107 protein-coding genes, 2 tRNA genes and 1 pseudogene are annotated in these 112,228 nt (G+C 66.7%); 69 read left to right on the top strand and 41 right to left on the bottom strand.

Features of this window, described 5'->3' with window-relative positions:
- Positions 1-118 precede the first annotated feature (118 nt).
- Positions 119-343 carry a hypothetical protein gene (locus tag U1H82_RS08930; protein ID WP_322964583.1) on the bottom strand — a complete coding sequence of 75 codons (225 nt, stop codon included), beginning with the start codon at positions 341-343 and terminating at the stop codon, positions 119-121.
- Positions 344-444: 101 nt separating this feature from the next.
- Between U1H82_RS08930 and U1H82_RS08925 the strand changes: the two genes are divergently transcribed.
- On the top strand, positions 445-747 hold the full coding sequence (locus U1H82_RS08925; RefSeq protein WP_322964582.1) for a chorismate mutase: 303 nt from the start codon (positions 445-447) through the stop codon (positions 745-747).
- Between the two features lie 12 nt (positions 748-759).
- Here the strand turns inward: U1H82_RS08925 and U1H82_RS08920 are convergent, their stop codons facing one another.
- The 3 genes from U1H82_RS08920 to U1H82_RS08910 form a co-directional block, all read right to left on the bottom strand.
- The gene (locus U1H82_RS08920) at positions 760-1,005 is read right to left on the bottom strand and encodes a hypothetical protein (RefSeq protein ID WP_322964581.1); all 246 of its coding nucleotides are present in this window, start codon (positions 1,003-1,005) and stop codon (positions 760-762) included.
- Between the two features lie 62 nt (positions 1,006-1,067).
- Entirely contained in the window at positions 1,068-1,793 is a 726-nt protein-coding gene (locus U1H82_RS08915; RefSeq protein WP_322964580.1) for an RNA methyltransferase, read from the bottom strand.
- A gap of 277 nt (positions 1,794-2,070) precedes the next feature.
- Positions 2,071-2,196 (bottom strand): hypothetical protein, encoded by a 126-nt coding sequence (locus U1H82_RS08910; protein ID WP_322964579.1) that lies wholly within the window; start codon positions 2,194-2,196, stop codon positions 2,071-2,073.
- Between the two features lie 241 nt (positions 2,197-2,437).
- Between U1H82_RS08910 and U1H82_RS08905 the strand changes: the two genes are divergently transcribed.
- On the top strand, positions 2,438-3,181 hold the full coding sequence (locus tag U1H82_RS08905; RefSeq protein WP_322964578.1) for a phosphatase PAP2 family protein: 744 nt from the start codon (positions 2,438-2,440) through the stop codon (positions 3,179-3,181).
- Here U1H82_RS08905 and U1H82_RS08900 read toward each other — a convergent pair.
- Both U1H82_RS08900 and galE read right to left on the bottom strand, forming a co-directional pair.
- On the bottom strand, positions 3,158-3,994 hold the full coding sequence (locus U1H82_RS08900) for an HpcH/HpaI aldolase/citrate lyase family protein (RefSeq protein WP_322964577.1): 837 nt from the start codon (positions 3,992-3,994) through the stop codon (positions 3,158-3,160). The two genes, U1H82_RS08905 and U1H82_RS08900, sit on opposite strands and share 24 nt — an antisense overlap.
- A gap of 6 nt (positions 3,995-4,000) precedes the next feature.
- Complete coding sequence (gene galE / locus U1H82_RS08895; RefSeq protein ID WP_322964576.1) at positions 4,001-5,005, bottom strand: UDP-glucose 4-epimerase GalE; 1,005 nt, start codon at positions 5,003-5,005, stop codon at positions 4,001-4,003.
- Between the two features lie 80 nt (positions 5,006-5,085).
- On the opposite strand from galE, the gene msrA reads away from it, so the two are divergent.
- Entirely contained in the window at positions 5,086-5,625 is a 540-nt protein-coding gene (gene msrA, locus U1H82_RS08890; protein ID WP_322964575.1) for a peptide-methionine (S)-S-oxide reductase MsrA, read from the top strand.
- Between the two features lie 2 nt (positions 5,626-5,627).
- Here the strand turns inward: msrA and U1H82_RS08885 are convergent, their stop codons facing one another.
- Positions 5,628-6,563 carry an L-threonylcarbamoyladenylate synthase gene (locus U1H82_RS08885; protein WP_322964574.1) on the bottom strand — a complete coding sequence of 312 codons (936 nt, stop codon included), beginning with the start codon at positions 6,561-6,563 and terminating at the stop codon, positions 5,628-5,630.
- A 104-nt stretch (positions 6,564-6,667) separates the two neighbouring features.
- On the opposite strand from U1H82_RS08885, the gene U1H82_RS08880 reads away from it, so the two are divergent.
- From U1H82_RS08880 to U1H82_RS08800, 17 genes are all read left to right on the top strand, one after another.
- Positions 6,668-7,486, top strand: a complete 819-nt coding sequence (locus tag U1H82_RS08880) for an arylamine N-acetyltransferase family protein (protein WP_322964573.1) — start codon at positions 6,668-6,670, stop codon at positions 7,484-7,486.
- Between the two features lie 447 nt (positions 7,487-7,933).
- Positions 7,934-8,245 carry an STAS domain-containing protein gene (locus U1H82_RS08875; RefSeq protein WP_322964572.1) on the top strand — a complete coding sequence of 104 codons (312 nt, stop codon included), beginning with the start codon at positions 7,934-7,936 and terminating at the stop codon, positions 8,243-8,245.
- The gene (locus U1H82_RS08870) at positions 8,242-8,610 is read left to right on the top strand and encodes a response regulator (protein ID WP_322964571.1); all 369 of its coding nucleotides are present in this window, start codon (positions 8,242-8,244) and stop codon (positions 8,608-8,610) included. The genes U1H82_RS08875 and U1H82_RS08870 overlap by 4 nt, the downstream gene beginning before the upstream one ends.
- A complete protein-coding gene (locus U1H82_RS08865) occupies positions 8,607-10,571 on the top strand; it encodes a chemotaxis protein CheA (protein WP_322964570.1) in 1,965 nt (654 codons plus the stop codon). Before U1H82_RS08870 ends, U1H82_RS08865 begins: the two co-directional genes overlap by 4 nt.
- A 4-nt stretch (positions 10,572-10,575) precedes the next feature.
- Positions 10,576-11,079 (top strand): chemotaxis protein CheW, encoded by a 504-nt coding sequence (locus U1H82_RS08860; protein WP_322964569.1) that lies wholly within the window; start codon positions 10,576-10,578, stop codon positions 11,077-11,079.
- Between the two features lie 32 nt (positions 11,080-11,111).
- Positions 11,112-12,914: a methyl-accepting chemotaxis protein gene (locus U1H82_RS08855; RefSeq protein WP_322964568.1), complete on the top strand. Its 1,803-nt coding sequence runs from the start codon at positions 11,112-11,114 to the stop codon at positions 12,912-12,914.
- A gap of 129 nt (positions 12,915-13,043) precedes the next feature.
- Positions 13,044-14,951 carry a methyl-accepting chemotaxis protein gene (locus U1H82_RS08850; RefSeq protein WP_322964567.1) on the top strand — a complete coding sequence of 636 codons (1,908 nt, stop codon included), beginning with the start codon at positions 13,044-13,046 and terminating at the stop codon, positions 14,949-14,951.
- Positions 14,948-15,436 carry a chemotaxis protein CheW gene (locus U1H82_RS08845; protein ID WP_322964566.1) on the top strand — a complete coding sequence of 163 codons (489 nt, stop codon included), beginning with the start codon at positions 14,948-14,950 and terminating at the stop codon, positions 15,434-15,436. The genes U1H82_RS08850 and U1H82_RS08845 overlap by 4 nt, the downstream gene beginning before the upstream one ends.
- Positions 15,437-15,514: 78 nt before the next feature.
- Positions 15,515-17,434, top strand: coding sequence for a methyl-accepting chemotaxis protein (locus tag U1H82_RS08840; RefSeq protein ID WP_322964565.1), 1,920 nt, complete (start codon positions 15,515-15,517; stop codon positions 17,432-17,434).
- Between the two features lie 170 nt (positions 17,435-17,604).
- Entirely contained in the window at positions 17,605-19,281 is a 1,677-nt protein-coding gene (locus tag U1H82_RS08835) for a methyl-accepting chemotaxis protein (protein ID WP_322964564.1), read from the top strand.
- Positions 19,278-19,766 (top strand): chemotaxis protein CheW, encoded by a 489-nt coding sequence (locus U1H82_RS08830; protein WP_322964563.1) that lies wholly within the window; start codon positions 19,278-19,280, stop codon positions 19,764-19,766. Before U1H82_RS08835 ends, U1H82_RS08830 begins: the two co-directional genes overlap by 4 nt.
- 70 nt (positions 19,767-19,836) lie before the next feature.
- Complete coding sequence (locus tag U1H82_RS08825; RefSeq protein WP_322964562.1) at positions 19,837-20,685, top strand: CheR family methyltransferase; 849 nt, start codon at positions 19,837-19,839, stop codon at positions 20,683-20,685.
- A gap of 5 nt (positions 20,686-20,690) precedes the next feature.
- Positions 20,691-21,764, top strand: a complete 1,074-nt coding sequence (locus U1H82_RS08820; RefSeq protein ID WP_322964561.1) for a protein-glutamate methylesterase/protein-glutamine glutaminase — start codon at positions 20,691-20,693, stop codon at positions 21,762-21,764.
- A gap of 13 nt (positions 21,765-21,777) precedes the next feature.
- Positions 21,778-23,526, top strand: coding sequence for a hypothetical protein (locus U1H82_RS08815; RefSeq protein WP_322964560.1), 1,749 nt, complete (start codon positions 21,778-21,780; stop codon positions 23,524-23,526).
- A gap of 138 nt (positions 23,527-23,664) precedes the next feature.
- A complete protein-coding gene (gene poxB, locus U1H82_RS08810) occupies positions 23,665-25,389 on the top strand; it encodes a ubiquinone-dependent pyruvate dehydrogenase (protein WP_322964559.1) in 1,725 nt (574 codons plus the stop codon).
- A gap of 23 nt (positions 25,390-25,412) precedes the next feature.
- On the top strand, positions 25,413-25,901 hold the full coding sequence (locus tag U1H82_RS08805; RefSeq protein ID WP_322964558.1) for an FUSC family protein: 489 nt from the start codon (positions 25,413-25,415) through the stop codon (positions 25,899-25,901).
- A 230-nt stretch (positions 25,902-26,131) separates the two neighbouring features.
- Positions 26,132-27,991, top strand: coding sequence for a glycoside hydrolase family 127 protein (locus U1H82_RS08800; protein WP_322964557.1), 1,860 nt, complete (start codon positions 26,132-26,134; stop codon positions 27,989-27,991).
- 235 nt (positions 27,992-28,226) lie between these two features.
- On the opposite strand, the gene U1H82_RS08795 is transcribed toward U1H82_RS08800, so the two are convergent.
- Positions 28,227-28,302, bottom strand: a tRNA-Val gene (locus tag U1H82_RS08795).
- Between the two features lie 187 nt (positions 28,303-28,489).
- Here U1H82_RS08795 and U1H82_RS08790 point away from each other — a divergent pair.
- From U1H82_RS08790 to U1H82_RS08710, 17 genes are all read left to right on the top strand, one after another.
- A complete protein-coding gene (locus tag U1H82_RS08790; RefSeq protein ID WP_322964556.1) occupies positions 28,490-28,966 on the top strand; it encodes a hypothetical protein in 477 nt (158 codons plus the stop codon).
- Complete coding sequence (locus tag U1H82_RS08785) at positions 28,966-30,276, top strand: DNA-packaging protein (RefSeq protein WP_322964555.1); 1,311 nt, start codon at positions 28,966-28,968, stop codon at positions 30,274-30,276. The genes U1H82_RS08790 and U1H82_RS08785 overlap by 1 nt, the downstream gene beginning before the upstream one ends.
- Before the next feature lie 228 nt (positions 30,277-30,504).
- Positions 30,505-31,608, top strand: a complete 1,104-nt coding sequence (locus U1H82_RS08780; RefSeq protein WP_322964554.1) for a phage portal protein — start codon at positions 30,505-30,507, stop codon at positions 31,606-31,608.
- A complete protein-coding gene (locus tag U1H82_RS08775) occupies positions 31,605-31,910 on the top strand; it encodes a DUF6127 family protein (protein WP_219021058.1) in 306 nt (101 codons plus the stop codon). The genes U1H82_RS08780 and U1H82_RS08775 overlap by 4 nt, the downstream gene beginning before the upstream one ends.
- On the top strand, positions 31,907-32,287 hold the full coding sequence (locus U1H82_RS08770) for an HK97 family phage prohead protease (protein WP_322964553.1): 381 nt from the start codon (positions 31,907-31,909) through the stop codon (positions 32,285-32,287). Before U1H82_RS08775 ends, U1H82_RS08770 begins: the two co-directional genes overlap by 4 nt.
- A 1-nt stretch (position 32,288) precedes the next feature.
- Positions 32,289-33,284, top strand: a complete 996-nt coding sequence (locus U1H82_RS08765) for a phage major capsid protein (protein ID WP_322964552.1) — start codon at positions 32,289-32,291, stop codon at positions 33,282-33,284.
- A 198-nt stretch (positions 33,285-33,482) separates the two neighbouring features.
- The gene (locus U1H82_RS08760; protein ID WP_322964551.1) at positions 33,483-33,980 is read left to right on the top strand and encodes a hypothetical protein; all 498 of its coding nucleotides are present in this window, start codon (positions 33,483-33,485) and stop codon (positions 33,978-33,980) included.
- Positions 33,977-34,366 (top strand): tail completion protein gp17, encoded by a 390-nt coding sequence (gene gp17, locus U1H82_RS08755; protein WP_322964550.1) that lies wholly within the window; start codon positions 33,977-33,979, stop codon positions 34,364-34,366. The genes U1H82_RS08760 and gp17 overlap by 4 nt, the downstream gene beginning before the upstream one ends.
- 10 nt (positions 34,367-34,376) lie before the next feature.
- Positions 34,377-34,784 (top strand): phage major tail protein, TP901-1 family, encoded by a 408-nt coding sequence (locus U1H82_RS08750; protein ID WP_322964549.1) that lies wholly within the window; start codon positions 34,377-34,379, stop codon positions 34,782-34,784.
- Positions 34,781-35,110: a gene transfer agent family protein gene (locus tag U1H82_RS08745; protein ID WP_322964548.1), complete on the top strand. Its 330-nt coding sequence runs from the start codon at positions 34,781-34,783 to the stop codon at positions 35,108-35,110. The genes U1H82_RS08750 and U1H82_RS08745 overlap by 4 nt, the downstream gene beginning before the upstream one ends.
- Positions 35,107-35,313, top strand: a complete 207-nt coding sequence (locus U1H82_RS08740) for a phage tail assembly chaperone (RefSeq protein ID WP_322964547.1) — start codon at positions 35,107-35,109, stop codon at positions 35,311-35,313. Before U1H82_RS08745 ends, U1H82_RS08740 begins: the two co-directional genes overlap by 4 nt.
- A gap of 695 nt (positions 35,314-36,008) precedes the next feature.
- Positions 36,009-38,282, top strand: a complete 2,274-nt coding sequence (locus U1H82_RS08735) for a DUF2460 domain-containing protein (RefSeq protein ID WP_322964546.1) — start codon at positions 36,009-36,011, stop codon at positions 38,280-38,282.
- Positions 38,279-39,085, top strand: coding sequence for a phage/gene transfer agent baseplate hub protein (locus U1H82_RS08730; RefSeq protein WP_322964545.1), 807 nt, complete (start codon positions 38,279-38,281; stop codon positions 39,083-39,085). Before U1H82_RS08735 ends, U1H82_RS08730 begins: the two co-directional genes overlap by 4 nt.
- Positions 39,082-39,450, top strand: coding sequence for an NlpC/P60 family protein (locus U1H82_RS08725; protein WP_322964544.1), 369 nt, complete (start codon positions 39,082-39,084; stop codon positions 39,448-39,450). Before U1H82_RS08730 ends, U1H82_RS08725 begins: the two co-directional genes overlap by 4 nt.
- The gene (locus U1H82_RS08720; RefSeq protein WP_322964543.1) at positions 39,450-41,579 is read left to right on the top strand and encodes a GTA baseplate fiber-binding domain-containing protein; all 2,130 of its coding nucleotides are present in this window, start codon (positions 39,450-39,452) and stop codon (positions 41,577-41,579) included. Before U1H82_RS08725 ends, U1H82_RS08720 begins: the two co-directional genes overlap by 1 nt.
- Entirely contained in the window at positions 41,576-42,079 is a 504-nt protein-coding gene (locus U1H82_RS08715) for a DUF2793 domain-containing protein (protein WP_322964542.1), read from the top strand. The genes U1H82_RS08720 and U1H82_RS08715 overlap by 4 nt, the downstream gene beginning before the upstream one ends.
- 116 nt (positions 42,080-42,195) lie before the next feature.
- Positions 42,196-43,323, top strand: coding sequence for an OmpA family protein (locus tag U1H82_RS08710; RefSeq protein ID WP_322964541.1), 1,128 nt, complete (start codon positions 42,196-42,198; stop codon positions 43,321-43,323).
- A gap of 446 nt (positions 43,324-43,769) precedes the next feature.
- Here the strand turns inward: U1H82_RS08710 and pncB are convergent, their stop codons facing one another.
- Positions 43,770-45,074: a nicotinate phosphoribosyltransferase gene (pncB, locus tag U1H82_RS08705; protein WP_322964540.1), complete on the bottom strand. Its 1,305-nt coding sequence runs from the start codon at positions 45,072-45,074 to the stop codon at positions 43,770-43,772.
- A gap of 161 nt (positions 45,075-45,235) precedes the next feature.
- Between pncB and U1H82_RS08700 the strand changes: the two genes are divergently transcribed.
- Positions 45,236-45,826: an NADPH-dependent FMN reductase gene (locus U1H82_RS08700; RefSeq protein WP_322964539.1), complete on the top strand. Its 591-nt coding sequence runs from the start codon at positions 45,236-45,238 to the stop codon at positions 45,824-45,826.
- A 7-nt stretch (positions 45,827-45,833) separates the two neighbouring features.
- Here the strand turns inward: U1H82_RS08700 and U1H82_RS08695 are convergent, their stop codons facing one another.
- Positions 45,834-46,544, bottom strand: a complete 711-nt coding sequence (locus U1H82_RS08695; RefSeq protein WP_322964538.1) for a VIT1/CCC1 transporter family protein — start codon at positions 46,542-46,544, stop codon at positions 45,834-45,836.
- Between the two features lie 215 nt (positions 46,545-46,759).
- Here U1H82_RS08695 and katG point away from each other — a divergent pair, with 215 nt between their 5' ends.
- The gene (katG, locus tag U1H82_RS08690) at positions 46,760-49,018 is read left to right on the top strand and encodes a catalase/peroxidase HPI (protein WP_322964537.1); all 2,259 of its coding nucleotides are present in this window, start codon (positions 46,760-46,762) and stop codon (positions 49,016-49,018) included.
- 269 nt (positions 49,019-49,287) lie between these two features.
- On the opposite strand, the gene U1H82_RS08685 is transcribed toward katG, so the two are convergent.
- The 3 genes and pseudogenes from U1H82_RS08685 to U1H82_RS08675 all read right to left on the bottom strand — a co-directional run bounded on the left by U1H82_RS08685 (position 49,288) and on the right by U1H82_RS08675 (position 52,655).
- Positions 49,288-49,608: a hypothetical protein gene (locus U1H82_RS08685; protein ID WP_322964536.1), complete on the bottom strand. Its 321-nt coding sequence runs from the start codon at positions 49,606-49,608 to the stop codon at positions 49,288-49,290.
- An 86-nt stretch (positions 49,609-49,694) separates the two neighbouring features.
- Positions 49,695-50,354 (bottom strand): annotated as a pseudogene (locus tag U1H82_RS18340) (IS6 family transposase).
- Positions 50,355-50,459: 105 nt separating this feature from the next.
- Positions 50,460-52,655, bottom strand: coding sequence for a TonB-dependent receptor (locus U1H82_RS08675; RefSeq protein WP_322964535.1), 2,196 nt, complete (start codon positions 52,653-52,655; stop codon positions 50,460-50,462).
- A 353-nt stretch (positions 52,656-53,008) separates the two neighbouring features.
- Between U1H82_RS08675 and U1H82_RS08670 the strand changes: the two genes are divergently transcribed.
- Positions 53,009-53,644 (top strand): nuclear transport factor 2 family protein, encoded by a 636-nt coding sequence (locus tag U1H82_RS08670; RefSeq protein ID WP_322964534.1) that lies wholly within the window; start codon positions 53,009-53,011, stop codon positions 53,642-53,644.
- Between the two features lie 42 nt (positions 53,645-53,686).
- Here the strand turns inward: U1H82_RS08670 and U1H82_RS08665 are convergent, their stop codons facing one another.
- Positions 53,687-53,836, bottom strand: coding sequence for a hypothetical protein (locus tag U1H82_RS08665; protein ID WP_322964533.1), 150 nt, complete (start codon positions 53,834-53,836; stop codon positions 53,687-53,689).
- A gap of 2 nt (positions 53,837-53,838) precedes the next feature.
- On the opposite strand from U1H82_RS08665, the gene U1H82_RS08660 reads away from it, so the two are divergent.
- Positions 53,839-54,015: a KUP/HAK/KT family potassium transporter gene (locus tag U1H82_RS08660; protein ID WP_322964532.1), complete on the top strand. Its 177-nt coding sequence runs from the start codon at positions 53,839-53,841 to the stop codon at positions 54,013-54,015.
- Positions 54,016-54,189: 174 nt separating this feature from the next.
- Complete coding sequence (locus U1H82_RS08655) at positions 54,190-55,329, top strand: FAD-dependent oxidoreductase (protein WP_322964531.1); 1,140 nt, start codon at positions 54,190-54,192, stop codon at positions 55,327-55,329.
- Positions 55,330-55,460: 131 nt separating this feature from the next.
- Here the strand turns inward: U1H82_RS08655 and U1H82_RS08650 are convergent, their stop codons facing one another.
- From U1H82_RS08650 to U1H82_RS08635, 4 genes are all read right to left on the bottom strand, one after another.
- Positions 55,461-57,155: a serine hydrolase domain-containing protein gene (locus tag U1H82_RS08650; RefSeq protein ID WP_322964530.1), complete on the bottom strand. Its 1,695-nt coding sequence runs from the start codon at positions 57,153-57,155 to the stop codon at positions 55,461-55,463.
- A gap of 174 nt (positions 57,156-57,329) precedes the next feature.
- On the bottom strand, positions 57,330-57,557 hold the full coding sequence (locus U1H82_RS08645) for a hypothetical protein (RefSeq protein ID WP_322964529.1): 228 nt from the start codon (positions 57,555-57,557) through the stop codon (positions 57,330-57,332).
- Positions 57,558-57,580: 23 nt separating this feature from the next.
- Positions 57,581-58,678, bottom strand: coding sequence for an alpha/beta hydrolase (locus tag U1H82_RS08640; RefSeq protein WP_322964528.1), 1,098 nt, complete (start codon positions 58,676-58,678; stop codon positions 57,581-57,583).
- A gap of 97 nt (positions 58,679-58,775) precedes the next feature.
- A complete protein-coding gene (locus U1H82_RS08635) occupies positions 58,776-60,272 on the bottom strand; it encodes an FAD-dependent oxidoreductase (protein ID WP_322964527.1) in 1,497 nt (498 codons plus the stop codon).
- 58 nt (positions 60,273-60,330) lie between these two features.
- Between U1H82_RS08635 and U1H82_RS08630 the strand changes: the two genes are divergently transcribed.
- Positions 60,331-60,792 carry a MarR family winged helix-turn-helix transcriptional regulator gene (locus tag U1H82_RS08630; protein ID WP_322964526.1) on the top strand — a complete coding sequence of 154 codons (462 nt, stop codon included), beginning with the start codon at positions 60,331-60,333 and terminating at the stop codon, positions 60,790-60,792.
- 153 nt (positions 60,793-60,945) lie between these two features.
- Complete coding sequence (locus U1H82_RS08625; protein WP_322964525.1) at positions 60,946-61,206, top strand: hypothetical protein; 261 nt, start codon at positions 60,946-60,948, stop codon at positions 61,204-61,206.
- Positions 61,207-61,386: 180 nt separating this feature from the next.
- Here U1H82_RS08625 and U1H82_RS08620 read toward each other — a convergent pair.
- Positions 61,387-61,476, bottom strand: a tRNA-Ser gene (locus tag U1H82_RS08620).
- Between the two features lie 165 nt (positions 61,477-61,641).
- On the opposite strand from U1H82_RS08620, the gene U1H82_RS08615 reads away from it, so the two are divergent.
- Positions 61,642-62,397: an EipA family protein gene (locus tag U1H82_RS08615; protein ID WP_322964524.1), complete on the top strand. Its 756-nt coding sequence runs from the start codon at positions 61,642-61,644 to the stop codon at positions 62,395-62,397.
- Positions 62,398-62,613: 216 nt separating this feature from the next.
- Here U1H82_RS08615 and U1H82_RS08610 read toward each other — a convergent pair whose 3' ends face one another.
- On the bottom strand, positions 62,614-63,024 hold the full coding sequence (locus U1H82_RS08610) for a hypothetical protein (RefSeq protein WP_322964523.1): 411 nt from the start codon (positions 63,022-63,024) through the stop codon (positions 62,614-62,616).
- Positions 63,021-64,340 (bottom strand): dihydroorotase, encoded by a 1,320-nt coding sequence (locus tag U1H82_RS08605; protein WP_322964522.1) that lies wholly within the window; start codon positions 64,338-64,340, stop codon positions 63,021-63,023. Before U1H82_RS08605 ends, U1H82_RS08610 begins: the two co-directional genes overlap by 4 nt.
- A 47-nt stretch (positions 64,341-64,387) precedes the next feature.
- On the opposite strand from U1H82_RS08605, the gene ygfZ reads away from it, so the two are divergent.
- Complete coding sequence (gene ygfZ / locus U1H82_RS08600; protein ID WP_322964770.1) at positions 64,388-65,149, top strand: CAF17-like 4Fe-4S cluster assembly/insertion protein YgfZ; 762 nt, start codon at positions 64,388-64,390, stop codon at positions 65,147-65,149.
- Positions 65,150-65,161: 12 nt separating this feature from the next.
- Here ygfZ and U1H82_RS08595 read toward each other — a convergent pair whose 3' ends face one another.
- Positions 65,162-65,683, bottom strand: a complete 522-nt coding sequence (locus U1H82_RS08595; protein ID WP_322964521.1) for a PilZ domain-containing protein — start codon at positions 65,681-65,683, stop codon at positions 65,162-65,164.
- 162 nt (positions 65,684-65,845) lie between these two features.
- Between U1H82_RS08595 and U1H82_RS08590 the strand changes: the two genes are divergently transcribed.
- From U1H82_RS08590 to U1H82_RS08580, 3 genes are all read left to right on the top strand, one after another.
- On the top strand, positions 65,846-66,349 hold the full coding sequence (locus U1H82_RS08590; RefSeq protein ID WP_322964520.1) for a hypothetical protein: 504 nt from the start codon (positions 65,846-65,848) through the stop codon (positions 66,347-66,349).
- A 68-nt stretch (positions 66,350-66,417) separates the two neighbouring features.
- Positions 66,418-69,939 (top strand): DUF3857 domain-containing protein, encoded by a 3,522-nt coding sequence (locus tag U1H82_RS08585; RefSeq protein ID WP_322964519.1) that lies wholly within the window; start codon positions 66,418-66,420, stop codon positions 69,937-69,939.
- Between the two features lie 105 nt (positions 69,940-70,044).
- Positions 70,045-71,139 carry a Gfo/Idh/MocA family protein gene (locus U1H82_RS08580; protein WP_322964518.1) on the top strand — a complete coding sequence of 365 codons (1,095 nt, stop codon included), beginning with the start codon at positions 70,045-70,047 and terminating at the stop codon, positions 71,137-71,139.
- Positions 71,140-71,142: 3 nt separating this feature from the next.
- Here U1H82_RS08580 and U1H82_RS08575 read toward each other — a convergent pair whose 3' ends face one another.
- Positions 71,143-71,562, bottom strand: a complete 420-nt coding sequence (locus U1H82_RS08575) for a DUF4383 domain-containing protein (RefSeq protein WP_322964517.1) — start codon at positions 71,560-71,562, stop codon at positions 71,143-71,145.
- A gap of 140 nt (positions 71,563-71,702) precedes the next feature.
- Here U1H82_RS08575 and U1H82_RS08570 point away from each other — a divergent pair, with 140 nt between their 5' ends.
- Positions 71,703-72,557: an MBL fold metallo-hydrolase gene (locus U1H82_RS08570; protein ID WP_322964516.1), complete on the top strand. Its 855-nt coding sequence runs from the start codon at positions 71,703-71,705 to the stop codon at positions 72,555-72,557.
- Between the two features lie 174 nt (positions 72,558-72,731).
- Positions 72,732-73,295, top strand: coding sequence for a phosphoribosyltransferase (locus tag U1H82_RS08565; protein WP_322964515.1), 564 nt, complete (start codon positions 72,732-72,734; stop codon positions 73,293-73,295).
- Positions 73,296-73,328: 33 nt separating this feature from the next.
- Here U1H82_RS08565 and U1H82_RS08560 read toward each other — a convergent pair whose 3' ends face one another.
- Positions 73,329-73,508 carry a hypothetical protein gene (locus tag U1H82_RS08560; protein ID WP_042490606.1) on the bottom strand — a complete coding sequence of 60 codons (180 nt, stop codon included), beginning with the start codon at positions 73,506-73,508 and terminating at the stop codon, positions 73,329-73,331.
- A gap of 180 nt (positions 73,509-73,688) precedes the next feature.
- Between U1H82_RS08560 and U1H82_RS08555 the strand changes: the two genes are divergently transcribed.
- On the top strand, positions 73,689-75,833 hold the full coding sequence (locus U1H82_RS08555; protein ID WP_322964514.1) for a TonB-dependent receptor: 2,145 nt from the start codon (positions 73,689-73,691) through the stop codon (positions 75,831-75,833).
- Positions 75,834-75,965: 132 nt separating this feature from the next.
- Here the strand turns inward: U1H82_RS08555 and U1H82_RS08550 are convergent, their stop codons facing one another.
- Complete coding sequence (locus U1H82_RS08550; protein WP_322964513.1) at positions 75,966-77,690, bottom strand: retroviral-like aspartic protease family protein; 1,725 nt, start codon at positions 77,688-77,690, stop codon at positions 75,966-75,968.
- 368 nt (positions 77,691-78,058) lie between these two features.
- Here U1H82_RS08550 and U1H82_RS08545 point away from each other — a divergent pair, with 368 nt between their 5' ends.
- Genes U1H82_RS08545 through U1H82_RS08535 form a run of 3 tightly spaced genes read left to right on the top strand, consistent with a single transcriptional unit; the run spans position 78,059 to position 81,689 of the window.
- Positions 78,059-79,339 (top strand): MFS transporter, encoded by a 1,281-nt coding sequence (locus U1H82_RS08545; RefSeq protein ID WP_322964512.1) that lies wholly within the window; start codon positions 78,059-78,061, stop codon positions 79,337-79,339.
- Positions 79,336-80,442, top strand: coding sequence for a metallophosphoesterase (locus tag U1H82_RS08540; RefSeq protein ID WP_322964511.1), 1,107 nt, complete (start codon positions 79,336-79,338; stop codon positions 80,440-80,442). The genes U1H82_RS08545 and U1H82_RS08540 overlap by 4 nt, the downstream gene beginning before the upstream one ends.
- A complete protein-coding gene (locus U1H82_RS08535) occupies positions 80,439-81,689 on the top strand; it encodes an arsenic transporter (protein WP_322964510.1) in 1,251 nt (416 codons plus the stop codon). Before U1H82_RS08540 ends, U1H82_RS08535 begins: the two co-directional genes overlap by 4 nt.
- Positions 81,690-81,767: 78 nt before the next feature.
- On the opposite strand, the gene U1H82_RS08530 is transcribed toward U1H82_RS08535, so the two are convergent.
- On the bottom strand, positions 81,768-82,991 hold the full coding sequence (locus tag U1H82_RS08530; RefSeq protein ID WP_322964509.1) for a threonine synthase: 1,224 nt from the start codon (positions 82,989-82,991) through the stop codon (positions 81,768-81,770).
- A 40-nt stretch (positions 82,992-83,031) separates the two neighbouring features.
- Positions 83,032-83,811: an SDR family oxidoreductase gene (locus U1H82_RS08525; RefSeq protein ID WP_322964508.1), complete on the bottom strand. Its 780-nt coding sequence runs from the start codon at positions 83,809-83,811 to the stop codon at positions 83,032-83,034.
- A 190-nt stretch (positions 83,812-84,001) separates the two neighbouring features.
- Between U1H82_RS08525 and U1H82_RS08520 the strand changes: the two genes are divergently transcribed.
- The 4 genes from U1H82_RS08520 to U1H82_RS08505 all read left to right on the top strand — a co-directional run bounded on the left by U1H82_RS08520 (position 84,002) and on the right by U1H82_RS08505 (position 87,265).
- Positions 84,002-84,745 carry a dienelactone hydrolase family protein gene (locus U1H82_RS08520; protein ID WP_322964507.1) on the top strand — a complete coding sequence of 248 codons (744 nt, stop codon included), beginning with the start codon at positions 84,002-84,004 and terminating at the stop codon, positions 84,743-84,745.
- Positions 84,746-84,819: 74 nt separating this feature from the next.
- Positions 84,820-85,401: a TadE/TadG family type IV pilus assembly protein gene (locus tag U1H82_RS08515; protein ID WP_322964506.1), complete on the top strand. Its 582-nt coding sequence runs from the start codon at positions 84,820-84,822 to the stop codon at positions 85,399-85,401.
- Complete coding sequence (locus U1H82_RS08510) at positions 85,398-85,943, top strand: TadE/TadG family type IV pilus assembly protein (RefSeq protein ID WP_322964505.1); 546 nt, start codon at positions 85,398-85,400, stop codon at positions 85,941-85,943. Before U1H82_RS08515 ends, U1H82_RS08510 begins: the two co-directional genes overlap by 4 nt.
- A complete protein-coding gene (locus U1H82_RS08505) occupies positions 85,940-87,265 on the top strand; it encodes a TadE/TadG family type IV pilus assembly protein (protein WP_322964504.1) in 1,326 nt (441 codons plus the stop codon). Before U1H82_RS08510 ends, U1H82_RS08505 begins: the two co-directional genes overlap by 4 nt.
- A 19-nt stretch (positions 87,266-87,284) precedes the next feature.
- Here U1H82_RS08505 and U1H82_RS08500 read toward each other — a convergent pair whose 3' ends face one another.
- Positions 87,285-89,069: an ABC-F family ATP-binding cassette domain-containing protein gene (locus U1H82_RS08500; RefSeq protein ID WP_322964503.1), complete on the bottom strand. Its 1,785-nt coding sequence runs from the start codon at positions 89,067-89,069 to the stop codon at positions 87,285-87,287.
- Between the two features lie 113 nt (positions 89,070-89,182).
- On the opposite strand from U1H82_RS08500, the gene U1H82_RS08495 reads away from it, so the two are divergent.
- From U1H82_RS08495 to U1H82_RS08485, 3 genes are all read left to right on the top strand, one after another.
- Positions 89,183-89,500, top strand: a complete 318-nt coding sequence (locus U1H82_RS08495) for a PepSY domain-containing protein (protein ID WP_322964502.1) — start codon at positions 89,183-89,185, stop codon at positions 89,498-89,500.
- Positions 89,501-89,560: 60 nt separating this feature from the next.
- Positions 89,561-90,250 (top strand): response regulator transcription factor, encoded by a 690-nt coding sequence (locus U1H82_RS08490; protein WP_322964501.1) that lies wholly within the window; start codon positions 89,561-89,563, stop codon positions 90,248-90,250.
- Between the two features lie 70 nt (positions 90,251-90,320).
- Positions 90,321-91,631: a sensor histidine kinase gene (locus tag U1H82_RS08485; RefSeq protein WP_322964769.1), complete on the top strand. Its 1,311-nt coding sequence runs from the start codon at positions 90,321-90,323 to the stop codon at positions 91,629-91,631.
- Positions 91,632-91,965: 334 nt separating this feature from the next.
- Here U1H82_RS08485 and U1H82_RS08480 read toward each other — a convergent pair whose 3' ends face one another.
- Positions 91,966-92,979, bottom strand: a complete 1,014-nt coding sequence (locus tag U1H82_RS08480; protein ID WP_322964500.1) for an LLM class flavin-dependent oxidoreductase — start codon at positions 92,977-92,979, stop codon at positions 91,966-91,968.
- Between the two features lie 49 nt (positions 92,980-93,028).
- Positions 93,029-95,314, bottom strand: a complete 2,286-nt coding sequence (locus U1H82_RS08475; RefSeq protein WP_322964499.1) for a S8 family serine peptidase — start codon at positions 95,312-95,314, stop codon at positions 93,029-93,031.
- A 182-nt stretch (positions 95,315-95,496) separates the two neighbouring features.
- Between U1H82_RS08475 and U1H82_RS08470 the strand changes: the two genes are divergently transcribed.
- Complete coding sequence (locus U1H82_RS08470; protein ID WP_322964498.1) at positions 95,497-96,159, top strand: pyrimidine 5'-nucleotidase; 663 nt, start codon at positions 95,497-95,499, stop codon at positions 96,157-96,159.
- A 2-nt stretch (positions 96,160-96,161) separates the two neighbouring features.
- Entirely contained in the window at positions 96,162-96,989 is an 828-nt protein-coding gene (gene dapD / locus U1H82_RS08465; RefSeq protein WP_322964497.1) for a 2,3,4,5-tetrahydropyridine-2,6-dicarboxylate N-succinyltransferase, read from the top strand.
- A 260-nt stretch (positions 96,990-97,249) separates the two neighbouring features.
- Here the strand turns inward: dapD and U1H82_RS08460 are convergent, their stop codons facing one another.
- Both U1H82_RS08460 and U1H82_RS08455 read right to left on the bottom strand, forming a co-directional pair.
- Complete coding sequence (locus U1H82_RS08460; protein ID WP_322964496.1) at positions 97,250-98,791, bottom strand: glycine betaine ABC transporter substrate-binding protein; 1,542 nt, start codon at positions 98,789-98,791, stop codon at positions 97,250-97,252.
- Positions 98,788-99,531, bottom strand: coding sequence for an ATP-binding cassette domain-containing protein (locus U1H82_RS08455; protein ID WP_322964495.1), 744 nt, complete (start codon positions 99,529-99,531; stop codon positions 98,788-98,790). Before U1H82_RS08455 ends, U1H82_RS08460 begins: the two co-directional genes overlap by 4 nt.
- 180 nt (positions 99,532-99,711) lie before the next feature.
- Between U1H82_RS08455 and glpX the strand changes: the two genes are divergently transcribed.
- Both glpX and U1H82_RS08445 read left to right on the top strand, forming a co-directional pair.
- Entirely contained in the window at positions 99,712-100,686 is a 975-nt protein-coding gene (glpX, locus tag U1H82_RS08450; protein ID WP_322964494.1) for a class II fructose-bisphosphatase, read from the top strand.
- Entirely contained in the window at positions 100,683-101,411 is a 729-nt protein-coding gene (locus U1H82_RS08445; protein WP_322964493.1) for a CPBP family intramembrane glutamic endopeptidase, read from the top strand. The genes glpX and U1H82_RS08445 overlap by 4 nt, the downstream gene beginning before the upstream one ends.
- Positions 101,412-101,596: 185 nt before the next feature.
- Here the strand turns inward: U1H82_RS08445 and U1H82_RS08440 are convergent, their stop codons facing one another.
- From U1H82_RS08440 to U1H82_RS08425, 4 genes are read right to left on the bottom strand one after another with little or no spacing between them, the layout of a single operon-like run.
- Positions 101,597-102,358, bottom strand: a complete 762-nt coding sequence (locus U1H82_RS08440; protein ID WP_322964492.1) for an ABC transporter permease — start codon at positions 102,356-102,358, stop codon at positions 101,597-101,599.
- Positions 102,355-103,287: an ABC transporter ATP-binding protein gene (locus U1H82_RS08435; protein ID WP_322964491.1), complete on the bottom strand. Its 933-nt coding sequence runs from the start codon at positions 103,285-103,287 to the stop codon at positions 102,355-102,357. The genes U1H82_RS08440 and U1H82_RS08435 overlap by 4 nt, the downstream gene beginning before the upstream one ends.
- 33 nt (positions 103,288-103,320) lie before the next feature.
- Entirely contained in the window at positions 103,321-104,028 is a 708-nt protein-coding gene (locus U1H82_RS08430; protein ID WP_322964490.1) for a DsbA family protein, read from the bottom strand.
- The gene (locus tag U1H82_RS08425) at positions 104,028-105,374 is read right to left on the bottom strand and encodes a M48 family metalloprotease (protein WP_322964489.1); all 1,347 of its coding nucleotides are present in this window, start codon (positions 105,372-105,374) and stop codon (positions 104,028-104,030) included. Before U1H82_RS08425 ends, U1H82_RS08430 begins: the two co-directional genes overlap by 1 nt.
- A 119-nt stretch (positions 105,375-105,493) precedes the next feature.
- On the opposite strand from U1H82_RS08425, the gene U1H82_RS08420 reads away from it, so the two are divergent.
- A complete protein-coding gene (locus U1H82_RS08420; RefSeq protein WP_322964488.1) occupies positions 105,494-105,943 on the top strand; it encodes a hypothetical protein in 450 nt (149 codons plus the stop codon).
- Positions 105,944-106,106: 163 nt separating this feature from the next.
- Here U1H82_RS08420 and U1H82_RS08415 read toward each other — a convergent pair whose 3' ends face one another.
- From U1H82_RS08415 to U1H82_RS08395, 5 genes are all read right to left on the bottom strand, one after another.
- Positions 106,107-106,994, bottom strand: coding sequence for an LOG family protein (locus U1H82_RS08415; RefSeq protein WP_322964487.1), 888 nt, complete (start codon positions 106,992-106,994; stop codon positions 106,107-106,109).
- 33 nt (positions 106,995-107,027) lie between these two features.
- Positions 107,028-107,690 carry an extensin family protein gene (locus U1H82_RS08410; protein WP_322964486.1) on the bottom strand — a complete coding sequence of 221 codons (663 nt, stop codon included), beginning with the start codon at positions 107,688-107,690 and terminating at the stop codon, positions 107,028-107,030.
- Positions 107,691-107,732: 42 nt separating this feature from the next.
- A complete protein-coding gene (locus tag U1H82_RS08405) occupies positions 107,733-107,954 on the bottom strand; it encodes a helix-turn-helix domain-containing protein (protein ID WP_058751526.1) in 222 nt (73 codons plus the stop codon).
- Entirely contained in the window at positions 107,954-108,460 is a 507-nt protein-coding gene (locus U1H82_RS08400; RefSeq protein ID WP_322964485.1) for a DUF2975 domain-containing protein, read from the bottom strand. The genes U1H82_RS08405 and U1H82_RS08400 overlap by 1 nt, the downstream gene beginning before the upstream one ends.
- A 101-nt stretch (positions 108,461-108,561) precedes the next feature.
- Positions 108,562-109,047, bottom strand: a complete 486-nt coding sequence (locus U1H82_RS08395; RefSeq protein ID WP_322964484.1) for a DUF4328 domain-containing protein — start codon at positions 109,045-109,047, stop codon at positions 108,562-108,564.
- Between the two features lie 144 nt (positions 109,048-109,191).
- Here U1H82_RS08395 and U1H82_RS08390 point away from each other — a divergent pair, with 144 nt between their 5' ends.
- Positions 109,192-110,346 carry a phosphoserine transaminase gene (locus tag U1H82_RS08390; RefSeq protein WP_322964483.1) on the top strand — a complete coding sequence of 385 codons (1,155 nt, stop codon included), beginning with the start codon at positions 109,192-109,194 and terminating at the stop codon, positions 110,344-110,346.
- A 151-nt stretch (positions 110,347-110,497) separates the two neighbouring features.
- Entirely contained in the window at positions 110,498-112,075 is a 1,578-nt protein-coding gene (serA, locus tag U1H82_RS08385; RefSeq protein ID WP_322964482.1) for a phosphoglycerate dehydrogenase, read from the top strand.
- Positions 112,076-112,228: the final 153 nt, after the last annotated feature.

Raw genomic sequence — 112,228 nt, 5'->3', positions numbered from 1 at the left:
CGCACCATGCAAGCCTTTATGGGGACAAGCGCAGGCCCACCGCTTCACCGGGATGCGGGGGCAATTGCGAAGGGGCGCGCCTAGACGAGGGGCGGCCCCGAGTCAAGCGAAGCGGCGGTCAGCGGCCGTTGGCCGTGTTCATCCGACCCGTCGCGCTTTCCACATCGTTGCGGGCATTGGCGGCGATTTCGTCCCATTCCGCCTGGGTCTTGCAGATACGCTTGGCCGAAAGGCGCGAGCCCGTGGTTTCCTGCACGCGGCAGATCTTCTTTTCCTTCACCGGCGTCGGCGTCGGTTCGGCCTGTTGACCGGCAAGCGCCAGCAGCAACAACGGGGTCAGCATCGTCCTATCTCCCAATTGGAACGGGTACTTATGCTATTCCCGGTCGGGGGGATCGGCAAGCCGCACTGGACAGGGCGCGCCGCGCCCGGCAGAGCCGGGGCATGACCCAGATTCTCGCCGGACCCGATTGCACCACCATGGCGGAGGTCCGCGCGGGCGTGGACCAGCTCGACCGCGAGCTGGTGGCGCTGCTCGCGCGCCGCTTCGCCTATATGGACGCTGCCGCGCGGATCAAACCGACCCGCGACCGGGTGCGCGACGAGGATCGCAAGACCCAGGTCATCCAACAGGCCCGTGCCGAGGCCAAACGACTGGGCGTGCCCGAGGCGGTAGTGGCCGACATCTGGGAAACGCTGGTCGAAGGCTCGATCGCTTACGAACTGGCGGCGTTCGACCGCCGGTGACGGATAGGGCGGTTACTCGCCGTTGCCCGATACCGTATTGGCGCCCGGAATGCCGGTGCCGGCGCCGACCACGCCGCGTGCCGCGCCCTGATTGTTTTCGCTCGACCGCCGCCATTGCTGCGCCGTCAGGCAGGTCTTGTGCGTCTTAAGAAATGACCCGGTCTCCTGGATCTTCTTGCAGATGATCTTGTCCTTGGGAGGCGTGGCGGCCGGAACAGACGCCGGTGCGGCTTGAAGTGCGAGAACCATAAACAGCATCGATACCCCCTTTTTTCTTGTCCGATACTGTCAGAGTATCACGAACGATAAAGGGGGCAAGATCACCGCGCGCGTGGACGTGCCAGGGTCGACAGAACCCCACGTAGCGTCCGCACCTCCTGGCTCGACCAGCCGGGCTTGGTCAGCAGGGTGCGTAGCGTGCGCTTGCTCGCAGGCGTCCGATCGGGCGGAAAGAAGAACCCGGCACCCTCCAGCATATCCTCCAACTGGCCGATCATCCCGTCCAGCTCGCTTTGCGGCGCGACCTCGGGCAGTTCGACTTCGGGCGGCTGGGCCAGTTCGACGCCCTTCGACCATTCATAGGCGATCAGGATCACCGCCTGGGCGAGGTTCAGGCTGCCGAATTCCGGGTTGATCGGCACGGTCACGATCTTGCGCGCGATGGCGACATCATCGGTTTCCAGGCCGGAGCGTTCGGGGCCGAACAGATAGGCCGCACGGCCGACCGTATCGGCATGGATTTCCCGCGCCGCCTCTTCCGGGGTCACGACCGGCTTGGTCACGCCGCGCTTGCGGACGGTGGTCGCATAGACCTGCGAGCAATCGGCGACCGCCTCGGCGACGCTTTCATAGACTTTGGCCTGTTCCAGCACGATGTCCGCGCCCGAGGCGGCGGGCCCGGCCTGCGGATTGGGCCAGCCGTCGCGCGGGGTGACGAGGCGCATCTCGACCAGCCCGAAATTGAGCATGGCGCGTGCGGCCTTGCCGATATTCTCGCCCAGTTGCGGGCGGACCAGGACGATGACGGGGGGCTGGGACTGGGACACTTCAACTCTTCCAGGCGCCGGGTGACGAAGGGCGCGCTCGGCGCGGTATCGCGGCTTATGCCGGGCGCGTCCAGTCCGATGCGCGCGACGCGGTTTCGGGTGACGGTGCGGCCGATAGCGTCGATCGTCTGATTGGGTGCGATGTAAGGGGAGCGCGGGGGGCGGCGCTTTATCGGCGCAACTGGCCTGGGCGTCGTCGTCCCTGACCGCTTGCGGCGGATGCGACATGACGATCCCCGACCGCCTTATCGGGGGCGGGGACCGTGTGACTGGATGATCAGAACAGGTGCTGGATCAGCTTCGACGCGCCAAAGGCGACACCGCCGACCGCCAGCCAGCTCGACACCGCACCGATGGTCAGGATCATCAGGCGATCGACGGGCGAAATGGCATGTTCGTTCATGGTGGCAGTCCTCTCCCGCCAATCATTCACGTTGGCGTGCCTCATTTATGAAACAAAATCGGTTAACAGACAAACCCATTTTTCGAATAAGCATGATCGAACCGGTGGCGTGCGGGATACCTGTAGCTGGATCAAAGAGATAGCGGTCGGTGCGTGGGCCCGGATCGCGGTCCCGATCCCCGATGCGCTTGCACTTTCGGCTGCGCCCCTCCAGAGCCGTACCCATGGCGACAGCAGCATCATGACCGATCAAGCCCCTGAAATGCGTGACGGAATGCGTGATCTATCCGGCGGCGAGGACCAACCCGAATCGGGCGCGGCCACGCCGCCGCATCTTTCGACCATGCCCATCGCACTGCGGGGCGTCGCGGCGGGGGCGCTGGCGCTGGCCCTGTTGCTGTTGATCGGGCTGGCGGTGGATCACTGGCCCTTCGCCTGGGACCGGGCGATCCTGACCGGCGTGCGGACGCATGCCCGGTCGGAGGCGTTGCGCAAGGCGGCGGTCGACTTCACCGCGCTGGGCAGCGTGCCGGTCCTGATCCTGATGGTGGGCGGCGCGACGATGCTGTTGCTGGCACGGGGATGGTGGCTGACCGCCATCGCGACTGCGGCGTCCGGGATCAGCGGCGGCGCGGTGGTGACGCTGGTCAAGCATATTGTGTCGCGCGCCCGGCCCGACCTGGTGCCGCATTGGGTCGATGTCCATAATGCCAGCTTTCCCAGCGGCCATGCGGCGGGCAGCGCGATGGTCTATCTGACGCTGGCCGCGCTCGCGACCCAGGCGACGCAGCATCGGCGGTTGCGACTGGTGATCGTCCTGCTCGCGGTGCTGCTGGTCGGTGCGATCGGGGCCAGCCGTATCTATCTGGGTGTCCACTGGCCGTCCGACGTGGCGGCGGGATGGTGTTTCGGCACGCTCTGGGCGCTGGGCTGGTGGTGGGCGACGGCGGCCGCCCGCGCATCATGGCACGGCGCGCGCGCGTAACGCCAAGGCTGCCTTCAGGTGCGGCGCATCGACCATCTTGCCGTCCAGTTGCAGTGCGCCCGCGCCCGGATTCGCCTCGAACAGGTCGATGATCGCCTGGGCCCGCGCCAGGTCCGCAGCCGAGGGTGTGAAGGCCGCGTTGATGACCGGCACCTGGGCAGGGTGGATCGCCATCATGCCGGTAAAACCGTCGCGATTGCCCCGCACGGCATAGGCGGCCAGCCCCTCCAGATCGCGGAAATCGGGATAGACGGTTTCGATCGCCGCGACCCCGGCGGCATGGGCCCCGAACAGGGTCAGCGAGCGCGCCAGCTGATAGGGCGCGGTATAGCTGCCGTCCGCCTCGCGCGACGTGGTTGCCCCGATGGCCGCGGGCAGGTCTTCGGCCCCCCAGGTCAGGCCGGCCAGCTTCAGGCTGGACCCCGCATATTCGTGTAGCCGGAACAGGGCGGTCGGGGTTTCGGTCGCGATCGGCAGGATGGGGATATGGGTGACCCCGCGCGCCGCCAACGCATGCAGGCTGACCAGCCCTTCCGCCTTGGGCAGGACGATGCCGTCGGGCTGGGCGGGGACGATGGCCGCCAGATCCTCCGCCGCCAGCGGTCCGTCGATCGGGTTGATCCGCACGAACAGCCGCACGTCGCCCCTAGGCTGGGCCAGGAACTGCGCCACCGCCTCCCGCGCGCGCGGCTTGGCATCGGGGGCGACCGCATCCTCCAGGTCGAGGATCAGCGCATCCGCGCCCACCCCCATGGCCTTGGCCATCCGGTCGGGCCGGTCGCCCGGCACGAACAGGAGCGAGCGCAGCGGCATCCTCGCTTAGCGGCCCATTTCGGCCAGCTTGCGCTCCCAGGCCAGGGCGTCGCGGACGATGCCCTCCAGATTGTCGCGCTCGGGCCGCCAGGGCAGGGTGGCCAGGATCGCGCTATTGTCGGCGACCAGCTCGGCCGGGTCGCCCGCGCGGCGGCCCTCCATCCGACGCTCGATCGTCCGGTTGGTCACGCGGTCGACCGCGTCGAGCACCTCCAGCACCGAGAAGCCCCGGCCATAGCCGCAATTCAGCGTGTGGCTCTCGCCCGGCCGCTCGACCAGTAGTTCGAGCGCGGCGACATGCGCGGCGGCGAGGTCGGAGACGTGGATATAGTCGCGTACGCCGGTGCCGTCGCGGGTGGCGAAGTCGGTGCCATAGACGCCGACCGCCTCGCGCTTGCCGATCGCCGCTTCGACCGCGATCTTGATGAGATGGGTCGCACCAACCGTCGACTGGCCGGAGCGTCCCTGGGGATCGGCGCCCGCGACGTTGAAATAACGCAGCGCGCAATAGTTGATCGGATGCGCGGCGGCGACGTCCTTCAGCATGATCTCGGTCATCAGCTTGGACATGCCATAGGGGTTGATCGGGGCCTTGGGATCATTCTCGGCGACCGGGACCTTTTCCGGCGTGCCATAGGTGGCGGCGGTCGAGGAGAAAATGAAATGCGCGACGCCCTCGGCCACGGCGCTCTCGATCAGCGAGCGGCTGGCGGCGGTGTTGTTGCGATAATATTTGAGCGGATCGCTGACCGACTCGGGTACGACGACCGAACCGGCGAAATGCATGATCGCGCGGACCTTATGCTCGCGGATCGCGGCGCGCACCGCCTCGTCGTCGGCGACATTCGCCACGACCAGCGACGCGCGGGGATCGACCGCCCAGTCGAAGCCGGTGACGAGATTGTCGAGCACGACGACCTCATGGCCCGCGTCCAGCAGCGCCAGCACGGCATGGCTGCCGATATAACCGGCCCCGCCGGTCACCATCACCTTGCCGTCGATCGTCGCCATCACGTTTTGCCCTCAAGCCTTGGATTGCCGTCGCCTAGCCGCTTCCTATCTAAGCATACAAGACGACAAGGAGATTCCGAGTGACCGAATATGTAACGCTGGCCGGCGGATGTTTCTGGTGCACCGAGGCGGTGTTCAAGGACGTGATCGGCGTCGAATCGGTCGAAAGCGGCTATATCGGCGGCAATGTGCCCAACCCGACCTATAAGCAGGTGTGCGGCGGCGACACCGGCCATGCCGAGGCGATCCGCATCGGGTTCGATCCCCAGCAACTGGCGCTGGACGATCTGCTCGACATTTATTTCGCGACGCATGACCCGACGCAGCTCAACCGGCAGGGCAACGACGTCGGCACGCAGTACCGCTCGGCGATGTTCCCGGCAGACGAGACGCAGGAAGCGGCGATGAAGGCCGCGATCGAGCGCGCCCAGGCCGGGCTGGACAAGCCGGTCGTCACCACGATCGAGCCGATGGCCGAGTGGTATCCCGCCGAGGATTATCACCAGGATTATTGGGAAACGTCGGGGCGGTCGAACCCCTATTGCATGGCGGTGATCCCGCCCAAGCTCCAGAAGCTGCGCAAGAGCTTCGCCGCACGGTCGAAGGCGGTGACCGCGTAAGGCTATCGCGTCGCCGCGCGGCGGAGGCGGTCGTTGATCGCTTCGCCGATCCCCGTCCCAGCGATTGGCGCCACCGCCAGCCGTGGACAATCGCTGGCATCGGCGCGGTGAAGCGCATCGAACAGGCGCGCCGCCGCTTCCACCGGATCGCCGCTGTCCGACAGCGTGTCCTGCCCCCGAACCGCGCCGAAGCCGATCAGCCACTCGTCCGCCGCCGCGTGTCGCACGTTCAGCCGCAGGGGCTTGCGCGGCGCATAATGGCTGGCGAGCTGGCCCGGTGCGGTGACGATCGCGGGCGTGTCGGGGCCTTGCTCCACATTGCCCAGCACCTGCGCCAGCATGGCCGCCGTTACCGGGCCGGGGCGAAGGATGGTCCGGCCCGCGACGATGGTCGATTCCAGTCCCGCCTCGGTCGCACCGTCGTCGATCACCGGGACGGCGGGGCCCAGGCTGGCACGGACATGGGCGGCGCGGGTCGGGCTGATCCCGCCGCTGGCATTGGCGGACGGGGCGGCGAGCGGGCGGCCCGTCTCGACCAGCAGCGCCTGCATCGCGCGGTGACGCGGCACCCGGATCGCGACCGTGTCCAGCCCCGCCGTCACCAGCGAGGCGATGCCCGCCCCGGCCTTGAGCGGACGCACCAGCGTCAGCGGCCCCGGCCAGAAGGCATGGGCCAATGCGAGTGCGTCGTCGTCGAAATCCGCCAGCGCCCGCGCGGCCGCCAGATCGGCGACATGGACGATCAGCGGGTTGAACGAGGGCCGCCCCTTGGCGGTATAGATGCGCGCCACGCCTTTCGCATCGGTCGCGTCGGCGGCCAGGCCATAGACCGTCTCGGTCGGCACCGTGACGATGCCGCCGTCCAGGATCACGGACGCGGCGACGCGGATCGCATCGGGGCCGAAGGGCAGGGTCGGGTCTTCAGGGGGAAAGGTCATGATCGATGTCGCCTATATCCCCTCGCGCGCAGGGACAGAAGGGGGCGGGGGACGCGACCAGCCCCCTTCGACAATTCCGGTTCGGCCGCTTAAAGGACGGGCGCATGTTCGATCTCGATTCCTATCTCGCCCGTATCGCTCTGCCCTCGCGCGTGACCGTCGATGCCGAGGGGCTGGGGCGGCTGCAATGGGCGCATCGCCAGGCGATCCCGTTCGAGAATATCGATGTCCGGCTCGGCCGGCCCATCGCGATCGACAGTGCGGGCGTCTTTGCCAAGCTGGTGACGGCCAAGCGCGGCGGTTATTGCTTCGAGCAGAACCGGCTGTTCCTCGACGCGCTGGCCGCGCATGGCTTTTCCGCACGGCCGCTGCTCGCGCGGGTCTGGCTGCGCGCGACCGACGTGCCGCCGACCACCCATACGCTCAGCCTCGTCCATATCGACGGCCAGGACTGGATCGCCGATGCAGGCTTTGGGGGCAGCTATTCGCCGCCCATGCCGCTGGTCGAAGGGGCCGAGATGACCGCGCCCGACGGCGCGCGCTTCCGGCTGACCCGCGATGTCCAGCATGGCTGGATGCTGCTGCGCGACGGCCATCCGGGGCTGACCGACGGCCGCGCGACGGGCGAGGGGTGGGAGCCGCAATATAGCTTCACCACCGATCATGTGTGGGACGCCGATCTGGCAATGGGCAATCACTGGACTTCGACCGCCGAGGCCAGCCGTTTCCGTCAGGCGACGATCGTCAGCATCATCCTGCCGCGCGGGTTCGCCACGCTGACCGACCGGCATTATCGCCGCCGGGTGGGACAGGACGAAACCGCCGGGACGATCACCGACCCGCGGGTCTATCGGATGCGGTTGAGCCTGATGTTCGGCATCGACTTGAGCGTCGAGGAAGCGGGCGCCCTGTTCGCCGAATAGGTGATTCGCGGCGCGCCGCATATCCCACGATCGATGGAATTTGCAGGAGCGCGCCGGTCGAACAGGCCGTGCGTCCTGCGTGCGGGCCTGCCAAAGGGCGTGCGCGATCGGCCGTCGGCGGCCGGTGATATGTCGCAAAATGCTGACATCGAAAGACGATTTTTTGTCGCGTCACGCTCGCTGCGCGATCAGGCACCATTTTCGTCAATGGCCCTCCATATTTAAGTCCGATTTTACCATTGCCCGCTAAACCCACAAATGAACTCGGGGGCATTACAGATGACAAGGTGCAAAGGTGCACTGCCGGGGCCATGGGGCTTTGGCCAAACGCCTCCCTGTTGACCGGGAAATGGCTGCCCCGGTCGGGTTTGTTTGTCATTTCGTAAGTTTTCAATTGGGCCGCAGGGCGATCCTGCGTCTCCGGACCTTTGATACGAGGGATACATCATGTCGATCACCATGGTGATGGCAAGCGAGGACGTGTGCCTGCCGACCATCGGCGTTTTGGCCGAAGATTTGAAGCGCGCGATCGTGCCCGACGCGGTCGTGCGGCTGGACCTGTCCGCCGCCGCGTCCCCCGATCTCAGCGTCATCCAGCTTGTCCAGTCGGCGCGCATCGGCGCGGCGGCGGCGGGTTGCGATTTCGCGCTGTCGGCGCCCGCCGACGCGCCGCTGCGCGCGCTGCTGAACCGTGCGGGTTTCCTGCCCGCTCCTGCCGACGACACCCAATTCTGGCTTCACGGAGAAACCGCCCAATGACCGCTTCCATTTTGACCGTCGACGATAGCGCGAGCCTGCGCATGGCGATTCGCATCGCCCTGACCGGCGCGGGCTATACGGTGACGGAGGCCGCTGACGGCGTCGAGGGGCTGGCCAAGGCGACCGCAACCCGGTTCGACCTGATCGTCACCGACCTCAACATGCCCAATATGGACGGGTTGGAGATGATCCGCGCACTGCGCCAGCAACCGGCGCAGGCGGGCGTGCCGATCATCTTCCTGACCACCGAATCGGATGACTCGATGAAGGCGCAGGCCAAGGCCGCGGGCGCGACCGGCTGGCTGGTGAAGCCCTTCCAGCCCGAACAGCTGATCCGCGTCGCCCAGAAGGTATTGGCACGATGAGCGGCGAAGATCCAACAGCCGCCTTCCGGATCGAGGCGGGCGAGCTTCTCGAACAGGTCGAACAGGGCCTGCTCGACCTGGAGCATCGGCTGGACGACCTGAATCTGGTCAATGCCGTGTTCCGTGGCCTTCACACGCTGAAGGGCTCGGGCGCGATGTTCGGCTTCGATGCGCTGGCGGGCTTTACCCATCACTGCGAAAGCGCGTTCGACCGCGTCCGCAAGGGCGATGTCCGGGCAACGCCGGAACTGGTCTCGGTCATCCTCTCGGCGGCGGACCATATGCGCGCGCTGGTCGATGGCGATGCCCCGGCGGCCCAGGGCCAGGCGATCCTGGACCGGCTGGCGGCGGCGGTCGATGCCGCGGCCGGTGGCGGTGCGCCCGTTGCGGCCCCGGCCCCGCGCAAGCAGGGTTGGGCCCTGTCCTTCCGCCTGCCGCCCGATGCGATGGCCAATGGCACCAGCCCGCTGGCGTTGCTCGACGAGCTGCGCGACCTGGGCGAGGCGACGATCACCGCGACCTTCGATGCGGTGCCTGCGCTCGACGATCTCAACCCCGGCCATTGCTTCGTCGGGTGGGACTGCACGCTGATCGGCGACATTTCGCGCGAGGCGATCGAGGACGTCTTCCTGTTCGTCATGGACGATATGGAGATCACCATCACTCCGCTGGCGGTCGACGAGGCCGACGCGGAAGGGGAGGCTGCGCCCGCTCCGGTCGCCGCGGTCGATGCGCCGGTCGCCGCCAATGACGCCGCGCCGCGTGGCCCCGCCGCCAACCGGTCGCAGGGCGAGCATGTCCGCGTGCCCGCCGAGCGGCTGGACGAGCTGATGGACCGGGTCGGCGAACTCGTCATCGCGCAGAGCCGCTTGTCGCAGCTGGCGGGCAACGGCCATGACCTCAGCCTGCGTTCGGTGTCGGAAGAGATCGAGCGTCTGGCGGGCGAAATGCGCGACACGATGATGATCCTGCGCATGGTGCCGGTGTCGACCTTGTTCGGCCGTTTCCGCCGCCTGATCCACGATCTGGCCAACGAAACCGGCAAGGCGATCGAGTTGGTCACGGAAGGCGAGACGACCGAGGTCGACAAGACCGTGATCGAGCGTCTGTTCGACCCGCTGGTCCATATCATCCGCAACTCTTGCGACCATGGCCTGGAAAAGGCCGAGGATCGTATCGCGGCGGGCAAGTCGGCCAGCGGCCTCATTCGCCTGAGCGCACATCAGGCGGGCGGCGAAGTCCTCATCACCATCACCGATGACGGGCGCGGCATCGATGTCGAGCGGGTCCGTGCCAAGGCGGAGGCCAATGGCCTGATCCAGCCCGGCCAGGTGGTCAGCGAGGACGAGCTGCTCGGTCTCATCTTCCATCCCGGCTTCTCCACGGCGGCGCAGGTCACGAACCTGTCCGGGCGCGGCGTCGGCATGGACGTGGTCAAGCGCACGATCGAAAGCCTGCGCGGCTCGATCGACGTGAAGAGCGTGTCCGGCCAGGGCTCGACCATCACGCTGCGCATCCCGCTGACGCTGGCGATCATCGAGGGGCTGCTCGTCCGGGTGGGCGAGGGCAGCTATGTCATCCCGCTCGCGGCGGTCGAGGAATGCCTGGAGCTGTCGCTGGAGGAGGATCTGCGCTCGCGCGGGCGCAGCATCATCACGCTGCGCGAACGGCTGGTGCCCTTCCTGCGGTTGCGCGACCTGTTCGAGACGGGGACCAAGCCCGACACCTATCAGAAGATTGTCGTGGTCGGCACGGGGTCGGAGCGGGTCGGTCTGGTCGTCGACCAGATCATCGGCAACCACCAGACGGTCATCAAGGCCATGTCGCCCCTGCACCGCAACGTCGCCGCCTTTGCGGGCGCGACCATCCTGGGCGACGGTTCGGTCGCCCTGATCCTCGACATCGCCCAGCTCATCGCGCTGAGCCAGCCCAGGGAGGAGCGGCGTCTGGCCGCTGGATAAGACCATGCCCTATCACAAAGTACCCAATTGGACGCCCGATAACGGCCTGGAGGTCCTGACCTTCGGCCTGGGCGGCGAAACCTTCGCCCTGGAGGCGGGCATCGTTCGAGAAATCCTGGACATGATGCCGGTGACGACGGTGCCGGGCGCGGATGCGCTCGCCGCCTCGGTCATCAACTTTCGCGGCCGCATCGTGCCGCTGGCCGATCTGCGCGGCTCGTTCGGGATGGAGGCGCATGCCAACACCGCCGACAGCCGGATCATCGTGATCGAACTCGACATGAACGGCGATCCGTTCCTGATCGGGCTGGCCGCCGACCGCGTCAACGAGGTCACGGTGCTCCGGGCGGGCGATGCCGAAGAGGCACCCGTCATCGGCATGCGCTGGCCACGCGAGAATGTCCGCTGTCTCGTCCGGCGCGAGGGCGACGTCGTCGTCCTGCCCGACCTGACCACCCTGTTTTCCCGACTGACCGCGAACGGCGGTGAGCCGGTGAGCGTCCACTGATCCAAGCCGTTCCGAGGGGGAACCATTTTATCATGCGTGCAACGATCAAAATGAAGCTGGGCGCGACTTTCGCGCTGATTGTGTGCCTTTTGCTGGCCGTCGTCGGCGTCGGGGTGATGAAGATGAGCGCGCTCAACAGCGCGATCACCGAGGTCATCGCCGGTCCGTCCAAGCGCCTTGAGATTGCCCTGAGCGTCAACGAGCGGATGAACAAGACGCTGCGCTTCGAAAAGAACATGGCGCTGACCGAAGATGAGACGCTGACCCAGAAGTTCGACGCCGAAAACCTGAAGGCGCGGAACGAGGCGCGCGACCTGATCGCCAAGGGCCTCGGCATGGCGACCGTCGAGGGCAAGCCGCTCTGGATGCAGGTCCAGTCCTTGTTCGATCAATATGTGCCGATCAACGATCAGATCCGACGCTATGCGCTGGCCAACAAAAACGCCGAAGCGGGGGCGATTTCGATCAGCAAGTCGCGTGAAGTCGCGGCCCGGATGAGCGAGCAGCTCGACCGGATCGTGTCCATGGCGCAGGACGGCATGAAGCAGGCCGACGCCGACACCAATGCGCAATATACCAATGCCCGCAATGTTCTGTTCATGACGGCGATCGTGGCATTGCTGGTCGCAGTCGCCGGTGCGCTGTGGATCTCGCGTCTCGTGTCGCAGGGGCTGAACAAGGTGTCTGTGGCGATCGACGCCGTGGCGATCGGCGACCTGTCGCAGGACGTGGCCGTCACCTCGAACGACGAAATCAAGGACCTGGTCGACACGGTCAACCGCATGACCGCCAACCTGCGCGAAAGTGCGCAGCTGGCCGACACGATCGCCAGCGGCGACCTGACCGTGAACCATGAGCCGCTGTCGGACAAAGACGTGCTGGGTCACGCACTGGTCGCAATGGTGGAGCGTCTGCGCGGCGTCGTCGGCGATGCCACCCAGGCGGCGCAGAATGTCGCGGCGGGCAGCCAGCAGCTGTCGTCTTCGTCCGAGCAGGTGAGCCAGGGCGCGACCGAACAGGCCGCCGCCGCCGAGGAAGCCTCCGCGTCGATGGAGCAGATGGCCGCCAACATCAAGCAGAACGCCGACAACGCGACCCAGACCGAGAAGATCGCCCGCCAGTCGTCGCAGGACGCCGAACAGAGCGGGGCTGCGGTGCAGAAGGCGGTCGTCGCGATGCGCACCATCGCGGAAAAGATCGGCATCGTGCAGGAAATCGCGCGCCAGACCGACCTGCTCGCCCTGAATGCGGCGGTGGAAGCGGCGCGTGCCGGTGAACATGGTCGCGGCTTCGCGGTGGTTGCCGCCGAGGTCCGCAAGCTGGCCGAGCGCAGCCAGACGGCCGCCGCCGAGATCAGCGGCATGTCGTCGGACACCGTCGGTGCCGCCACCCAGGCGGGCGAGATGCTGACCAAGCTGGTGCCCGACATCCGTCGTACCGCCGAGCTGGTCGCCGAGATCAGCGCCGCGTGCCGCGAGCAGGATATCGGTGCGGTCCAGATCAACGAAGCGATCCAGCAGCTCGACAAGGTGACGCAGCAGAACGCCTCGGCCTCCGAGCAGATCTCGTCCACCTCGGAAGAACTCGCCAGCCAGGCCGAGGAGCTTCAGGAAAGCATCGCGTACTTCCGCGTCGATGCGAGCGGCAATCGCGGCCGTGCCAAGGCGGCGGTGCGCAAGCCCGCAGCACGCCCGGCGGCCAAGCCCGGCAAGGCGGCCCCCGCGCCGCGTGCCGGTTCGGTCGCCGACCAGCAGGCTCGGGTCCGTGGCTTCGCGCTCGACCTGACCAATGGCGGTCCCGACGGCGAAGATGCCGAGTTCGGCCGCGCGGCGTAACACGCCACGATCGGGGGCGGGCGGTGTCCGCCCCCCAATAACCAAGATTTCCGCCAGCCGCTTGCCGCTCTGCGCCCCCCTGTGGGCGCAGAACGCCTGATGCGCGCGCTCAAAGCTTGAGGACAAAAAATGCTGGGTTCCTTCAATCACCTGTCGATGTCGAAAAAACTCGCCGTATCCCTGGGCGCGATCATCGCGATCATGGTGGGCGTCGACGGCGTCATCCTGTCCAACGCCGGACAGGTAAAATCGACGACCGAGGTCAACGAGCACACCTACAAGGTGATCGCGACCGCCGACAATATCGTATCCAGCATGGTCAACCAGGAAACCGGCTATCGCGGCTATCTGGTGTCAGGCAACGAGCAGTTCCTGAATCCCTATCACAAGGGCTGGGCGGATTTCTCACAAGCCTGGGGCGAGGTTCGCAGCCTGACCAGCGACAATCCGGTGCAGCAGAGCCGCCTGGACGACATCAAGCGGATGGCGGAGGCCTGGCATAACGACGTGGCCGAAAAGGCCATCCGCCTGATGGCCCAGCCGGAAACCCGCGAAGCGGCGCGCGCGCTGGAGAGCAGCGGGGCGGGCAAGCAGTCGATGGACCAGCTGCGCGACAAGGTCGGCGAACTGGTCGCGACCGAAAAGGGCCTGCTGGCCCAGCGGCAACAGGCCCAGCAACAGGCGTTTTCGACCATCACCCTCGCCATCTGGATCGGCATGGCGGCCAGCATCGTCGCCGCGATCGGCATCGGCGTGCTGATGACCCGCACGATCGCCCGTCCGATCGCCCGGCTCACCCAGGCGCTGGCGCGGCTGGCCGACCCGTTGGCGACCGACCGGCGCGACGAAATCGGCCGGATGCAGGGCAGCGTGGGCGCGGTCGAAGGGGCCTTCGACCAGATTTCCAACGTGCTGACCGCCGTGTCGAAGGGCGACACCAGCGTCGCGATGAGCCAGCGCTTCGGCGGTCTGTCGGACCAGCTGGCCGACAATCTCGACGCGCTGCGCGCCAGCTTCGAAGGCATGGCGAAGATCGCCGAGGAGATTGCGGGCGGCGATCTGACCGTCCAGCCCCAGGCCCTGTCGGACAAGGACAGGCTGGGCCATGCGCTGGTATCGATGGTCGATCGTCTGCGCGGTGTCGTCGGCGATGCCACCCAGGCGGCGCACAATGTCGCCAGCGGCAGCCAGCAGCTGTCGTCTTCGTCGGAACAGGTGAGCCAGGGCGCGACCCAGCAGGCTGCCGCCGCCGAGGAAGCCTCCGCGTCGATGGAGGAGATGGCCGCCAACATCAAACAGAATGCCGACAACGCGACCCAGACCGAGAAGATCGCTCGCCAGTCGTCGCAGGACGCCGAGCAGAGCGGGGCTGCGGTGCAGAAGGCCGTCGTCGCGATGCGCACCATCGCCGAGAAGATCGGCATCGTGCAGGAAATCGCCCGCCAGACCGACCTGCTCGCCCTGAATGCGGCGGTGGAAGCGGCACGTGCCGGTGAGCACGGCCGTGGCTTCGCGGTCGTGGCGGCGGAAGTCCGCAAGCTCGCCGAGCGCAGCCAGACGGCGGCGGCCGAGATCAGCGGCATGTCCACCGACACGGTCGATGCCGCCACCCAGGCGGGCGAGATGCTGACCAAGCTGGTGCCCGATATCCGTCGTACCGCCGAGCTGGTCGCCGAGATCAGCGCCGCGTGCCGCGAACAGGATATCGGTGCGGTCCAGATCAACGAAGCGATCCAGCAGCTCGATAAGGTCACGCAGCAGAACGCCTCGGCCTCCGAGCAGATCTCGTCCACCTCGGAAGAACTCGCCAGCCAGGCCGAAGAACTTCAGGAAAGCATCGCCTATTTCCGCATCGACGGCGTCGGGCGCAACGCGGCCCGGTCGACCGCCCGCCGACAGGCCCCGGCCAAGCCGAAACAGCCCGCGCCCCGCGCCGGGTCGGTCGCCGACCAGCAGGCCCGCGCCCATGGCTTTGCGCTCGACCTGACCAATGGCGGCCCCGACGGCGAAGACGCCGCCTTCGGACGCGCGGCATGAGCGCCGGTCGCGATATCCAGGTCGTGGTCTTCGGTCTCGGGGAGGAGGAATTCGCCCTCCCCGTCACCACGGTCCGCGAAATCCTGGACCACCGGACCGCCTATCGGGTGCCGCACGCCCCCGACTGGTTCCTGGGGCTGACCGATGTGCGCGGGGAATCGGTGCCGATGGTCGACCTGCGGGTCCGCCTGGGCCTGAGCCCGGTCGAACCGACGCTGACCACCCGTATCCTGGTGATCGACATGCCCGGCGCGGGCGGCAAGCCGCTGGCGCTGGGCCTGGTGGTCGACCGGGTGCTCGACGTCGCGACCTTCGCGGCGGACTCGGTCGAGGGCGCGCCCGAACTGGGCGGCCGCTGGCGGTCGGACCAGATCGAGGCGATCCTGCGCCGGGGCGCGGGCTTCGTCGCGCTGCTCGATCCGGTGCGGCTGTTCGGTGCCGATGGTGCCGAGGCGGCGCTGGCCGATTTCGCCCTGGCGGCCTGATCCGGCGGACCGGTCGCTCGCCGTAAATATTAACTCTTCACGGGTATTGAAAAGCAGGGCTATTTTAGGAGTAGAGTCATGCGTTTTCATGCTTCGTTGAAAGATACCTCGCATGTCGACGTCGCCACCGCTGAGATCGTTCGCCTGCAACGGGCCTTTGCCCAGGGACGGGTGAGCGATCGGGCGGACCTGTCGGGGGCCACCGGCAAGGCGCGTGACATGCTCGTCGCGGTCAACGATCTGCTCGAAACCGCCGCCGTGCCGGCCGCCGCCTTCAACCGGCGGCTGGCACATGTCGCGGCCGAACATGACCGGGGCGATATCGATGTCGTCCTGCCGGTCGACGAATTTCACGGCGATCTGGCGGTCGCCGCCAAGACGGTCAACGACCTGGTCGCCAGCCATATCGCGGTCAAGAAACTGGCCATGACCTGCATCCAGTCGCTGGCCCAGGGCGATTTCGAAGCGCCGCTGGCGACCCTGCCGGGCAAGAAGGCCTTCATCAACGACACGATCGAGCGGCTCCGCGGCAATCTGAAGGGCCTGATCGCCGAGATGAACACCATGTCGGCCGAGCACGACCGGGGCGATATCGATGTCTTCGTGCCGGTCGACAAGTTCCAGGGCGATTTCGGCGTGATGGCCCGTCGCCTGAACGAGATGGTCGCCAACCATATCGCCGCCAAGAAGATGGCGATGGCCTGTATCAAGCAGTTCGGCGAGGGCAATTTCGACGCGCCGATGCAGCAACTGCCGGGCAAGAAGGCGTTCATCAATGACACGATCGAATTGCTGCGCGCCAATTTCAAGGCGATCATCGGCGAGATTCAGCGGCTGATCGCCGCTTCGACTGCCGGACAGCTCAGCGAGCGTGGCGATGCCATGCGCTTTCCCGGCGACTTTGCCGGGCTGATCAGCGGGATCAACGGGATGCTCGATGCGATCCTGCTGCCGATCGGCGAGGGCAACCGCGTCCTCGATCTGGTCAGCACGGGCTCGCTGCTCGAACGGGTGGAGATCGACTGCGACGGCGACCATCGCCGGATGAAGGATGCGATCAACAATCTGGTCGACAATCTCACTGACTTCGCCAGCAACGTCGCGGGCGCGGCGGATCAGGTCGCCAGCGGCAGTCAGCAGCTGTCCGCCTCCTCCGGCCAGGTGTCGGAAGGCGCGACCGAACAGGCCGCCGCCGCCGAGGAAGCCTCCGCGTCGATGGAGCAGATGGCGGCCAACATCAAACAGAATGCCGACAATGCGGCGCAGACCGAGAAGATCGCGCGACAGTCGTCGCAGGATGCCGAGCAGAGCGGTCAGGCGGTGCAGAAGGCCGTCGTCGCGATGCGCACCATCGCCGAGAAGATCGGCATCGTGCAGGAAATCGCGCGCCAGACCGACCTGCTCGCCCTGAATGCGGCGGTGGAAGCGGCACGTGCCGGTGAACATGGTCGCGGCTTCGCGGTGGTTGCCGCCGAGGTCCGCAAGCTGGCCGAGCGCAGCCAGACGGCGGCGGCGGAGATCAGCGGCATGTCGTCGGACACGGTGCAGGCCGCCACGCAGGCGGGCGACATGCTGACCCGGCTGGTGCCCGACATTCGCCGTACCGCCGAACTGGTCGCCGAGATCAGCGCCGCCTGCCGCGAGCAGGATATCGGCGCTGCGCAGATCAACCAGGCGATCCAGCAGCTCGACACAGTGACGCAGCAGAATGCCTCCGCCTCCGAGCAGATTTCGAGCACCTCGATCCAACTGGCCGGGCGTGCCGAGGATCTGCAGGGCAGCATCGCCTTTTTCCGCATGGCCGACGATGCGCGGTCGGTGGCAGCCAAGCCTGCAGTCCGCAAGCCAGCGGCGCGTCCGCCGGTCGCCAAGCCCCGCAAGACGCCGTCGCGGGCCGGTTCGATCGCCGACCAGCAGGCGCGGGTGCGTGGCTTCGCGCTCGACCTGAGCGAGGGCGGCCCGGACGGAGAGGATGCCGCGTTCGGCCACGCGGCCTGACGATACGGCACAGGCGGGGCATCGGGGGGTGCTCCGCCAAGTCCAACTATAGTGACGGGATCATCACCGCCCTGAACCAATCCTTCATCTATTCCGGCTTATGATGATCCATGATTTTGGCGGTTGCTTCGATAGCATCCGAATACAGTAACTCACATTGGGGTGGGATTATGCGCGCGACAATCAAGATGAAATTGGGGGGCACGTTCGCGATAGTATTGCTGCTATTGGCAGTGGTCGTCGGGGTCGGTGTGTCGAAGATCAACGCCTTGAACCTGATGATTGCCGATATCATCGATGGGCCCGCTCAGCGGATCAAGCTGTCCCTGACCGCGGACGGGGATGTCGGACGCGCGATCCGCGCCGAAAAGAACATGATGCTGACCCAGGACCCGGCGCAAATGCGCAGCTTCGACGGCAGCTTCGCCCAATATGACGCCAAGATTCAGGAGAGCCTGACCAGCGGTCTGAAGATCGCCACCGAACAGGGGAAGCCGATCTGGACCAAGGCGCTGGAGGAATGGCGCGGCTATAAGGGGGTCAGCGACCGTGCCCGCGCGCTGGCCCTGCAGAACCACAATGCCGAGGCCAGCGTCATCTCGATGACCGAAGGACGCGCCATCGCGGCGCGCCTGAGCGACACGCTGGGCAAGCTGGCGGACATCACCCAGGGCCAGATGGATAAAGCGAAGGCCGATTCCGCCGTGCTGTACGCTTCGGCCCGGACCACGCTGATGGCCACGGCGGTCGTCGCGCTGCTGATCGCGATCGGGGGTGCCCTGTGGGTCGCGTTGCTGGTGTCGAAGGGCCTGCGCAAGATCGGCGAAGCCGTGTCCGCCGTTGCCGAGGGCGATCTGAACACCGAGGTGTCGGTTGCCAGCAATGACGAGATCAAGGACCTGGTCGACACCGTCAACCGCATGACCGTGCGTCTGCGCGAAACGATCGGCCAGACCACCCAGGCGGCGCAGAATGTCGCGGCGGGCAGCCAGCAGCTGTCGTCTTCGTCGGAACAGGTGAGCCAGGGCGCGACCGAACAGGCCGCCGCCGCCGAGGAAGCCTCCGCATCGATGGAGCAGATGGCGGCCAACATCAAGCAGAACGCCGACAACGCGACCCAGACCGAGAAGATCGCCCGCCAGTCGTCGCAGGACGCCGAGCAGAGCGGGGCTGCGGTACAGAAGGCGGTCGTCGCGATGCGCACCATCGCCGAGAAGATCGGCATCGTGCAGGAAATCGCGCGCCAGACCGACCTGCTCGCCCTGAACGCGGCGGTGGAAGCGGCGCGTGCCGGTGAACATGGCCGCGGCTTCGCGGTGGTTGCCGCCGAGGTCCGCAAGCTGGCCGAGCGCAGCCAGACGGCCGCCGCCGAGATCAGCGGCATGTCGTCGGACACCGTCGGTGCCGCTACCCAGGCGGGCGAGATGCTGACCAAGCTGGTCCCCGACATCCGTCGCACCGCCGAACTGGTCGCCGAGATCAGCGCCGCGTGCCGCGAGCAGGATATCGGTGCAGTCCAGATCAACGAAGCGATCCAGCAGCTCGACAAGGTCACGCAGCAGAACGCCTCGGCCTCCGAGCAGATCTCGTCCACTTCGGAAGAACTCGCCAGCCAGGCCGAGGAGCTTCAGGAAAGCATCGCATACTTCCGCGTCGACGGTCATGGCGGGACGGCACGGTCGGCGGTGCGTCGCCCGGCGCTGGCCAAGAGCAAGGCGAAGCCCATATCCTCGGGCGCGCGTGCCGGTTCGGTGGCCGACCAGCAGGCCCGCGTGCGCGGCTTCGCGCTCGACCTGAGCAATGGCGGCCCCGACGGCGAAGACGCCGCTTTCGGACGCGCCGCATGAGCGCGGGGCGCGACATCCAGGTCGTCGTCTTCGGCCTGGGGGAGGAGGAATTCGCCCTGCCGGTGACGACGGTCCGCGAAATCCTGGACCACCGGACCGCCTATCGGGTGCCGCACGCCCCCGCCTGGTTCCTGGGGCTGACCGATGTGCGCGGGGAATCGGTGCCGATGGTCGACCTGCGCGTCCGCCTGGGCCTGAGCCCGGTCGAACCGACGCTGACCACCCGTGTCCTGGTCGTCGACATGACGGGCGAGGGCGGCAAGCCGCTGGCGCTGGGCCTGGTGGTCGACCGGGTCCTCGACGTCGCGACCTTCGCGGCGGACTCGGTCGAGGGCGCGCCCGAACTGGGCGGCCGCTGGCGGTCGGACCAGATCGAGGCGATCCTGCGCCGGGGGGCAGGCTTTGTCGCGCTGCTCGATCCGGCACGGCTGTTCGGCGCCGATGGTGCCGAGGCGGCGCTCGCCGATTTCGGTCTGGCGGCCTGACCCATCCCCTGTTCGGCCGCCCCCGGTGGCGGCCGATCCTTTCCCTTCGCTTCCGACAGGAGCCGTCCCTTTGAGCAACCTCGCCCGCGCGGCGGCGTCCACCGATGCGCTGCAACGTCGCGATTTCGATCGCATCTCCGCCTATGTCTACAAGGAGTGCGGCATCCGCCTGCCGCCTGCCAAGATCACGATGATCGAGGGCCGGTTGCGCCGCCGGGTGCGCGCGACGGGGCTCAGCAGCCTTGCCGATTATTGCGCCTGGACCTTCCAGGAAAATCACCTGGAGAGCGAGCGCGAGCATCTGTTGAACGCGGTCACCACCAACAAGACCGACTTCTTCCGCGAGCCCAAGCATTTCGACTATCTGATGGGCACGGTGATGCCGCGCCTGCGCGACGAGGGACAGCGGCGGGTGCGGGTATGGAGCTCGGCCTGCTCGACGGGCGCGGAGCCCTATACGCTGGCCATGCTGCTCGACGCCTTCGCCGCCGACAAGGGCGGGCCCGATTTCGGCATCCTCGCGACCGATCTGGACAGCGAGGTGCTGCGCACCGCCCGCCGGGGCATCTATCCGGCCGCGATGCTCGATCCGGTGCCGTCGGTCTTGCGCAAACGCTATGTCATGAGCGCCAGCGATCCCAAGCGCGACGAGATGCGGATCGTGCCTGCGCTGCGCGCGTCGGTCGGCTTTGCCCAGATGAACCTGATGGACGAGCGCTATCCGGTCGATCCGATGGACATCATCTTCTGTCGCAACGTCCTGATCTATTTCGACAAGCCGACCCAGGAAAAGGTCGTTCGCCGTCTGGCCGAATGCCTGCGCCCCGGCGGCTGGCTGTTCCTCGGCCATTCCGAATCGATCACCGGTTTCGACCTGCCCCTGACCACGGTGTCGAACACCGTGTTCCAACGGATCTGACGGCCATGAAGAAAATCCGAGTCCTGGTCATCGATGACAGCGCCAGCGTCCGCCAGGCGATGACGGCCATCCTGTCCGCCGATCCCGAGATCGAGGTGATCGCGGCCGCCGCCGATCCCTTTGCTGCCGCCCGCCATATCCAGGATCAGGTGCCCGACGTCATCACCCTGGACGTCGAGATGCCGCGCATGGACGGCATCACCTTCCTGCGCAAGCTGATGTCGCAGCGGCCCTTGCCGGTGGTGATGTGCTCCTCGCTGGTCGAGGAAGGGTCGGAGACGCTGCTCCAGGCGCTGGAGGCTGGCGCGGTCGATGTCATCTTGAAGCCGCGCGTCGGTGTCGCCGATCACCTGAACGAAGCGCATATGATGATCCGCGAGACGGTGAAGGGCGCGGCCAAGGCGCGGCTCGGCGCGCGTCGTGGTCAGGCCAAGCTCTCGCCCGCCGAAAAGCTGACCGCCGACGCGGTCCTGCCGCCGCCCACCGGCCGCGCGATGAGCCGGACCACCGAGATGGTGGTGTGCATCGGCGCATCGACCGGCGGGACCGAGGCGCTGCGCGAGGTGTTGGAGGCGCTGCCCGCCAATTCGCCTGGCATCGTCATCGTCCAGCATATGCCCGAAAGCTTCACCCGCGCCTTCGCCAAGCGGCTGGACGGGCTGTGCGAGGTCGACGTCAAGGAAGCCGAGGACGGCGATACCGTGATGCGCGGCCGGGTGCTGATCGCGCCGGGCGGGCTTCGCCATACCATGCTGGAGCGCCAGGGCGCGCGCTATGTCGTGTCGGTGCGCGAAGGGCCGCTGGTGTCGCGCCATCGCCCCTCGGTCGATGTGCTGTTCCGTTCGGCGGCGCGCAATGCGGGCGCCAATGCGGTCGGCATCATCCTGACCGGCATGGGCGACGACGGTGCGCGTGGCCTCCTTGAAATGAAGCAGGCGGGCGCCCGCACCTTCGCGCAGGACGAGGCGACCTCGGTCGTGTTCGGCATGCCCAAGGAGGCGATCGCACGCGGCGCCCATGACAAGATCATCCCGCTGGGCAGCGTCGCGCGCGAGCTGCTCCACGCCACGGCACGCTAAGAAGGAATAACAGATGTTTGTGGCACGGATCGATACCGACAATGCCGCCCCGCTGGCAGGTGAGGCATCCTCGCTGACGGGGTCCTTCGCGGTCCTGGCGGACCAGTTGCAGGACCGGATGGGCGGCCTGGAGGATGCGTTTCGCGAAACCGGCGAGACGCTGGCCACCGCGATCGGCACGATCGACGGCATGGCACAGGGGCTGGCGACGATCCGCCAGGACCTGTCGCACGACACCGCCGGGGTCGCGGTCTCCCGCCTGCGCGACGTCGCCTATCGCCTGATCACCCTGCCGATCATCCAGAAGCGGCGCGCGATCGAGGTCGAGACGCTGACCGGGCGCACCCGCGAATTGCGCGGCCTGCTGAACGAGGTCAGCACCATCCTGAAGCTGCTGGGCATCTATGGGATGAACATCAAGATCGCCTCGTCCGGTGAGGCGGCGTTCTTCAACTTCGTCGTCGGCATGGACGAGAAGCTGACCAGCGGCCGCCAGGAACTGCGCCAGATCGAGCGGCAGCTCGACCAGTTCGGCCGGGTGGTCGGCGATGTGCAGCAGGCCGACCGCCTGCTGGCGACCGAATGCGAACGCGCCGGGGCCGCCGTGCCCGCCGAGCTGACCGCCAACGCCAATGCGTTGCAGGATCATGTCGAGGCGGTGATGCGGATGACCGACGAGGTCGGCGGCATCGTCCGCACCGTGCAGGGCGAGGTCGCCCGCATCCTGGGCGCGATCCAGATCGGCGACAGCGTGCGCCAGCGCGCCGAACATGCCATCGCCATGCTGCGCCGCATCGCGGACCCGGCGGACGCCGCCGCCATGGCCGTGCCGGAAGGGGCCAAGGCGCATATGGCCCGGCTGGTCGCCGCGCAGCTGACCGCGATGGCCGACGAGTTCGGGCGCGAGATCGCCTCGATCGTCACCTCGCTGGAACGGCTGGCGCCGCTGGCCGATCATTTGCGCGAGCTGCTGGGGGTGCAGGGCGGCGATGACGGGCAACTGCTGTTCCGGCTGGAACATGGCATCGCCACGCTGGGTAACGTCACCGATCAGCTGTGCGACGCGGACGGTCATCTGGCGGAACTGACCGGCTTTGTCAGCCGGACCCTGGCCGACCTGACCGAAGGGCTGAGCCGCATTCGCCATATCGCGGTCAACGTTCAGGACATCTCGACCAACACCCAGTTGCTGTGCCGTCGCCACGGCGCACTGGGCCGCGCGGTCGCGGTCATCGCCAAGGAGGTGGCGCCCTGTGCCAGCCGTCTGGACCAGTTGAGCCTCGCCGTCGGCAGCCTGATCGGCGTGCTGGGCGGCATCGACCTGGTCCAGGACGGCAGCCAGGGCGCGAACGGCGACACCCGCGGCGCGTTGCAGGAAGCGCTGTCGGTGGTCCGCCGGGCCTGCGAAAGCTCGACCGGGGCGATGGTCAAGGGCGGCGGGGATGCCGAGCGCATCGTCGCCTCGCTCCAGGCGAGCGCCAGCGACCTGGATCATCAGCGCGGCTTTGCCGAGACGCTGTGCACGGTGGCACAGGGGCTGGTCCTCTTTGCCGACCGGGTCGCCCCCGAAACGCCGGAAGGGGTCGACCTGACCGAGGCGGACGAGGCCGCGCTGTCCGAGCTGCTGCCCTGGTCGGCGGGCCTGTACACCATGGCGTCCGAACGGCTGATCCACGCCGCCTTCCTGCTGCCCGGCATGGAGCCGGTCGCGACGGTGGCGGCGGCGGTGTCGTTCGACGACGATGACGACGGCTTGTTCTGATCGCGGTTGCAGGTTCGTTCCGACAGCTTGCAGAAAGTTCACCTACGGGGTGCGAAGCCAATCGCACCCCACGTCGTTTCGCTTGTGCAGCATGAACGGAGGCAAAGGCCTTCGCTGACAGCAAGGGAAAGACGAGAGATGGCCGAGACGATCGCTGATCTGCTGAACCGCACGCTGGTCGAGGCGGGTGTCGAACGGATCTGGGGCGTGACGGGTGACAGCCTGAACGCCTTCAACGACAGCTTGCGCAAATCGGGTGCGATCCAGTGGATGCATGTCCGCAACGAGGAGGCGGGCGCCTTTGCGGCAGGGGCGGAAGCGGCGGCGACGGGCGCGCTGGCGGTATGTGCGGGCAGCTGCGGTCCGGGCAATCTCCACCTCATCAACGGGCTGTATGACTGCCAGCGCAATCATGTCCCGGTGCTGGCGATCGCGGCGCATATCCCGTCGAGCGAGATCGGCCTGAACTATTTCCAGGAAACCCACCCCACCGAGCTGTTCCGCGAATGCAGCCATTTCTGCGAGATGGTGCAGGACCCGCGCCAGATGCCCGAACTGCTCCACCGCGCGATCCGCACCGCGATCGGCAAGCGCGGCGTGGCGGTGCTGGTCATCCCCGGCGATATCGCGCTGAAACCCGCGCCGGAGACGCGGGATGTCGCCTTCCCGCCGCTCGCCACCCCGCGCCTCGTGCCGCAGCAGGCGGAACTGGCGAAGATCGCCGAACTGCTCAACGGGTCGAAGGCGGTGACGCTGCTGTGCGGATCGGGCACGGCGGGCGCGCATGACGAGGTGGTGGCGCTGGCCGAGGCGCTGAAGGCGCCGATCGTCCATGCCTACCGGGGCAAGGAATGGATCGAATACGACAACCCCTATGATGTCGGCATGACCGGGCTGATCGGCTTTTCGTCGGGCTATCACGCGATGATGGAGTGCGACACGCTGCTGATGCTCGGCACCGACTTCCCCTATCGCAACTTCTATCCCGACAAGGCGAAGGTCGTGCAGGTCGACCGCGATCCAAGTGCGCTGGGGCGGCGCGTGCCGCTCGACCTGGGCGTGGTCGGCGACGTGGCCGAGGTGGCGCGCGGCCTGATGCCGTTGATCGCCGGTGAGCGCGACGGCCGCTTCCTCGACAAGGCGCGCGCGCATTACCGCGATGCGCGCAAGGGACTGGACGATCTGGCTACCCCGCGTGACGGCGATAAGCCGCTGCATCCCCAATTCGTCGCGCGGACGATCGATCGGCTCGCGAGCGAAGACGCGGTCTTCACCGCCGATGTCGGTACGCCCGCCGTCTGGGCGGCGCGCTATCTGACGATGAACGGCCAGCGGCGGATCATCGGCTCGTTCAACCATGGTTCGATGGCCAATGCCTTGCCCCAGGCGCTGGGCGTGCAGGGGGCCTATCCGGCGCGGCAGGTCGTGTCGCTGTCGGGGGATGGCGGGCTGACCATGTTGATGGGCGACATGCTGACCGCCGTGCAGATGAAGCTGCCGGTCAAGATCGTCGTCTTCAACAATTCCACTTTGGGCTTCGTCGCGCTGGAGCAGAAGGCGGCGGGCTATGTCGATGACAATGTCTCGCTCCAGAACCCGGACTTCGGCGCGATCGCGCGGGAGATGGGCTATTTCGGGATACGCGTCACCCGTTCCGACGCGCTGGAAGGCGCCTTGCGCGAGGCGTTCGCGCATGATGGCCCCGCCCTGGTCGATGTCGTGACCGAAACGCAGGAACTCATCATGCCGCCCAAGATCCAGGCTGAACAGGTCAAGGGGTTCAGCCTCTATGCCGCGCGCGCGGTGCTGAGCGGGCGTGGGGACGAGGTGCTGGAACTGGCGCGGGCGAACCTGTTCCGGTGACGCCGCCCGCCCTTCGATCCTGGGTGACCGCGCTGGCCTCGCGCGAAGAGGCGGTGCGGTCGGTCGCCTTCGTCATACGTTGCACCGGCGCGGCGGTGGTGGCGCTGATCCTGGCCCAGGCGATAGGGCTGGACCATCCGGTCTGGGCCACGGTCTCGGCGCTGGTCGTGTCGCAGGACAGGCTGGGCGACACCCACCGGTCGCTGAGCTGGCGGATCGTGGGAACCCTGATCGGCGTGGCGGTCGCGCTGCTGGTCGCCTTTGTCATGCCGGGGGCGGGGCCGGTCGCGATGCTGGCGGTGGCGGTGGGCGTCACCGCCGGAATCGCGCGAATCCGCACCGAATTGCGGGTGTGCATGTGGACCGCCGTGATCGTCCTGCTGACCGTGCCGCCGGGCGGATCGGTCCTGACCTCCGCTTCGGCTCGTGCGCAGGAGGTGATGCTGGGCGTCGCGATCGGGGCGATCCTGCACTGGATCATGGAGCGGCTGCTATTCCATCGCGCCACCTAGACCTTCTGTATCCGACTGTCGGACAAATGACGGGCGGATGACACCTACCGAAACGGGATTCTCCATGCCACGTTCGAAAACGTTTGCGGATTTTGGCACCCTGTCGCAAACTGCCAGAAAATAGAAATAGTCGGAGAAGATCGGTGCCTTCATGCTGTCCCGCCCCGTCGCGGCGTCAAGTCCTTGCCACGGCCAGTATCGGTGCCCTGGCGACCGGATGGGGGGCGGTGATGCCCGCTTCCGCCTGGGCGCAGAGCGGGACCAAGCCGATGACGGCGGCACCCGGCACCATCGTCCAACCCTTCGACATGGCGGACGTCACGCTGGAGGACAGTCCCTTCCTCCATGCGCAGAAGATGACCGAGGCGTATCTGATGCGCCTGCAACCCGACCGGATGCTGGCCAATTTCCGCAAGAATGCCGGGTTGAAGCCCAAGGCACCCGTCTATGGCGGCTGGGAGTCGGAGGCCCAGTGGGACGAGATCAACTGCCACGGCCATACGCTGGGCCATTATCTGTCGGCCTGCGCACTCGCCTATCGGGCGACCAAGGACCGGAAATATCGCCAGCGCATCGACTATATCGCCAATGAACTGGCGGCGTGCCAGCAGGCGGCGGGCACGGGCCTGGTCTGCGCCTTTCCCAAGGGGCCCGCGCTGGTCGCGGCGCATCTGCGCGGGGAGCCGATCACGGGCGTCCCCTGGTACACGCTGCACAAGGTCTATGCGGGCCTGCGCGACGCGGTCCAGCTGGCGGGGAGCGAGGCGGCGCGGCCCGTGCTGATCCGGCTGGCCGACTGGGGCGTGATGGCGACCAAGCCGCTGACGGATGACCAGTTCGAAACGATGCTGCAGACCGAATATGGCGGCATGAACGAAATCTATGCCGATCTGTATTTCATGACCGGCAATGCGGATTACCGGCGCGTCGCCGAGCGCTTTTCGCAAAAGGCGGTGATGAACCCGCTGGTCAAGGGCCAGGACCATCTCGACGGGATGCACGCCAACACGCAAATCCCCAAGATCATCGGTTTCCACCGCGTGTTCGAGGCGACCGGCGACGACAAATATCAGAATGCGGCCGCCTTTTTCTGGCGGACCGTGGCGCACACCCGCGCCTTTGCGACCGGCGGCCACGGCGATGGCGAGCATTTCTTCGCCATGGCCGATTTCGACAAGCATGTGTTCTCGGCCAAGGGGTCGGAAACCTGCTGTCAGCACAATATGCTGAAGCTGACCCGCGCGCTGTTCCTGCGCGATCCGCGGGCGGAATATGCCGATTATTACGAGCGCACGCTCTATAACGGCATCCTCGCCTCGCAGGACCCGGATTCGGGCATGGCGACTTATTTCCAGGGCGCGCGGCCCGGTTACATGAAGCTGTACCACACCCCCGAGGACAGCTTCTGGTGCTGCACCGGCACGGGCATGGAAAATCATGTGAAGTATCGCGACTCGATCTACTTCCATGACGACCGCGCACTGTATGTGAACCTGTTCATCCCCTCGACCGTGACCTGGGCCGATAAGGGGGCGTCGCTGACCCAGGTGACGAACTTCCCGGAAGGAGCGAACACCCAGTTCCGCTGGAAACTACGCCAGCCGACCGAGCTGACCCTAAAGCTGCGCCATCCGAAATGGAGCCGCACCGCGACCCTGCTGGTCAACGGCGCGGAGGTGCAGCGCTCGGACAAGCCCGGCCGCTATGCCGAGCTGACCCGGACGTGGAAGACCGGCGACACGGTCGAATGGCGCCTGGTCATGGAACCCGGCGTCGAGAGCGCCCCCGCGACCCCCGAGATCGTCGCCTTCACCTATGGCCCGCTGGTGCTGGCGGGCGCGCTGGGTCGCGAGGGGCTGGCACCGGGCGCGGACATCATCGTCAGCGAGCGGAAATATGGCGAGTATAACGACACGCCGTTCCAGGCCCCGACCCTGTCGGGTGAGCCCCAGGCGCTGACGCAGCAGATCAAGGCGTCCGGCAAGCCGCTGGAGTTCACCATCCCGGCGGCGGATGGCCAGCCGGTGCGGCTGGTTCCCTATCACCGCATCGCGCACGAGCGTTACGCGACCTACTGGAAGCTGGCGTAAACCAAATTCCTCCCCTGCAAGGGGAGGTGGCAGGGCGAAGCCCTGACGGAGGGGTGTCGCCCTATCGAAAGCGGGACACCCCTCCCCCATGCTGCGCATGGTCCCCCTCCCCTTACAGGGGAGGAAGAGGAATGACGCCCCGATGCGGGGAATTGTCCTCCGATAAACGAATCCAGTGAACTACCCAAACCGCTCGGGAAATCAGCCGATTTCGTCAGAAAATGTGGGATTCCGGTGGTGGGCGATGACGGGCTCGAACCGCCGACATTCTCGGTGTAAACGAGACGCTCTACCAACTGAGCTAATCGCCCCCTCTCGGGAAGCCCCGCCTAATGCCGATGCGCTTCGCGTCTGGCAAGCCGCTTTTATGCCTCGAACCCATCTGGTTCGTTTGTTGGATACAAACCCCATCAGGATCGGTACATAACAGGAACATCGAGAGCGGACACGACCGGGGGAGCGGTCGGGTCGGTCCTCGATGCTTCGGGGGGAGCGGGGATGGCCGGAACGGGGGAAGGCGCGCGGTGGACGTTGGCGCGGCGACGGCGGTTCCTGGACGCGCTGGCGGTCAGCGCCGATGCGGAGGTGGCGGCACGGGCGGTGGGAGAGACGCTCGGCGCGGTCCGGGGATTGCGGCAACGCGATCCCGCCTTCGCGGAGGGCTGGGCCGAGGCGATCGGTGCGGCGCACGCGCTGGTCGAGGAAGGGCTGCTGCGCCGGATGCTGACCCTGTTGGCCAAGGGCGGGGAGGAGGGCAGAGAGGCCGGTGCGGGGACCACCGGCCTCTCCATCACCCCGCCGCTGCAACCGACCGAGGTGCAATTTTATCTGAAGCTGCTCGCCCGTCGCGATGCGCTGGCCAAGGCCGGTGACGGCGTGAGCGAAGCGGCGCGGGCCGATGCGGCCGAGACCGATGCGGCGCTGGAACGCGCGCTCGATGGGCTGGCGCGACGGCGGTTGAAGGGGATGGCGTGATGGCGGGACAGGATGCGGCAACGCGGCTCGCCACGCTGGCGATGCTGGAACCGGGCGCGCGCGAACAGGCACTGGCCGCGCTGACGGCGGCGCAGAAGCGCGAATTGGTCGAGCGTTGGGAATTATGGGCGCATGACGGACAGGTGGCGCCGCCGGGCGACTGGCGGGTCTGGCTGATCCGCGCCGGACGCGGCTTCGGCAAGACGCGGGCGGGGGCGGAGTGGGTGAGTGCGCTTGCCCGCGAGCAACCGGGGGCGCGAATCGCGCTGATGGGGGCGACCTTGCGCGATGTCGAGCGGGTGATGGTGCGCGGCGAAAGCGGGCTGCTGGCGGTGGCACGCAAAGGCGAGACGCCGAAGTGGATCGGCAGTCTGGGACAGGTGCATTTCGCATCCGGCGCGATCGGCTTTGCCTATTCGGCGGCGGCACCCGAGGCTTTGCGCGGGCCGCAGCATCATGCCGCCTGGTGCGACGAACTGGGCAAATGGAAGGGGGAGGCCGGATGGGACAATCTGATGATGACGCTCCGGCTGGGCGAGCATCCCCGCGTGCTGGTCACGACCACGCCGCGTGCGACGCCCCTGATGCGCAAGGTCATGGCGCTGCCCGATTGCGTGGAGACGATCGGGCGGACCAGCGACAATGCGCATCTGCCCGACAGTTTTCAGGACGCGATGCTGGCGCAATATGGCGACACGCGGCTGGGGCGGCAGGAGCTGGACGGCGAGATGGTCGACGACCGCGAAGGGGCCTTGTGGACCCGCGCGCTGCTCGACCGGCAACGGGCCAAGACGGTGCCCGCGCTCGACCGGGTGGTGGTCGGCGTCGATCCGCCCGCGACGAGCAGCGGCGATGCCTGCGGGATCGTCGCGGTCGGGCTGGGGCGCGACGGCCATGGCTATGTGCTGGAGGATGCCAGCGAGGCGGGGCTCTCGCCCGAGGGCTGGGCGGCGCGGGTGGCGGGCTGTGCCCGGCGCAACCGCGCCGACCGGGTGGTGGCCGAGCGCAACCAGGGCGGCGATATGGTGGAAAGCGTGCTGCGGCTCGCCGATCCGACCCTGCCGGTGCATCTGGTCTATGCCTCGATCGGGAAAGCCGCACGGGCGGAGCCGGTGTCGTTCCTCTATGCGCAAGGACGCGTGTGGCATTCGCGCGGCTTCCCGGCGCTGGAGGACGAACTGTGCGGGCTGGGGGTAGCGGGGGCCTATGACGGGCCCGGCCGCTCACCGGATCGCGCCGATGCGCTGGTCTGGGCGCTGACCGAACTGATGCTGTCGGGGCGGGGGCCGCCGGGGATACGGAATTTGTGAGGACATTCTTTCCTCCCCTGCAAGGGGAGGTGGCAGGCCATAGGCCTGACGGAGGGGTGTCCCGGTCAGAGAGGTAGGGCTGTCTTCTCAGGCGGTGACACCCCTCCACCAGCTTCGTGTTCGAGCGAGATTGTGCCCCCGGCACAATCTTGGTCTGCCAGGGGGCAGACCAAAGCTCGAACACCCCCTCCCCTTGCAGGGGAGGAATGTTTTTCGAGGAGCAAAGCAATGAGGATGTTCGGTCGCAAGACCGGGCGGGGGGCCGCGCGTCCTTTGCTCGGGCTGGGGTTGGCGCGGTCCGGCGTGCCTTTGACGGGGGCGGCGCCCTCTTATGAAAGCCAGGTGCGCGATGGCTATCTGCGCAATCCGGTGGCGCAGCGTGCGGTGCGGATGGTCGCGGGCGGGTTGGCGGATGCGCCGCTGGCCGCCTCGCATCCCGAACTGGTCGCGCTGGTCGCGGCGCGCAGCGAGGGGCAGGCGCTGCTGGAGACGGTGGCGACGCATATGCTGCTGCACGGCAATGCCTATGTGCAGATATTGCGCGATGCCGATGGCGCGGTGGCCGAGCTGTTCGCATTGCGCCCCGAACGCGTGACGATGGAGCTGGACGCGAGCGGCTGGCCCGCTGCCTATCTCTATCGTGCGGGCGGTCGCGTGACGACGCTGCCGGTCGATCCGGTGCGCGCGTCCGTGGTGCATCTGAAAAGCTGCCACCCGCTCGACGATCATTATGGGCTGGGCTGTCTGGGCGCGGCGGCGGGGGCGATCGCGATTCACAATGCGGCGGCCGCCTGGAACCGGGCGCTGCTCGACAATGCGGCGCGGCCATCGGGCGCATTGGTCTACGATCCGGGTGACGGCTCGACCCTGACGCCCGACCAGTTCGAGCGGCTGCGCGCCGAGATGGAGGGCTTTGCCGGGAGCGGCAATGCGGGGCGGCCGCTGCTGCTGGAGGGCGGACTGAAGTGGCAGGCGATGAGCCTGACCCCGGCGGAACTGGATTTCATCGCGGCGAAATCCTCGGCGGCGCGCGAGATCGCGCTGGCCTTTGGGGTGCCGCCGATGCTGCTCGGCCTGCCCGGCGACAATACCTATGCCAATTACCGCGAGGCGAACCGCGCGCTGTGGCGCCAGGCGATCCTGCCGCTGGCGGGCGGAATCCTGAGCGGCCTGGCGCAGGGACTGGCGGGCTGGTTCGAGGGCGCGAGCCTGTCGGTCGATGTGAACCGCGTCACCGCCTTGGCGGAGGAACGCCAGATGCTGTGGCAGATGGCCGCGTCGGCGGACTTCCTCGATCCGGCGGAAAAGCGCCAGATGGTCGGCCTGTCATGAGCGGGGACGTTCTGGCGCGCCTGCTGGCGCAGGCGGCGGATAGCGGTGCGGACCTCGTCACCTTGCGCGCGGTCGCCGAGGAAGCGGGCGAACTGGGCGCGACCCGCGCGCTGACCCGGCTGGGCCTCGCCGATGCCGACGCCGCAGGCGATGTCGCCGAACTGCGTGAACTGCTGTCGGCATGGCGAGAGGCCAAGTCGTCGGTGTGGAAAAGCGCGGTTGGCTGGCTGACGCGGTTGCTCGGCGCGCTGCTGCTCGCGGGAATCGCGATGCGGCTGGGGATGGAGGACTGGCTGAAATGAGCCTGACCTTCACCGGCTATGCCGCGATCTGGGACCGGATGGACCGGGCGGGCGACGTCATGCGACGCGGTGCCTTTGCGGGCGCGGGCGCCGTGCCTTTGCTCTGGCAGCATCGTGGCGCGGCGATGGGCCGCATCACGGCGCTGGCCGAGGACGATACCGGCCTGGCGGTCGAGGGCGTGGTCGACGACCCGGCGCTCGTTGCGCTGGTCCGCTCGTGCGCGGTGGCGGGGCTGTCGGTCGGATACCGGCCGCGCGTCGTCCATCAGGGAGCGGCCCGCGCGATCCTGTCGGCCGAGCTTCTCGAGATCAGTCTGGTGACGGTGCCGATGCAGCCGCTCGCCCGCGTGACTCACATTTTGACCAAGGGGGAATGATATGGACGTGATCGAACGACCCGTGCTGGACGGTGCGCGCAAGGCCAGCGGCGCTTTCGACGGCTATGTGCGCAGCGGCACCACCGTCGAGCTCAAGGCCTTTACCGGCACCACCGGCGACAGCGGCGGTTTTGCCGTGCCGCGTGAGATCGACGCGGCGATCGGATCGGTGCTGAAGAGCGTCTCGCCGATTCGCGGCATCGCCAATGTCGTGACGGTGGGCTCGGCGGGCTATCGCAAGCTGGTGACGACCGGGGGCACCCCCTCGGGCTGGGCGAGCGAGACGGCGGCGCGGCCCGAAACGGCGACGCCCAGCTTCGTCGAACTCGCGCCGCCGATGGGCGAGCTGTACGCCAATCCGTCGGCGAGCCAGGCGATGCTCGACGATGCGGCGTTCGACGTGGAGGGCTGGCTGGCCAGCGAAATCGCGACCGAATTCGGCCGGGCGGAGGGCCAGGCCTTCGTCAACGGAACGGGTCTCAACCGGCCCAAGGGTTTCCTCACCAACCCCATCTCGACCGCCAAGGACGGCGTGCGTCCCTTTGGCACGCTGCAATATATTCCGAGCGGCGCGGCGGGCGCGTTCCTGAACGGCGGGGAGGACCGGCTGATCGAGCTGGTACAGTTGCTGCGTGCGCCGTACCGCCAGGGGGCGTGCTTCGTGATGAACGCGGCCACCGCAGCCCGTATCCGCAAGCTGAAGACGTCGGACGGCCAGTTCCTCTGGGCGCCGGGACTTGCGGCGGGGCAGCCCGCGACGCTGCTCGGCTATCCGGTGGTCGAGGCGGAGGACATGCCCGATGTCGCGGAGAATAATTGCGCCATCGCCTTCGGCAATTTCCAGGCGGGCTATCTCATCACCGAACGCGCTGAGACCGCGATCCTGCGCGATCCGTACAGCAACAAGCCGTTCGTGACCTTCTACGCCACCCGCCGGGTCGGCGGCTGCGTCAGCGACTCGGAGGCGATCAAGCTGATGAAGTTCGCGACCAGCTAAGGGGCGGAAAAGTCGGGGCAGCCGACTGGGGCTGCCCCGTAGTTCAGGGAGGATGCCGGACCCGGCCGGGGGGCGCTAGGTCGGCATGGCCGGTGCCCAAGGGGGAGGCGGGCAGCGGCTGCCCCAGTCTCTGCTCCCAAAGTGTGACGCCCATGTGTCGGACGTGTCGCAACTTGTATCGGTGAAGGAGAATTCATGATGAGCGGGACGATGGAGCCCATGCCCGCCGCGTCCGTGATGGCGGCGGCGGGCGCGGTGCGCGCGCTGCTGCGGCTGGACGAGGGGAATGAAGCCGCGCTGGTCGTGCGAGTCGCGGGCGTCGCGCTGGGGCTGGCCGAGTCCTTTTGCGGACAGGTGCTGATCCAGCGGATCGGCGAGGAGCGGTTGGCGGGGGCGGCCGCGTGGCAGGCGCTGTCGGTGACGCCGGTCCGCGCGATCCTGTCCGGTGGTCAGGGGGAGATCGACCGCGACGGGCACGGTTGGGTTCGGACGAGCGATGTGGTGACGGTGCGATACCGTGCCGGACTCGTCGAGGACTGGGCGGGCCTGCCGCCCGAGATCGCGCATGGCGTGGCGATCATGGGTGCGCATCTGTTCGACAATCGCGATGCGGCCGCCGTGCCGCCCGCTGCGGTGGCGGCGTTGTGGCGACCCTGGCGGCGGATGCGGCTGGATAGGCCGCGGCGGGCGGCATGACCGCGCGGGAGGCTTTGCGCGCGGCGCTGCTGACCGGATTGCGCACGGCGTTGCAGCCCATGGCGGTGACGGTGTTCGACGCCCCGCCGGTCCGGGGAAGCGTGCCGCAGGCGGTGCTGGGCGAACCCGGCGACAGCGATTGGGGCGCGGCGGGGATCGAGGGGCGCGAACTGCGCGTGACCGTCACCCTGACCGATGAGGGCGAACAGCCGACACGGCTGCGCGCGGCGGTCGAGGTGGTCGAGGGCATCGCGCTGGCGGAGATGCTGGCGGATGGCTGGCGAATGGCGGGGCTGGTCGTGACGGCGCGCACATTCACCAAGGGGGCCGCGCGCTGGACGGCCAGTGTCGCGTGGCGTGCCCGATTGTGGCGGGACGGACAATAAGGGGGATATCATGGCAATCGAAAAGGGAAGCGCCTTTCTGCTCAAGATCGGCGACGGGGCCGAGCCGCCCGCCTTCGCGACGATGGCGGGGCTGCGCACCACGCAATTGTCGATCAATGGCGAGACGGTGGTGGTGACCAACAAGGATTCGGGCGGCTGGCGCGAACTCCTGTCGGGTGCCGGCGTGCGCCATGTCAGTGTGGCGGGCGCGGGCGTTTTCACGGGATCGGCGGCGGAAGCGCGGATGCGCGGCCATGCGCTGGCAGGCACGATCGAGACCTATCGGCTGAGCTTCGAGAGCGGCGGGTCGATGACCGGGCGGTTCCTGGTCACGCGCCTCGATTACAGCGGCGATTTCGGCGGCGAGCGTACCTATACGCTCGCGCTGGAAAGCTCGGGCGCGGTGGTGGCGGCATGAGCGTCGCGGCAAACCCCATGCGGGGCGAGGCGAGCGTCCGCGTCGGCGGCAGCGAAATGGTCGTGCGGCCGAGCTTCCAGGCGCTGGTCGCGGCGGAAGGCGAGTTGGGCCCGCTGTTCGAACTGGTCGAGCGGGCGGCCGAGGGCAAACTCTCGCTCGGTGAGGCGGCGGCACTGATCTGGCACTGTCTGCGCGACGTGCCCGAGGGGCTGAATCGTGAGCGGCTGGGCGAGGCGCTGGTCGAACTGGGGCTGGCCGCGCTTGCGCCCGTGCTGCGGCAATTGCTGCGCCAGATTCTCGGCGGTCAGGCCCTGGACCGAACGTGACCTTCGCCGAGGAAGCGGGGCGGCTGGCGGGGATGGCGGGCGCGGTGCTGGGCTGGTCGCCCGACCGCTTCTGGCGCGCCACGCCCGCCGAGCTTCAGGGTGTCGTGACGGCGATGACGGGGACGGGGACGGGGCGAAGCGCGGGCGATCCCCCGTCACCCGCCACGCTCGCCCGATTGCGGGAGATGTTTCCGGATGGATGAGCAGGATGTCGCACCGCGCATCGATATGCGCGGTTTCACCGCCGACATGGCCGCGATGCGCGTCGAACTGTCGCGCGGGCTGGGCGATGCCGCCGAACTGGGCGCGCGGTCGGTCGAAGGGGCGCTGCTCCGTGCGGCCCGGACGGGCAAGTTCGGGTTCGAGGAGCTGAAGGCGACTGCGCTGTCGGTCCTCGACCAGGTCGCACGCGCGGCATTGCGCCAGGGTGTCGCGTCGATGGGCAGCGGAACGGGGCTGCTGGGGCTGCTCGGCGGGCTGGTATCGGGCCTGCCCGGTCGTGCCACCGGCGGCCCGGTGTCACCCGACCGGCCCTATCTGGTCGGTGAGCGGGGGCCGGAGGTCTTCGTGCCGACCAGTAGCGGGCGGGTCGAGACGATGCGCGCCGATGGAGCGCCACGCGACGTACGGGTCGCGATCACGATCCATGCCGGGGCGGGGGAGGCAGGCGGCGTGCTGCACCGCTCCACGGGCGCCCCCGCCCCCGCCGCCCGGGGGCACGGGGGGTGGGGGGGGCGGGGGCCGAAGACTGAAACCCCATTCCTCCCCTGCAAGGGGAGGGGGCAGGCCGACGGCCTGACGGAGGGGTGTCCCCGTTCGCGGCCATGCCCCTCCACCACCGCTTCGCGGCGGTCCCCCTCCCCAAGCGTGCTTGGGGAGGATTTGAGGAGATCATTTTATGCCATGGTGCCTGCACGGCGAACGCCGGGACCAGCGGAGCGACACGCTCTCGCGCTTCGACCCGCGGTACTGGACGGTCGATTTCCCACGCCCGATGATGGCGGCGGTAGTCGCGAGCGCCCCCGATGCGCTTCGCGTCGACACGGTCTTCTACCGTGCGGACGATCTGGCGGGGCTGATCTGGGAGTCGGCGGATCGGCACGATCATCCGCTGCTGCGCTATGACACGGTGCGCGATTATCGCGACTGCCGGTTGCGGTTTCGCTGGCGGTCGGGCGGGATCAAGCCGCTCGACGCGCGGCATGGCCCCACGCTGACCATCGAGGGGCGCGACGAGACCGGCCGGATGCGTGCCTGGTATGTCCGGCTGTGGAATTACGCGACCGGCACAGCCGAAGATGCCGAGGTCGTGATCGACTTTTCGCAACTGGCGGGCGGGTATAAATTTCCTGAGGAGCGCGATCCCGTCTGGGCAGGCGATGTCGACCGGATGTTCGTCTCGCTGGTCGCGCCGGATTACGACGCGGGGGCGACCCTCCTGGCGCAGCCGCAACAGGGCTGGGTCGAATTGACCGGCATCGTCTGTGACGGGCCGGGATCGGTAATCGGCGTCGGCGCGGCGGTCCTGCCCGAACAGGGCTTCCGGATCGCCAGCGGCTATGACGACAGCTATCATCTGACGCCGCAGCGTTTGCTGCGCAACATGCTGCACCTCGGCTATCGCGGCGGCATCGTCCATTATGTCGGGATGAGCCATTATTTCCGGCTCGAACGCAATGGCGCCGGGCTGTACGCCAGCCTGGCGGGCGGGGCGCTGAACATAGCGTGCGCGGCGTGGCATCGTGGCTTTGCGCAAGAGGCCAGGGCGCTGGGGTACGACCTGATCTGGTCGCTGTCCTATGAGCTGTTCGACGCGCATTGCTGGGGCGACTGGAAACAGCGCGCCGCCGATGGCGCGCCTGCGCTGACCGGCTGGGAACCGCCTTCGACGCTGCTGAGCCCGGCGCATGCGGGCGCGATGGCGTATCTGCAAGCGGTGGCCCAGGCCTTTCTGGCGATCGGGCAGGCGGCGGGGCTCGCCCCCAAATTCCAGGTCGGCGAGCCTTGGTGGTGGGTGCGCCCATCGGACGGCGCACCGTGTCTTTACGACGCGGCGGCGGTGGCGGCGTTCGCGCCGGTTGCGATGGCGAGCACGGCGGGGACGAAGAGCCAGGCGCAGCGCGACACGCTCGACCGGGCGGGAGCGTGTCTGGCGGCGTCCACGGCGGCCTTGTGCGCGGCGGCCAGGGCGGCGGCGCCCGGCTGCGTCACCCATCTGCTGACCTATCTGCCGACCGTGCTCGATCCCCAAGCGCCGGAGGCCAAGCGCGCCAACATGCCGATCGGCTGGGCAAGCCCGGCCTTCGATGTGCTGCAACTGGAGGATTATGACTGGGTGACGGCGGGCGACACCGCCTCGACCCGGAAGGGCGTCGCGCTGGCCGAGGCGCGGCTGGGCTATCCGCCGGAGCGGCAGCATTATCTTTCGGGCTTCGTGCTGCGCGCCGATCAGCGGGGGCAATGGGGCTGGATCGCGGCGGCGGCGCGGACGGCGCAGGGTCGGGGCGTCGCGGCGACCTTTTTGTGGGCGATGCCGCAGGTGATGCGTGACGGGTTCGTCTGTTGGGACGGGGGCGAGGACGAGATGCAGGCTTTCGACGATGTGCTGTTCCCGCTGGCGCTGGGGCGCGAGGCGGAGGTGACGCCGGGTTTTTCCACCGCGATCCTGACCAGTGCGGGCGGACGTGAGGCGCGCAATGCCGCCTGGGCGGAGGCACGGACGACCTATGATGTCGGCCCCGGCATCCGCTCGGCCGAGGATATCGCCAAGCTGCTTGCTTTCTTCCGCGCCCGGATGGGCCCGGCGCGCGGGTTCCGCCTGCGCGATCCGTTCGACAGCATCGGCACGGAGGAAGCGATCGGGACGGGCGACGGCACCAGCCGCCGCTTCGCACTGGTCCGCCATTATGGCGACCAGGCGCGCCGGATCACGCGGCCGGTCGCGGGCAGCGTCTCGGTGACGGTGGCGGGCAAGGGTGTGACCGGCTTCGTCGTCGAAACCGGCGGCTGGCTGGTGTTCGACACGGCGCCTGCGACGGGGGCGGCGATCACCGCCAGCTTCACCTTCGACGTGCCCGTCCGCTTCGCCGAGGATCGGTTGAGCGCGACGCTGGCGGGGTTTCGGGCGGGCGCGGCCCCCTCGGTCCCGTTGGTCGAGGTGCGCGAGGCATGAGCGCCGATACGCTGACCACTTGGGTCCTGTGCTGGCGGATCGATCGGCGCGACGGGGTGACGATCGGGTTGACCGGCCATGATCATGACCTGTGGGTCGACGGCTTGCTGTACCGTGCGTCGCCCGGCCTGACGCCGAGCGCGATCGTGCGCGGCGATGGCCTCGACCCCGATCTGATGGAGGCATCGGGCGCGCTAACCAGCGCGGCGATCGGCGAGGGGGACCTGCTGGCGGGCCGCTGGGACGGCGCGCGCGTGGCGGCGTTCGCGGTCGACTGGACGGGCGGGGACGCGCCCGTGCCGCTGGGGCAGGGCGCGATCGGCGCGGTGCAGCTGGGCGAGGGCGGCTTTACCGCCGAGTTGCACGGCGTGGGCTCACTGCTCGATGGGCCGGTGGCGGAGGAAACCTCACCCGATTGCCGCGCGATGCTGGGCGACCGGCGATGCCGTGCGCCGATGGCCGGGCGGCGGCGCTTTGCGCGGGTCACGGCTTGGGACGGCGAGGGGGTACTGACGATCGATACCGCCGAGCCGTCGACCAATGCCTATGGTCAGGGACGGCTGGTCTGGTTCGGCGGGGCCAATGCCGGATTGGCGGCGGTGATCGCCCGGTCGGAGGGGAACCGGCTCTGGCTCGCCGCCGCACCCGCCTTCGCGGTCGAGGGGATGCCGCTGATCGAACTGGTCGAGGGGTGCGACAAGCGCCTGGAGACCTGCCTGTCGCGCTTCGGCAATGTCGTGAACTTCCGGGGGGAGCCGTTCCTGCCGGGCATCGACCTCCTGACCCGTTATCCCGGCGCATGAGCGGCGTGGCGGCGGCAGCGCGGGCGCTGGTCGGCACGCGGTTCCGGCTGCATGGGCGCGACCCTGTCCACGGGCTCGATTGCGTGGGGCTGGTCGCGGCGGCGACGGGGCGGGAGGCGCCCACCGGCTATGGCTGGCGGAGCGGGGACGCGGTGCGGGTGGCGGCGCTGCTCGATGCGCAATTCGCGCGGGGGGCGGACGTGCCGGGTGCGGTGATGCTGCTGCGCGCCGGGCCGGGGCAGCTGCATCTGGCGATCCGGGTCGGCGACGGGATCGTCCATGCCGATGCGGGGCTTCGTCGTGTCGCGTGGCGACCGGGCGTGCCGCCCTGGCCGGTGCTGGGATATTGGAAGGGGGAGGGATAATGGCGACCTTGGTCTTGGGCACGGTGGGGCGTGCGCTGCTGGGGCCGGTGGGCGGCGCGATCGGCGCGCTGATCGGCAACCGGGTCGATCATGCCGTACTGGGGGCACCCCGACGGCAGGGGCCGCGCCTGGCCGAATTGGCGGTGCAGACATCGACCTATGGTACGCAGATGCCAGCGATCTTCGGCACGATGCGCGTCGCCGGGCCGGTTATCTGGGCGACCGACCTGATCGAAAGCCGGGGCGTCAGCGGCGGGGGCAAGGGGCGGCCCGGCATCGAAAGCTATAGCTATACCGCCAATTTCGCGGTCGCGCTGTCGGGGCGGGCCATCCGGCGGGTGGGGCGCATCTGGGCCGATGGCCGGTTGCTGCGCGGCGAAGGCGGCGACTTCAAGGTCGCGACCGGTTTTCGCCTCTATTTGGGGGCCGAGGATCAGGCGGTCGACCCGCTGATCGCCTCGATCGAGGGCGCGCGCGCCTCGGCCTTTCGGGGCATCGCCTATGCCGTATTCGAGGGGCTGGCGCTCACCGAGTTCGGCAACCGCATTCCGCAACTGACCTTCGAGGTGGAGGCCGATGACGCGCCCGTTTCGTGCGGTGCGATCGCGCGCGGCCTGTCGCGCCATGTCCTGGCGGGCGATGCGGGGATCGCGGTGACGGGCTTTGCCGCGAGCGGGGGCAGTGTGCGGGCGGTGCTGGCGATGCTCGCGGACATCAGCGGCGGGCAATGGGTGGCGGACGGGCCGGGCGTGCGGCTGGCGGTTCCGGGTACGGGCGCCGTGCACATGATCCGCGACGAGGGTATGGGCGCGCGCGGTCCGGGGCGTCGCGGTGCGCGCGACGTGGCGGCGGCGGCGGTGGTGCCCGCCAGCGTGACGGTCGCGCATTACGATCCGGCGCGCGACTATCAGATCGGAATGCAGCGGGTCCGCCGCCCCGGTGGCGTGCGCGACGAGCGGCTCGACCTCGCGGCCGCACTCGACGCGACGACCGCGCGCACCTTGGCACAGGACCGGCTGGCACGCCGGTCGACCGAGCGGGTGCGCCGCGTGGTGACGCTGGGCCCGGAGGCGCTGGATATTGCACCCGGCACCCTCGTCCGCCTGGACGGCGAGCCGGGGCGCTGGCGTGTCGTCGAGGCGGCGTGGGAGGCGATGGCGGTGCGGCTGACCTGTGTGCCGCTGGGCCGTGGCGGACCGGTGCTGCCGGCCTCGCCCGGCCGGATCGCCCGGCCAGCGGACCGGGTGGTGGGCGCGACCCGCATGATCGCCTTTGAGGCACCGCCGCTGACCGACGATCTGTTGTCGGCCCCGCGCCTGTCGATCGTGGCGGCGGGCGGGCCCGGTTGGCGACAGGCGAGCCTGGCCTATAGCCTGGACGATGGCGGCAGTTGGACCAGCCTTGGCCCCACTGCGCTGCCGGGCGTCATCGGGACCGTGACGGCCGTGATGCCCGGTGGTGGCGGGATGCTGATCGATCGACGTGGCATGTTCGAGGTCAAGGTGGCCGAGGATCTTGCCGATGCCGACATGGCCGCGCTCGATGCCGGGGCCAATCTCGCCTGGATCGATGGCGAGTTGATCCAGTTCGGTCGTGCGCAGCCGCTGGGCGACGGGCATTGGCGGTTGCGCGACTTGCGCCGAGGCCTGCGCGGAACCGAGGCGATGATCGGCCAGGCGAAGCCGGGGGCGTCCTTCGCCCTGGTCGACTCCGCGTCCGTGCGGACGCTGGACGTGCCGATCTCGATGCTGGGCGGTCGGGTCCGTTTCCTGGCGCATGGGCTGGGCGATGCGGTGCAGGGTGTCGCGGCATCGGCCATGGTGACGGGCCTGTCGGTCCTGCCGCCCGCCCCGATGGGCTGGCGGTGCCGCCGGTCGGCGGATGGCCGTGTCACGATCGGCTGGACGCGGCGCAGTCGGATCGGCTGGCGCTGGCTCGACCGGGTCGATGTGCCACTGGGCGAAGAGGTGGAACGCTATCGCATCGCCATCGGCGAGCAGGTGGAGGAACTGGCCGTGCCGGGTTGGAGCGGGACCGTGCCCGACGGCACGCGGGTCTCGATACGGCAATTGGGCACTTGGGGCGCCTCGGCACCCCTGGTCGGAATCGTGGGGGAGGGATCGCAATGACGAACGACACGCCGCGCTGGGCGCTGCCGCTGCTGACGGCGGGGCAGGCGCAGAAGGAGATCATGCACAACGAGGCGCTGAGCCTGCTCGATATCGTCGTGCAGCCCTGTGCCGAGGCGGTGGGCGTGAATACGCCGCCGGGCGATCCGGTCGTCGGCCAGGCCTGGATCGTCGGCGATCAGCCGACCGGCGGCTGGGCCGGGCGGGCTCTGGCGCTCGCGGGATGGACCGAGGGTGGGTGGCGATTCCTGAGTCCCCGCGCCGGTTTGTCGGTCTGGAGTCGGGCCGATGATTGCCGTTGCGAATGGGATGGGTCTCAATGGCGCCTGGGCCGCGTCGGGGCACGCGTGCTGATCGTCGAGGGAAAAAAAGTTGTCGGCGCGCAACGACCCGGCATCTCGTCGCCGACGGGCGGCCAAGTCATTGATTCCGAAGCGCGTTTGGCCTTGAATGCGGTGATCGCGGCGTTGCGGGAGCATGGTTTGGTGGCCTCCGGCTGACGCAAATTCTGTGCTTTTAATGCCACAGTCGGGGGCTTTTGTTTGCTTGCGTGGAAACCAACGCTCCGATAGTGGGTTTGCGCTGTCCGTAGTGACAACCAAGAAAGGGGACTATGATGCGGAAGCTTGCCATTGTTCTGGCACTCGCCTCCACCGCTCTGGCTTCGCCTGCCCTCGCCCGCGACAAGTCGTGGTACGTCGGCATCGAAGGCGGCGGGATGATCGTCGAAGATATCAACTATGATATCACCGGCACGCGCACCGGCACCGCCACCGTCGACCATGACTATGGTTACGACGTTGACGGCGTGATGGGTTACGACTTCGGTGGTTTCCGTCTGGAAACCGAAGTCGGCTATCGTCGTGCGACGGTTGACGGCTTCAGCTCGACCGCGATCACCAACACCGGCATCGGTGCTGGCACGGTTCCGGCTGGCAGCTACAGCTATGCCGGCGGCTCGACCTCGGCGCTCAGCTTCATGCTGAACGGCTTGCTCGACTTCGGTGCCGATGACGGCATCCAGGGCTTCGTCGGCGGCGGTGTTGGTGTTGCTCGCGTCAAGGCGAACTACAAGCTGACCAACCAGGCCGACTTCCTGAACGACTCGGACACCGTGTTCGCGTGGCAGGCTCTGGCGGGCATCCGTGCGCCGCTGACCGACCACATCGACGCGACGCTGAAGTATCGCTTCTTCAACGCCGAGAACGTGAAGCTGGTCGACGTGGCCAACAACACCTTCGACGGTCGTTTCCGTTCGCACTCGATCCTGGGTGGCGTGGCGTACAACTTCGGCGAGCCGGCTGCACCGCCGCCCCCGCCGCCGCCCCCGCCGCCCCCGCCGCCGCCTCCCCCGCCGCCCCCGCCGCCGGCTCCCGAGGCTGTGCCGTGCTCGCCGGGTCCGTTCATCGTGTTCTTCGAGTGGAACAAGTCGGACATCACCCCGGAAGCAGCGTCGATCCTCGACAACGCGATCACCCAGTACCAGAGCTGCGGCAATGCCCGCGTGATGGTTGCAGGCTTCACCGACACGTCGGGTACGCCGAAGTACAACATGGGTCTGTCGGAGCGTCGTGCGGACGCGGTGAAGGCCTATATGGTCGCTCACTCGATCCCGGCGGATACGATCGCAACCGAAGCATTCGGCGAAGATCGCAACCACCTGCGCGTTCAGACTGCGGACGGCGTCCGCGAGGTCCAGAACCGTCGCGCCGAGATCACCTACGGTCCGGGCGCTGGCCAGTAAGCCACGCTCAACCAAGGTTGATTGCGAAAGAGGGAGGTCGGCGAAAGCCGGCCTCCTTTTTTTGTGCCCAGGGTTGACGGGGCACTGACTTCCATCTGGCAAAGGCGAGTTTGAACGCCGCTTACGGCGCAGGCCTTTGCGTCGAAAACCAGCGCCAATCGACCGTCACCCTATTCCTCCCCGGCAGGGGAGGTGGCAGGGCGAAGCTCTGACGTAGGGGTATCCCCGCCAGTCGGGGCAAGATGATATGGCATTGAACCGACGCAAGCCCCTCCCCTTCAGGGGAGGGGTTGGGGTGGGGCATTGCCACGAGCGATCCCCTTGCGGACACGCCCCACCCCCGGCCCCTCCCCTGAAGGGGAGGGGAGGTCCTTCTCATGTCATCATGCTCTTAGAGGAGTACGCGCTCTACGCCCTCAGCCCCCGGCCGAGGAATGCCGATCTGCCTAGACGGAAACCGGCTTCGCCCGCCGCCCGTCTTCGCCGAAAATGCGCAGATAACGTTCGATCTCGGTCGGATCGCCGGTTGCCTTGGCGGGGTTGTCGGACAGTTTCACCGCCGGACGCCCATCGGCGCTGATGACCTTGGCGACCAGCGAGATCGGCTCCAGCCCCGCTTCCCCCGCCGGGTCGCAACCCCGAAAGTCGTTGGTCAGGTTGGTGCCCCAGCCAAAGCTCATCCGCACCCGGCCATGGAAATGGCGATAGGTCGCCTCGATGCTGTCGACGTCCATGCCGTCGGAGAAGATCAGCAGCTTCTTGCGCGGATCGCGGCCCCGCGCCTGCCACCAGGCGATGACCTGCTCGCCGCCCTCGATCGGCGGCATGGAGTCGGGCCGGAACCCCGTCCAGTCCGCCAGCCAGTCGGGGGCGTTGCGCAGGAAGGCGCTGGTCCCGAACGCATCGGGCAGCGCGATCAGCAGGTTGCCGTCATACAGCGCCTGCCACTCCTCCAACACCCGGTAGGGTGCCGCCGCCACGCCCGCATCATCCGGGGCGAGCGCGGCCATCACCATGGGCAGCTCATGCGCATTGGTGCCGATCGCCTCCAGGTCATTGTCCATCGCCAGCAGGACGTTGGACGAGCCGATGAACCGATCCCCAAGCCCTTCCTTCAGCGCCTCGACGCACCAGCGCTGCCACAGGAAACCATGTCGCCGCCGGGTTCCGAAATCGGAGAGTACGAGGTCGGGCAGGGTGCGCAACCGCTCGACCTTGTCCCACAGCTTGGCCTTGGCGCGGGCATAGAGAATGTCCAGCTCGAACCGCCCCTTGCCCTTCAGCGCCGCACGCGAGCGTAGTTCGTTGACGATGGCGAGCGCGGGGATTTCCCACATCGTCGTCTCTGCCCAGGGGCCGTCGAAATGCAGTTCGAATTGCCCATCGACGGTGCGCAACTCGTAATCGGGCAGTTGGAACCGGCCGAGCCAGTCGAGAAAGTCGGGCGTGAACATCCGCTGCTTGCCGTAGAAGCTGTTGCCCGCCAGCCAGATCAACTCCTTCTTGGTGAAGCGAAGCGAGCGTGCATGGTCGAGCTGTTCGCGAAGTTCGGTCTCGTCGATCACGTCGGCCAGCCGGACGCCCGTGCTGCGGTTGATGAGCGAGAAGGTGGCCGTTACCGCCGGATGAAGCTGCCGGATCATCTGCAACATCAACAGCTTGTAGAAATCGGTGTCGAGCAGGCTGCGCACGACCGGGTCGAGCCGCCAGCCGTGATTATAGACGCGGGTGGCGATGTCGGTGACGGGCATGGATGCTCCTGAGCCGTGGATCGCAGGCGATGCACCATCGCCTCGCCACGGGCAAGCGTACCGGTTTGGGGCGAACAGAGCGGCTCCCCGCCGTTACCGGAACGCGGGATCGCCGCCGCGCGCTCCTGCGTTGACCGGGGAGCAGCCAGTGGAGTGGTGCGATGGCCGACCGGATACTCGTTTTCTATGGTTCCTACCGGTCCGACCGGCAGGGGATAAGGCTGGCCGACTATCTGGTCCGCGCCTTTCGCGCGCGGGGTGCGGATGCCGAACTGATCGATGCCAAGGCGATCGGGCTGCCGATGCTCGACCGCATGTACAAGGAATATCCCAAGGGCGAGGCGCCGGACGTGCTGGAGCAGTTGGCGGCCAGGATTCGCGCCGCCGATGCCTTCGTCTTCGTCAGCGGCGAATATAATTGGGGGCCGCAACCCGGCCTTAAGAACCTGACCGATCATTTCCTGGAGGAATGGTTTTGGCGCCCCGCCGCCATCGTCAGCTATTCGGCCGGGCGGCTGGCGGGTGCCCATGCCAGTGTCGGCTGGCACGGCACGTTGAGTGAGATGGGCATGGTCGTCATCTCCAGCACGCTGACGGTGGGCGGCATCGGCCAGGCATTGGATGCGGCGGGACAGCCGACCGGTGATGGCGGCGCGGCGCTGACCCGTGCCTTTCCCCGCTTCGCCGACGACCTCGCCTGGTGGACCGAGGCGGCGCGCGAACAGCGGGCGCGGGCTGCGCCGCCCTATTGAAGGCCGGTCAGGCGATCGTGCCGGTCAGCGTCCCGATCAGCGCGGTGACGCCCATCGCCAGGGCACCGAGCAGGACGACGCGGACCATGCCCCGCAAGACCGGGGCCCCGCCCGCGCGTGCGCCCAGGGCCCCCAGGACCGCCAACAGGACCAGCGCGGTCGCGGGCGTCAGGTACAGCACCCAGCCATGCGGCGCGAGCGTGGCGGCGAGCACTGGCAGGATCGCACCTGCGCTGAACGCCCCGGCCGAAAACAGGGCCGCCTGAACCGGGTTGGAGCCGCCGTCATCGGCCAGCCCCAGCTCGTCGCGGCGATGCGCGCCCAGCGCGTCATGCGCCATCATCTGCTCGGCCACCTGCCGCGCCAAAGCTGCATCGACGCCGCGCTGTTCATAAATGGCGGCCAGTTCGCGGGTCTCGGCCAGGGGCGCACGAACCAGTTCAGCCGCTTCACGCGCCAGATCGGCTCGCTCGGTATCGGCCTGCGAGCTGACCGAGACATATTCCCCCGCCGCCATCGACAGCGCGCCGCCGACCAGCGCCGCGACCCCGGCCAGCAGGATCGCCGCCGCCGTCGCGCCCGGTGCCGCCGCGACACCGACGATCAGGCTGGAGACCGAGATGATCCCGTCATTGGCCCCCAGCACGGCCGCGCGCAGCCACCCGGTCCGATGGACCAGATGCTGTTCGCCCATGGCATGGATCGTGGTCTGGCTCATATATGGTCTTCCTCAAACGGGGCACGGGCGGCAACGCGCGACCCCGGCATAAAGCCCGATGCTCGCAGCATATCGGCATATCGGCGCGTCTCTTCCGACCTGCGTCATGCCATGCAATCGATGACAGTCATCGGGTTAATCCACTTTGTGCAACGCCCCCCTGTTTCTAATTCGCCCCCGCAACAAAAATAACCATTCAAAGGGGCCTTACGCCGATGACACCCGTTTCCCTGATTGCGATGATGGCCGCGTTGGCCAGCGCGCCGCAGCAAACCGACCGCCCTCAGCCCAAGGCACCCACCGCCGCCAAGACCGTCACGCAGGACCCGCCCGCCCCGGTCACGGCCCAGCCCGGCGGCATGACGAACCGCGATTGGTGGCCCAGCCGCCTCGACCTGACCGCGCTTCGCCAGCATGAGGACACGCGCGCCAATCCTTATGGCGCTGACTATGACTATGTGAAGGAATTCAACAGCCTGGACCTGGACGCGGTCAAGGCCGACATCCGCCGCGTGCTGCACACGTCGCAGCCTTGGTGGCCGTCCGACTATGGCAATTACGGCCCCTTCTTCATCCGCATGGCCTGGCACAGCGCGGGCACCTATCGCGCCGGTGACGGTCGCGGCGGCTCGGACGGCGGCGAGCAGCGCTTCGATCCGCTCAACAGCTGGCCCGACAATGTCAGCCTGGACAAGGCGCGCCGCCTGGTCTGGCCGATCAAGCAGAAATATGGCCGCAAGCTCAGCTGGGGCGACCTGATGGTGCTCAGCGGCAATGTCGCGCTGGAGGATATGGGCTTCAAGACAGTCGGCTTCGCCGGTGGCCGCGTCGATGCGTGGCAGCCGGACGTCGTCTTCTGGGGTCCGGAAACCAAGATGATGGGGACCGAGCGCACCAAGGCCGATGGCTCGCTGAAGGGCCCGCTGGCCGCGACCACCATGGGTCTGATTTACGTCAATCCGGAAGGGCCGAACGGGAACCACGACCCGATCGGCGCCGCCGCCGACATTCGCCGCGCCTTTGGCAATATGGCGATGAACGATGAGGAGACGCTGGCGCTGATCGCGGGTGGCCACACCTTCGGCAAGGCGCATGGCGCGCACGCACCAAAGGGGTGCCTTGGTGCCGAACCGACCGCCGCTGCGATCGAACAGCAGGGGATGGGCTGGACCAATACATGCGGCAAGGGCCATTCCGAGGATACGATCACCTCGGGCCTGGAGGGTGCCTGGTCGGCCTCGCCCACCCAGTTCACGACCCAATATATCGACAATCTGCTCAACTATGACTGGGTGAAGACCAAGAGCCCGGCGGGTGCGACCCAGTGGATTCCGACCGATCCGGCCGCCGCGCAGCTGGTGCCCGACGCGCACCTTCCCAATGTGCGTCACGCGCCGATCATGTTTACCACCGACATGGCGCTGAAGGACGATCCCGCATTCCGCAAGATCCTGGAAAGCTGGCAGAAGAAGCCCGAGCTGTTCGCCCAGGCCTTTGCCCGCGCCTGGTTCAAGCTGACCCACCGCGATCTGGGGCCGCGCGCGCGCTATCTGGGCAAGGACGTGCCGAGCGAGACCTATGTCTGGCAGGACCCGCTGCCCGCCGCCAGCTTCGCACCCATCGGTCTGGAGGATCAGGCCAGGCTGAAGTCCATGGTGCTGGCATCGGGCCTGTCGGGTCCGGCGCTGATCCGTACCGCCTGGGCCTCGGCTTCGACCTTCCGCAGCACCGACATGCGCGGCGGGGCGAATGGTGCGCGGCTGCGCCTCGATCCGCAGCAGAATTGGGCGGTCAACGACCCGGCCGAACTCAAGACGGTGCTGGCCAAGCTGACCGCGATCCAGAAGGACTTCGCGCGCGGCGGACGCCGGGTGTCGCTGGCCGACCTGATCGTGCTGGGCGGCAATGCGGCGGTCGAGCGGGCGGCGCAAGCCGGCGGCATGACGGTCAGCATCCCCTTCAAGCCCGGCCGTGTCGACGCGACCCAGGCCCAGACCGACCCCCTATCCTTTGCCCGTCTGGAACCGGCGGCCGATGGCTTCCGCAACTATTATGGCCCCAAGGCGGAATTCAGCGCACCCGCGGCGCTGGTCGACAAGGCGGACTCGCTCGACCTGACCGTGCCGGAAATGACCGTGCTGGTCGGCGGGATGCGCGCGCTGGGCGCCAATAGCGGCGGGTCGAAGAACGGCGTGCTGACGACCCGTCCGGGGACGCTCAGCAACGACTTCTTCGTCAACCTGCTGAGCATGGACACGGTCTGGACCAAGTCGGCGACGCCGGGCCTGTATGAGGGCAAGGATCGCGCGACGGGCGCCCCCCGCTGGACCGCGACGCCGGTCGACCTGATCTTCGGGTCGAACTCCGAACTGCGCGCTGTGGCGGAGGTCTATGCCGCCGACGACGCCAAGGCGAAGTTCGTGAACGATTTCGTCGCCGCCTGGACGAAGGTCATGAACGCGGATCGCTTCTGATCCGAAAGGGGTCCGGCAGGGTATGACCTTGCCGGACCCATCTTTTCCCAGACCCGCCATTGACGGCCTGGTCGCATGACCCGGCCGGTATCCTGCCCGGTCATGCGACCGGACGTGACGATGGTTCATCAGGCGTATGCGGCGCTGAAGGAATCAATGGGCAGCCCAAATTGAAGCTGCGGGTCAGGCCCGAAACATGATCCGATCAGCGCAGGGTGCAGACCAGCCTGAAAATCACCAGGATATGCACCATCGAATGCCAGGGTCACTCACGACGCCGACACCTCACGAAACGGCCAACCATTCTCGATCACTCGGGAGAGGCGAGCGATCTCCTGATCCGTTGCGCCGCCAATGCCTAACAGCAGACCGCTGCGCGGCGTGGCCGCATGGAAGGGCGATAGCGCCATCGGGCCGATCCCTCGGTCCTGTAGCGCCCGGGCGACATTGCGATCGTCAATGTCCCGGTCGCAAAACCACGCGGGCAGTTGCAGCCCGCCCGCGACAGGATCGATGTGGAGGACACCCCCGGCAACGACCGCCAACGCCTTGGTCAGCGCCGCTATGCGTTCGCCATAGACACGCTGCATCGCTCGGACGTGGGCACGGAGGTGCCCGGCATGGAGTAAATCCGCCACTCCGCCAGCGCGGCGGAGCGTCGCTCCTTATATGTCTGTCAATTGATGAGGTGGCGTTCCAGGTTGAAGTGGTTGTGCAGGTTGGCATGGACGGAGGCGAACTTCTGTAGCGTCTTCATCTGCCGGAACCGTAGCATCGCTCGTTTTCGTGGTCGGAACGGCAAGTGGCTGTTCTTCACCCTGTTATTCGCCCAGCGGCCGATCTCCTGCCGGTCCCGGCAGCCCAGTTTTACATCGCAGCGCCGTGGCTGCGCAGACCATCCGTCGTGATAGCGTCGGGCGAGCCATGGCGCTTCAGCGCCTTCTTCATGAAGGCCAGCGCCGCCCCCATATCTCGCGTCTTGCTGACGTAGCTTTCGAGCGCCTCCCCCTCATGGTCCACGGCTCGCCAGAGGTAGACCATCTCCCTGTTCACCTTCACGTACATCTCGTCGAGGTGCCAGCGCCAATGGCGAAAGCCCCGCATCCGGTTCACTCGGGCTCGACGTATGTCACCGGCAAACAACGGCCCGAACCTGTTCCACCTGAGCCGCACCGTCTCATGGCAAATGTCGCCCCGCGCTCGAACAGCAGGTCCTCCACATTCCGCAGGCTCAGTGGGAAGCGTACGTACATCAGCACTACCAGCCGGATCACTCTGGTGACGAATTGAAGCGACGAAACGGGCTAGGCGGAACCGCCCTCGATTTCCGGCTCATTCACCATCAGTATCACCCACCTCCCCGCCTGCCACGTTGGTTTGACGGAGCCGTACCGGGCGCTAGCAGTGACCGGGCCCGGACGCGCTTGGCAGGAGCGATCAATCAGAAATTGACGGTCAGCAGCCCGCCAAAGGTGCGCGGATCGTTGATCGATGGCTGATAGACGCCCGACCCATAGATGGTCTTCGTGATATAGCGGTGGTCGGTCACGTTGCGGATATAGGCCGTCAGCGAAATGCTGCGGGTGACCGCCCAGGTGACGTTCAGATTGCTCAGCACCGCCGATTTGACGCGGACATTGTCGGCGATGTCGGGCACGGCGAGCAGATCGAGCTGGCTGTAATAGCCGCTATGGCCGGACAGATATCGCACATCCCCATGGAATGTCAGCGTCGCGTCGCCGGGCAGCGTGAAGACGTGATCGTAGCCGAGCGACATCAGCAACGGGATCGGCGCCTGCGACCCGGGATTGTTGCTGCTCGACACGTCGTTATTCGCGACCCAGAAAGCGAAGTCGGCGGGCTTGTCTACAAACCGAGCACGGGTCCAGCCCAGATTGAACTTCACCCGATCCGCGACCGTGGGTTTGACCTGGACCTCAAGCTCGACGCCGTACGATACCAAGGGGGAGGAGAGCGTCGAAAAGACCGAGGGGAAACCATTGGGATTGGTGTTGATCCCGGCGGACTGGTACGCGCCGTATTTGGTGTAGAAGGCGGCGCCATTGACCTGGAGCCGGTTGTCCAGGAACCGATTCTTGCTGCCGATCTCGAACGAGGTCAGCGTCTCGGCAGTGATTTCAAGCGGCTCAAGGATCGTTCCCTGCGGCGTGGCCTTCTGCGCCACCGTCACGTCACCGGGCGAAAACCCCGTCGAAACTGACGCATAGAGCAGATTGGCCTTGGTCAGATCATGCTCCAGCCGAAGTTTGTAGGTCAGATTGGTGAAGTGACGCTTGCCAGCATCGCCCGCCAGTTCATAGCTACCGCCGCCGAGCGCCTCGCCCGCGCGATACAACTCGTTCACACTGATCTTGGTGTCGTCGTAGCGCAGCCCCGCCGTGACCCGGGACGTGCTCGACAGCGGATAGGTCGCCTCGGCGAAGATACCATAGGCGGAGGTCTTCTTCCGAAGGATGTCGTCCTGATAGAAGGTGACCGGGCCGAATATCGCCGCGCTCCTGCTCGCCAGGATGTTGTCGTACAGAAACAACCCGGCTTGCCAGATCAGCTTGGAGTCGGGATTGGACGCCAGCCGCAACTCCTGGGTGACGAAGTCGTCCTTGTGAGTGCTCAACGGCTGGGTCAGGATTCCGTTTACGCCGTTCACCAGCAATGTCCCGTCATTGGTGAAGGAGCGATAGGCGGGAAGATAGGTCAACTCGCCAAAGCCGACATTCCATTTGAACTCCGCCCAGACCTGGCGCGATTTCGCGGTGACCGAGGCGATATCCGGCGTGTCGAGATAACCGATGGTGTTCGGCTTGGGACTGACGTTGATGACCCGGCCGCCGGAATGATCCTTATTGTCGCTGAACGCGGCGCCGATCAGGACGGATAGCCCGTCGGTCGGGGCATAGAGGATCTTGATCCGGCCATCGATGCTGCGGATCGCGCCGCCCTTCGCGTCGATATAGCCGTCACGCCTGTAGAAATTGCCCGCCGCTCTTATGCTCAGCACGTCGCTGACGACGGGAACGTTCAATGCGCCTACATAATGCTGGAGGTTATAGTTGCCGAGCTCGGCGGTCGCGGTGCCGCCGAAAGCCTGCAGGTCGGGGTCTCGGGTATGAATGGCGACCAGACCGGCGGTGGCGCTCCGTCCATAGAGCGTGCCCTGGGGGCCGCGCAGGATCTCGACGCGGTCAAGATCGTAGCTGCTGCCGACGCCATTATAGACGCCGTCCACATAGATCGCGGCCGCGGATGCGGTCGATGTGGTGGAGCCCCCCGCGCCGATATTGGACGGGATGCCGCGTATCACCAAACCGGAGCCGGGATTGTCGGTCCCGCCGCCCGCCGTACCGCCCGCCGCAAGTGCCGCACCGCCCGTGATGCCGGGGACATCCTCTAATATGGCGCTGAGGGCGAACTTGCCCTCCTTCAACATGTCTTCGCCGCTGCGCACGCTGATCGAAGCGCCGGCCTTCTGGACATTCACCACGCGCCGCTCGGCGGTCACGACGATGTCGCCGACGGTATCGCTCGGTTGCGTGGTCGTGGGGGCAGATGGCGTTGCGGTTTGGGCGTAGCTGGTGCCGGCCGGCACGAGGCCGATTACCCCAAGTACCGTGGCCATGGCGAGTCTCGAGCTGCGAGACGCAAGACGCGAATCCATTCTATCCCCTCCTGATGGGCAATCAGCCGTCCGATGTTTCGGAATGTCGGGAGAAGTGAACCTGCAACGTCACGGCGCTCGACTCAATTTGCATCAATGTCCGCCAGGAGTACGTCCTCATTATTGTCAATTATAGATAGTTCTGCACTGCAACATATCCATTGTATTATTATGTATCACGGACTTTATCGTCATTTACAGAAAAGAGATATGGAGTCAGCTTTTCCCATGGGGTGGGCTTTCATAAACAACACTGGCCGAAAATTGATTTATCAGACAGAATAATTTTAAACGCCTCGAAAGGCCGGCAATCGTTGCTGCAACAGGATACAGGAGAGATGCGTATGAAAGGCATGTGGGCCGGTTTCGTCGCAGGGGCCGTCGTGACGGCCATCGGTTTCTCAATCGGGAGGCACCAGCCAGCATCTGCCTTCGGCCGGTATGACGGATTGGCAGATAGCGACAACATGCGCTGCACCGCCGAACAGCTCGATCATAACCGGCAGCTTGTTCGCACCTTTTTCGCGCCCGGACGATCACCGCGAGACGCCTATGATCTGATGGTGCCGAATTATGTGCAGCACAATGAGGGTGTTAAGCGCTTCGGGCAGATCAACGGCCTTAAGGATCGCGATGCGTTCAAGGCGATCGACGAAATCCTGACGAACAATGGCCAGCGCCCGGAATTGCTGGCGCTGCCGGGCCAGCCAAGGAACGAGATGGCGTTCAAGATCATCGCCACCTGCGACTATGTGGTGGCGATGCACCGCACCTTTGTTCCCGATCCGCAGAAGGTGGGGGCTTTCTATCCCGCTTTCGACTTCGAGTTGTGGCGCATCAGTGACGGTAAATTCGCCGAGCATTGGGATAGCCAAAGAATCCCCACGCCGTTGCCCGACCTTATGCGCGCACCGATGCGACCGGCGAAGCTGGGCGCTCCGGCGCGCTAGCCGACATCCGGGCAATAGCGAAAGGAGAAGAGAACGGCGCGCTTACGGGCGGCGCGGCGTATAAAGCGGTGACTGCGCCGTGAAGATCATGCCCGTCGGGGCATAGGAGATATCCACCCGACCACCGATTTCACGGGCGAGCAACATGCGCAGCAGGCTCGTGCCAAAGCCTTCCTGCGTCGGTGCCGTCACCGATGGTCAATGGCGGCTTCTTCATTCTTCACCTCATCTTTTTTTCGGCAAACGCCATCAAGCTTATGGATGGTGGATGGTTTCCGTTGCTGATTGCGGGCGCGTTTGCCTTCGCGATGCTGACATGGCGCAAAGGCGTAACGCTGGTGGAAAAAGCGCGGACGGTGCTGTCAGTCTAACGCGAACCACTTGCCACACCTATATCAGCACGACGTCGCGAAAAACGGCGCTCACCGGGGGTTCCGCCTTCCGAGGCCGCAGATACGTCGGCCGCGCTTCGCGCGGTGGGCCAGCGTCTTCCAAGAAACTGCCGTCGGCATCGTGTGAAGCCGCAGCGGCCGGGGAGCGCGCATATGCAGAAGACGGTTGGCATTATCGGTGCGGGACTGGGTGGATTGACGCTCGCCAATGTTCTCCACCGTCACGGAATCGGGTCAACCATCTATGAGGGCGAGGCCTCAGCAACCGCCCGATGGCAGGGCGGTTTGCTCGACATGCACGAGAACAGCGGCCAACCGGCGCTGAAGGCAGCAGGTCTGTATGACGCCTTTTTGAAGCTCGTCCGTCCCGGCGAAGATGCCAAGCGTGTGGTAGACGGCAAGGGCACCATCCTATTCGACGCACCGGGAAGTGCAGCGTCGACGCGTCCCGAGGTCGAGCGCGGAGAGCTACGCACGTTGCTGATGAGCTCTCTTCGCGCTCAAGCCATCCACTGGGGGCGCAAGGCTGTGTCGTTCTCGCCGCTCGGCGACGGCCGCCATCACATCACCTTTGCCGATGGCACGTCCGAAACGGTAGACATCCTGGTCGGGGCGGACGGCGCTTGGTCAAAGGTTCGGCCGCTCCTCTCCGATGCGAACCCGATCTATTCCGGCATTTGCTTTATCGAGATCGCATTGAACGGCAGCGATCCGACCAATGCCATCAGTATCGCGGCGATCGGGAATCGCACCATGATGGCGGTAGCACCGGGCAAGGGCATCATCGCGCATCGGCACGCAGACGGCAGCGTGACGGGCTATATCGCCCTCAACAAACCGGAAGCATGGGTCCGCTTAGTTGATTTCGATGATATGGCGGCGGGGCTGTCCTTCATCGCGCAGCAGTTCGCTGGCTGGTCGTATCACCTCACCCACCTTATCACCAATAGCCCGACCACGCCGACGATCCGCCCGATCTATGCGCTCAAGCCCGGTGTGCAGTGGCCGAGGATGCCCGGCGTGACGCTAATCGGCGATGCGGCACACCTCATGTCGCCCTTCGCGGGCGGGGGCGCCAACCTCGTGATGCTCGATGGTGCCGAGTTGGCTCAGACGATCATGGACCATGGCAACAATGTTGAAGCCGCGTTATCCGCGTATGAAGGTGCGATGTTCCCGCGAAGCAGCGAGGTCGCGCGACTATCGGCCGAAAACCTGTCGCTGTTCTTCGGTAACAGCGCGCCCCGCAGCGTGGTCGAGCTATTCACGCAACTTGTGCCGGCAAGCCCGTAACGGGCGTTTTACATTCTTCCCTATTGGGATCGGGAAACGGGAAAGCTGGCGGTTTCTCAAAACCCTGATCCAGGACGCTCCTGAGAAAGTAGATAGCCTGGTCACACGTACTTGCCTCGCCAAGCTGCCAATTACGGCTCCGCAATACGAGGCGCGACGGTTTCCTCGCCGTTTTGCCGCAGCGTCACGGCATCGATGGTCCCGGCTGCTTCGTGGAAGGTGAGATCGAACGGCACGATCGTGCCGAAGAACGCCAGCGGCCCCGATGTCCGGATCGGCAGCGCCTGCTGCCCGATCAACTGGATCATCAGCCGGTCCTTCGACCGGAACACGGTGATGACCTGATCCGGCGCGAGCCGGTAGCGACCGATGAACCGGTCTAGCCCCGCCGGCGGGATGGCGAAGAAGGGGCGGGCGGCGGGCGGCTCCGCTGGCGGCGGAGCGGCAGCGATCGGCGAACCGGTCAGCAGGTGCATCGCGATGTCATCGACCCCGGGCTGCGTCATGGCATTGGCCAGTGCCACCACGCCGCGTCGACGCACCGGATCGAACGCGATCCGCGCAAGATAGCCTCCGGTCGCACCGCCATGCGTCACGACCCGGCCGACCCGAGTGGTATTGATCATCCACCCTATGCCCATCGCCGATTTCGGCCCGTCGCCTTCGGCACGGATCACCTGCATCATGTCCATCGCCGGCTTGAGCGACGTGGGGATAAAGCCGAGATTCGCCGCCAGCAGGTCGAGCATGTCGCCTGCATCCGATCGCAGCCCGCCTGCCGGTGCCATCACGCTGTCGTCCCAGGGAGCGACCGGCCGAAGATATTCATCATGCGGCGTCGCCTGCAGGCGCATATCCCCGCGAGCATGACGTATCCGCGTATCGTCCATGTGCAGGGGCGCGGTGATGCGTGTCCGGACCAGTGTCGCGTAATCCGTACCGGCCCGCTGCGCGAGGATCTGGCCGAGCAGGGCGACGCCTAGGTTTGAATATTCATACGCCGCCCCCGGTTCGCGATCGGGCACCCAGGACTTCAGAAATTCCCGCATCAGCGCCGGGGTGTAGTCGGCATAAGGATTGCCTTCATCGGCGAAGGGCAGGTTGAGCGGCAGCCTTGGCAGCCCCGAGCGATGCGTCGCGAGGTCGAGCAACGTGATCGGACGGCCCCGCACCGGCAGCGTCCATCCGGCCGGCAGATACTTCGCGGCAGGATCGTTCAGCCCGACTTCGCCGCGTGCCGCCATGTCGGCCAGCAGCAGTCCGGTGAACACCTTGGTGATCGAGCCGATCTCGGACAGTGTATCCGTCTTAGCCGGACCGCGCGCGACGATGCGGCGGCCTCCCGCATCGATCACGCCGACCACGATCGCCTCGCCCGGACGCTGCGCGATGCGGCGATCGAGGATCTCGCAGATTTCGGCATCGGACGGCAATGTCCACGCATCCTCCGACCCAACGGAGCGGGGCGGCGGACCGCCGGCCGCCAGCGACAGCGGCAATTGCGCACCCCCCTGCGACCAGACGCCTACCCAGCGCCGCGTCATGGCGTCCCAGTGCGCGGTGTATCGACTGCCGTTGCTCGGCACCGTGAACGTCAGCGTCGTCGACGTCATCATTATGGCGTCGAGCGGGGTATTCCAAGAACGCTGGTCGAGGCTGTCGAAACTGCCGCGGAGAATACCGTCACGATCGACGCTGAAATGCACCGCGATTCGCAACGTCGCCCGTGACGGCAGCGTCAACGTCCCGAGCCAATCGCCACTCTGCGTTGCCGGGGACGGAGTCGCAGCTTGCGCTAGGATCATCATCGCGCTCGTCAGGATCATGCGACGGTTTTGCCCGAAGATGGGATGCGATCAACGCAGATCATGCCATCGAAGCGATGACAGACAAGTAGAGAACACGAACGTCCGCCTTCCCGATTAGGAACGGGCCGTGAGACGGCCGGGGCATTCCCATTGGGATCGAATTTCGGGAAAGCCCGGACCTGCACGGCCAACTCAAACGATCGTGCCGAATTCCATGCCCACTGGCTCGATCATGGAGCGGAAGTGCTCACAATCCACGTTGCTGATCCAACCGGCGCAGATCGCTTCGGCATGATCTTGGTCCCTGGCAAAGGCCAGATCGATGAACGTGCCATCCTGTAGCTTTACAAGATGCTGGCGCCGCCATCCAGCCTGGTGCCCCAGATGACGGGACACCATCGCCGCATAGGTGGCTCGCATCGAGCTTTCCTCGATGCCGGGCTTCAGCCTGAAGCGACCAAGCTCGATGCCGCTCCCCGGCACGACCGGCTGCGGGTCGAGTGACGGAGCGATGTAGTGGGCCATGCTCGCGACCGTCGCGACTGAGCCGCGAAAGTCCGCAAATTCAGCGGCGTTCCCGACCACTTGTGCGGCGACGCAGGCGCTATGATGATCGGTCCAGGCAACCAGATCGATCCGCTCGTTCGGATCTTCCACACCTTTGAAGGGCGTCCACCCGCCCGGCGCAGCGCGCGGTGCATGCGAACCGTATTGGACAAGAAGAGGTCCCGTGTGCCCGACTGAAGGAAGATCGGCGGGAAGTTGCTGAGATCGCCGAACAAGGGCGAGAGATAAGGATGCGACAGGTCGGCGCCCCCGGCATATAGCTCGTTGTTCCGCATGAGCGAGCAGGGCAGCACGACGTCCACCATGTGGTTGACCTGGAAACTGTCGCCGGATTCGGTCAAATCGACCTGCGGGGAGAGCAGCACCAAACCCGCGGGCAGCGGAAGCCCTTCATGCTTCGCGCGTAGGAGCATTGCGGCCGCCAGATTGCCGCCCGCCGATCGCCTGCCGATGACGATGCATGCCGGCGCATGGCGTTCGAGCACGTGGCGATACGCCGCCATCGCATCGTCCAGCGCTGCGGGATAACAATGCTCGGGCGGCATCCTGTAATCGACGCCGTAGCATAGAAGCCCGTGGCGGTCCGCCTGCATTCGCGCCAGCGCGCGGCAGGCGTCGCCGCCACCGAACACCAGTGCGCCGCCGTGGAAGTCCAGATAGGCGCAGCCCGGCGCAGTCCTGCTGTCGGGCGTCGCGATATGGATCGTGGTATCGCCGGTTCGGATCGTCTCCACGCCTGAGTGCAGCGTGCCAGCCAGTCCCTTCACAGCCGCCGCATAGTGACCCTCCGCCGCTGCCTTGACCGTCATCCAGCCAGCATGATCGTCGGGCGAGGGCATGGTGTAGAGTGCGTTCAATGGAACGCCATCCTGATTCAGCTGCCGTTCGAGGCTGGCGCGCGCCTCTGGACTGATCGAGGACGGAAAGGGGATGAGACGGGCTTGCACCATCACGCCGGTTTTTTGATCGCTCATATCCATAGTCTCCTCGCGATTACCGCCTCATCATAATGGGTCCAGAGACCGCCGCATCCGTGACATGGCGAACAATGGCAGGTGGTGGGGATGCGCGTCATTGCGGCTTTGCGGGGAGCACGCCGTCCAGATAGCGTTCGAGCCCGTCTTCGCGTTCGTCGGTGCCGAGTATCCCAGCCAGATAACCATCCGGCCGGATGAGCGCCCATTCATCGGCGCGCAATCCATAGGCGGCGGCGATATGACCGCCATCGTCCACCAGATCCCCCCGATCACCGATCAGCGCCATGCGAAGGCCCGGACGAGCGGCGGGTCTTCCCCCCGTGCCAAAGCCGAGCAGCGTCCATTGCGGCCCTTGAAACACAGTGAAGAGCCGCGTCGGCTGGCCAGCGCTGCCACGGCACGGTGCGTCCGGCGCGCGATCGCCAGGCTGGAGTCTCGTGCCGGTCTGCGACCCCGCAACGGACAGCGACGAGCACCGATAGCCGAGATCGAGCTGCCTGACCTCGCGGTTGCGACGCATGGGCCCCTCCCGCGCTTCGCCGAGCAGGCGGGTCGACAGCCCTAGCATGTCCGCTGCGATCGGACGGCGTTCCTCCTCATAACTGTCGAGCAAAGTCGCTGGCGCGCGTGCGAGAACCGCTGCCAGCTTCCAGCCGAGATTATACGCGTCCTGGACGCTGGTATTGAGGCCCTGGCCGCCCGTCGGGGGATGGATGTGCGCCGCGTCACCGGCGAGAAAGACGCGCCCGCTCCGATATCGGTCCGCTAAGCGCGCGTTCATCGCATAGACCGACGACCAGTGGACCGAACGGACGACAATCCCCGGCACCCCGGTGCGCGCCGCGACCAGTGCGGTCAGGCCAGCGGGAGACAGGTCGACCTCTCCCTCCAGCGGCACCGGCCCCTGAAGTTGGAAAAGGTCCGTCCCAGCGAGCGGACAGATCATCACCTGCGTCGCGCCGGTGCCGCGCTGGAAACGATGCCATGCGGTCCGATCGAGCCCCTCCAGTTGCACATCGGCGACGAATGCGCGGATGCCGAGCGTTTCTCCAGGAAAGCCTATGCCGAGCATATGGCGCACGGCGCTACGACCGCCGTCCGTGCCGACCAGGTAGCGGGCGCGAATGACATGGTCGCCAGTGCTATCGATGATTCGGGCGGTCACGCCATCGGCATCCTGATCGAACCCTACCAGTTTCCGGCCGAACGCGGGCCTATGCCCGAGTTCGACCAGCCGCTCCCGCATCACGGCTTCGGTTGCGAACTGGGGCACCATCAACGGCGCGACATAGGGTTCGGCCGGGGTCGGTACGGCGTCTCCGGTCAGCGACGTGTCATGCACGCTTCCGTCCGGGCGATACTCCCGCACCGGGGGATAGGGCGCACCTATCGCGGCAAGCCGATCGACAAAGCCGAGATCCTCGAACACCTCCAGCGTCCTGGGCTGGATGCCCTTGCCTCGCGAGCCGCCGAACGGTCGCTCGTTCTGTTCGACGAGCATGAAGGCCACGCCGCGGCGCGCAAGATCGATGGCCAGGGTGAGACCCGCGGCCCCTGCGCCGATGATCAGGACGTCGGTATCGTAGGACATTGCCATCTCCACGAACTAATGTGCAATATGCACATATATCGATGCAACCGGAGGGGCAATGAAAAGCGTGAATAATACACACGATGGTGCTATCCTTCGCGACCTGCACGGCGCCGTCATCGATCTGGTCGACGAGATGAACCGCCCCCGCCGCGATGACCGGCTGATCGAGGAGGCGGGTATCGCGCTCGACCGGGCGTTGTTCCCGCTGCTCGGGCGGATCTGGCGATATGGACCGATCGGGGTCGTCGACCTGGCCGATCGCACCGGTCGCGATCATACGACGGTCAGCCGTCAGATAGCGAAGCTGGAGGAACTAGGCCTTGTCGAACGTCGGCCGTCGACGACGGACAAGCGCGTGCGGGAGGCGACGGTCAGCGCAAAGGGGCTCGACATGATCGTTGCGCTGAACGCCGCGCGCGAAAGGCTCGCCAATCATATTCTGGCATCCTGGACGGACGCCGAACTGGACGACCTGCGCAAGCTGCTCCGTCGCTTCGCCGACGATCTCATGCGCTGAGGGTCGGCGGAGGAGCTCGCGTTCCGTCCCGATATCTTATGTGTGGCACGGTGGCGACCGGGTCCGCGCGACCGCCATTGGCCGCCGCAAGCCACTGGCCAGGACCCCGAGCAGGTGGTGCGGATCAAGTCGCGCAACTTCCATTGATCGCCTGTGTCTCGCCATCAACGGATCATCACCGAGCTGTCCCTCCACATCCTGCGCGCGGCCGCCGCCCGGCCGGGAAAGGGCAAGGTCGACACTATCGAAGTGCGGGTCGCACTGCGCTGCCTGATCGCGCACTGCCCAGAGCGCTGGCCGCTCGACATGTTCTGGAACTCGGCTGGGACCGATCACGACATAGGTCGCGCGCAAGGCTGCGCGGCGGCACCGAATGGGATTGTGAGACAGCTCGAATTGAACGCGTCAGCGTGAAGCCCAAGCCGACACGCGTCTGCATGCCATCAGCTTGTGCAAAACAAATAGATTTCAGAATCACGCAACGCACGCTTCGCCAGCGTTCACGTCTGGTCGCTAAGAACCAAATCAAAAGTAGGCATGAATGTGGGCAGGAAATCGTCGTTCGAGATTTTATCGAATAAAATCAACGAGATGTGGCGGAGACGGAGGGATTCGAACCCTCGGTACGGTTTCCCGTACGACGCTTTAGCAAAGCGTTGGTTTCAGCCACTCACCCACGTCTCCGGTTGCGGCAGGGGGCGGCTATAGCGGGGTGAGGGGAGGCAATCAACCGGGTCTGGGCGGGATTTTATGAGGAAAATCGACTAGGCCGCTTTTCGTCATTCATTGCCACGCAAGGCGTGGGCTGGTTAACGTGCCGGATCGGTTCGCCGGGGGAGTTGCAAAGTCATGCGTTTCGTCTGTCTGGGTCTGTCGCTGCTGGGCGGCCTTGCCTTGGTCGCCACCGGGCCTGCCACTGCGCAGGTCCGCACGATCGATCCCAATCAGGGCATCGACAGCGACCTGGGCACGCAGCCGTCGCGCCCGGCGCAACAGCCGCATAATGTACCGCAGGACGACGTCCCGCCGGTCCAGTCGACGCCGCCCGTGCAACAGCCGCCGGTCACCAATCCGCCCGTCACCACGCCTGATTCGCGGGCGACCCAGACGACCCAGGCTGCCGACACGTTCGAGCGCGACGATCTGATGGCGGCGGGTGAGGACGTGTTCGGCAAGGGCGCCGAGGGCCTGGCGGGCATGATCGAGCGTATCCTGCGCGAACAGGGGCGCCCCAACGCCTATATCGCCGGGCGTGAAGCCTCTGGCGCGTTCGTCGTCGGGCTTCGCTATGGTTCGGGCATCATGACCCATAAGGTCGAGGGGCAGATGCCGGTCTATTGGACCGGGCCCTCGCTGGGCTTCGATATCGGTGGCGACGCGAACAAGGTGTTCGTGCTGGTCTATAATCTCTACGATACCGAGGAGCTGTTCCACCGCTTCCCGGCGGCCGAGGGGCGGCTCTATTTCGTCGGCGGGTTCGCCGCGACCTATTTGCGGCGCGGCAATGTCGTGCTGATCCCGGTGCGGCTGGGCGTGGGTTGGCGCGCGGGCGTGAATGTCGGCTATATGAACTTCACCCACAAGGCGCGCTGGCTACCGTTCTGATTGACCGGTCGGGCGGGTGGCTCCGCGCGGACCCGATTTGCGAGTCTAAACCCTGACGACATCGCATTGAACCATCATGAGCCCCTCCCCTTCAGGGGAGGGGTTGGGGTGGGGCATTGCCCCGAACCGCACGCTTGCGGCTCCGCCCCACCCCCGGCCCCTCCCCTGAAGGGGAGGGGGCATCTCATGTCATCCCGCTCTGGCCCCCATCAACCGCTATTGGCCCTGTCCCCGAACCAGCAGTCGATAGGGCTCGCTGAGCGTGATGACCGGCACGTCCCAGGGATGCACGGCCAGCAATGCCTCGGTCAGGGCATCCACATCCGCCCCGGCATCGTAGATCGCGGTGAGGATGACGGTGGGCGACCAGCTTGCCTGACCCACGGTCCCCAGCGTCGGCACCGCCCCGTCGCCGGGACGAAAGCCTTCATAGCCGATCGCCAGTTCCACCACCTCGCGATATCGTCCGAAATCGCCGAGCGGGGGCGTGCGCAGGATGGCGAGCAGGGCGGCGGCGGTCTGGTCCCGCTCGACCGCGCCCGGATCGCCCGCCAGCAGCGCGGTCAGCGTGGCGGGGGCGACCGGGCAATAGACCCGGATGTCGCGCACCCACCGTACCGCGCTCATCCGAAATCGACCGCTTCGAAGCGGATCGGCTGGCCGGTCGGTGCCTCGGCGAGCTGGTCTTCCCACATCGCCACCTGGCCGCGCACGATCGTCCCGATCGGCTTGCCGGTCAGTTCCATGCCGGTGAAGGGCGACCAGCCGCACTTGGACTGAAGCCACTGATCCTCGATGGTCCAGCGCTTCTTCAGGTCGACGATGGTGAAGTCCGCATCGTACCCGGCGGCGATCCGCCCCTTGCCGACGATACCGAAGATGCGCTGCGCCCCCGCACTGGTCAGCTCGATCACCCGCTGGAGCGACAGGCGACCGTTCGCCGCATGGTCGAGCAGCAGCGGCAGCAGCGTCTGCACGCCCGGCATCCCGCTGGGGCTGCCCGGATAGGGCTTGGCCTTTTCCTCCAGCGTGTGCGGCGCATGGTCCGAGCCTATCACGTCGGGCACGCCCTGGTTCAGCCAGTGCCACAGACCGTCGCGATGCGTGCCCGAACGGATCGGCGGGTTCATCTGCGCCAGCGTGCCGAGGCGCGGATAGGCTTCCTCGCCCGCCAGCGTCAGATGCTGGGGCGTGACCTCGCAGGTCGCGATGTCCTTGTGCTGGGCGATATATTCCAGCTCGGCGGGCGTGGTGACGTGCAGGATGTGGATGCGCCGATTGGCCGCGCGCGCCAGGCGCAGGATGCGGCGAGTGGCGAGCAGCGCGCTCTCATCGTCGCGCCAGACCGGGTGCGAGGCGGGATCGCCCTCGATCCGCTCGCCCGCGCGCGCGTTCATCCGGTCCTCGTCCTCGGCATGGATGGCGACGCGGCGATGACCCGAGGCGAGCACTTCGGCCAGCCGCGCATCCTCCGACACCAGCAGGTCGCCGGTCGAGGCGCCCATGAAGATCTTCACCCCCGCCGTGCCCGGCATCCGCTCCAGCTCGGCCAGGTCGCGGGCATTGTGGTTGGTCGCGCCGACATAGAAGGCGTGGTCGCAATACATGGTCCTGGCGCGGGTCAGCTTGTCGGTGATCGCGTCGGCCGAATCGGTGTTCGGCTTGGTATTGGGCATTTCGAAGACGGCCGTCACGCCACCCATCACCGCTGCGCGGCTGCCGCTGGCCAGGTCTTCCTTGTGCATCAGGCCGGGCTCGCGGAAATGCACCTGGCTGTCGATCACGCCGGGCAGGATGTCGAGCCCGGTGCAGTCGATCACGCGACCCGCATCCCCCGTCGCCCCGATCGCGACGATCCGGCCGTCGCGCACGCCGACATCGGCACGAACCGGGCCGCCGGGGGTGTGAACGGTGCCGCCGGAGAGAAGCAGGTCGAAGGTCATGACAAACGGGCCTTTCGCGAATGAGCGCGCCTTCCTACCTTGCCCGGATGAGCGATACCACCCCGACGACCGCCCCCGATGCGACCGCTGCCACGACCCTGATCGATCGCCGCCTGATCCGCGTGGCGGGCGAGGATGTGCGCGGATTCCTGCAAGGATTGGTGACGCAGGATGTCATCGGGCTGGAGCCCGATCACCCACGCTGGGCCGCGCTGCTGACGCCGCAGGGCAAGGCGCTGTTCGACTTCATCCTGTGGGCGGACGGCGAGGATGTGCTGATCGATGCCGAGGCGGCGCAGGCCGATGCGCTCATACGGCGGCTGGCCATGTACCGGCTGCGCCGCGCGATCACGATCGCGCCGGTCGAGGGGCTGGCCGTGCATTGGTCCCGTGATGCCGAAGGCCGCCCCCACGACCCACGCCTGGCCGAACTGGGCCATCGCTGGCTGGCCCCGGCAGGCGCGGCGGCGAGCCGGTGGACCGCGCACCGGCTGTCGCTGGGCGTGACCGAGGGGGTCGGCGAACTGGGCTCGGGCGAGACGCTGTGGCTGGAATGCAATGCCCGCGAGCTGAACGGCGTCAGCTTCACCAAGGGCTGCTATGTCGGGCAGGAGAATACGGCGCGGATGCATCACCGTGCGAAGGTCAACCGGCGGCTGGTGGTGGCCCCGCTGGCGCAAGCGGGGGATCGGACCCGCGCGTGCTATCCCGAACTGGGCCTGATGGTCGAGCATCGCCGCGTCGAAGCGCTGGCCGATGCGCTCCGCCCCGAATGGCTGGCGGCGGCGCTGCGGGCGGACGCGGACTGAACCGCGCCGGGATCACTGGCCGATTGCCCGGCCGATCTGCGCGACGGGGGCGGCCAGCAGATGGCCGACCTGGGTCGCGATCGTGATCGCCGCGATCAGACCGAACAGGCCGAGCGCGCCGAACTGCATCGCGCTGGAGATCGAGCGGCTGCGTTCCATCCGGCGGGCGGCGTTGATCTCGCTGGTCATGCGGTGGCGCGACACGCGGCGTTCCTGCCCCTGATCGTCGTGCGTCGGGCGCGATTCCAGCCGGGGTTCGTTCAGCATCGTATCGGCGCTGATGACATCCTGGGTCCGAACGCCCGCGAAGCGGTCGCGCCGCCACACGACGCGCGCGATCACCACCTGACGCCCGCGCCGCAGATCGAGATATTCGCCCGGCGTGAGCGCATCGTCGCAGGCGATCATCATGCCCCGTGACGAGATATTATGGATGCACGCATCGCCCCATCCACGGGGGGATTTGATGCGACAGGGAATCAGGACCTGTCGGCGCGCTTCCCGGTTTTTATAGCCCGAACCGGAACGCCCCATGGCAGCTCCCCTGATGCTTGGTGGAACAGAACTGCCTGTCCATATCGATCAGACACCAAGAAAGGATGAATCGCTTTTCATCCATGTTCCTACGGGCAATGCTGCGGCATGACGCGGCCGGACTTTTCGATTATGCTGGAGCGATAGATAAAAGGAGAGGTCATGCTGAGGATCGGCCCGCCGCTTGCCATGCTGTGCGCATTGACGTCTGTCCCGGCGCTGGCGGCCGACAGCTATAGCTGGGGCAAGCCCGGCGCCTCACGGCAGGACTTCGAAGGGGGCAGCCGGGCCTGTATACTGCAGGCGACCCGGCGCGACGTGGCCGGGGACACGCAGACCAAACGCTATGTGCGCGGGACCGACGTGCTGGACCGCGAGAACAACATGCCGCCGATGGGCAATGACGACGCGTTCGCCCGCAGCGAGCGGCAGGTCCTGTTGCGGCGTGCCTATGCGCCGGACCGGCAGGCCGATTCCCTGCAGGCGCAACTGCAATCCGAAGTGGACCAATGTCTGGTCAAGGCCGGTTATGTCCGCTTCGCCCTGTCGCGCGAGCAGGCGCGGACGCTGCGTCGCTACCGGCCCGGTTCCGAGCAGCGAAAAACCTATCTCTACACGCTGGGCAGCGACGCCCGGATCGTCGCGGCGCAGAAAGTCGCGGACTGACCGGCACCGTCCCCCTTGCCAGCGTCCGATCGGGGCCATAGCCTCGCGCGTATCTCTTGGGGGGCCAGGTGACTGTGACGATATTGGGTGTGCCGCGACGCCGGTGGGCGGGGTTCGCGTTGATGGCGGGGGTGGCGAGTGTCTCGCTGTGCGGGGGCACGGCGGCGGTCGCTGCACCCAACGACGTGAAGGCGTCCACGCAGGCCCCCCCCGCACAGACCCCCGGTGTCGCGGTCGAGGCGGTGCCCGACTGGGTGCGTGACCGGTCCGTCCCGCCTGCGACGCCCGCGCGGGTCGAGCGGGCCCAGGACGGCACCGTCTATCTGCTCAACGACCAGCAATATCGTGCCCGTGCCGACGGGCATGACGACTGGTTCCGCTTCGCCAGCAAGGTCGTCGACCGCAGCGGGCTGGAATCGGCGGGGCAACTCACGCTGACCTATGATCCGGCGTTCGAGCAGGTCGCGGTCGCCTTCATCCGCGTGATCCGCGACGGCCAGGTCATCGACCTGACCCGCGACACCCAGTTTCGCATCGTCGAGCGCGAAAGCGACCTGAAGGACGGGATCGTCAGCGGCAGCCTGAAGGTCATGGCGAACCTGCGCGACGTGCGGGTCGGCGACGTGGTCGATTATGCGACGATCGTCCATACCCGGTCCAGCCTGTGGCCGGGCCAGTCCTTCCACTCTTTTTCGCAGCGTTTCTCCGATCCGCTGGCGATGCGCGCGATCCGCATGGTCTGGCCGAGCGGCATGACCCCGGCCTACAAGGCGCTGAACAGCGACATCGCCTTCACGACCAAGCCGATCGACGGCGGCACCGAATGGGAATGGGTGGTGCAGGACCCGCCCGTGGCCAAGGGCGAGGCGGATGTGCCCGACGGGGCGTTCCAATGGGGCCGGGTCGATGTCTCGACGATGCCGCGCTGGGCCGATGTCGCGGCCTGGGCGAACGGCGTGTATCAGGGGGACGAGACGCTGCCCGTCGACTTCGCCGCGCGGCTGGATGCGATCGCCAAGGCCTCGCCCGGCGCGGCCGACCGGCTGACCGCCGCCTCGCGCTATGTCCAGGACAATATCCGCTATGTCGGCGAGGAGCTGGGGGAGGGGTCGTTCGTGCCCCGGCGGCCCGCCACCGTGCTGGCGCGCGGCTATGGCGACTGCAAGGACAAGAGCCTGCTCCTCGCGCTGGCGCTGCGACGGCTGGGCATCGATGCGGTCCCGGCGCTGGTGGCGACCAGCGCGGGCGAGCGCCTGCCCGACCGGCTGCCTGCCCCGACGCAGTTCGACCATGTCATCGTGCGCGCGGTGGTCGACGGCCGGGTGATGTGGATCGACCCGACCGGCACGCATCGGGGCGGACGCGGCACCGCCATCGTCGCCTCCGACCTGGGCTATGCCCTGCCGATCCGTGCCGGGCAGGCCGGGCTGGAGAAGATGGAGGGCTTTGGCGACCATGCCGGGCGGATGAGCGTGGTCGAACAGTTCGCAGTGGACGAAAAGGCCCCCGTCGCCATGACCCTGCATGTCGAGACCCGCTTCACCGAGGCGCGCGCCGACCGGATGCGGGCGCAATGGGCCTCGGGCTCGGCGCGCAGCATCGCCGATGGTAATCTCGATTTCTATCGCAAGCGCTTCCCCGGCATCGTCGAGGCCAAGCCGTTGGTCCTGAAGGACGATCGCGAGGCCAATGCGTTGACGATGGTCGAGGATTACACCCTGTCGCGCGAGGCCTTCGACACGGCGAAGCTGTCGACCAAACTGATTACCCGTGCCTATGCGTTGCAGAATATCCTGCCCGATCGCCAGACGGGGCCGCGCCGCAACCCGCTGACGCTGCCCGACCATATCGTCAACGACCAGATGATCGAGCTGCGGGTCAAGGACCGGATGCTCCAGCCGCTGGAGGATGTGGATGCCAAAAGCGGGCCGATCGCCTTTTCGCGGGTGTCGACCAAGCTGCCCGACGGCCTGCGCATTGCCTATCGCCTGGACACCGGTCCGCGCGCGTCCGTTCCCGCATCGGAGGCGGATGCGGTCTATACCGTGTCCGACAAGGTCGGGGACGAGACGGGAATCGAATTCTATCTCGACAAGTCGGCGCGGCCTTCGGAAATGCCCGGCGGCCTGGACCCGGCCATCGCCCAGGCGATCCGGCCCGATATGGAAAAGGTCCAGGAGCTGATCGGCAAGCCCGATCAGGCGTCCAAGATCGAGGCGCTGGCGCTGATCGCGACGATCTCCGAGAAACTGCCCCATCCCTCGCCCGCCGCCGGGTTGATCGACGGGCTGAAGGGCGCGGTGCTGGCCATGTTGCAGCGGCCGCAGGCGGCGCTGACCGCCTTCCGCTCCGCCACCGCGCAGTTCGACGGCAACCCGGCCGTCTATCGCGCCTGGATCGGCTATGAGGTGGACCAGGGCACGGCGGGCACCGTCGCCAAGGCGCTGCAACGCACCCGCACCGCCCAGCCCGAGGTCGTCGCCACATTGGACGAACAATGGGTCCGCGCCGCGTTCCAGCGGGTGCAGCAGCTGGCGCCCGACCAGCGAACCCCGGTGCGCGAGGATATCTGCCTGTCGCTGGTCGATGGCGGGTGGCAACAGGCGCCGCGCACCGCGTTCGGCGACACGATGCTGGGCTGTGCGATCATGGCGCATGCCCGGCGTGGGCAGGCGGCCGAGGCGCGTGCGCTGCTCGCCAAGGACCCGCCGACCGGCCCGCTCGTCATGCTGGGCATGGACCGGCGCTATCAGGCCTTTTGGCCGGCGATGGACCGGCTGGCCGCCGATCGTTTCCGGTCCTCGCTCGACGGCGATCTGCGGCGCAGCGCGGCGGCGGCCAAGGCCACGCCCGGCGATTACAAGGCCGTGCTACGCCACATGCAGGCCCTGCGCGCGCTCGGCCGCTTCGACGAGGCGATCGCGGCGGGCAAGGCGATGGCGAGCGATCGCGCCAAGATCGAGATGGTCGGCAACGACGCCTTCTGGCTGGTCAACGAATATGCGGCGGGGCTGCGCATGGCCGGTCGCGGTGACAAGGCGATCGCGGCGATGGACCAGGTGCTGGCGCTGGGCATCGGGCAATATCCCGAACTCGGCTCGCTGGCGATCAACCGGGCCGAGATGCTGCTCGGCGCGGGCAAGGATCAGGCGGCGCTCGACAGCCTGAACGATCTGGCGACCCATCATTCGGCGAGCCTGAGCCCCTATGGTCAGGCATGGATCTGGTCCGACCGGTCCTGTGCGCTGCACCGGCTGGGTCGTGATGCGGAGGCCAAGGCGGACGAAGCCAAGCTGACCGCCAAGCCTTCCGACAATTGGGGCGCGGCGACGCGGATCGCCGCCTGTCGCGGCGACGTGCCGGGCGTGGCGGAGTTGTTGATCGCCCGCCTGCGCGACGAAGAGGCGCGGCCCGATGTGATGGAGCAGTTCCTGACCTTCGACACGGCCGAGACGCAGACCCCGGCCGACCAGATGATCCTGCAGACGCTGGCCAAGGCACGCGCCACCCCCGCCGTGCAGGTCGAGTTCGCCAAATATGGCCGGACCCTGCGCTATGCGGGCACGTCGCAAGGCTGGAGCACCTATTGAGCGATCCTCCCTGCTGCGGGGAGGATTGTCATGACAGGCGGCGGTGGTTCATGCTAACCTCCTGATAGGACGAGGAAACGCGTCCATTCGAACAGGGAGAGGATCATGCGGGACGCCGACCGTCGGAGCATCATCGCGGGGCTGGGGGCCGGGCTGGCCATGGCGGCGGGCGGCGGGGCCTGTGCCGCGCCACGCGGGCGCAAGGTCGGTTATGCGATCGTCGGGCTGGGCCGCTATGCCGAGCTGATCATGTCGAAATTCGCCGAATGTGACCAGGCACGCCTGGTCGCGCTGGTCAGCGGGACGCCCGAAAAGCTGACCCGCTTCGGCGAGACATACGGCATTCCGGCGAGTCACCGCTATTCCTACGCCAATTTCGACCGCATCCGCGACAATCCCGATATCGATGTCGTCTATGTGATCCTGCCCAATGCGATGCACGCCGAATATACGGTGCGCAGCGCCAAGGCGGGCAAGCATGTCATGTGCGAAAAGCCCATGGCCGTGTCGGTCGCGGAATGCCGGACGATGATCGCGGCGTGCAAGGCGGCGGGGCGCAAGCTGATGATCGGCTATCGCTCGCGGTTCGAGCCGCACAACCGGCTGGCGATCGATCTGGCGAAGAAGGGCTTTGTCGGGCCGACGCGGATCATCACCGCCGATCATGGCTTCAACGCCCAGCCCAACCAGTGGCGGCTGGATCGCAGGCTGTCGGGTGGCGGATCGCTGATGGACATCGGCATCTACAGCCTGAACGCGACCCGCTATCTGACCGGCGAGGAACCCGTCGAGGTCAGCGCGATCGAATCGACCGACCGCAGCGATCCGCGCTTCCGCACCGTCGAGGACCGGATCAGCTTCCTGCTGCGCTTCCCGTCGGGCATCGAGGCGACCTGTGTGTCCAGCTACAGCTCCAACCATAATATGTACCGCGTGACCGGGACCGACGGCTGGATCGAGCTGGAGCCCGCCACCTCCTATGAGGGGCAGAAGATGTGGATTCGCCGCGACGGCCGGACTGAGCAACGCCAGGTCCCGGCGGGCAAGGGCCAGCATGCCGGGCAGCTCGACCATTTCGCCGAATGCATCACGAACGGCACCGAGCCGCTGGTCGCGGGCGAGGAAGGGCTGGCCGATATGCGGGTGATCGAGGCGATCTATCGCTCGGCAAGGGAAGGGCGGCGGGTCACGCTGGCCTGATCGTCAGCGCAACGTCGAGTCGACCACATGCTCGCGGTGGACGAACCCGAAATAGCCCGCGACCAGCGCCAGCAGCGCGTGCAGCCAGATGTCGTTGCCGTAAAGCGGCACCAATCCGAAGGTCGTCGCCGTGACCGGGATCAGGCCCATCACCGTCAGCACCGCATAGATGACCGCGACACCCTTGGCATAGCCGAACGACGCCGCCACGCTGCGCGCCGCCAGGATGCCCCACAGCCCGAAGGCGAGGTGCACCAGATTGTGCAGGATGTTGACCGGGAACAGCCCCAGCGCCAGCCGCGACGCGGCGGTGACGCTGACGCCCGGATGGATATGGGTCGGCGACAAGCCGGGGACGAAGCCCGCCGCACCCGCGACGAGGAAGACGATACCGAATAGGGTCGCAAAGAGTCGGACCGACATGGGAATGCTCCTGTGGCGTTCCTGTCCCAGCGTCTCCGAACAACTGCTTGTTCCCGGCTTGTGATCCAGGTGAGTCTGTTTAACCGATTGTAAAATAAAGGATAAGGAACCGCGTGCCGCGTCGCCCGGTTGGGGGAGGCATGCGGATACACCATCTGAATTGCGGCACCGATTGCCCATTGGGCGGCGCGCTGTTCGACGGGCGGAGCCGGGGACTGGTCGGCCAGCTCGTCTGTCATTGCCTGTTGATCGAAACCGAGGCGAGCGGGCTGGTGCTGGTCGATACCGGCTTTGGCCTGCGCGACGTGGCGCATCCGCATCGCCGCCCCGATCCGCGCATTCCGATCGCCTGGCGCGCCATGCTCAACATCCGGCTGCGCGAGGAGGAAACCGCGATCCGCCAGATCGAGGCGCTCGGCCATCGCGCACAGGATGTGCGGCATATCGTGCTGACCCATCTCGACTTCGATCATGCGGGCGGGCTGGAGGATTTTCCGAACGCGACCGTGCATGTCATGCGCCGCGAATATGACGATGCGGCCGGGCCGCATGCGGGCATCGTCGCGCGCAACCGCTGGCGCACACCGCAATGGGACGAGGTCGACCGCTGGCAACGCTATGGCGCGAGTGGGGAGTCGTGGTTCGGCTTCGACGCGGTGCGCGATCTGGTCGGCCTGCCGCCCGAGATCCTGATGGTGCCGCTGCCGGGTCACACATGGGGCCATGCCGGGGTCGCGATCCGCCAGCCCGGCGGGCGTTGGTTTCTCCATGCGGGCGACGCCTATTTCTACCGTGGCGAGATGCGCAGCGCGCGGCGGCGCTGTACGCCGGGCCTGCGCGCCTATCAGCGGTTGATGGAGGTCGACGCGACCGCCCGGATGACCAACCAGGCACGGCTGCGCACGCTGTCGATCGAGCGGCGCGACGGCATAACCATCGCCTGCGCGCATGATCCGGTCGAATGGGAACGCTGCCGCGACGGTCATCCGTTATAGGATGGGGGGACTCGCCATCGCGGCACCTTTGCGTCACCATGCATCTGAACCACATGCCCGGCTGGTGCGGATCGGGCGGGTCATCGCATGACGCGGTTGCCCTGTCGGCCGGAGAACGCCAAATAGCCAGTCTATCCGGGCGCTTCTGGCTTCGTGCCCCGCTCCGCAACGATGATGGGCGATGTCTTGACCACCAAAATCTATCTGTCCGCCGACCGCCTGCTGGAGGATTCCTTCCGCCTGGCCAATCTGGTCTTCGACTCCGGCTTTCGCCCGACCCATATCGTCGGCATCTGGCGCGGCGGCGCACCGGTCGGCATCGCGGTGCAGGAACTGCTCGAATATCGCGGGGTGCAGAGCGATCATATCGCGATCCGCACCGCCTCCTATACCGGCATCGACCAGCAGGAACCGCAGGTCCGCATCTATGGCCTGGGCCATCTGGTGGACGTGCTGAACCCGGAGGATCGTCTGCTCCTGATCGACGACGTGTTCGATTCGGGGCGGTCGATCCGCGCCTTGCTGAAGGAATTGAAGCAGCGGTGCCGGAACAATATCCCGGACGAGGTGAAGGTCGCGACCGTCTATTACAAGCCGTCCCGCAACGTGACCGACCTGAAGCCGGACTTCTTCGTCCACGAGACGAGCGACTGGCTGATCTTCCCGCACGAGATCAACGGCCTGACCGAAGAGGAAATCCGCGCGCACAAACACGGCGCCGACATCATCCTGCGCTGACGATCGGGGCGCGGTTCCCGCCGCCCCGAAAGCTCAGTGCAGCTTGGCGATCGACAGCCCGTCTTCCTTGGCGCGCGCCTTCACCGACTCCTCGCTGCGGGTCAGCGCCTTGGCGATCGCCTTCAGCGCCATGCCCTTCTTGGCGAGCGTGTGGAGTTTCTGGATCTCATCCTGGCGCCAAGGCTGGCGGTGTCGTTCAAAGCGTTCGGCCATTTCCGTAGCTTAGCGGCTCGGACCAATGCTGACCATCACCTTCCCGGCCTGACAGGCCCGATGGAGGGCAGATGAGGCTCTGCTTACAAATGAGTCATAAAGGCTGTCGCGGCTTGTCAATCGCCGGTCGGGCGGCAATTCCACGCGCATCAAGAGACTATGTATCAAGGGAGTCTGCTTATGCGTGTCTATGCGCTTTTGTGCTGCGTGGCGTCGTCTGCCCTGGCCGTACCGGCCGTTGCGCAAGTCCGGGGGGTGCCGACACCCGATGCGGACCAGACGACCACCGATAGCAGCAGCAGCGCCCCCTCCGACATCGTCGTGACCGCCAAGCGCCTCGACACCGCGCGCGAGCATATCCAGCCGAGCCTGGGGGCCTCGAACTACGAGATCACCAGCGCCACGATCAAGGCGCTGCCCGGCGGCGAGAACCAGCAGTTCAACCAGATCCTGCTCCAGGCCCCTGGTATCGTGCAGGACGGGTTCGGCCAGTTCCACGTCCGCGACGACCATAACGGCCTGCAATATCGCATCAACGGCACCATCCTGCCCGAAGGTCTGGCAGTGTTCGGCCAGACCCTGTCGCCGCGCCTGGTCGACAAGGTCAACATCCTGACCGGCGCGCTGCCCGCCCAGTATGGCCTGCGCACGGCGGGCGTGATCGACATCACGACCAAGAGCGGCTTGTTCGACAATGGTGGCACCGCGTCCATCTATGGCGGCAGCCACAACACCATCCAGCCCAGCCTGACCTATGGCGGTTCTAGCGGAAGCACCAATTACTTCGTGTCGGGCGATTACCGGCATAGCGGCCTGGGCATCGAGAGCGTCGATGGCCGCTCCAACCCGGTGCATGACAATACCGACCAGTATCAGGCCTTCACCTATATCGACCATATCCTGGACGATCAGAACCGGGTGTCGTTCGTCGGCGGCTATTCCAACCAGTGGTTCCAGATTCCCAACCCCGTCGGCCAGCAGCCGAGCGCGGGCTGGAGCGTCGGTGGGCAAACGACCTTCCCCAGCGAGAAGCTGAACGAGACTCAGCTAGAGAAGACCGGCTTCGGCCAGCTCGCCTTCCTCCACGATGCCGAGCCCTTCACGGTGCAGGCCTCGCTGTTCGCGCGCTATTCCTCGCTGCGCTATCGCCCCGATATCCTGGGCGAACTGCTGTACAATGGGCAGGCGCAGCAGGCCTATAAGCAGGACTTCGCGATCGGCGGCCAGGTCGATGCGGTCTATCACCTCGGCGATGCGCATACGCTGCGCGGCGGCTTGCTGGTGACGCGCGATCGTTCGACCAGCAATACCAATACCAGCGTCTTCCCGGTCGATGCCAATGGCAACCAGGCGGGCGAGCCGATCACGATCATCGACAATGGCGGCAAGACCGCGATGACGTACAGCGCCTATCTGCAGGACGAATGGAAGCTGCTGCCCCGCCTGACGCTCAACTATGGCGCGCGCTACGATCTGTATAACGGTTACCGCCGCGAGGGGCAGTTGTCGCCGCGCGTCAACCTGGTCTGGCAGCCGGACGATATCTATACGCTGCATGCGGGTTATTCGCGCTATTTCGTGCCGCCGCCCTTCGAACTGGTGGCGAACACGAGCATCAGCAAGTTCGTCGGCACGAGTGCGTATCCTGCGGTGACACAGGACACGGTTCCCTATGCCGAGCGTGAGGATTATTTCGACCTGGGCTTCCAGGCCAAGCTGAGCCGCTACTTCACCTATGGCATCGACGCCTATTACCGCATCTCGAAGAACCTGATCGATGAGGGGCAGTTCGGTGCGCCGATCATCCTGACTCCGTTCAACTACAAGCAGGGCCGCATCGGCGGGATCGAGGCGAATATCAGCTATGCGCGCGGCGGCCTGCTCGCCTATGCCAACTTCGCCGCCGCCAAGGCCAAGGGGCGCAATATCGTCTCCAGCCAGTTCAGCTTCGGCCAGGACGATCTCGACTATATTTCGCGGCATTACATCTATCTGGATCACGACCAGACCTTCACCGGATCGGCGGGCGTGTCCTATGCCTTCCATGGCGGTACGAAGCTGGGCGGCAGCATGATCTATGGCTCGGGCCTGCGTCGTGACGATGACGTCAACGACATTCCCAACGGCGCGAAGATCGCACCCTATGCGCAGTTCAACCTGACCGCGAGCCAGCATCTGGCCGGGCCGAATCTCGACATCCGGTTCGACGTCATCAACGTGCTCGACCACAAATATGAAATCCGCGACGGGACCGGCGTGGGCGTCGGCGCGCCGCAATATGGCCCGCGTCGCGGCTTCTTCATCGGGGTGTCGAAGGCGTTTTGATGCAAAATCTTCCTCCCCTGCAAGGGGAGGGGGACCATGCGCAGCATGGTGGAGGGGTGTCCCGCTTTCGATAGGGCGACACCCCTCCGTCAGGGCTTCGCCCTGCCACCTCCCCTTGCAGGGGAGGATCGTTCAACCGATCGCGTATTTCCTGATCCGCTCGGGCATGCGCTTGTCCAGCGCGATCGCCAAGGCCCGGTCGCGGGTCGCCTCGCTGCGCATGCCCAGATGCTCCTCGGCGAGTGAGCGGCCATATAGCGCCCAGGCACGCTTTGCGTCGATCGCCAGCGCCGCGTTGAAATCGGCCAGCGCGGCGCGATCGTCCTTCTGGCGGAGATGGATGAAGGCGCGGCTGTCCAAAAAGCTCGGATTGGCCGACAGCGCATGGACGGCGGCGTTGCAGTCGCTGAGCGCCTTGTCCAAATCCTTGTTCGCCAGCATCCGTGACCAGCACCGCCCGTTCTGCGCGGTGCTGCGATGCGAATCCGCGCGGTGCGCGGCCATCCACAGATCATATTGCGCGATGGCGGCGTCGAAGGCGTCCGCCCCCGAATAGAGCTGCGCCATCTGCATCCGCGCGTCATCCTCGCGCGGCAACTGGCCGTTCAACAGGTCGAGATCGGTGATCGCCCCCGCCGGATTGCCCGCCCGCAGCCGCAGCTCGGCGCGGATCATCCGCGCATGGGTGTCGCCGGGATCGAGGTTCAGTGTGGTGTTCAGATCGTCGATCGCCAGCACCGGGCGGCGCTGCTGCAGATAGGCGAGCGCGCGCTGGCGGGGAAAGCGCGGGTCCTTGGGGGCCAGCGCCATCGCCTTGGTGAAATCGTCGATCGCGCGCGGCAGGTCATGCTGGGTCACGAACATCGCGCCGCGACGGCTATAGCCCTCGGCATCGGTCGGCGTCGCCGTGGCGTCGCCGGTTTGCGCGACGACCGCCGCCGCGCCGGGATCGACATGCGCGGCCGCATCGAACAGCCGCCCGCCGCTATAGGTGAAATAGATGCGGTGCTGGGCATTGGAGACATAGAGGCGGTGCGACACGAAAAAGTCCGCGCCCAGCAGCATGTCGGTGTCGAGCGGTCCCAGATCGGCGATGTGGAGCCGCACATTGTGCAGTTCCTCATTGCCGATCTTCAGCAGCTTGAACGGTGCGACCCAGTCGCGCACCGCATGGCTGCCCAGGCCATAGCCCGCGCCCGCCGATACGACGCCGGGATCGCCCGGATGGATGCCCGCGCGCGCCGCCGCGCGCAGCGAGACGACGCTGTGTACGGCGCCGGTGTCGAAGGTCGCGTTCAGCTTCGCACCGTCCAGCTCGACCATGCCGACGGTGTGATTATGTCCCGCCTCTTTGGTTTCGATCGGAATTTCGAAAAAGGGCTTGCCCGCGGTCCAATAGGCCATGGCCATCCTGCCGCAATCGCTCGGCTTGAATAGCCGGACCATGCCGCCGGGCAGGTCATATTCGACATCGGCCAGCCCCAGCACATTCTGGCCGAGCAACCCGGTCTGGCCGACCTCGCTGCCGCTGACGATGAACTGGACGCGGGGGATGTCGATTCCGGCCAGGGTGAAATGCCGGACCGTCGTCGCGCTCGCCTCGGCGCTGCCGCCGATGCCGTTGACGTGAAAGCCGAAGGGCAAGGGCTCGCTCGGAAGGTCGAATTCGCGCGCCTGGGCGGGCGAGATATTGCTGTAGAAGGCGCCGCTGTCGAGAACGAAGGGCGCGGGCTTGCCGTTGATCTGCGTCTCGACGACGGGGCGCAGGCCCTGCATCGTGACCGGGATCGCCGCCATCAGCCCGACCTTGCAGGACCCCGCGACCGCCGGGCTCGCCGTTCCGAGCAGCAGGGCCATGACCAACCCCTGCCTGCGCATCGCTCCGATCCCCATGCCACCACCCCCATGTCAGCGCTTTGGGGAGCAGCTTATCAACAGGACCAAGGGGGCAAGATGACGGGCGGCTGAAATTCCCGAAATGATGGCCTTGATGAAATCCTCCCCATACCGGAGTATCGGTGACGTAGGCTGCAAATGGTTCCGTCGTGAAATCATGAAGTTATCGTCATGAACGGCGCGTGCCATTTCACGTGTGTGGTCAACAATATTGTTATTCTACAAGGGGATGGCTTGACCGGCTGACGACGCGCAAACATAAATCAGAAAAACGCCGGATATTTCAAAGTATTTCCGGGTTGGGCCCCCGCATCTCGCGGAGACCCGACATGGCCACAGCGGCATTGCCCGATACCCGAACACCCCGTGCGTCCGACACCGATCGCCGCCGGGCGACGCGCTGGTTACAGGCGCTCAACTTCTTCATGGCCGATATGCAGGCCGGGATCGGCCCGTTTCTGGGCGTCTTCCTGCAACAGCGGGGGTGGCAGACGGGGCCGATCGGCTCGGTCATGACGTTGGGCGGCGTGGCGGGCATGGTGATGACCGTGCCCGCCGGGGCGTTCATCGACCATACCGACAAGAAGCGCTGGGTCGTGGTCATCACCGGCATCTGCACGGTGCTCGCCTCCTTCCTGATCCTCTGGTCGCAAGCGGGCATCGTCGTCGGGGTCAGCCAGGTGGCGACCGCGATCGCGGGGGCGGCGATCGGCCCGGCGGTGACCGGCATGACGCTGGGCGTCGTGCGGCAAAAGGGCTTCAACGCGCAGAATGGCCGCAACCAGGCGTGGAACCATGCGGGCAACATGGTCGGCGCGGGCCTGTCGGGCTATCTGGGCTGGAAGTTCGGCATGCCCGCCATCTTCTTCCTGGCCGCCGCCTTCGGTGTGCTGGCGATCATCTCGGTCCTGTCGATCCCCGAACGCGCCATCGATCACCGCGCCGCGCGCGGGTTGGAGGACGAAGACGGCGACGATCAGGAAGGCGGGCAGGCCGAGGGTTTCAAGGCGCTGCTCTCCAACAAGCCGATGCTGATCCTGGCGGGTGCGCTGGCGTGCTTCCATCTGGGCAACGGCGCGATGCTGCCGCTGTACGGCATGGCGGTGGTCGGTGCGGGCAAGGGCGATGCGGCGATGTTCACCGCGACGACCGTCATGGTCGCCCAGGCGGTGATGATCGTCGCCAGCCTGTTGGCGATGAAGGTCGCCGCCGGGCGTGGATATTGGCTGGTCCTGCTGATCTCCTTTGCGGCGCTCCCCTTGCGCGGGTTCCTGGCGGGCACCTTTATCGAGCATTGGGGCGTGTGGCCGGTCCAGGCGCTCGACGGCATCGGCGCGGGGCTTCAGAGCGTGGCGGTGCCCGGCCTCGTCGCCTGTCTGCTGAGCGGCACCGGGCGGGTGAATGTCGGGCAGGGTGCGGTGATGACGATCCAGGGCGTCGGCGCCTCGCTGTCGCCCGCGATCGGCGGCTGGCTGGCGCAGGAGCTGGGCTATCATATCGCCTTCTACATCCTGGGCGGGTTCGCGGTGGCGAGCCTGGGGCTGTGGATCGGCTTTGCGGGAACGCTTCGTCCTGCGTGCAGTGGCACTCGTGAGGAGCCACACGCATGAGCGGCATCTGCTGGGTTCATATCGGCGACCTGCATCTGGACGAAGCGGATGACTGGCAGGGCCTCGACAGGCTGAAGACCATCGTCGAGCAGGTGAATGCGCAAATGGGCGAGGCGGACTTCGTCTTCGTGCCGGGCGACAACGCCAATCACGGTACGCCCGAGCAATATGCCCGGATGATGGGGGCGCTGGCTCCGCTGTCTTTGCCGTGGCGGATCATCCCCGGCGACCATGACTTCGAGCCGGGCGATCTGGCAAATTACGAAGCGGCGATACCCGAGGCGAACCGGCCGGAGATGGAGGTGATCGCGGGCCATCGCTGCCTGTTCCTCGACATCGTGTCGGCGGGGGCGGGCGGGCCCGATTTCCGGCTGACCATGCATCACCGCAACCGGCTGGCCGAGGAACTGGCGCGGGCGACGGCAAGCGGCCAAGTGCCTTTGGTCTTCATGCACGCCTATCCCGGCGATCTGGCGGCGGATGGCGACGTGATCGCGCGGCAGTTCATCGATGGCGGTGTCGCCTTCGTCGATACCGGCCATACCCATTATAACGAGCTGCTGAACGACGGCCGTGTGCTGTACGGCGCGACCCGCTCGACCGCGCAGATCGAGGAGGATGGCGGCGCGCCGGGCTTCGCGATCGTCTGTATCCAGGACCGGGTGCCGAGCTGGCGCTTCCGGCGGCTGGATGCGCCCTGGCCGCATGTTCAGATCGTCTCGCCCGGCGATGTCCGCCTCATCACCCGGCCGACCGACCCGCATCAGGTGCCGAGGCCCGGCGCGGTCGAGGTGGTCGCGCGGCTGTTCGGCGCGGATGCGCAGCCCGTCGCGCGGGTCGGGGACCGCGACACACCGATGCAGCGGGACGCGGATGGCGTGTGGCGCGCGACCGTGACCTTGGCGGCCGGGCTGAACCCGATCGAGGTGCGCTGCGGCAAGGGCTATGACCGGATCGACTGCCTCGTCCGCGATGCCGAGAGCATTCCCAAACGCCGTCTGCCCGTCGCGCCGGGCGAGGATTGCCACGCGATCGGCGCCTGGCCTATCGCCGGGATCGACGGTGCCCGGCTCGGGCCCAACAAGAATGGGTGCGGATGGTGACCTTTGCATATGGAGCCACCTGGGCGATTGCGGGGCTGTCGACGGCGGGCGTGATCGCGCGGCCGATGCGCTGGCCCGAATGGATCTGGGCGGTGGCGGGCGCGGCCCTGCTGATCGTGCTGGGCCTGATGCCGTTGGGCGCGGCGGGGCAGGCGGTCGGCAAGGGGCTCGACGTCTATCTGTTCCTGATCGGCATGATGCTGCTCAGCGAAACGGCGCGCGAGCATGGCGCGTTCGACTGGATCGCGGCGACCGCCGTCAACATGGCGGGGCGGTCGCGGGCCAAGCTGTTCGCGCTGGTCTATGCGACGGGCGTGGTGGTGACGACCTTCATGTCCAACGACGCCACCGCCGTCGTGCTGACCCCGGCCGTCTTCGTCGCGGCGAAAAAGGCCAAGGCCGATCCGCTGCCTTTGCTCTTCGCCTGCGCGCTGATCGCCAATGCGGCCAGCTTCGTGTTGCCCATCTCCAACCCGGCCAATCTCGTCCTGTACGGCGGGCATATGCCGCCGCTGGGCGCGTGGATGGCGGCGTTCGCACTGCCCTCGCTGGCGTCGATCCTGGTGACTTTCATCGTGCTGCGCTTTGTCGAGCGCGAGCGCATCGTGGGAGCGTGCGAGGCCGATGTGGTGCGCGACGCCCTGTCGACCGGCGGCAAGCTCGCGATCGCGGGGATCGTGCTGACCGCGCTGCTGCTGCTCACCATGTCCGCGCTCGACGTCGAACTGGGCCTGCCCACCGCGCTGGCGGGGATCGCGACGGCGGTGATCGTGTCGCTGCTGGCCGGGCGGTCGCCGCTGGCATTGGCGCGGCATGTGTCCTGGGGCGTGCTGCCGCTGGTCGCGGGGCTGTTCGTGCTGGTCGAGGCGCTGGACCGGACCGGCGTGATCGCCTGGGTGGCGCGCGGGTTGCAGGGCATGCTGACCGATCCGACACGCGCGGCGGCGGTTTCGGGCACGACGCTCGCCTTTGTCAGCAACGCGATGAACAATCTGCCCGCCGGCCTCGTTGCGAGCAGCGCCATTGCCCAGGCGCATCCGCCGCAGATCGTCACCGACGCGCTGCTGATCGGCGTCGACCTGGGCCCGAACCTGTCGGTCACGGGATCGCTGGCGACCATCCTGTGGCTTCAGGTGATCCGGCGCGAGGGCGAGGATGTGAGCTTCCTCGCCTTTCTGAAGATCGGCGCGGTGGCGATGCCGCTGGCGCTGGCGGCGGCGCTGGGGATGCGGTTGGCGATCGGGTAGTCTTCCAACACCCTCACCCTTCCGGCGCTTTGCGCCTCCCTCCCTCTCCCAGCGGGAGAGGGAAGGGTGAGGGGCGACTTAAAGCGCCCCCAGATCGATCGTCCCGTTCTTGTCCAGCCACTGACCTGCTTCCGGCATCGGGTACTTCAACCCGGTCGCGCAGTTGAACAGCACGACCCGCTCATCCTCATCGACCAGATTGTCGCGCACGGCCTGGTTATACGCCGCCAGCGTCGCCCCACCTTCGGGGCACAGCAGCAACCCGTCGCGCTTGGCGCAGTCCTCCACCGCCTTCAGGATCGCCGGGTCGCCGACCGCCAGCGCCGCGCCGCCGGACTCGCGGACCGCGCGCAGGATCAGGAAGTCGCCGACCGCCTTGGGCACCCGGATGCCCGCCGCCACGGTCGCGGCATCCTCCCAACGCTCGGCATGGTCCTCGCCCGCCTCATAGGCGCGGACGATGGGCGCGCAGCCGCTCGCCTGCACCGCATACATGCGCGGCCGTTTCGAGCCGATCCAGCCCAGCCGCTCCATCTCGTCGAACGCCTTCCACATGCCGATCAGGCCGGTGCCGCCGCCGGTCGGATAGAAGATCGCATCGGGCAATTCCCAGCCCAGCTGCGCGGCCAGTTCCAGCCCCATCGTCTTCTTGCCCTCGATCCGATACGGCTCCTTCAGCGTCGAGAAGTCGAACCAGCGCCCCTCGGCCGCGCCGCGCCCGACGATCGCACCGCACTCGTCGATCTGGCCGTTGACCCGCCAGACGCGGGCACCCTGCGCGGCGATCTCGCGGACGTTCACTTCCGGCGTTTCCTCGGGGCAGAGGATCACCGTCTCGATGCCGCAGCGTGCGGCATAGGCGGCGAGTGCCGCCCCCGCATTGCCGTTGGTCGGCATTGCGATCCGCGTCACGCCCAGCTCGCGCGCCATCGCCACCGCCATGACGAGCCCACGCGCCTTGAACGAGCCGGTCGGCAGCCGCCCCTCGTCCTTGACCAGCACCGATCCGCCGCCCGAACGCGGGATGGGGATCAGCGGCGTCTCGATCTCGCCCAGCGATACGATGCTGCTCGTATGCCGGACGGGTAGGAGTTCGCGCCAGCGCCACAGATCGGTCTCGCGCGCGGCGATGGTGTCGCGCGACACCGCAGCACCCAGCGCTTCCAGGTCATAGCGGACCAGCAGCGGCCGTCCCGCCCGCGACAGGCCGTGCAGCTGGTCCGCTGCATAGCGTTCGCCGGTCAGCGAGCATTCCAGATGGGTGACGAAGGTCGGGCGGTCTTCGGTGAGGTTGCGATTCATGGGGGCAGCCTATCGGCCGAAACCGCCCGACGCCATATGCTTAGCTCGGACTTGCGGCCGATCCCGCGAGCAGCCCGCCGTCGATGCTGAACTCCGATCCGGTGATATAGGTCGCCTCGTCCGACGCCAGCATGACCGCGATCGCCGCGACCTCGTCCGGTTCGCCGAACCGCTTGAGCGGCGTGTCGGCGACCAGCGCGGCCATCTTCTGCGCGCGGTCGGGGCCCTCGCCCAGCATCGGCTCCCAGATCGGGGTCAGGATCGCGGCGGGATGGATGGAGTTGCAGCGGATCTTCCACCCTTGCTGCGCACAATAGAGGGCGACCGTCTTGCTGTGGTTGCGGATTGCCGCCTTGGACGAGGCATAGGCCGCCGCCCCCGGAATGCCGACTAGCCCCGAGCGCGACGAGATGTTGACGATCGACCCCGCGCCCTTGGCCTTCATCGCGCCGATGGCATAGCGACAGCCCAGGAAAGTCCCGTCCAGATTGACCCGGTGCACTGCGCGCCAGTCGGCCAAGCTGGCATGTTCGGGGTCGTGCGGCACGAAGCCCTGCTCGAACCCCGTGATCCCGGCATTGTTGACGACGACATCGGCGGTGGGAACGGCCTGGGCGAGGCGCGTCCAGTCGACCTCCTTCGCGACGTCGAGTGGTTCGAAGCGACAACCGATCGCATCGGCGGCAGCCTGGCCGGTTTCCGCATCGCGGTCCGTCAGGATGACGGTCGCGCCTTCCGCATGAAAGCACCGGGCGATGGCATGACCGATCCCCCGCGCAGCGCCGGTGATGACGCACGTCTTGTTCTGCAAACGTGGCATGAAATCTCTCGAAATGATGGGGCAAAATGGCGGCGGGTGCCGCCGTTCCTGTCTGTGCCGCGTCAGCGGTGCCGCTGGATCATCTCGAAAACTCCCTGGGACCGGAAGCGCGATCCTATCATAACGGTGGGCTGGTTGCACCCTTCATACCGGAGTGCGAAGGGCGGGAGGCAGCAAAGGAGCAGGCCCCGTGATCATCATCAGCGACGAAACCCAGGATGTCGAGGTGCCCGGCACCGGTATGATGCGGATGCATCTGTTCCGCCCCGCGATCGAGGGGCGCTTCCCCGGCATCCTACTGTTTTCCGAAATCTATCAGGTGACGGCGCCGATCCGGCGGCTGGCCGCGATGCTGGCGGGGCAGGGCTATGTCGTGGCGGTGCCCGAGGTCTATCACGACTATGAACCCGCCGGGACGGTGCTGGCCTATGACAAGCCGGGCACTGATCGCGGCAACGACCTGAAATTCACCAAGCCCATCGCGGCCTATGATGCCGATGCAAGGGCGGGGCTAACTGCGCTGGCGGCGCATCCGGCATGCACCGGCCGGCTGGGGACGTTCGGCGTCTGCCTGGGGGGGCATCTGGCATACCGCGCCGCGCTCGACCCGCGCGTGGCGGCGGCGGCGTGCTTCTATGCGACCGACATCCATTCGGGTACGCTGGGCGCTGGTCGCAGCGACGACAGCCTGGCGCGGATGGAGGATCTGCGCGCTGAGGTGATGTTCGTCTGGGGACGCCAGGACCCGCATGTGCCCTTTGCGGGGCGCGAGGCGATCCGGGCACGGCTGGAGGCGGTCGGCGCCTCCTATGACTGGCATGAGGTGAACGGCCAGCACGCCTTTCTGCGCGACGAGGGGCCGCGTTATGACCCGGCGCTGTTCCTTCAGGCGATGGCCTGGACGCTGGCGCTCTATGCCCGCACCTTGCGATAGGCGATCGTTCGCGGCGTTTGCGGAAGTTTAACCGGTTCTGACGAATATGGGCAGGAAGGATATCCGAGCCGCCCATGATCGACCCCGCTTCCTTGCGCCGCCATCGCCGCTTCCGCTTCCCGGTCCTGTCGGATCGGCGGGGTGCCGCAATCGTCGAGTTCGCGCTGGTCGCCGCCCCGTTCCTCGCGCTGCTGCTGGCGATCCTGCTGACCAGCCTGGCCTATCTGGCGCAGGAGGCGCTGGAGACCACGGTCGAGGCCGCCGCCCGCAACATCGTCACCGGACGGACCCAGTCCGGCGATGTGCAGGGCAGCAATGCAGGCATGACCAAGGCAGAGCTTGCCGAGCGTTTCCGCAAGACCGGCTGTGCGGCGCTGCCCCCCTTCATGTCGTGCGACCGGCTCTATGTCGATGTGCAGAGCGCCGCGACCGGCAACGCGCTGGCCCATAATATACCGCATCTCACCTGCGATACGGCCGGTAGGCTGATCAACAGCTTTTCCTATGACGTCGGTACGCAAGGGTCGTTGGTGATGGTCCGCTTCTTCTATGTCTGGCCGATGCCGGTCGCGCCCAATATCGACCTTTCGCTGCCCGGCAACGGGCAGACGATCCTGGTGGCGACATCGGTGTCCAAGTCGGAGGCCTATCTATGATCCGCCACCTGACGACGCTTTTGCCGGACACGCGCGGGGTCGCGCTGATCGAATTCGCGCTGATCCTGCCGGTGATGCTGTTCATCTATGTCGGGGCCACGCAATTGCAGGATGGGATCGGCTGCAACCGCAAGGTGACGAGCACGACGCGCGCGGCGGCCGATCTGATCGCGCAGAACACGACCGGGGTGACCACCGCCAAGGAGGTCGACGAAAGCCTGTCGGCGGCGGCGATGGTGCTGACCCCCTATGCCGTCGACGCCGCCAAGATCCGGGTTTCGGAAATCGCGATCGACAAGCACAAGAACGTCACCGTGGTCTGGAGCCGGGGGCGCAACATCAGGCCCTATACCCCTGGCACGCCGATCACGCTGCCCACCGCGATGCAGACGGCCAACACCTTCTTTCTCTTCGCCGAAGTCTCCTATGCCTATACCCCGCCCGTCTCGTTCGGCGGGATCGGGCCCCTGACCCTGAAGGACACGATCTACATGGTCCCGCGCAACACCGACCAGATCGCCTGCCCGGATTGCCTGCTGTGACGGCCCTGGCCCTGCTCCGGACCGGGCGTGACGTGCTGCGTCATCGGCGCGGCAATGTCATCATGATGTTCGCGCTCGCCCTGCCCGTGCTGGGCACGTCGATCGGCATGGGCGTCGATTATGCGCGGGCGATGCAGGCGCAGACCAAGCTGAATGCGATCGCCGATGCCGCGGCCCTGTCGGCGGTCAGCAAGACCGCGCTGCCGACCACGGACAGCAATGCGGCGGACAATGCCAAGGCGATATTCCGGGCCATGGCCGCCCCGCTGACCGCCAGCGGGGAGGTGCGGATAAGCGACCTTACCGTCGACACCGCCACCGATAGGAACGGTCGGCGCAATGCCACCGTCACTTATACGGCGGTATCGCATAATGTCTTCGGGGGTATCCTGGGCCTGTCGAGCCTGACCATTGGCGGCAGGTCCGCGACGACCAACGCGATCGCGCCGGACATCGATTTCTACATGCTGCTCGATGTGTCGAGTTCGATGGCGCTGCCGACCACGACGGCCGGGCTGGCGAAGGTCGCGGCAAGCAATGACCGGAATTGTCAGTTCGCCTGTCACTCGGTCAATGACCTTCAAGGCCGCGCTGCGAACGGCCAGATGACCGATCTTTATGGCGTCGCCAAATCCTATGGCCTGCCCTTGCGCATCGATGACGAAGGCCGCGCGGTATCCAAACTGACCGCCAACGCCACCGCCGTCTCCAGCAAGAATGGGGCGGATTATCGGATCGCCATCGCCACCTTCCGGGGCAGGGGCGCCTTTTCGATACTGCAGCAGCGCACGACGAACATGGTGGCCGCCGCCAAGACGACGACCAATCTCGTCCCCCACCAATATTATTCGAATGGCCGTCCGTCATCGGCGGACGACCCCAGCGAACCTGGTTATGATGACCAGGATACCGGGATCAGCGATGCCATCGATCAGATCAACACGCGGATGATCACCACACCCGGTTCGGGCGTCGGGAACAAGGCACCGCAAGGAATCCTGTTCATCGTCACGGATGGCATGCGGGACGAATATCGCCCCGGCGGATTGCCCGAGGTGGAGATCGACACCGCCAAGTGCGACATGATCAAGGCGCGCGGATTGCGTATCGCGATCCTCTATACCGAATATCTCAAGGAATCGCTGACCGGGGACTGGTGGTCGGAAACCTTCGTCAAGCCGCGCCTGTACAAGGTCGAACCGGCGCTTCAGGCCTGCGCCTCGTCCGGCCTGTATACCAAGGTCACGACGGACCAGGACATCTCCACCGCGCTCGACGCGCTGTTCCAGAACGCCGTAGCGACCGCGCGCATCACCAAGTGAGGCGCGCAGGGGCGGAGGCTCAACTGGCCAGCGCCTCGACCTGTTCGGCCAGTTCCAGCCAGCGCATCTCGGCCTCGTCCTTTTCCCCGCGCGCCTTTTCGATCGCCTTCATCAGCCGGTCGAACTGGCCGGGGTCCTTGGCATAGAGATCGGGGTCGGCGAGCTTTTCCTCGTCGCGCGCGATCACGGCTTCCAGTTCCTCGATCCGCTTGGGCAGAAGTTCGTAGTCGCGCTGGTCCTTGTAGCTGAGCTTGGTCTTCGCCTGGACCGGCGCGGCGGGGGAGGGGGCGGCCTTGGGCGCGGCCTTTTTCGCCTCCGCCGGTGCCTTGCGCTTGGCGACCCAGTCGGCATAGCCGCCCGCCACCACATCGACCGTGCCCGAGCCATCGAGCCCCAGGGTCACCGTGACGGTGCGGTCGAGAAAGTCGCGGTCGTGGCTGACGATCAGGACGGTGCCGTCATAATCGCCGATCACCTCCTGCAGCAGGTCGAGCGTCTCCAGATCGAGATCGTTGGTCGGTTCGTCGAGCACCAGCAGATTGGATTCGCGCGCGAACTCGCGGGCGAGGAGCAGGCGCGAGCGTTCGCCACCCGACAGCGTCCCGATCTTCGCCTCGGCCAGCGAGGGATCGAACAGGAACTCCTTGAGATAGCCATGGATATGCTTGCGCACGCCCCGCACGTCGATCCAGTCGCCGCCGTCCGCCAGCACCTCGCGCACCCGCTTTTCCGGCGCCATCAGTTTCCGCTGCTGGTCGATGATGACACCGTCCAGCGTCTTGGCGAGGAAGACCGTCCCCTCGTCGGGTTCGATTTCGCCGGTCAGCAGCTTCAGCAACGTCGTCTTGCCTGCGCCGTTCGCGCCGACCAGGCCGATGCGGTCGCCGCGCGTGACCTTCAAGCTCAGATCCTTGATGATCGTGCGGTCGCCGTAGCGCTTGGTGACATGCTCGGCCTTGATGACCTCCTTGGTCTTCACATCGTCCGACGCGATGCCGAGCTTGGCGGCACCCTGCGGCCCGATCATCGCGGCGCGGGTGGCGCGCATCTGGTGCAGCTTTTCCAGACGGCCCTGATTGCGCTTGCGCCGCGCGGTGACGCCGCGGTGGAGCCAATGCTCCTCGATCTTGAGCTTGGCATCGAGCTTCTCGGCGGCGCGCTGTTCCTCGGCATAGACCTGTTCGGTCCAGGCGTCGAAGCCGCCGAAGCCGACCTCGTTGCGGCGCATCTGGCCCCGGTCGAGCCACAGCGTCGACTTGGTCAGGCGGGTCAGGAAGGTGCGGTCATGGCTGATGACCACGAAGGCGCCGGTGAAGCGCTTCAGCCAGTCCTCCAGCCATTCGATCGCGGCGAGGTCGAGATGGTTGGTCGGCTCGTCGAGCAGCAGCACGTCCGGGTTCATCGCCAGTGCGCGGACGATCGCGGCGCGCCTTTTCTCGCCGCCGCTGGCGGTGGATGCGTCACGGGTCAGGTCGATACCGAGTTGTCCGGCGATCGCCTCGGCCTCGTAACTCTCCGGCGCGCCTCCGCCCGACAGGACATAGTCCATCAGCGTGGCACAGCCGGTCAGGTCCGGGTCTTGCTCGAGGTAAACGACATGGGTGCCCGGCACGATCATACGCCGCCCCTCGTCCGAATCGATGATCCCGGCGATCAGTTTCAGGAGCGTCGATTTGCCCGCCCCGTTGCGCCCGATCAGCGCCAGCCGATCGCGCGGACCGATATGGATGTCGAGATGCCGGAAGAGCCAGCCCGAGCCTTGCACAAGGCCCAGGTCTTCATAGGAAAGAACGGGTGCTGCCATGATAGCCATGCAGTTAGGGGCCCGCGGGGAACCCGGCAAGCGCCTCGCGCGCTGTCGGGGGCCTGCATGATCCATTCAGAGGCTGTTCAACGGTTGCCCGCTATGCCAGTTTTATGTCGATGACCGTCCTTCTGGCTCTGCTTGCCGCACCGATGGCTTCGCCGCCGATGATCGAGCCGCCGATGGGAATGGCCTTTGATCAGCGTCGCGGCGATCAGATGCGCGCCTATCAGCAGCGCAAGGAAGGCAATTTGTCGCTGCGCGAGATCGAGGCGCGGGTGGTGCCGACCATGCGCGATTCGCAATATATCGGCTTCGATTATGATGCGTCGGCGGCGGTTTACACGCTCAAATTCCTGCGCAATGGCACGGTCATCTGGGTGGAGGTGGACGCCCGCACCGGCAAGGTCATCGGCCGGACCGACGGCTGATGACCGGCCTGTCGGACAGCCCCGTGGAATTAGGCCGTTAGGATTACAGGGAGTTTTGCGATGCGCGTTCTGATCGTCGAGGACGAGCCCAATCTCGGCCAGCAGTTGAAGGCCACGCTGGAGGGGGCCGGCTATGCCATCGACCTCGCCACCGATGGCGAGGAGGGGCATTTCCTGGGCTCGACCGAAAGCTATGACGCGATCGTGCTCGACCTGGGCCTGCCGGAGATTGACGGGCTGACCGTGCTCGACCGCTGGCGGAAAGAGGGCAAGACCATGCCGGTCCTCGTCCTGACCGCGCGCGACAGCTGGTCGGACAAGGTGGCCGGGCTGGATGCCGGTGCGGACGATTATGTCGCAAAGCCCTTCCAAACCGAGGAGCTGATCGCCCGCCTGCGCGCGCTGATCCGGCGTGCCAGCGGCAATGCCTCGTCCGAACTGACCGCAGGCGACGTCCGTCTCGACACCCGCTCGGGCAAGGTCACGCGCGCGGGCGAGCCGGTGAAGCTGACCGCGCAGGAATATAAGCTGCTCTCCTATCTGCTCCACCACAAGGGCAAGGTGGTCAGCCGTACCGAGCTGATCGAGCATATCTACGACCAGGATTTCGACCGCGATTCGAACACGATCGAGGTGTTCGTGACGCGCATCCGCAAGAAGCTGGGCCAGGATGTCATCACCACCATCCGGGGCCTCGGCTACAGCCTGGACGATCCGGCGGCGGGGGCGTCTTCGGGTTCGGCGGCCTGATACGATTCTTCCTGTGACAGACGGTAGCACCTCGCGCCCGACCCTGCGGACGGGATCGCTGTCGCGTCGCATGATCCTGATCGCCGCGGGGTGGATCATGGTCCTGCTGACCGGCGGCGGCTTTGCGCTCGACCGGGTGCTGGTGTCCGCCGTCACCCAGAATTTCGATGACCGCCAGGCCTATGTCCTCCAGTCGCTGCTGGTGTCGGCGGCGATCGATTCGCAAGGCGAGGTCATGTTCAATCGCGAACCTGCCGATCAGGGGTTCGTGGAGCCGGGATCGGGCATTTACTGGCAGGTGTCGGGCCAGGGGCATGAGCCGTTTCCCTCGCGTTCGCTCTGGGATCGGCGGCTGGCGTACGGCACGCCGCACAATGACGACACGATCCATGTCTATACCAGCACCCAGTTCCCAGACGAGAAGCTGCGCATCGTCGAACGCGATGTGAAACTGCCCGGCTCGGACGTGCGCTGGCGGTTCCAGGTGGCGCAGCGGACCACCGGGCTCGATGCGCAGATCGGGGCGTTGCGGCGGACGCTGGTGCGCAGCTTCGCGCTGCTGGGCGTCGGTCTGTTGCTGATGGCGGCATTGCAGACCTTTTACGGCCTCTATCCGTTGCGCCGCGTGCGCGAGGAGATCGCGGCGATGCGCGCAGGGAAAGCCGACCGCATCTCCGACGCGATGCCCAACGAGGTCGCGCCGATGGTCGAGGAGCTCAATGCGCTGATCGAGCATAACGAGAAACAGGCCGAGGAAGCGCGGCGCCATGCGGGCAACCTGGCCCATGCGCTCAAGACTCCGCTGACCGTCATCATGAACGCCGCGACCGCGCATGCCGACGATCTGGCCGAAACCGTCATCCGCGAAGCGCGGACGATGCGGCGGCAGGTCGACCATCATCTGGCGCGCGCCCGCGCGGTCGGGCGGCGCGGCTCCGCCCACAGCCGCGCCGAGGTCTGGCCCAGCCTGCAATCGGTCGAACGCGCGGTCGGCCGCCTCTATCGCCATGTCCGCATCGATGTGGACGGGCCGAAGGACCTGGTTGTCCATGTCGAGCGCCAGGATCTGGACGAGATGCTCGGCAACCTCGTCGAGAACGCGGCGAAATATGGCGGCGGCAGCGTCTTCGTGACGGTCGGGGCCCAGGCCGGGTTCGTCGAAATCCTGGTCGAGGACGACGGCACCGGCATCCCCGAGAACGAACGCGTCCGCATCTTCGATCGCGGCGTCCGGCTGGACACGGGCAAGCCGGGCACCGGCCTGGGCCTCGCCATCGTGCGCGACGTGGCGGAGATTTACGGTGGCACGGTGTCGTTGGAAGAGAGCGAGGATTTGGGCGGGTTGCTGGTGCGGCTCAGGCTTCCGGCGGCGGTGGGATAGTTTGGTTCACGCGAAGCCGCGATGACGCGAAGAGAGAAGAAGGATGGTTCGCGCGGAGGCGCGGAGGCGCGGAGAACGTGGAGGTGCTGGACGCGGCGCCGGGCCAGATGTCCCCTTCCTATGTCGTTGCTTACGGTCTGAAGAGGTTTCATTCCTCCCCTGCAAGGGGAGGGGGACCAGCGAAGCCGGTGGAGGGGTGTCGCCCCTATCGATAGCGCGACACCCCTCCGTCAGGCCTTCGGCCTGCCACCTCCCCTGCCAGGGGAGGAAAGACTTCCGGTCGTACAAGCCCAACCTCTCTGCGTTCTCAGCGCCTCCGCGCGAACCCAAAAAATCAGGCCGCCACCAACCCCAACGCATCCATCGCCCGCGCCGCAATTCCGATCGACCGTTTGCGCGCCTCATGGTCGAAGATCGAACTGACGATCATCACCTCATCCACCTTGGTCCGTTCGACGAACGCCGCCAGTTGCCGCTCCACCGTCTTGGGCGCGCCGATCGCCGAGCAGGACAGGACATGGTCGAGGATCGCCGACCCTTGCGGCCCCAGGCTCTCGCGGTAGTTGGCGACGGGCGGGGGCAGCTTGCCGGGGCGACCGGTGCGCAGCGCGACGAAGGCCTGTTGCTGCGAACTGGCCAGCAACTCCGCCTCTTCGTCGGTGTCGGCGGCGAAGACGTTGAAGCCCGCCATCGCATAGGGCTTGTCCAACACCGCCGACGGCCGGAAATCGCGGCGATAAATCGCCAGCGCGTCGTCCAGCGCATCCGGCGCGAAGTGCGAGGCGAACGCGTAAGGAAGGCCCAGCGCGGCGGCGAGTTGCGCGCCGTAAAGGCTCGATCCTAATATCCACATCTGCGGCTTCGCGCCCGCACCCGGCGTCGCGACGATACCGGTCTGGCCCCCAAGATCATTGGCATCGGCGAAATAGCTTTGCAGCTCCATCACGTCGCGCGGGAAGGCGTTGGGGTCGCTGTCGAGCGTGCGGCGCAGCGCGCGGGCGACGCGCTGGTCCGAACCGGGCGCACGGCCCAGCCCCAGGTCGACCCGGCCGGGGAACAGCGCGTCGAGCGTCCCGAACTGCTCGGCGATGGTCAGCGGCGCATGGTTGGGCAGCATGATGCCGCCCGCACCGATGCGGATGGCCCTGGTCGCCTGCCCGATATGCGCCAGCACCACGGCGGTCGCGGCGGACGCGATGCCCGCCATGCCGTGATGCTCGGCGGTCCAGTAGCGGTGAAAGCCGACCGCTTCGGCATGGGCGGCGAGGTCGGCGGCGTTGGCCAACGCCTGGGCCACAGTGCCGCCCTCGACGACGGGCACCAGATCGAGCAGGGAATAGCGTGTCATAAGAGCAAGATGGGGACGACCCGCCGCCCCCGCCAGCCAAGAGCGGGTATCAGAAGGTCAAGCCATACTTCACCGCCATGCCCCGCTCGGGCGGCAGCACCGCGATATTGCCGGGGTCGCGCCGCCAGAACAGATGCGTCGACCACTCGCCCGCACCCAGCTTCACGCCGTGGCGCAGCTCGACCAGCGTTTCCTGACCCGTGGGCGTCAGCGCCAATCGGTTGATCGCCCAGCCATCGACCTGCCCGCTGGCATAGTCCCAATGGTCGGGCAGCCGCAGGTCGAGCCCGCCGCCGGTCACGCGCAAGGGGCGCGACAGGCGCAGGTCGATCCGGTCCCGCCCGAACAGCCCGGCCTTGCCCGCCTCGACCGACCAGGACCGGCTGGCCAGCATCCCGTCGCCCAGGCCCCCGGTCGCGCGGGTCCAGCCGCTGCGCCAGCGTCCGCCCAGCGCCCAGCCATCCGCGCTTTGCCAGCGCGCGGCGGCATCGGCGAACCAGCTGGTCGCGTGCGCCTGCCCCAGTGCGCCGCCGAACCAACCGCCCAGCACCGTCGACCGCTCGGCCAGCCGGGTCATGCCCAGGGTCGCGGCGATCGGGCCCAGTCGCCGGTCGAATCCCAGCGTCATCTGGTCATAGCCGGGGGCGATCATGCCCGGCACCGGGGCGGCGAAGCGGCCGGTTTCCGCCGTCACGCTGATCCCCACCGGGCCCAGGTCATGATGCAGTGCGGCCGAGGCGCGCGGCGCCCGGTCCATGCCGGCACCAGGGTCGGCCATCAGGAAAGCCGCCCCTGCCTGACCCGTCCATCCCGCGACCAGCGCGTCGCCGCCGCTGGCAAAGCCGAAGCCGATCGTGGTGCGCGTATCGAGCGTCTGGGTCACGCTGCCCGCGACGATCCGCTGGGTGGCGGTCGGCGCATCGTTCGGCACGATCGCGCGCAGCCGTGCTTCGCCGGGCATGGTGACGGCGCGGGTCAGCGCGATCGAGCGGGTGCCGTCGGTCACGACCGTTCCCTCGATCCGGCCGAGCAGCGACGGGGCGAGCAGGGGGCGCGGCGACGCCTGCGCCACGCTGCCCGACAGGTCGACCCGGTAGGCGCGGGCATAGCCGTCCAGCGCGACGAGGTTCAGCCCCGACACCCGCGCATCGCCCATGGCGGAGGAGAGGCGCGCGTTGATCCCCATCGACACGGCGGCGGTGCTGCCCGCGACGCTCATGCCGCCGACCGGTTGGAAGGCGGCGGTGAGGTCCAGCGTCCCCCGGCCATAGACGCTGTCGGTGCCGCTATTGCCCGCCTCGCGCGCGGTGCGCAGCAGCAGATCGGCGATCTGTGCGCCGGTCAGGTTGGGAAAGGCCTGGGCAAGCAACAGCGCGGCGCCGCTGATCTGGGGCGCCGCGAAGGACGTCCCCGACCACAGCATCCGGGTGCCGACCGCATCGGGCGCCTCCACCCGCTCGCCCAGCGCGGTCAGATAATGCGCGGCCGACTGGCCCGCCCGGTTGCTGAAGGACGAGATGGTCCCGCTGGCCCCCACCGACCCGGCGATGATGATCTGGCCCCGCGCGACCGAGTCGTTGTTGGCGATCTGCGCCATCAGCGTGGGATTGGACTCGCCGTCATTGCCTGCGGCGATCACGATCACCATGCCCGCCGCCGTTGCTCGTCCGATCGCGGCGAGCAAGGCGCTGGGTGGCGTGTCGTTGGACCCGAGCGAGATGTTGACGACGCGTGCGCCCGCCTGACGCGCGGCGTCCAGCCCGCGCGCGATGGCGTCGGAGGAAAAGCTGCAATGGCCGCCGAGCCCGCCATCGCTGGAGGCGCTGGTGCAGCTGCCCGGCTGGTCGGCGCGCAGGACGACCAGGGTCGAGTCGAACGCCACGCCCTGCGCTCGGTCGCCGCTTCGCCCGCCGACGGCGGTGAAGGCAACGGCGGTGCCATGCCCATCCTCATCCCCGATGCCGCGCGTGCCCGCGACATCGGTGGAGGCCGCCGAAATCCGGCCGGTAAAGGCACCCGTACGATCGTCCACGCCGGAATCGATGACGCCCAGCGCCACGCCCGCGCCGGTCGCGCCCCGTTGATAGGCGGCCAGCGCGTTCATCGAGACCGCCCCCGCCGTCGCACGGTAGCCGGGCGTGTCGTAATTCTGGCTCGGGGCAGGCGTAGGCGTCGGGGACGGCGTGGGGGTTGGCGTCGGGGTCGGGCTGGGTGGTGTCGGGGTGGACTGGATGGCACCGGCACCGCCACAGGCGGACAGCAGCGTGCCCGCCCCGATCACCATGCTCCAGATCGTCGCGATGCCCCCCGCACCACGTACCCCCCACCGTGCCAACCCTTGCCCCCCCCTACGTCCTACTTCGTCCTACTTCGTCTTCGTCATAGAAGCCGCCCGGCATCTTGCGAAAGCGGGATTTTCAGAGTGACTGGCCGGGTCCGGGACGGTTGCGACAGATCGGCGCCGATCGCCACTGGGCGGCTTGCGGCCATGGGGCCTCGCGCCTACACGCTGCCGCCATGCTGCCCGCGCTTGCCCATATCGACGCCTGGATCTTCGATCTGGACAATACGCTCTATCCGGCGAGCGCGAACCTGTTCGCGCATATCGACCGGCGGATGACGCAGTTCGTCGGCGACTTGCTGGGCCTGGACCCAGCCGAGGCGTTCCGGGTGCAGAAGGACTATTTCCACGCGCACGGCACCACGCTGGCGGGCTTGATGGCCGAGCATGACGTCGATCCCGCCGCCTTTCTGGCCTATGTCCACGATATCGAGATGGATGTGCTGGAGCAGGACGCGCCGCTCGCCGCTGCACTGGCGAGGCTGCCGGGGCGCAAGCTGGTCTTCACCAATGGCGACAAGCCCTATGCGCTCAAGGTTCTCGACCGGCTGGGGCTGGGCAGCCATTTCGAGGCGGTGCACGACATCACCGCCATGGGCCTCGTCCCCAAGCCGCAGCCGTCCGCCTATGCCGGGCTGTGCGCGGCGTTCGACATCGATCCGACACGGGCGATCTTCTTCGAGGACATGGCGCGTAACCTGATCCCCGCCAAGGCGATCGGGATGACGACCGTATGGGTCGACAACGGCTCCGAACAGGGGCCGGAAGCGGCCCGCGACCATATCGACTATACCGTCCACGCGCTGACGCCGTGGCTGACCAGCATATTGGAGGAATGACCATGAGCCAGGACCTCGCCGCCACCATCGACGCCGCCTGGGAGAACCGGGCCGCGCTGAACTTCGCAACGCAAGGGGCGGAGCGGATCGCCGTCGACCGCGCGCTGGCGCTGCTCGACAGCGGTGAAGCACGCGTGGCCGAGCCGGACGGGAATGGCGGCTGGACCGTCAACCAGTGGCTGAAAAAGGCCGTGCTGCTGTCGTTTCGTCTCAACGACAACGTCCTGATCGACAATGGTCCGGGCGCGGGCCACTGGTTCGACAAGGTGCCGTCGAAGTTCAGCGGCTGGTCGGAAGCGGACTTCCGCGCCGCCGGTTTCCGCGCGGTGCCCGGATCGGTCGTGCGGCGCGGCGCGCATGTCGCCAAGGGCGCGATCCTGATGCCCAGCTTCGTCAATATCGGCGCCTATGTCGGTGAGGGCACGATGGTCGACACCTGGGCGACCGTGGGCAGCTGTGCGCAGATCGGCAAGAACGTGCACCTGTCGGGTGGTGCAGGCATCGGCGGCGTGCTGGAGCCGCTTCAGGCCGATCCGGTCATCATCGAGGACGGCGCGTTCATCGGCGCGCGCGCCGAAGTGGCCGAGGGCGTCCGCGTCGGCGAGGGTGCGGTGCTGTCGATGGGTGTCTATCTCGGTGCTTCGACCAAGATCATCGACCGCGAGACGGGCGAGGTCTTCCGGGGCCATGTGCCGCCTTATTCGGTGGTGGTGCCCGGCACGACCCCATCGGTCGATGGCAAGCCGGGGCTGTACTGCGCGGTGATCGTCAAGCGCGTCGACGCGCAGACCCGGTCGAAGACCAGCATCAACGATCTGCTCCGCGATTGAGTCCTGCAACGCCGATCCGGTCTTTGGCCGGATCGGCGATTGGTTCGCGCGAAGCCGCGAAGTCGCGAAGAAAGAGATTTTTGTTCGCGCGGAGGCGCGGAGGACGCGGAGGTGGATCGCGTTTGGCAAACGTCCTATTTTCATCGCAGGCCGGAGAGGCGGGATGAAGGCGGCCGCCGGATATGACACCTCCGCGTTCTCCGCGCCTCCGCGCGAACCTCATTCTTCTTCGCGACTTCGCGGCTTCGCGTGAACCAAAACTACAACCCCACCCGCTTGGCCAGCCACCGCGCCGCCGCTTCCGGGCTTTCCTTCGCCGCGTCATCCCGATCCACCCGGTAGTTCGCCTCGCGCATCGCCTCGACCGGAATCCGGTTCAGCATCGGCTGCAGCGCCTGTACGAACCTGGCGTCCCCCGCCCGGTCCTTCGCGACCAGCACCACCGCGTCATAACCGGGGATCGCATGGCTGGGATCGCTCAGTACGGTCAGCGTGTCCGCCGCGATTCGACCATCGGAGGAAAAGGCGGAGATCACATCGGCCCGCCCGCTCGCCAGGGCGCGGTACATGAAGGTCGGGCTGTACGGCGTCATGCTGGCGAAGCGTAGACCATAGGCGTCGCGCACTGCCGCCCATTCGGGCCGGTCGAGAAACTCCAGATCGCTGCCCAGCTTCAGCCGAGGGGACACCCGCGCCAGATCGGTGAGCGACCGCACCCCCAGCCGGTCAGCGAGCGGGGCCTTCATCGCAAAGGCATAGGCATTCTCGAATCCCAGCGGCCCGAGCATCGCGACATCGCGCGTCGCTGCCCAGTCCTTCAGCGCGCCCAGCATCGCCGTGCGTGGGGGCGAGTCATGCCGGTGCATCGCGGTCGTCCACAGCGTGCCCGCATAATCGACATAGATGTCGACCCGGCCCGCCGCCGTCGCCTCGAACGCCACCGCCGAGCCCAGCCCGTCGCGGTAGCTCACATCATAGCCCGCTTGGCTCAGCCGGTCGCCGATCAGCCGCGCCAATATATATTGCTCGGAAAAATTCTTCGCGCCGATCACCACCTGACGCCGCGCTTCGCCCCCGCGCGGCCAGAGCGGCTGCGTCGCCAAGGCCACGCCCAGCGTCAGCGCAACCAGCCCGCCGATCCACATCCAGCGCCGTCGGGTCGCCAGGCCGCGTTCGATCGCCCCGATCAGCGCATCGACTATCAGGGCCAGCGCAGCGGCCGCGAAACACCCCGCCAGCACCAGCGCCCAGGCTTGGGTCTGAAGCCCGGCAAAGATCAGGTCGCCCAGCGACGGCTGGCCCACCGTGGTCGACAGCGTGGCGGCCCCGATCGTCCACACTGCCGCGGTACGAATACCCGCCGCCAGCACCGGCGCGACGAGCGGTGCCTCGACCAGCCGCAGCTTCTGTGCCTTCGTCATCCCCACCGCATCGGCGGCCTGCAACACCGCCGGGTCGAGCCCGACCAGCCCGGTCACACCGTTGCGCAGGATCGGCAGCAGTGCATAAAGCGTCAGCGCCAGCAAGGAGGGCAGGAAGCCCAACGCGGGTATCCCTCCGCCGACCAGCCCCGACAGACTGAGCAGCACCGGATAGAAGAGCGCCAGCAGCGCGAGCGCCGGGATCGTCTGCACCAGACTGGCGAACCCCAGCGCCACCCGCGACAGGCCCGGTCGCCGCGCACAGGCAAAGGCCAGTGGCACCGCGATTCCGATGCCGAGCAACAGCGCCGCCATGCTGACCAGCACATGCTGGGCGAGGAGCGGCGGTACGCGGGCGAGTGCGTCGAGAAAGGGGCTCATGCCTGAAGCGCCGCCAGTCGCTCGGCCTGGTGCCGGGGTACGGCCATCAACGCCTGCGCCGCCGCACCGCCTTCGCCGGCGACCAGTTGTGCAGGGCTGGTATCGGCGACAATCCGGCCCGCCTCCATCACCAGCACGCGCGTCGCGGTCAGCAGCGCCTCGGCCATGTCATGGGTGACGAGGATGGTCGTCAGCCCCAGCCGCGCGTGCAATTCCACCAGCCGTCCCGCAACCGCATCGCGGGTGACGGGATCGAGTGCGCCCAGCGCTTCGTCGAGCAACAGGATCGGCGGCTCGGTGGCGAGGGCACGGGCGATGGCGACGCGCTGGCGCTGACCGCCCGACAGCGCGTCCGGCATGCGATCGGCAAGGTCGCGGGGCAGGTCGACCAGATCGAGCAGTTCGGCCACCCGCTCGCCCACCGCATGGCCCGCGAGGCGCAGCCCGATCGCGATGTTCGCCGCGACCGTCATATGCGGGAACAGCCCATGCTGTTGGAAGACATAGCCGATCCGGCGGCGCAGCAGATGCGGCGGCTCGGCCGTCACATCCCGTCCGTCGATCGACACCCGGCCGATATCGGGCTCTTCCAGCCGGTTGATCATGCGCAGCAGCGTCGACTTGCCCGATCCCGATGCCCCGACCAGCGCGACGAAACTGCCCCGATCGATGGTCAGCGAAACGCCGTCGACCGCCGCGACCGCGCCATAGCGGCGGCCGACATTGTCCAGCGCGATCATCGATTTGGCATCGGGTTGGGCATGCGGCCATCATGAGAAGGTAACAGGAATGGGTCAAACGCGGGGCGCCGCCGTTCGCTGCACGGGATCGCGGCTTTCGGACTATGCCTTGGCCACCGGGCAGGATAAGGGGCCGTAAAACATGTTCAACATGGCCGCCCGCGAGCGGCAGGAGAGTTTATGAGCCAGACCGCCCTTCAGACCGCCAGCCATGTGCTGGACCGCGTCCTCGTCCTCGAAATGGTGCGCGTGACCGAGGCGGCGGCGATCGCCGCCTCGACATTGGTCGGGCGCGGGGACGAGAAGGCGGCGGACGCGGCGGCGGTCGAGGCGATGCGCGCCGCGCTCAACGAACTCGACATGGATGGCACCGTGGTCATCGGTGAGGGCGAGCGCGACGAGGCCCCGATGCTGTTCATCGGCGAGAAGGTCGGCACCGGCAACGGCCCCGAAATCGATATCGCGCTCGATCCGCTGGAGGGCACGACCATCTGCGCCAAGGCGGGGCCGAACAGCCTGGCGGTGCTGGCGATCGCTGAGAAGGGCCATCTGCTCAACGCGCCCGACGTGTATATGGACAAGATCGCGGTCGGCCCCGGCTATCCGGCGGGCGTGATCGATCTCGACCGCAGCCCCAGCGACAATATCCGCGCCATTGCCGAGGCCAAGGGGGTGAAGCCTGGTGACATCGTGGTGTGCGTGCTCGACCGGCCGCGTCACGAGGGGCTGATCGCCGAGTTGCGGTCGCTGGGCTGCGGCGTGGTGCTGATCGGCGATGGCGACGTGGCGGGGGTGATTGCGACGACCGATCCCGACACGACGATCGACGTCTATATGGGCTCGGGCGGTGCGCCGGAGGGGGTGCTGGCCTGCGCCGCGCTGCGTTGCGTCGGCGGCCAGTTCAAGGGGCGGCTGCTGTTCCGCAACGATGCCGAGCGGACCCGCGCCCACAAATGGGGCGTGACCGACCTCGACAAGCAATATGACCTGACCGAGCTGGCGCAGGGCGACTGCATCTTTGCCGCAACCGGCGTGACCGACGGGTCGCTGCTGGCCGGGGTCAAGCGTCGGCCCAAGGTCATGACGACCGAGAGCGTGGTAATGCGCGCCTCGTCTGGCACGGTCCGCTGGGTGAAGGGGCAGCATCGCCTGTGATTCCGACGCCGATACTCAGCCTCCTCCTCCTTCTCGCCGCGCTGGCGGGTATCTGGTGGTTCCAGAAGGGGGATCTGGGCGAGTATCGGCGGTTCAAGGCGCTGAACGACAGTCATTCGCGGCGGATGCGGTTCCGGTTGTGGTTGGCCCGGTCGGCGCTGGCGTTCCTGTTGCCGGTGCTGGTCGGGCTGGGGCTGCTCGGGCGGTGGGACGCGTTGGCGGTACTGCCGGGCGAGTTTGCGGGCGTGGTCGGGCTGATGCCGCCGATCTTCGAAGATGCCGAGGCGCTGCAACCGATGCTGATCGGCGGTGCGATCGGCGGGCTGGTCGCGGGGGCGGTGCTGGCGCGGGTGCTCAAACGACGGACGCTGGGCGATGTCTCCGCGATCCTGCCGCGCGAGCGGCGCGAGCTGAAATATGCCGCCGCCCTGAGCGTCATGGCGGGGGTGACGGAGGAGGCGTTCTTCCGCCTCTATCTGCCGCTGCTGGTCGCGATGGTGACGGGTTGGGCGGGGATCGGCTTTGTCGCTTCGTTGATCCTGTTCGGCGCGATGCACCGCTATCAGGGTTGGGTCGGGGTGCTGGCCACCACCGCGCTGGGGGCGGTGATGACCGGGCTATATCTGATGACCGGCAGCCTATGGGTGGTGATGCTGGTCCATGTGCTGGTGGACCTGAACGGCTTGGTGGTGACGCCGGTGCTGGGCGGGGTAGGGCGGAAATAACTATTCCTCCCCTGCAAGGGGAGGGGGACCATGCGGAGCATGGTGGAGGGGAGTGGCAGGTCGAACCCGCCCCGCGGGTTCGAGGATTGCCGGGGGCAATCCGGCCTGCCACTCGCTATCGAGAGGCCGACACCCCTCCGTCAGGCCTACGGCCTGCCACCTCCCCTTGCAGGGGAGGAATTAGGTCAGTTCTTCAGCCGCCAGCCGGTGCGGAAGATCCAGCCGATCCATGCCAGGCATGCCAGCAGGAACAGCGCGGTCACGCCCAGGCTGACCTCCGGCGTCACGTCCGACGTGCCGAAGAAGGTCCAGCGGAAGCCGTTGATGAGGTACACGACCGGGTTGAACAGCGTCACCGTCCGCCACGGCTCCGGCAGGATCGTCACCGAGTAGAAGGCCCCGCCTAGAAAGGTCAGCGGGGTGACGATCAACAGCGGAATGACCTGCAACTGCTCGAACCCGCGCGCCCAGATGCCGATGGCGAAGCCGAACAGCGAGAAGGTCACCGCGACCAGCAACAGGTAGAAGAGCATCGCGACCGGATGCAGGATCGACAGATCGACGAACAGATAGGCGGTGGCCAAGATGACCAGCCCGATCACCATCGACTTGCTCGCCGCCGCGCCGACATAGCCCAGCACCGTCTCGATCGGTGACAGCGGCGCGGACAATATCTCGTACATCGTGCCGGTGAACTTCGGCATGTAGATGCCCAGGCTGGCGTTCAGGATGCTCTCCGAAAAGATCGACAGCAGCATCAGGCCCGGCACGATGAACGCGCCGTAGGGCACGCCCGAGACCTGGTTCATGGCAGAGCCAATCGCGGTGCCGAACACCACGAAATAGAGCGTCGTGGTGATGACCGGCACCATCAGGCTGGTCCACACCGTCCGCTGGAACCGCGCCATTTCGAAGTGATAGATCGACCAGATGCCATGCAGGTTCATGCGCGTGTCCCCTCGACCAGATCGACGAAGATATCCTCCAGCGAGGATTTGTAGGTTTCCAGATCGTTGAACCCGATGTCCATGTCGCCCAGCTTGCGCAGCAGCGACGGGATGCCGGTCCGCTCGGCGCGCGCGTCGAAGATGTAGCGCAGGCGCTTGCCCTCATCCTCCAGCGTCAACTGCCACTCGGCCAGCTCCGGTGGGATCGTCGCCATCGGCTCGGCCAGGGTCAGCACCATCTCGCGCTTGCCGAGCTTCTTCATCATCTCGGCCTTTTCCTCGACCAGGAGCAGCTTGCCTTTGGCGATCACGCCCACCCGGTCGGCCATTTCCTCGGCCTCCTCGATATAATGCGTGGTCAGGATGATGGTGACGCCGCGTTCCCGCAGACGATGGACCAGTTTCCACATGTCGCGGCGGAGTTCGACATCGACGCCCGCCGTGGGCTCGTCGAGGAAGAGGAGGTCGGGTTCGTGGCTTAGCGCCTTGGCGATCAGCACGCGGCGCTTCATGCCGCCCGACAGCTCCATCAGCTTGGCATGGCGCTTGTCCCAGAGCGACAGGTCGCGCAGCACCTGTTCGACATAGGCCGGGTCGGGCGCGCGGCCGAACAGGCCCCGGCTGAAATTGACCGTGTCGATGACCCGCTCGAACATGTCGACCGACAGTTCCTGTGGCACGAGCCCGATCTTGCGCCGTGCGCCCTTGTAATCGCGTAGCGCGTCATGCCCATCGACCCGGATGGTCCCGGCCGAGGGCGTGACGATGCCGCACACGATCGAGATCAGCGTCGTCTTGCCTGCGCCATTCGGCCCAAGCAGCGCGAAAATCTCGCCGCGCCGGATGCTCAGGTCGACCGGCTGGAGGGCGGTGACCCCGCCCTTATAGGTCTTGGTCACGCCCTCGACGGACAGGATCGGGTCGGTCATACGGCAGTCCCCCGTTGGAAGACCGCCGCTTTATCAACGGTTTCGCGCGGCGGCGATGGCCTTTTGCAATTCCTCGAGCGGTAGCGCGCCGGACAGGACCTGATTGCCGACGATCCAGCTGGGCGTGCCGGTCAGGCCCAGCCGCCCAGCGGCCTGCATGTTACGGGCGATCTCGGCATCCGCCTGGGGCTGGAAGGCGGCCATTTTGCTCATATCGACGCCCGCCTTGGCGGCGGCGGCGGCGATGGTCGCATCGCTGACCGGACCACCGGCATAGAGCGCATCGTGGAAGGCGGCGAACTTGCCCTGGGACGCCGCCAACAGGCTGGCCCGCGCCGCCGCCTTGCTCGACGGGGCCAGGATCGGCAGCTCGCGATAGACGATGCGTAAGTTAGGGTCGGCCTGGGTGAGTTGCTTCAGCAGCGGCAGGCTGGCCCGGCAATAGCCGCAATTATAGTCGTAAAACTCGACCAGCGTCACATCGCCCTTGGGGTTGCCGGTATAGGCATTGCCGAACGGCTTGGTCAGGCCGCCGCCGATCGCCGCCACCGCCTTGCCTTGTTCGCGGTCCTGCAGGCGCTGCATCGCTTCGGGGATCACTTCGGGATGGTCGAGCAGATAGGTGCGGACCGTGTCGCCCGACGCGGCATGGGGGGCGACGAGGGGGGCCAGCGCCATGGCGGTGCCGCCACCGACCAGACCACCCAGGACCGCGACGGCGGCCAGTGTCTTCAGGCCCATCAGCGGCGCTTCTTCTTGGAACTGGCGGCGGCGTCGGCAGAGGTCATGGCGATATCCTGCGCCCGAATCCATTCGGACGTATTGGGGGTGAGATTGGCCATCGCATAGCGGGCGCTCTGGATGGCGGTGCGGTTGTCGCCCATCATGCTCGCCCGCTCTGCGGTGGCGAGCGCGGCACGGGGTTCGTCGCCCATCTGTTCATAGGCGGTGCCCAGCTGGACCCAGGCAAAGGGATTGTCCTCGTCGCGCTGGACCGCGACCTTCAGCACCTTCACCGCCTCAGGCAGGTTGCGCTTGTCCTCGGTGGCGATCAGGGCATGGCCGAAGGTGGTGGCGATCAGGGCGTTCTGGCCCGACCCCATGGTCGCGGCGCGCAAGGGGGCCAGTGCCTCCTGCGGCTTGCCCGATTCGAGCAGGATCTGGCCCTGGATTTCCTCGAAATACGGGTCCTTGGGGTCCTTGGCGATCAGCGCGGCGGCCTCGGCCTCGGCTTTGTCGGGATAGCCGCTCTTATGATAGGCATAGGCGCGGGCGTAATGCGCATAGACCGACTGGTCGCTGTCGGGATATTTCTGAAGCGTCGTCTCGGGCGGCGAGACATAGCCGAACAGCTTGGCCTTCACCCGCAGGAACCGCTCCTGGAGTTTCGCGTCGATCGGCTTGTTCCAGGCGGGCGAGGCCTGGAGGTCGGCGGTCAGCGACTGGATACGCACCGACGACAGCGGATGGGTCTGCGCGAACGGATCGATATTGGTGTAGCCATAGCGATATTGCTGATTCTGCAATTTCTTGAAGAAGCTCAGCATGCCCTTGCCGGTGACGCCCGCCGTGGTGAGGTAGCGCGCGCCCGCCGCATCGGCGGCCGATTCCTGGTTGCGGCTGAAGGCGAGGACGTTGCTCATCGCCGCCTGCTGCCCGGCGGCCATCATGCCCATGCCCGCTGCGCCGCCACCGAGAACCGCGGTGGCAAGGCCCAGCACCATCGACAGCAGCTGCATCTTCATCGCGGGCTTCATCGCCTGCTCGCCCAGGATGACATGGCCGTCGGCGATATGGCCCAGTTCGTGCGCCACGACGCCCTGCACCTCGTTCACATTGTCCGCCGCCTGGATCAGGCCCGAATGGACATAGACGATCTGTCCGCCTGCGACGAAGGCGTTGATCGAATCGTCGTTGATCAGGACGATCTTCACGTCGCGGGGCGAAAGCCCGGCGGCCTTGATCATCGGCGCGGCCATGTCGGCGAACAGCGATTCGGTTTCCGCATCGCGCAGGATGGACTGCGCGGCGGCCGGTTGCGCCCAGACCAGGATCGTGACGGCGAAGGCGGCGATCAGACGCTTCATGCTTCCTCTATCGACGGGTCGGCTTCGGGACACAACCGGGTTCGCGGGTTGCTGGGCAGGAATGGCATGGATAGCCTCTGCCACCGAGCGGCTGAACGGCTGGCGAACGAAAGGGTGGCATGATGATGGTAACGACCGACGCCGGGCCGATGTCCCCGATACCCGCGCTTCCGGCTTGCGCAATTACGGGGGCAAAGCCCGTCACGGCGCGCATGGCGGACTTGCCGAAGCCGGTGCGGGATGCGCTGCTCGCTTCCGTCGGTCAGCCCATTGCCGAGGTGGGGGCGCCGTTCAACGCGTCGGATATCGTCCCGCCGAACGCGCCGCCGCGCGTGCGTTTTCTCCGAGCCTACCGGGTGCGCGACCTGTGGCTGGTCTGGGTCGAGCGGGGCGGGATCGGGCATGACTTCCGCCTGCTCGCCTTTCGCGATGCGGCCAAAGGGGCTAGCGTCGCCGTGCCGGTCCCGCGCGATGCCAGCCGTAACCTGTGCACCGCGTCACGGGCGATGGCTGACACCACATTTTCGCTTTCCTCCCCTGTAAGGGGAGGTGGCAGGCCGAAGGCCTGACGGAGGGGTGTCACGGTTGGCAAGTATAGGGTGACCTCGCGACCGGGGACACCCCTCCACCATGCTCCGCATGGTCCCCCTCCCCTTGCAGGGGAGGAATCAGCAAAAAGCCCGCCTTCTTGCGAAGACGGGCTTTGCAGAGCCAATCGCAAACCGACCGGCGTTACGCCTGCGCGGCGTCCTTGCGGGCGCGTTCCTCGTAGAAGTTGCGGACCACGTCCCATGCCTCTTCGGCGGTTTCGACATAGGTGAAGATGCCCAGGTCGCGCTCGGACACCACGCCTTCCTCGACCAGCGCCTCGAAATTGACGACGCGTTCCCAGAAGGCGCGGCCGAACAGCAGGACGGGGATGGGCTGGATCTTGCCCGTCTGGATCAGGGTCAGCAGCTCGAACAGCTCGTCGAACGTGCCGAAGCCGCCGGGGAACGCCGCCAGCGCGCGCGCGTGGAGCAGGAAGTGCATCTTGCGCAGCGCGAAATAGTGGAACTGGAGGCTCAGCGACGGCGTGACATAGGGATTGGGCGCCTGCTCGTGCGGCAGGACGATGTTCAGGCCCACCGACTCGGCACCGACATCCGCCGCGCCGCGATTGGCGGCTTCCATGATCGAAGGACCGCCGCCCGAGCAGACGACGAACTGGCGCATGCCGCGATCGTCACGGGGCAGGCGGCTGGTGATCTGGGCCAGCTCGCGCGCGATGTCGTAATATTTGCTCTTGGCGACCAGGTTCTCGGCGATCTTGCGCGATTTGTCGTCATGCGCCAGCGCCAGTAGCGCATCGGCCTTGGCGGGCTCGGGGATACGCGCCGAGCCGTAGAAGACGAAGGTCGAGGCGATCTTGGCCTCTTCGAGCAGCAACTGCGCCTTCAGCAGCTCCAGCTGGAAACGGACGGGGCGAAGGTCTTCGCGCAGCAGGAAGTCCATGTCCTGAAAGGCCAGCGTATAAGCGGGGCTTTCGGTCTGCGGCGTCGAGACGATCGTCTTGGCGCTCTCGGCGTCCTGGCTGGCATTGGGGAAGACGCGGTTCGGTACTTGGGTCTTATCGGTCATTTCGGATGATGTAGGGGATCGCCGGCCGGTGCGCTACCGGCAAAAATGCGCGGCATCATCCTCCAGATGCAGGTGGTTGCGGTGCGCCGCGTTATAGTCGGGGCTCAGCACCGTGCCGAACCGCTTGCATGCCGACGCGCGGATCACCGTCCAGAAGTGGCGGATCTGCGGATCGGTGGAATACCAGTCGTTCAGCAGCGTGATCCGCCGCCCGTCCTTCAATACGAAGCCGCCGACATCCACCGCATTGGCCAGCGCATGGCCCGAACGTCGGTCGCCGATCCGCTTGGTCCCGACGATGTTGCGGCAGGCATAGGTGCCCATCCCCTCGACCTTGGCCAGCGGTGAGCCGAGAATCTGCCACGCGGCGGGGGCAACGGCGTTGCGCACCCACCCGGCAAAGGCGCGTGCATTGCCGCATCGCATCGCGGTGACGCCGGTGACCGGCACGCCGATATCGGTCAGCTGCACCGCGCCGTAGAGACCACAGCCGGGCCCCAGTTCCTTGTCGGGCAGGCGGCGATAATCGACGCCCTCGCGCCGCAGATCGGCCTCGCACTGCGCCGTCTCGCGAATGGGCGGGCGATAGGGTTCGGGGCGCGAGGCCTGCTGGACGGGCCGGTCGGGACGACCGCAGGCGGAGAGCAGCGCGGCCCCCAGAATCGGAAAAGCGAGAAACAGGGGGACGCGAACCATATGTCCCCTTGTTCCTCGCCGCTTCGCTTTTGTCAGCCCCGATCAGCCATGCGGAGGCGTGTCTGCGACATGCTCCAATATGTCACCCGGCTGGCAATCGAGCGCAGTGCAGATCGCGTCCAGCGTGGTGAAGCGGATGGCGCGTGCCTTGCCGGTCTTCAGGATCGACAGATTGGCCAGCGTCAGGTCGACCCGCTCGGCCAGTTCGGTCAGCGACATGCGCCGGTCGAGCAACAGCCGGTCGAGATTGATGCGGATCGCCATCAGATCGTCCCTTCCGCATCCTCGCGCAGTCGCGCGCCCTCGCGAAAGACCTGGGCGAGCACCAGCGTCAGCAGGATCGCGAACACGCCGTCCACGCCCATCGACTTGATGATGTCCTGCGACTCGAAGGGCAGCAGCGGCGGCAAGACGAATTGCAGCAGATAGGCGACCGCGATGGTGCCCGCGATCCAGTTCAGTCGCTTGACATTGGCAATAGTGAAGGGCGCGCCCGCCGCGGTGCTGCGCAGCATCTGGATCAGGGGGAGCAGGGCGGCCCAGGCGAGGCCCAGCGCGATCAGCATGACCGCCAGCGCGGCGGCGACCACGCCGGGGGTCTTGGTGTCGATCGCCTGCGCATTGACATGCACCGCCCCCAGCGCGCCCGGCGAGATCGCATCGACGATCAGCACGCCGACCGACGCCAGGATGATGATCGTGACGAACGCCAGAATGGCGAGCAGAGCGGCGTACAGCAAGGTGCTGATATGACTGGCGAAGCGTGTCATCGTGTTCTGTCCTCCACATCGAATCAATATCGATATTCAATAATAGATCATCGATTATCGAGCAGGGCATATATTGAAATTCGATATGGTGGGGTGTCTGACTATGATGGGAGCGCTGCACCCTCCTCCTGCGACAGGAAGGCCTCTCCGGCGATACGTCGGCTTTGGTATGTCGCGATATCGATCAGCGGACGGGCAGTCAGCAGGGCGATCGAGACGTTGCGGCTCTCCCGAATCCCGTCGAATGGCTTCCACAAGGAGGCGACGGGCACGAAAAACCAGCCGACATTCCAACCCGGACCGATCGTCATGGCATCGCTCCACTGCTGCGCGTTGCGGTTGATGACATAGACCCAGCCGAAGAAGCCGATATGGCTGAGGATGGACAATAGGACGAGCAGCGGCTGTACGGGCAGCACGGCCTCACTTGCGCGAATCACCCGCTCGGGGGTGATGGGGACGCTGCCAAAGCCGCCCAAGATGCTGGTTTGCCAGACATCTATTCCGGCCTGACCAAGGCTGTTGAGCAACCACAAACAGCTGAGCGCGATGGTCCATTGCATCAAACGTCTGGGATTGCTGAGCATTCTGAAATTCCCCCTTCACGGCTTCGCCGGATGCAATATTGCGCCATCGCGATTGTGATTGTCATCTTCGATCGACATCGCTAGGGCCGTCGACGGGCCACGCGGTCCCAACGCCGCGCGTGCTCTCTGTGAGGAGAGTCTTAAATGACTGAAGTGAATACCGCCGACGCCACTCTTGCGCCCGCGAAGCCCGCCACCAAACCGGCGCGCCCCTATTTCTCCAGCGGTCCCTGCGCCAAGCCTCCCGGTTGGGACGCGGCCAAGCTCGCGACGGACAGCCTCGGCCGTTCGCATCGCTCGAAGCTGGGCAAGCAGCGGCTGCAATATTGCATCGACCTGATGCGCGAGCTGCTGAAGCTCCCCGACACCCACCGCATCGGCATCGTCCCCGGCTCCGACACCGGCGCATTCGAAATGGCGATGTGGACCATGCTGGGCGCCCGCCCCGTCACCACGCTCGCCTGGGAAAGCTTCGGCGAAGGCTGGGTGACCGATGCGGTCAAGCAGTTGAAGCTGGAGCCCACTGTCCTGCGTGCCGATTACGGCCAGATCGCGGACCTGAATGCGGTCGACTGGTCGAACGACGTGCTCTTCACCTGGAACGGCACCACCAGCGGCGTGCGCGTACCGAACGGCGACTGGATCGCCGACGACCGCGAGGGCCTGTCCTTCGCCGACGCGACCAGCGCGGTGTTCGCCTATGACCTGCCCTGGGACAAGATCGATGTCGCCACCTTCTCGTGGCAGAAGGTGCTGGGCGGCGAGGGCGCGCACGGCGTCCTGATCCTCGGCCCGCGCGCCGTCGAGCGTCTGGAGACCTACACCCCGGCCTGGCCACTGCCCAAGGTCTTCCGCCTGGTGTCGAAGGGCAAGCTGGCCGAGGGCGTGTTCAAGGGCGAGACGATCAACACCCCCTCGATGCTCGCCGTCGAGGACGCGATCTTCGCGCTCGAATGGGGCAAGGCTCTTGGCGGTGCGGATGCGCTTATCAAGCGTTCGGACGCCAATGCGGCGGCGCTGAACAGGATCGTCGAGGAGCGCGACTGGCTCGGCCATCTGGCGGCCGATCCGGCGATCCGCTCGACCACCAGCGTCTGCCTGACGGTCGAGGGCGCGGACGAGGCGGTCATCAAGAAGATGGCCGCGCTGCTCGAAGCCGAAGGCGCGGCCTATGACGTGGCGGGTTACCGCGACGCGCCCGCGGGCCTGCGCATCTGGTGCGGCGCCACGGTCGAAACCGCCGATATCGAGGCGCTCGGCCCCTGGCTCGACTGGGCCTACGCGACCGCCAAAGCCTGATTTCCTTAAGCCCTCTCTCCCTCGGGGAGAGGGTTGGGTGAGGGGCAGCGCTGGGCCAGGCGGCAAATTCGTCGCCAAGCCCCAACCCCTCACCCCGGCCCTCTCCCTAGTGGGGAGAGGGAGACATTCCCCTATTCCCGGAGCCATCCCCATGCCCAAAGTTCTCATCAGCGACAAAATGGACCCCAAGGCCGCCCAGATCTTCCGCGAGCGCGGGGTCGAGGTGGACGAGATCACCGGCAAGACGCCGGACGAACTGAAGGCGATCATCGGCCAATATGACGGCCTGGCGATCCGCAGTTCGACCAAGGTCACCAAGGACATCCTGGAGCACGCCACGAACCTGAAGGTCGTCGGCCGTGCCGGGATCGGCGTCGACAATGTCGACATCCCCGCCGCCAGCGCCAAGGGCGTGGTGGTGATGAACACGCCGTTCGGCAACTCGATCACCACCGCCGAACATGCCATCGCGCTGATGTTCGCGCTCGCCCGCCAGTTGCCCGAGGCCGATGCCTCGACGCAAGCCGGCAAGTGGGAGAAGAACCGCTTCATGGGCGTCGAGCTGACGTCCAAGACGCTGGGCCTGATCGGTGCGGGCAATATCGGCTCGATCGTGGCCGACCGTGCGCTCGGCCTGCGGATGAAGGTCGTCGCCTTCGACCCGTTCCTGACGCCCGAGCGCGCGCTGGAAATGGGCGTGGAGAAGGTGACGCTGGACGAGTTGCTCGCCCGCGCCGACTTCATCACGCTGCACACGCCGCTGACCGACCAGACCCGCAACATCCTGTCGGCCGAGGCGCTCGCCAAGACCAAGAAGGGCGTGCGTATCATCAACTGCGCGCGCGGCGGCCTGATCGACGAAGAGGCGCTGAAGGCGGGCTTGGATTCGGGTCATATCGGTGGCGCGGCGCTCGACGTGTTCAAGGTCGAACCGGCCAAGGAGAGCCCGCTGTTCGGCACGCCCAACTTCATCTCGACGCCGCACCTCGGCGCCTCGACCACCGAAGCGCAGGTCAATGTCGCCATCCAGGTCGCCGAGCAACTCGCTGATTTCCTCGTCTCGGGCGGCGTCACCAACGCGCTCAACATGCCGAGCCTCACCGCCGAGGAAGCGCCGAAGCTGAAGCCGTACATGGCGCTCGCTGAAAAGCTGGGCTCGCTGGTCGGCCAGCTCTCGCACGGCGCGGTGACGGGCATCGCGATCGAGGCGGAGGGCGCGGCCGCTGCGCTCAACCTTAAGCCGATCACGGGCGCGGTGCTGGCGGGCTTCATGCGCGTCCATTCGGACACGGTGAACATGGTCAACGCGCCCTTCCTCGCCAAGGAACGCGGCCTCGACGTGCGTGAAGTGCGCCATGACCGCGAGGGCGATTACCACACGCTGGTCCGCGTGACGGTGACGACGGCGGACGGCGAGCGTTCGGTCGCGGGCACGCTGTTCGGCGATCAGGCCCCGCGCCTGGTCGAGCTGTTCGGCATCAAGGTCGAGGCCGATCTCGCCGGGCCGATGCTCTATGTCGTCAACGAGGACGCGCCGGGCTTTATCGGGCGTCTCGGCACCACGCTGGGCGAGGCGGGTGTCAATATCGGCACCTTCCACCTTGGCCGCCGCTCGGCGGGCGGCGAGGCGGTGCTGCTGCTCTCGGTCGACGAGGCGGTGGACGCGGAGCTGCTGGCCAAGGTCAAGGCGCTGCCAGGCGTGAAGACCGCGATGGGGCTGGCGTTCTAAAGGCGCAAAAAGGCAAAGAGCCCTCTCCCCTCCGGGGAGAGGGTTGGGTGAGGGGCGGGGGCTGGGCAATGGCGCCTTGCCAAGCCCCGGGGGGCGCCCCCCCGCCCGCACCCCCCCGGGGGGGGGGGGGGGCGGGGGGGACAAAAAGGGGGG

It is taken from the genome of Sphingomonas fuzhouensis (genome assembly GCF_034659795.1).
GTDB classification, from domain to species: domain Bacteria; phylum Pseudomonadota; class Alphaproteobacteria; order Sphingomonadales; family Sphingomonadaceae; genus Sphingomonas; species Sphingomonas fuzhouensis.
This window is presented reverse-complemented; position numbering and strand designations above follow the sequence as displayed.

Coding starts and splice junctions, on each gene's coding strand:
- U1H82_RS08930 (WP_322964583.1), bottom strand. CDS start 343: ATGCTGACCCCGTTGTTGCTGCTGGCGCTTGCCGGTCAACAGGCCGAA.
- U1H82_RS08925 (WP_322964582.1), top strand. CDS start 445: ATGACCCAGATTCTCGCCGGACCCGATTGCACCACCATGGCGGAGGTC.
- U1H82_RS08920 (WP_322964581.1), bottom strand. CDS start 1,005: ATGCTGTTTATGGTTCTCGCACTTCAAGCCGCACCGGCGTCTGTTCCG.
- U1H82_RS08910 (WP_322964579.1), bottom strand. CDS start 2,196: ATGAACGAACATGCCATTTCGCCCGTCGATCGCCTGATGATCCTGACC.
- U1H82_RS08905 (WP_322964578.1), top strand. CDS start 2,438: ATGACCGATCAAGCCCCTGAAATGCGTGACGGAATGCGTGATCTATCC.
- U1H82_RS08900 (WP_322964577.1), bottom strand. CDS start 3,994: ATGCCGCTGCGCTCGCTCCTGTTCGTGCCGGGCGACCGGCCCGACCGG.
- galE (WP_322964576.1), bottom strand. CDS start 5,005: ATGGCGACGATCGACGGCAAGGTGATGGTGACCGGCGGGGCCGGTTAT.
- U1H82_RS08885 (WP_322964574.1), bottom strand. CDS start 6,563: ATGACCTTTCCCCCTGAAGACCCGACCCTGCCCTTCGGCCCCGATGCG.
- U1H82_RS08880 (WP_322964573.1), top strand. CDS start 6,668: ATGTTCGATCTCGATTCCTATCTCGCCCGTATCGCTCTGCCCTCGCGC.
- U1H82_RS08875 (WP_322964572.1), top strand. CDS start 7,934: ATGTCGATCACCATGGTGATGGCAAGCGAGGACGTGTGCCTGCCGACC.
- U1H82_RS08870 (WP_322964571.1), top strand. CDS start 8,242: ATGACCGCTTCCATTTTGACCGTCGACGATAGCGCGAGCCTGCGCATG.
- U1H82_RS08865 (WP_322964570.1), top strand. CDS start 8,607: ATGAGCGGCGAAGATCCAACAGCCGCCTTCCGGATCGAGGCGGGCGAG.
- U1H82_RS08860 (WP_322964569.1), top strand. CDS start 10,576: ATGCCCTATCACAAAGTACCCAATTGGACGCCCGATAACGGCCTGGAG.
- U1H82_RS08855 (WP_322964568.1), top strand. CDS start 11,112: ATGCGTGCAACGATCAAAATGAAGCTGGGCGCGACTTTCGCGCTGATT.
- U1H82_RS08850 (WP_322964567.1), top strand. CDS start 13,044: ATGCTGGGTTCCTTCAATCACCTGTCGATGTCGAAAAAACTCGCCGTA.
- U1H82_RS08845 (WP_322964566.1), top strand. CDS start 14,948: ATGAGCGCCGGTCGCGATATCCAGGTCGTGGTCTTCGGTCTCGGGGAG.
- U1H82_RS08840 (WP_322964565.1), top strand. CDS start 15,515: ATGCGTTTTCATGCTTCGTTGAAAGATACCTCGCATGTCGACGTCGCC.
- U1H82_RS08835 (WP_322964564.1), top strand. CDS start 17,605: ATGCGCGCGACAATCAAGATGAAATTGGGGGGCACGTTCGCGATAGTA.
- U1H82_RS08830 (WP_322964563.1), top strand. CDS start 19,278: ATGAGCGCGGGGCGCGACATCCAGGTCGTCGTCTTCGGCCTGGGGGAG.
- U1H82_RS08820 (WP_322964561.1), top strand. CDS start 20,691: ATGAAGAAAATCCGAGTCCTGGTCATCGATGACAGCGCCAGCGTCCGC.
- U1H82_RS08815 (WP_322964560.1), top strand. CDS start 21,778: ATGTTTGTGGCACGGATCGATACCGACAATGCCGCCCCGCTGGCAGGT.
- poxB (WP_322964559.1), top strand. CDS start 23,665: ATGGCCGAGACGATCGCTGATCTGCTGAACCGCACGCTGGTCGAGGCG.
- U1H82_RS08800 (WP_322964557.1), top strand. CDS start 26,132: ATGCCCGCTTCCGCCTGGGCGCAGAGCGGGACCAAGCCGATGACGGCG.
- U1H82_RS08790 (WP_322964556.1), top strand. CDS start 28,490: ATGGCCGGAACGGGGGAAGGCGCGCGGTGGACGTTGGCGCGGCGACGG.
- U1H82_RS08785 (WP_322964555.1), top strand. CDS start 28,966: ATGGCGGGACAGGATGCGGCAACGCGGCTCGCCACGCTGGCGATGCTG.
- U1H82_RS08780 (WP_322964554.1), top strand. CDS start 30,505: ATGAGGATGTTCGGTCGCAAGACCGGGCGGGGGGCCGCGCGTCCTTTG.
- U1H82_RS08775 (WP_219021058.1), top strand. CDS start 31,605: ATGAGCGGGGACGTTCTGGCGCGCCTGCTGGCGCAGGCGGCGGATAGC.
- U1H82_RS08770 (WP_322964553.1), top strand. CDS start 31,907: ATGAGCCTGACCTTCACCGGCTATGCCGCGATCTGGGACCGGATGGAC.
- U1H82_RS08765 (WP_322964552.1), top strand. CDS start 32,289: ATGGACGTGATCGAACGACCCGTGCTGGACGGTGCGCGCAAGGCCAGC.
- U1H82_RS08760 (WP_322964551.1), top strand. CDS start 33,483: ATGAGCGGGACGATGGAGCCCATGCCCGCCGCGTCCGTGATGGCGGCG.
- gp17 (WP_322964550.1), top strand. CDS start 33,977: ATGACCGCGCGGGAGGCTTTGCGCGCGGCGCTGCTGACCGGATTGCGC.
- U1H82_RS08750 (WP_322964549.1), top strand. CDS start 34,377: ATGGCAATCGAAAAGGGAAGCGCCTTTCTGCTCAAGATCGGCGACGGG.
- U1H82_RS08745 (WP_322964548.1), top strand. CDS start 34,781: ATGAGCGTCGCGGCAAACCCCATGCGGGGCGAGGCGAGCGTCCGCGTC.
- U1H82_RS08735 (WP_322964546.1), top strand. CDS start 36,009: ATGCCATGGTGCCTGCACGGCGAACGCCGGGACCAGCGGAGCGACACG.
- U1H82_RS08730 (WP_322964545.1), top strand. CDS start 38,279: ATGAGCGCCGATACGCTGACCACTTGGGTCCTGTGCTGGCGGATCGAT.
- U1H82_RS08725 (WP_322964544.1), top strand. CDS start 39,082: ATGAGCGGCGTGGCGGCGGCAGCGCGGGCGCTGGTCGGCACGCGGTTC.
- U1H82_RS08720 (WP_322964543.1), top strand. CDS start 39,450: ATGGCGACCTTGGTCTTGGGCACGGTGGGGCGTGCGCTGCTGGGGCCG.
- U1H82_RS08715 (WP_322964542.1), top strand. CDS start 41,576: ATGACGAACGACACGCCGCGCTGGGCGCTGCCGCTGCTGACGGCGGGG.
- U1H82_RS08710 (WP_322964541.1), top strand. CDS start 42,196: ATGCGGAAGCTTGCCATTGTTCTGGCACTCGCCTCCACCGCTCTGGCT.
- pncB (WP_322964540.1), bottom strand. CDS start 45,074: ATGCCCGTCACCGACATCGCCACCCGCGTCTATAATCACGGCTGGCGG.
- U1H82_RS08700 (WP_322964539.1), top strand. CDS start 45,236: ATGGCCGACCGGATACTCGTTTTCTATGGTTCCTACCGGTCCGACCGG.
- U1H82_RS08695 (WP_322964538.1), bottom strand. CDS start 46,544: ATGAGCCAGACCACGATCCATGCCATGGGCGAACAGCATCTGGTCCAT.
- katG (WP_322964537.1), top strand. CDS start 46,760: ATGACACCCGTTTCCCTGATTGCGATGATGGCCGCGTTGGCCAGCGCG.
- U1H82_RS08685 (WP_322964536.1), bottom strand. CDS start 49,608: ATGCAGCGTGTCTATGGCGAACGCATAGCGGCGCTGACCAAGGCGTTG.
- U1H82_RS08675 (WP_322964535.1), bottom strand. CDS start 52,655: ATGGCCACGGTACTTGGGGTAATCGGCCTCGTGCCGGCCGGCACCAGC.
- U1H82_RS08660 (WP_322964532.1), top strand. CDS start 53,839: ATGGTCAATGGCGGCTTCTTCATTCTTCACCTCATCTTTTTTTCGGCA.
- U1H82_RS08655 (WP_322964531.1), top strand. CDS start 54,190: ATGCAGAAGACGGTTGGCATTATCGGTGCGGGACTGGGTGGATTGACG.
- U1H82_RS08650 (WP_322964530.1), bottom strand. CDS start 57,155: ATGATCCTGACGAGCGCGATGATGATCCTAGCGCAAGCTGCGACTCCG.
- U1H82_RS08645 (WP_322964529.1), bottom strand. CDS start 57,557: ATGCGAGCCACCTATGCGGCGATGGTGTCCCGTCATCTGGGGCACCAG.
- U1H82_RS08640 (WP_322964528.1), bottom strand. CDS start 58,678: ATGAGCGATCAAAAAACCGGCGTGATGGTGCAAGCCCGTCTCATCCCC.
- U1H82_RS08635 (WP_322964527.1), bottom strand. CDS start 60,272: ATGTCCTACGATACCGACGTCCTGATCATCGGCGCAGGGGCCGCGGGT.
- U1H82_RS08630 (WP_322964526.1), top strand. CDS start 60,331: ATGAAAAGCGTGAATAATACACACGATGGTGCTATCCTTCGCGACCTG.
- U1H82_RS08615 (WP_322964524.1), top strand. CDS start 61,642: ATGCGTTTCGTCTGTCTGGGTCTGTCGCTGCTGGGCGGCCTTGCCTTG.
- U1H82_RS08610 (WP_322964523.1), bottom strand. CDS start 63,024: ATGAGCGCGGTACGGTGGGTGCGCGACATCCGGGTCTATTGCCCGGTC.
- U1H82_RS08605 (WP_322964522.1), bottom strand. CDS start 64,340: ATGACCTTCGACCTGCTTCTCTCCGGCGGCACCGTTCACACCCCCGGC.
- ygfZ (WP_322964770.1), top strand. CDS start 64,388: ATGAGCGATACCACCCCGACGACCGCCCCCGATGCGACCGCTGCCACG.
- U1H82_RS08595 (WP_322964521.1), bottom strand. CDS start 65,683: ATGGGGCGTTCCGGTTCGGGCTATAAAAACCGGGAAGCGCGCCGACAG.
- U1H82_RS08590 (WP_322964520.1), top strand. CDS start 65,846: ATGCTGAGGATCGGCCCGCCGCTTGCCATGCTGTGCGCATTGACGTCT.
- U1H82_RS08580 (WP_322964518.1), top strand. CDS start 70,045: ATGCGGGACGCCGACCGTCGGAGCATCATCGCGGGGCTGGGGGCCGGG.
- U1H82_RS08575 (WP_322964517.1), bottom strand. CDS start 71,562: ATGTCGGTCCGACTCTTTGCGACCCTATTCGGTATCGTCTTCCTCGTC.
- U1H82_RS08570 (WP_322964516.1), top strand. CDS start 71,703: ATGCGGATACACCATCTGAATTGCGGCACCGATTGCCCATTGGGCGGC.
- U1H82_RS08565 (WP_322964515.1), top strand. CDS start 72,732: ATGGGCGATGTCTTGACCACCAAAATCTATCTGTCCGCCGACCGCCTG.
- U1H82_RS08560 (WP_042490606.1), bottom strand. CDS start 73,508: ATGGCCGAACGCTTTGAACGACACCGCCAGCCTTGGCGCCAGGATGAG.
- U1H82_RS08555 (WP_322964514.1), top strand. CDS start 73,689: ATGCGTGTCTATGCGCTTTTGTGCTGCGTGGCGTCGTCTGCCCTGGCC.
- U1H82_RS08550 (WP_322964513.1), bottom strand. CDS start 77,690: ATGGCCCTGCTGCTCGGAACGGCGAGCCCGGCGGTCGCGGGGTCCTGC.
- U1H82_RS08545 (WP_322964512.1), top strand. CDS start 78,059: ATGGCCACAGCGGCATTGCCCGATACCCGAACACCCCGTGCGTCCGAC.
- U1H82_RS08540 (WP_322964511.1), top strand. CDS start 79,336: ATGAGCGGCATCTGCTGGGTTCATATCGGCGACCTGCATCTGGACGAA.
- U1H82_RS08530 (WP_322964509.1), bottom strand. CDS start 82,991: ATGAATCGCAACCTCACCGAAGACCGCCCGACCTTCGTCACCCATCTG.
- U1H82_RS08525 (WP_322964508.1), bottom strand. CDS start 83,811: ATGCCACGTTTGCAGAACAAGACGTGCGTCATCACCGGCGCTGCGCGG.
- U1H82_RS08515 (WP_322964506.1), top strand. CDS start 84,820: ATGATCGACCCCGCTTCCTTGCGCCGCCATCGCCGCTTCCGCTTCCCG.
- U1H82_RS08510 (WP_322964505.1), top strand. CDS start 85,398: ATGATCCGCCACCTGACGACGCTTTTGCCGGACACGCGCGGGGTCGCG.
- U1H82_RS08500 (WP_322964503.1), bottom strand. CDS start 89,069: ATGGCAGCACCCGTTCTTTCCTATGAAGACCTGGGCCTTGTGCAAGGC.
- U1H82_RS08495 (WP_322964502.1), top strand. CDS start 89,183: ATGTCGATGACCGTCCTTCTGGCTCTGCTTGCCGCACCGATGGCTTCG.
- U1H82_RS08490 (WP_322964501.1), top strand. CDS start 89,561: ATGCGCGTTCTGATCGTCGAGGACGAGCCCAATCTCGGCCAGCAGTTG.
- U1H82_RS08485 (WP_322964769.1), top strand. CDS start 90,321: ATGATCCTGATCGCCGCGGGGTGGATCATGGTCCTGCTGACCGGCGGC.
- U1H82_RS08480 (WP_322964500.1), bottom strand. CDS start 92,979: ATGACACGCTATTCCCTGCTCGATCTGGTGCCCGTCGTCGAGGGCGGC.
- U1H82_RS08470 (WP_322964498.1), top strand. CDS start 95,497: ATGCTGCCCGCGCTTGCCCATATCGACGCCTGGATCTTCGATCTGGAC.
- dapD (WP_322964497.1), top strand. CDS start 96,162: ATGAGCCAGGACCTCGCCGCCACCATCGACGCCGCCTGGGAGAACCGG.
- U1H82_RS08460 (WP_322964496.1), bottom strand. CDS start 98,791: ATGAGCCCCTTTCTCGACGCACTCGCCCGCGTACCGCCGCTCCTCGCC.
- U1H82_RS08455 (WP_322964495.1), bottom strand. CDS start 99,531: ATGATCGCGCTGGACAATGTCGGCCGCCGCTATGGCGCGGTCGCGGCG.
- glpX (WP_322964494.1), top strand. CDS start 99,712: ATGAGCCAGACCGCCCTTCAGACCGCCAGCCATGTGCTGGACCGCGTC.
- U1H82_RS08440 (WP_322964492.1), bottom strand. CDS start 102,358: ATGAACCTGCATGGCATCTGGTCGATCTATCACTTCGAAATGGCGCGG.
- U1H82_RS08435 (WP_322964491.1), bottom strand. CDS start 103,287: ATGACCGACCCGATCCTGTCCGTCGAGGGCGTGACCAAGACCTATAAG.
- U1H82_RS08430 (WP_322964490.1), bottom strand. CDS start 104,028: ATGGGCCTGAAGACACTGGCCGCCGTCGCGGTCCTGGGTGGTCTGGTC.
- U1H82_RS08425 (WP_322964489.1), bottom strand. CDS start 105,374: ATGAAGCGTCTGATCGCCGCCTTCGCCGTCACGATCCTGGTCTGGGCG.
- U1H82_RS08420 (WP_322964488.1), top strand. CDS start 105,494: ATGATGATGGTAACGACCGACGCCGGGCCGATGTCCCCGATACCCGCG.
- U1H82_RS08415 (WP_322964487.1), bottom strand. CDS start 106,994: ATGACCGATAAGACCCAAGTACCGAACCGCGTCTTCCCCAATGCCAGC.
- U1H82_RS08410 (WP_322964486.1), bottom strand. CDS start 107,690: ATGGTTCGCGTCCCCCTGTTTCTCGCTTTTCCGATTCTGGGGGCCGCG.
- U1H82_RS08405 (WP_058751526.1), bottom strand. CDS start 107,954: ATGGCGATCCGCATCAATCTCGACCGGCTGTTGCTCGACCGGCGCATG.
- U1H82_RS08400 (WP_322964485.1), bottom strand. CDS start 108,460: ATGACACGCTTCGCCAGTCATATCAGCACCTTGCTGTACGCCGCTCTG.
- U1H82_RS08395 (WP_322964484.1), bottom strand. CDS start 109,047: ATGCTCAGCAATCCCAGACGTTTGATGCAATGGACCATCGCGCTCAGC.
- U1H82_RS08390 (WP_322964483.1), top strand. CDS start 109,192: ATGACTGAAGTGAATACCGCCGACGCCACTCTTGCGCCCGCGAAGCCC.
- serA (WP_322964482.1), top strand. CDS start 110,498: ATGCCCAAAGTTCTCATCAGCGACAAAATGGACCCCAAGGCCGCCCAG.